At 44.1% G+C, this 115,343-nt stretch carries 100 protein-coding genes, 8 pseudogenes and 1 riboswitch (1 of these 109 running past the window's edge); of the genes and pseudogenes, 28 read left to right on the top strand and 80 right to left on the bottom strand.

Going from position 1 to position 115,343, the window contains the following annotated elements:
• From BXP28_RS04570 to BXP28_RS04500, 15 genes and pseudogenes are all read right to left on the bottom strand, one after another.
• Positions 1–1,268, bottom strand: partial view of an ABC transporter ATP-binding protein gene (locus BXP28_RS04570; protein ID WP_036654135.1) — the 5' portion only. The gene continues 478 nt to the left of window position 1, outside the view; only the first 1,268 of its 1,746 coding nucleotides appear in the window; it begins with the start codon at positions 1,266–1,268; the stop codon falls past the left edge of the window.
• Positions 1,269–1,447: 179 nt separating this feature from the next.
• A complete protein-coding gene (locus BXP28_RS04565; protein WP_023484606.1) occupies positions 1,448–2,251 on the bottom strand; it encodes a pyruvate, water dikinase regulatory protein in 804 nt (267 codons plus the stop codon).
• A 6-nt stretch (positions 2,252–2,257) separates the two neighbouring features.
• A complete protein-coding gene (locus BXP28_RS04560; RefSeq protein ID WP_023484605.1) occupies positions 2,258–2,887 on the bottom strand; it encodes a helix-turn-helix transcriptional regulator in 630 nt (209 codons plus the stop codon).
• Positions 2,888–2,979: 92 nt separating this feature from the next.
• Positions 2,980–5,673, bottom strand: coding sequence for a pyruvate, phosphate dikinase (gene ppdK, locus BXP28_RS04555; RefSeq protein WP_036656604.1), 2,694 nt, complete (start codon positions 5,671–5,673; stop codon positions 2,980–2,982).
• A complete protein-coding gene (locus BXP28_RS04550; RefSeq protein WP_024094155.1) occupies positions 5,673–5,837 on the bottom strand; it encodes a GapA-binding peptide SR1P in 165 nt (54 codons plus the stop codon). The genes ppdK and BXP28_RS04550 overlap by 1 nt, the downstream gene beginning before the upstream one ends.
• Positions 5,838–6,118: 281 nt before the next feature.
• Complete coding sequence (locus BXP28_RS04545; protein WP_024094156.1) at positions 6,119–7,354, bottom strand: MDR family MFS transporter; 1,236 nt, start codon at positions 7,352–7,354, stop codon at positions 6,119–6,121.
• A 229-nt stretch (positions 7,355–7,583) separates the two neighbouring features.
• Complete coding sequence (locus BXP28_RS04540; RefSeq protein WP_023484602.1) at positions 7,584–9,113, bottom strand: FumA C-terminus/TtdB family hydratase beta subunit; 1,530 nt, start codon at positions 9,111–9,113, stop codon at positions 7,584–7,586.
• An 86-nt stretch (positions 9,114–9,199) separates the two neighbouring features.
• Positions 9,200–10,093, bottom strand: coding sequence for an isocitrate lyase/phosphoenolpyruvate mutase family protein (locus BXP28_RS04535; protein ID WP_036654131.1), 894 nt, complete (start codon positions 10,091–10,093; stop codon positions 9,200–9,202).
• Between the two features lie 20 nt (positions 10,094–10,113).
• Complete coding sequence (locus BXP28_RS04530; RefSeq protein WP_023484600.1) at positions 10,114–11,109, bottom strand: Ldh family oxidoreductase; 996 nt, start codon at positions 11,107–11,109, stop codon at positions 10,114–10,116.
• 21 nt (positions 11,110–11,130) lie between these two features.
• A complete protein-coding gene (locus BXP28_RS04525; RefSeq protein ID WP_023484599.1) occupies positions 11,131–12,336 on the bottom strand; it encodes an ATP-grasp domain-containing protein in 1,206 nt (401 codons plus the stop codon).
• Complete coding sequence (locus BXP28_RS23900) at positions 12,333–12,533, bottom strand: hypothetical protein (RefSeq protein WP_257125666.1); 201 nt, start codon at positions 12,531–12,533, stop codon at positions 12,333–12,335. The genes BXP28_RS04525 and BXP28_RS23900 overlap by 4 nt, the downstream gene beginning before the upstream one ends.
• A 365-nt stretch (positions 12,534–12,898) precedes the next feature.
• Positions 12,899–13,567, bottom strand: a complete 669-nt coding sequence (locus tag BXP28_RS23895; RefSeq protein WP_023484598.1) for an ATP-grasp domain-containing protein — start codon at positions 13,565–13,567, stop codon at positions 12,899–12,901.
• Between the two features lie 163 nt (positions 13,568–13,730).
• Positions 13,731–14,213, bottom strand: a complete 483-nt coding sequence (locus tag BXP28_RS04515; protein WP_024094161.1) for a low molecular weight protein-tyrosine-phosphatase — start codon at positions 14,211–14,213, stop codon at positions 13,731–13,733.
• Between the two features lie 600 nt (positions 14,214–14,813).
• A complete protein-coding gene (locus tag BXP28_RS23890; protein ID WP_023484596.1) occupies positions 14,814–15,779 on the bottom strand; it encodes a response regulator in 966 nt (321 codons plus the stop codon).
• A gap of 48 nt (positions 15,780–15,827) precedes the next feature.
• Positions 15,828–17,467, bottom strand: a pseudogene (locus tag BXP28_RS04500) (ATP-binding protein).
• Positions 17,468–17,555: 88 nt separating this feature from the next.
• Here BXP28_RS04500 and BXP28_RS04495 point away from each other — a divergent pair.
• Positions 17,556–18,614 (top strand): DctP family TRAP transporter solute-binding subunit, encoded by a 1,059-nt coding sequence (locus BXP28_RS04495; protein ID WP_023484595.1) that lies wholly within the window; start codon positions 17,556–17,558, stop codon positions 18,612–18,614.
• A 257-nt stretch (positions 18,615–18,871) separates the two neighbouring features.
• A complete protein-coding gene (locus BXP28_RS04490; RefSeq protein WP_023484594.1) occupies positions 18,872–20,149 on the top strand; it encodes a dicarboxylate/amino acid:cation symporter in 1,278 nt (425 codons plus the stop codon).
• 168 nt (positions 20,150–20,317) lie between these two features.
• On the opposite strand, the gene BXP28_RS04485 is transcribed toward BXP28_RS04490, so the two are convergent.
• The 21 genes and pseudogenes from BXP28_RS04485 to BXP28_RS04400 all read right to left on the bottom strand — a co-directional run bounded on the left by BXP28_RS04485 (position 20,318) and on the right by BXP28_RS04400 (position 47,101).
• Entirely contained in the window at positions 20,318–21,244 is a 927-nt protein-coding gene (locus tag BXP28_RS04485; protein ID WP_023484593.1) for an SPFH domain-containing protein, read from the bottom strand.
• A 3-nt stretch (positions 21,245–21,247) separates the two neighbouring features.
• Positions 21,248–21,679 carry an NfeD family protein gene (locus BXP28_RS04480; protein WP_023484592.1) on the bottom strand — a complete coding sequence of 144 codons (432 nt, stop codon included), beginning with the start codon at positions 21,677–21,679 and terminating at the stop codon, positions 21,248–21,250.
• 196 nt (positions 21,680–21,875) lie between these two features.
• Complete coding sequence (locus BXP28_RS04475; RefSeq protein ID WP_235430679.1) at positions 21,876–22,868, bottom strand: MFS transporter; 993 nt, start codon at positions 22,866–22,868, stop codon at positions 21,876–21,878.
• Positions 22,869–22,881: 13 nt separating this feature from the next.
• Complete coding sequence (locus BXP28_RS23885) at positions 22,882–23,067, bottom strand: hypothetical protein (RefSeq protein ID WP_235430680.1); 186 nt, start codon at positions 23,065–23,067, stop codon at positions 22,882–22,884.
• A 330-nt stretch (positions 23,068–23,397) separates the two neighbouring features.
• Positions 23,398–24,279: an L-serine ammonia-lyase, iron-sulfur-dependent, subunit alpha gene (gene sdaAA, locus BXP28_RS04470; protein ID WP_023484590.1), complete on the bottom strand. Its 882-nt coding sequence runs from the start codon at positions 24,277–24,279 to the stop codon at positions 23,398–23,400.
• A gap of 26 nt (positions 24,280–24,305) precedes the next feature.
• Positions 24,306–24,968: an L-serine ammonia-lyase, iron-sulfur-dependent subunit beta gene (gene sdaAB, locus BXP28_RS04465; RefSeq protein ID WP_036654129.1), complete on the bottom strand. Its 663-nt coding sequence runs from the start codon at positions 24,966–24,968 to the stop codon at positions 24,306–24,308.
• A gap of 491 nt (positions 24,969–25,459) precedes the next feature.
• Positions 25,460–25,672: a GntR family transcriptional regulator gene (locus tag BXP28_RS04460; protein ID WP_051427813.1), complete on the bottom strand. Its 213-nt coding sequence runs from the start codon at positions 25,670–25,672 to the stop codon at positions 25,460–25,462.
• A gap of 89 nt (positions 25,673–25,761) precedes the next feature.
• Positions 25,762–28,566 (bottom strand): non-ribosomal peptide synthetase, encoded by a 2,805-nt coding sequence (locus tag BXP28_RS04455; RefSeq protein WP_235430681.1) that lies wholly within the window; start codon positions 28,564–28,566, stop codon positions 25,762–25,764.
• Positions 28,563–34,193 carry a non-ribosomal peptide synthetase gene (locus BXP28_RS04450; protein ID WP_077584918.1) on the bottom strand — a complete coding sequence of 1,877 codons (5,631 nt, stop codon included), beginning with the start codon at positions 34,191–34,193 and terminating at the stop codon, positions 28,563–28,565. Before BXP28_RS04450 ends, BXP28_RS04455 begins: the two co-directional genes overlap by 4 nt.
• Positions 34,194–34,657: 464 nt before the next feature.
• A complete protein-coding gene (locus BXP28_RS25520) occupies positions 34,658–34,933 on the bottom strand; it encodes an AMP-binding enzyme (protein ID WP_407074287.1) in 276 nt (91 codons plus the stop codon).
• A pseudogene (locus BXP28_RS04440) lies at positions 34,931–36,319 on the bottom strand (amino acid adenylation domain-containing protein); the annotation flags it as partial. The gene BXP28_RS25520 and the pseudogene BXP28_RS04440, both read right to left, overlap by 3 nt.
• Positions 36,320–36,542: 223 nt before the next feature.
• Positions 36,543–39,587, bottom strand: a complete 3,045-nt coding sequence (locus BXP28_RS04435; protein WP_077584917.1) for a non-ribosomal peptide synthetase — start codon at positions 39,585–39,587, stop codon at positions 36,543–36,545.
• A 21-nt stretch (positions 39,588–39,608) separates the two neighbouring features.
• The gene (locus BXP28_RS04430) at positions 39,609–41,525 is read right to left on the bottom strand and encodes a condensation domain-containing protein (protein ID WP_437435897.1); all 1,917 of its coding nucleotides are present in this window, start codon (positions 41,523–41,525) and stop codon (positions 39,609–39,611) included.
• A 63-nt stretch (positions 41,526–41,588) separates the two neighbouring features.
• Positions 41,589–42,359: pseudogene (locus tag BXP28_RS25515) on the bottom strand (amino acid adenylation domain-containing protein); the annotation flags it as partial.
• Between the two features lie 29 nt (positions 42,360–42,388).
• Positions 42,389–43,434 (bottom strand): IS630 family transposase gene (locus tag BXP28_RS04425; RefSeq protein WP_096761125.1). Its coding sequence is split into 2 segments (ribosomal slippage): positions 42,389–42,928 and positions 42,931–43,434, totalling 1,044 coding nucleotides; the frame shifts between segments, so codons are not numbered across the junction.
• Positions 43,435–43,501: 67 nt separating this feature from the next.
• Positions 43,502–44,017 carry an AMP-binding protein gene (locus BXP28_RS04420; RefSeq protein ID WP_036654122.1) on the bottom strand — a complete coding sequence of 172 codons (516 nt, stop codon included), beginning with the start codon at positions 44,015–44,017 and terminating at the stop codon, positions 43,502–43,504.
• A 138-nt stretch (positions 44,018–44,155) separates the two neighbouring features.
• A pseudogene (epsC, locus tag BXP28_RS04415) lies at positions 44,156–44,602 on the bottom strand (serine O-acetyltransferase EpsC); the annotation flags it as partial.
• Between the two features lie 820 nt (positions 44,603–45,422).
• Complete coding sequence (locus tag BXP28_RS23880) at positions 45,423–45,707, bottom strand: hypothetical protein (RefSeq protein ID WP_250645406.1); 285 nt, start codon at positions 45,705–45,707, stop codon at positions 45,423–45,425.
• A gap of 17 nt (positions 45,708–45,724) precedes the next feature.
• The gene (locus tag BXP28_RS23875) at positions 45,725–46,006 is read right to left on the bottom strand and encodes a hypothetical protein (protein WP_024094171.1); all 282 of its coding nucleotides are present in this window, start codon (positions 46,004–46,006) and stop codon (positions 45,725–45,727) included.
• Between the two features lie 155 nt (positions 46,007–46,161).
• Positions 46,162–46,299 (bottom strand): annotated as a pseudogene (locus BXP28_RS04405) (transposase); the annotation flags it as partial.
• Positions 46,300–46,915: 616 nt separating this feature from the next.
• On the bottom strand, positions 46,916–47,101 hold the full coding sequence (locus BXP28_RS04400) for a hypothetical protein (protein WP_024094172.1): 186 nt from the start codon (positions 47,099–47,101) through the stop codon (positions 46,916–46,918).
• 459 nt (positions 47,102–47,560) lie between these two features.
• Between BXP28_RS04400 and BXP28_RS24945 the strand changes: the two genes are divergently transcribed.
• From BXP28_RS24945 to BXP28_RS04385, 3 genes are all read left to right on the top strand, one after another.
• Positions 47,561–47,722, top strand: a complete 162-nt coding sequence (locus BXP28_RS24945) for a serine hydrolase (RefSeq protein ID WP_077584916.1) — start codon at positions 47,561–47,563, stop codon at positions 47,720–47,722.
• 56 nt (positions 47,723–47,778) lie between these two features.
• A complete protein-coding gene (locus tag BXP28_RS04390) occupies positions 47,779–48,507 on the top strand; it encodes a DUF3471 domain-containing protein (RefSeq protein ID WP_367869695.1) in 729 nt (242 codons plus the stop codon).
• Positions 48,508–48,764: 257 nt separating this feature from the next.
• The gene (locus tag BXP28_RS04385) at positions 48,765–49,328 is read left to right on the top strand and encodes a GNAT family N-acetyltransferase (RefSeq protein ID WP_023484993.1); all 564 of its coding nucleotides are present in this window, start codon (positions 48,765–48,767) and stop codon (positions 49,326–49,328) included.
• Between the two features lie 48 nt (positions 49,329–49,376).
• On the opposite strand, the gene BXP28_RS04380 is transcribed toward BXP28_RS04385, so the two are convergent.
• Together BXP28_RS04380 and BXP28_RS04375 are read right to left on the bottom strand one after the other, a co-directional pair.
• Complete coding sequence (locus BXP28_RS04380) at positions 49,377–50,021, bottom strand: YkyA family protein (protein ID WP_023484992.1); 645 nt, start codon at positions 50,019–50,021, stop codon at positions 49,377–49,379.
• 60 nt (positions 50,022–50,081) lie between these two features.
• Entirely contained in the window at positions 50,082–50,873 is a 792-nt protein-coding gene (locus BXP28_RS04375; RefSeq protein WP_077584914.1) for a polysaccharide deacetylase family protein, read from the bottom strand.
• Positions 50,874–51,233: 360 nt separating this feature from the next.
• Here BXP28_RS04375 and BXP28_RS04370 point away from each other — a divergent pair, with 360 nt between their 5' ends.
• Positions 51,234–52,235: a metallophosphoesterase family protein gene (locus BXP28_RS04370; protein ID WP_023484990.1), complete on the top strand. Its 1,002-nt coding sequence runs from the start codon at positions 51,234–51,236 to the stop codon at positions 52,233–52,235.
• Positions 52,236–52,416: 181 nt separating this feature from the next.
• Here BXP28_RS04370 and BXP28_RS24940 read toward each other — a convergent pair whose 3' ends face one another.
• The 6 genes from BXP28_RS24940 to BXP28_RS04335 all read right to left on the bottom strand — a co-directional run bounded on the left by BXP28_RS24940 (position 52,417) and on the right by BXP28_RS04335 (position 58,032).
• On the bottom strand, positions 52,417–52,590 hold the full coding sequence (locus tag BXP28_RS24940; protein WP_077584913.1) for an IS3 family transposase: 174 nt from the start codon (positions 52,588–52,590) through the stop codon (positions 52,417–52,419).
• Positions 52,545–53,240, bottom strand: coding sequence for an IS3 family transposase (locus BXP28_RS04360; protein WP_313769640.1), 696 nt, complete (start codon positions 53,238–53,240; stop codon positions 52,545–52,547). The genes BXP28_RS24940 and BXP28_RS04360 overlap by 46 nt, the downstream gene beginning before the upstream one ends.
• Positions 53,241–53,281: 41 nt before the next feature.
• The gene (locus BXP28_RS04355) at positions 53,282–53,962 is read right to left on the bottom strand and encodes a helix-turn-helix domain-containing protein (RefSeq protein WP_036654089.1); all 681 of its coding nucleotides are present in this window, start codon (positions 53,960–53,962) and stop codon (positions 53,282–53,284) included.
• A gap of 98 nt (positions 53,963–54,060) precedes the next feature.
• Positions 54,061–54,438 (bottom strand): PqqD family protein, encoded by a 378-nt coding sequence (locus BXP28_RS04350; protein WP_046655158.1) that lies wholly within the window; start codon positions 54,436–54,438, stop codon positions 54,061–54,063.
• 9 nt (positions 54,439–54,447) lie between these two features.
• Positions 54,448–56,346 carry an OPT family oligopeptide transporter gene (locus BXP28_RS04345; protein WP_036654118.1) on the bottom strand — a complete coding sequence of 633 codons (1,899 nt, stop codon included), beginning with the start codon at positions 56,344–56,346 and terminating at the stop codon, positions 54,448–54,450.
• A gap of 345 nt (positions 56,347–56,691) precedes the next feature.
• Positions 56,692–58,032, bottom strand: coding sequence for a sodium-dependent transporter (locus BXP28_RS04335; RefSeq protein ID WP_024094178.1), 1,341 nt, complete (start codon positions 58,030–58,032; stop codon positions 56,692–56,694).
• A gap of 414 nt (positions 58,033–58,446) precedes the next feature.
• Between BXP28_RS04335 and BXP28_RS04330 the strand changes: the two genes are divergently transcribed.
• The 4 genes and pseudogenes from BXP28_RS04330 (at position 58,447) to BXP28_RS04320 (ending at position 60,605) form a co-directional block, all read left to right on the top strand.
• Positions 58,447–58,626 (top strand): hypothetical protein, encoded by a 180-nt coding sequence (locus BXP28_RS04330; protein ID WP_036654111.1) that lies wholly within the window; start codon positions 58,447–58,449, stop codon positions 58,624–58,626.
• Between the two features lie 176 nt (positions 58,627–58,802).
• Positions 58,803–59,087, top strand: coding sequence for a Gfo/Idh/MocA family protein (locus BXP28_RS23870; protein WP_023483069.1), 285 nt, complete (start codon positions 58,803–58,805; stop codon positions 59,085–59,087).
• Positions 59,084–59,824: a Gfo/Idh/MocA family protein gene (locus BXP28_RS04325; protein WP_023483070.1), complete on the top strand. Its 741-nt coding sequence runs from the start codon at positions 59,084–59,086 to the stop codon at positions 59,822–59,824. The genes BXP28_RS23870 and BXP28_RS04325 overlap by 4 nt, the downstream gene beginning before the upstream one ends.
• Positions 59,825–60,132: 308 nt before the next feature.
• A pseudogene (locus tag BXP28_RS04320) lies at positions 60,133–60,605 on the top strand (GNAT family N-acetyltransferase).
• 76 nt (positions 60,606–60,681) lie between these two features.
• Here BXP28_RS04320 and BXP28_RS04315 read toward each other — a convergent pair.
• The 7 genes from BXP28_RS04315 to BXP28_RS25505 form a co-directional block, all read right to left on the bottom strand.
• Entirely contained in the window at positions 60,682–60,864 is a 183-nt protein-coding gene (locus BXP28_RS04315; RefSeq protein ID WP_024094182.1) for a hypothetical protein, read from the bottom strand.
• Entirely contained in the window at positions 60,854–61,450 is a 597-nt protein-coding gene (locus BXP28_RS04310; protein ID WP_144029632.1) for a hypothetical protein, read from the bottom strand. The genes BXP28_RS04315 and BXP28_RS04310 overlap by 11 nt, the downstream gene beginning before the upstream one ends.
• Positions 61,451–61,491: 41 nt before the next feature.
• Positions 61,492–61,650, bottom strand: coding sequence for a hypothetical protein (locus BXP28_RS22440; RefSeq protein ID WP_024094183.1), 159 nt, complete (start codon positions 61,648–61,650; stop codon positions 61,492–61,494).
• A 547-nt stretch (positions 61,651–62,197) separates the two neighbouring features.
• Entirely contained in the window at positions 62,198–63,373 is a 1,176-nt protein-coding gene (locus tag BXP28_RS04305; RefSeq protein WP_036654109.1) for a glycine C-acetyltransferase, read from the bottom strand.
• A gap of 16 nt (positions 63,374–63,389) precedes the next feature.
• Positions 63,390–63,980 (bottom strand): zinc-binding dehydrogenase, encoded by a 591-nt coding sequence (locus BXP28_RS24935; RefSeq protein WP_023483074.1) that lies wholly within the window; start codon positions 63,978–63,980, stop codon positions 63,390–63,392.
• Positions 63,981–64,048: 68 nt separating this feature from the next.
• Positions 64,049–64,252: an alcohol dehydrogenase catalytic domain-containing protein gene (locus BXP28_RS25510; protein WP_311854269.1), complete on the bottom strand. Its 204-nt coding sequence runs from the start codon at positions 64,250–64,252 to the stop codon at positions 64,049–64,051.
• Positions 64,253–64,270: 18 nt separating this feature from the next.
• Positions 64,271–64,438 (bottom strand): alcohol dehydrogenase catalytic domain-containing protein, encoded by a 168-nt coding sequence (locus BXP28_RS25505; RefSeq protein WP_311795305.1) that lies wholly within the window; start codon positions 64,436–64,438, stop codon positions 64,271–64,273.
• A gap of 211 nt (positions 64,439–64,649) precedes the next feature.
• Here BXP28_RS25505 and BXP28_RS04295 point away from each other — a divergent pair, with 211 nt between their 5' ends.
• The 4 genes from BXP28_RS04295 to BXP28_RS04280 all read left to right on the top strand — a co-directional run bounded on the left by BXP28_RS04295 (position 64,650) and on the right by BXP28_RS04280 (position 68,629).
• Positions 64,650–64,883, top strand: coding sequence for a ferredoxin family protein (locus BXP28_RS04295; RefSeq protein WP_024094186.1), 234 nt, complete (start codon positions 64,650–64,652; stop codon positions 64,881–64,883).
• Between the two features lie 487 nt (positions 64,884–65,370).
• Positions 65,371–66,456, top strand: coding sequence for a bifunctional 3-deoxy-7-phosphoheptulonate synthase/chorismate mutase (locus BXP28_RS04290; protein ID WP_023483076.1), 1,086 nt, complete (start codon positions 65,371–65,373; stop codon positions 66,454–66,456).
• Between the two features lie 183 nt (positions 66,457–66,639).
• Positions 66,640–66,906 carry an AbrB/MazE/SpoVT family DNA-binding domain-containing protein gene (locus tag BXP28_RS04285; RefSeq protein ID WP_023483077.1) on the top strand — a complete coding sequence of 89 codons (267 nt, stop codon included), beginning with the start codon at positions 66,640–66,642 and terminating at the stop codon, positions 66,904–66,906.
• 154 nt (positions 66,907–67,060) lie between these two features.
• Complete coding sequence (locus tag BXP28_RS04280; RefSeq protein ID WP_023483078.1) at positions 67,061–68,629, top strand: right-handed parallel beta-helix repeat-containing protein; 1,569 nt, start codon at positions 67,061–67,063, stop codon at positions 68,627–68,629.
• A 2-nt stretch (positions 68,630–68,631) separates the two neighbouring features.
• Here BXP28_RS04280 and BXP28_RS04275 read toward each other — a convergent pair whose 3' ends face one another.
• Genes BXP28_RS04275 through BXP28_RS04200 form a run of 16 tightly spaced genes read right to left on the bottom strand, consistent with a single transcriptional unit; the run spans position 68,632 to position 84,396 of the window.
• On the bottom strand, positions 68,632–69,021 hold the full coding sequence (locus BXP28_RS04275) for an LCP family protein (RefSeq protein ID WP_496543687.1): 390 nt from the start codon (positions 69,019–69,021) through the stop codon (positions 68,632–68,634).
• Positions 68,907–69,638 carry an LCP family protein gene (locus tag BXP28_RS25735; RefSeq protein WP_077584909.1) on the bottom strand — a complete coding sequence of 244 codons (732 nt, stop codon included), beginning with the start codon at positions 69,636–69,638 and terminating at the stop codon, positions 68,907–68,909. Before BXP28_RS25735 ends, BXP28_RS04275 begins: the two co-directional genes overlap by 115 nt.
• Before the next feature lie 4 nt (positions 69,639–69,642).
• Positions 69,643–71,010: a sugar transferase gene (locus BXP28_RS04265; protein ID WP_023483080.1), complete on the bottom strand. Its 1,368-nt coding sequence runs from the start codon at positions 71,008–71,010 to the stop codon at positions 69,643–69,645.
• A 19-nt stretch (positions 71,011–71,029) separates the two neighbouring features.
• The gene (locus BXP28_RS04260) at positions 71,030–72,112 is read right to left on the bottom strand and encodes a glycosyltransferase family 4 protein (protein ID WP_077584908.1); all 1,083 of its coding nucleotides are present in this window, start codon (positions 72,110–72,112) and stop codon (positions 71,030–71,032) included.
• A gap of 46 nt (positions 72,113–72,158) precedes the next feature.
• A complete protein-coding gene (locus BXP28_RS04255; RefSeq protein WP_036654106.1) occupies positions 72,159–73,355 on the bottom strand; it encodes an O-antigen ligase family protein in 1,197 nt (398 codons plus the stop codon).
• Positions 73,352–74,632: a glycosyltransferase family 4 protein gene (locus BXP28_RS04250; protein WP_024094192.1), complete on the bottom strand. Its 1,281-nt coding sequence runs from the start codon at positions 74,630–74,632 to the stop codon at positions 73,352–73,354. The genes BXP28_RS04255 and BXP28_RS04250 overlap by 4 nt, the downstream gene beginning before the upstream one ends.
• A gap of 45 nt (positions 74,633–74,677) precedes the next feature.
• Positions 74,678–76,084 (bottom strand): polysaccharide deacetylase family protein, encoded by a 1,407-nt coding sequence (locus BXP28_RS04245; protein ID WP_023483084.1) that lies wholly within the window; start codon positions 76,082–76,084, stop codon positions 74,678–74,680.
• 3 nt (positions 76,085–76,087) lie between these two features.
• Positions 76,088–77,635, bottom strand: coding sequence for a GNAT family N-acetyltransferase (locus BXP28_RS04240; RefSeq protein ID WP_036654103.1), 1,548 nt, complete (start codon positions 77,633–77,635; stop codon positions 76,088–76,090).
• 31 nt (positions 77,636–77,666) lie between these two features.
• The gene (locus BXP28_RS04235) at positions 77,667–78,428 is read right to left on the bottom strand and encodes a lipopolysaccharide biosynthesis protein (protein ID WP_077584907.1); all 762 of its coding nucleotides are present in this window, start codon (positions 78,426–78,428) and stop codon (positions 77,667–77,669) included.
• A complete protein-coding gene (locus BXP28_RS04230) occupies positions 78,374–78,919 on the bottom strand; it encodes a lipopolysaccharide biosynthesis protein (protein WP_158529813.1) in 546 nt (181 codons plus the stop codon). The genes BXP28_RS04235 and BXP28_RS04230 overlap by 55 nt, the downstream gene beginning before the upstream one ends.
• A 32-nt stretch (positions 78,920–78,951) precedes the next feature.
• Positions 78,952–80,058 (bottom strand): DegT/DnrJ/EryC1/StrS family aminotransferase, encoded by a 1,107-nt coding sequence (locus BXP28_RS04225; RefSeq protein ID WP_036654101.1) that lies wholly within the window; start codon positions 80,056–80,058, stop codon positions 78,952–78,954.
• An 18-nt stretch (positions 80,059–80,076) separates the two neighbouring features.
• Positions 80,077–80,667 carry an acyltransferase gene (locus tag BXP28_RS04220; protein ID WP_024094195.1) on the bottom strand — a complete coding sequence of 197 codons (591 nt, stop codon included), beginning with the start codon at positions 80,665–80,667 and terminating at the stop codon, positions 80,077–80,079.
• 51 nt (positions 80,668–80,718) lie between these two features.
• Positions 80,719–81,657: a Gfo/Idh/MocA family protein gene (locus BXP28_RS04215; protein ID WP_023483089.1), complete on the bottom strand. Its 939-nt coding sequence runs from the start codon at positions 81,655–81,657 to the stop codon at positions 80,719–80,721.
• Entirely contained in the window at positions 81,654–82,979 is a 1,326-nt protein-coding gene (locus tag BXP28_RS04210) for a nucleotide sugar dehydrogenase (protein ID WP_023483090.1), read from the bottom strand. Before BXP28_RS04210 ends, BXP28_RS04215 begins: the two co-directional genes overlap by 4 nt.
• A 30-nt stretch (positions 82,980–83,009) precedes the next feature.
• Positions 83,010–83,678, bottom strand: a complete 669-nt coding sequence (locus tag BXP28_RS04205) for a CpsD/CapB family tyrosine-protein kinase (RefSeq protein WP_024094198.1) — start codon at positions 83,676–83,678, stop codon at positions 83,010–83,012.
• Positions 83,638–84,396, bottom strand: coding sequence for a YveK family protein (locus tag BXP28_RS04200; RefSeq protein WP_023483092.1), 759 nt, complete (start codon positions 84,394–84,396; stop codon positions 83,638–83,640). Before BXP28_RS04200 ends, BXP28_RS04205 begins: the two co-directional genes overlap by 41 nt.
• A 414-nt stretch (positions 84,397–84,810) precedes the next feature.
• On the opposite strand from BXP28_RS04200, the gene BXP28_RS04195 reads away from it, so the two are divergent.
• From BXP28_RS04195 to opp4A, 6 genes are all read left to right on the top strand, one after another.
• Positions 84,811–85,773, top strand: a complete 963-nt coding sequence (locus BXP28_RS04195; RefSeq protein WP_024094200.1) for an NAD-dependent epimerase/dehydratase family protein — start codon at positions 84,811–84,813, stop codon at positions 85,771–85,773.
• A gap of 146 nt (positions 85,774–85,919) precedes the next feature.
• Entirely contained in the window at positions 85,920–86,939 is a 1,020-nt protein-coding gene (locus BXP28_RS04190) for an ABC transporter ATP-binding protein (protein ID WP_023483094.1), read from the top strand.
• Positions 86,926–87,852, top strand: coding sequence for an ABC transporter ATP-binding protein (locus BXP28_RS04185; protein ID WP_023483095.1), 927 nt, complete (start codon positions 86,926–86,928; stop codon positions 87,850–87,852). Before BXP28_RS04190 ends, BXP28_RS04185 begins: the two co-directional genes overlap by 14 nt.
• Positions 87,853–87,865: 13 nt before the next feature.
• The gene (gene opp4B, locus BXP28_RS04180) at positions 87,866–88,831 is read left to right on the top strand and encodes an oligopeptide ABC transporter permease (protein WP_036654095.1); all 966 of its coding nucleotides are present in this window, start codon (positions 87,866–87,868) and stop codon (positions 88,829–88,831) included.
• 18 nt (positions 88,832–88,849) lie between these two features.
• Positions 88,850–89,755: an ABC transporter permease gene (locus BXP28_RS04175; protein WP_023483097.1), complete on the top strand. Its 906-nt coding sequence runs from the start codon at positions 88,850–88,852 to the stop codon at positions 89,753–89,755.
• A 14-nt stretch (positions 89,756–89,769) separates the two neighbouring features.
• Positions 89,770–91,569 (top strand): oligopeptide ABC transporter substrate-binding protein, encoded by a 1,800-nt coding sequence (gene opp4A, locus BXP28_RS04170; RefSeq protein WP_023483098.1) that lies wholly within the window; start codon positions 89,770–89,772, stop codon positions 91,567–91,569.
• 160 nt (positions 91,570–91,729) lie between these two features.
• Here the strand turns inward: opp4A and BXP28_RS04165 are convergent, their stop codons facing one another.
• From BXP28_RS04165 to BXP28_RS04145, 5 genes are all read right to left on the bottom strand, one after another.
• Positions 91,730–92,761, bottom strand: coding sequence for a ribonucleotide-diphosphate reductase subunit beta (locus BXP28_RS04165; protein ID WP_023483099.1), 1,032 nt, complete (start codon positions 92,759–92,761; stop codon positions 91,730–91,732).
• A gap of 54 nt (positions 92,762–92,815) precedes the next feature.
• Positions 92,816–95,053, bottom strand: a complete 2,238-nt coding sequence (locus tag BXP28_RS04160; protein WP_374049666.1) for a ribonucleoside-diphosphate reductase subunit alpha — start codon at positions 95,051–95,053, stop codon at positions 92,816–92,818.
• 279 nt (positions 95,054–95,332) lie between these two features.
• Positions 95,333–95,546, bottom strand: a riboswitch (cobalamin riboswitch).
• Between the two features lie 287 nt (positions 95,547–95,833).
• Positions 95,834–97,018: an AgaS family sugar isomerase gene (locus BXP28_RS04155; RefSeq protein ID WP_042119003.1), complete on the bottom strand. Its 1,185-nt coding sequence runs from the start codon at positions 97,016–97,018 to the stop codon at positions 95,834–95,836.
• A 53-nt stretch (positions 97,019–97,071) separates the two neighbouring features.
• The gene (locus tag BXP28_RS04150) at positions 97,072–97,797 is read right to left on the bottom strand and encodes a GntR family transcriptional regulator (protein WP_036654092.1); all 726 of its coding nucleotides are present in this window, start codon (positions 97,795–97,797) and stop codon (positions 97,072–97,074) included.
• A gap of 123 nt (positions 97,798–97,920) precedes the next feature.
• Positions 97,921–98,769 (bottom strand): DUF4097 family beta strand repeat-containing protein, encoded by an 849-nt coding sequence (locus BXP28_RS04145; protein WP_023483103.1) that lies wholly within the window; start codon positions 98,767–98,769, stop codon positions 97,921–97,923.
• A gap of 185 nt (positions 98,770–98,954) precedes the next feature.
• Between BXP28_RS04145 and BXP28_RS04140 the strand changes: the two genes are divergently transcribed.
• From BXP28_RS04140 to BXP28_RS04130, 4 genes and pseudogenes are all read left to right on the top strand, one after another.
• Positions 98,955–100,547 (top strand): glycoside hydrolase family 84 protein, encoded by a 1,593-nt coding sequence (locus BXP28_RS04140; protein ID WP_167552489.1) that lies wholly within the window; start codon positions 98,955–98,957, stop codon positions 100,545–100,547.
• Positions 100,517–100,627: pseudogene (locus BXP28_RS24925) on the top strand (hypothetical protein); the annotation flags it as partial. The gene BXP28_RS04140 and the pseudogene BXP28_RS24925, both read left to right, overlap by 31 nt.
• 321 nt (positions 100,628–100,948) lie before the next feature.
• Positions 100,949–101,500, top strand: coding sequence for a discoidin domain-containing protein (locus BXP28_RS04135; RefSeq protein WP_077584902.1), 552 nt, complete (start codon positions 100,949–100,951; stop codon positions 101,498–101,500).
• Between the two features lie 442 nt (positions 101,501–101,942).
• Complete coding sequence (locus tag BXP28_RS04130) at positions 101,943–103,448, top strand: potassium/proton antiporter (RefSeq protein WP_023483105.1); 1,506 nt, start codon at positions 101,943–101,945, stop codon at positions 103,446–103,448.
• A 112-nt stretch (positions 103,449–103,560) separates the two neighbouring features.
• On the opposite strand, the gene BXP28_RS04125 is transcribed toward BXP28_RS04130, so the two are convergent.
• The 4 genes and pseudogenes from BXP28_RS04125 to BXP28_RS04115 form a co-directional block, all read right to left on the bottom strand.
• Positions 103,561–104,373 carry a DUF2935 domain-containing protein gene (locus BXP28_RS04125; protein ID WP_023483106.1) on the bottom strand — a complete coding sequence of 271 codons (813 nt, stop codon included), beginning with the start codon at positions 104,371–104,373 and terminating at the stop codon, positions 103,561–103,563.
• A 140-nt stretch (positions 104,374–104,513) separates the two neighbouring features.
• The gene (locus BXP28_RS24920; protein WP_309556450.1) at positions 104,514–104,690 is read right to left on the bottom strand and encodes a hypothetical protein; all 177 of its coding nucleotides are present in this window, start codon (positions 104,688–104,690) and stop codon (positions 104,514–104,516) included.
• 237 nt (positions 104,691–104,927) lie between these two features.
• Positions 104,928–105,791: pseudogene (locus tag BXP28_RS24915) on the bottom strand (lyase family protein); the annotation flags it as partial.
• A 201-nt stretch (positions 105,792–105,992) separates the two neighbouring features.
• Entirely contained in the window at positions 105,993–106,271 is a 279-nt protein-coding gene (locus BXP28_RS04115) for a hypothetical protein (protein WP_036654090.1), read from the bottom strand.
• A gap of 198 nt (positions 106,272–106,469) precedes the next feature.
• Between BXP28_RS04115 and BXP28_RS04110 the strand changes: the two genes are divergently transcribed.
• Both BXP28_RS04110 and BXP28_RS04105 read left to right on the top strand, forming a co-directional pair.
• On the top strand, positions 106,470–107,150 hold the full coding sequence (locus BXP28_RS04110; RefSeq protein ID WP_036654089.1) for a helix-turn-helix domain-containing protein: 681 nt from the start codon (positions 106,470–106,472) through the stop codon (positions 107,148–107,150).
• Positions 107,066–108,028: an IS3 family transposase gene (locus BXP28_RS04105; protein WP_104932575.1), complete on the top strand. Its 963-nt coding sequence runs from the start codon at positions 107,066–107,068 to the stop codon at positions 108,026–108,028. The genes BXP28_RS04110 and BXP28_RS04105 overlap by 85 nt, the downstream gene beginning before the upstream one ends.
• 149 nt (positions 108,029–108,177) lie before the next feature.
• On the opposite strand, the gene BXP28_RS24770 is transcribed toward BXP28_RS04105, so the two are convergent.
• Entirely contained in the window at positions 108,178–109,905 is a 1,728-nt protein-coding gene (locus tag BXP28_RS24770) for an ABC transporter permease/substrate binding protein (protein WP_023484814.1), read from the bottom strand.
• Positions 109,902–111,101 (bottom strand): glycine betaine/L-proline ABC transporter ATP-binding protein ProV, encoded by a 1,200-nt coding sequence (gene proV / locus BXP28_RS04095; protein ID WP_023484813.1) that lies wholly within the window; start codon positions 111,099–111,101, stop codon positions 109,902–109,904. Before proV ends, BXP28_RS24770 begins: the two co-directional genes overlap by 4 nt.
• A gap of 299 nt (positions 111,102–111,400) precedes the next feature.
• Between proV and BXP28_RS04090 the strand changes: the two genes are divergently transcribed.
• Positions 111,401–111,979 carry a GbsR/MarR family transcriptional regulator gene (locus tag BXP28_RS04090; protein WP_023484812.1) on the top strand — a complete coding sequence of 193 codons (579 nt, stop codon included), beginning with the start codon at positions 111,401–111,403 and terminating at the stop codon, positions 111,977–111,979.
• A gap of 266 nt (positions 111,980–112,245) precedes the next feature.
• A complete protein-coding gene (locus tag BXP28_RS04085; RefSeq protein ID WP_036654086.1) occupies positions 112,246–113,730 on the top strand; it encodes an aldehyde dehydrogenase family protein in 1,485 nt (494 codons plus the stop codon).
• A gap of 49 nt (positions 113,731–113,779) precedes the next feature.
• On the opposite strand, the gene spoIIP is transcribed toward BXP28_RS04085, so the two are convergent.
• Both spoIIP and BXP28_RS04075 read right to left on the bottom strand, forming a co-directional pair.
• The gene (spoIIP, locus tag BXP28_RS04080; protein ID WP_023484810.1) at positions 113,780–114,952 is read right to left on the bottom strand and encodes a stage II sporulation protein P; all 1,173 of its coding nucleotides are present in this window, start codon (positions 114,950–114,952) and stop codon (positions 113,780–113,782) included.
• 15 nt (positions 114,953–114,967) lie between these two features.
• Positions 114,968–115,147: a hypothetical protein gene (locus BXP28_RS04075; RefSeq protein ID WP_036654081.1), complete on the bottom strand. Its 180-nt coding sequence runs from the start codon at positions 115,145–115,147 to the stop codon at positions 114,968–114,970.
• Positions 115,148–115,343: the final 196 nt, after the last annotated feature.

The raw sequence follows: 115,343 nt of genomic DNA, 5'->3' as shown, positions 1-115,343 counted from the left end.
TGTACCATCCCGATTTCTTCACGCAAACTGATCTGGGTAACATCCCGGATATCCATACCGTTTACTTCAATACGCCCTTTTTCGATATCAAAAAAACGGGGGATCAGGCCGATCAGAGAAGACTTTCCTCCTCCGCTCATTCCTACCAGAGCCACAGTCTGTCCAGGCTTGATGTGCAGGTGAATATCTTTCAAGACCCAATCATCCTCTTTGTTATAGCGGAACCACACGTGATCAAACAAGATCTCCCCGTTTCCTTCAGGCAGCTGCCGGGCTTCAGGCTTGTCCCGGATATCGTAAGGCTCTTTCATGAACTCGACAACACGTTCCAGTGAAGCAGATGCCTGGGTCAGCACAGTAGAGGAATTAATCAATCGGCGAAGCGGATTATACAAGCGGTCCAAATAACCAAAGAATGCCACAAAGGAGCCTATTGTCAAATTCCCTTGAATCACCATATACCCTCCATACCCGATCACAAGCAAAGGAGCAATATCTGTGAGGACATTGATAACGGCAAACGTGACCGCATTCCATTTTGTTTGGGCCATGGCTTTGTCAAGAAAATGCTGATTGCGCTTACCAAACTGTTTTTGTTCGTACTTTTCCAAAGTAAAACTGCGAATAACCGGAAGTCCCTGAATCCGTTCATGAAGATATCCCTGAATTTCTGCCAAAGCTTGCGAACGGTCTTTCGTCAGCTTTTTAAGCCGCCGGTATAAGATCTTGACGGCAATCCCGTACAAAGGGAAGATGCTGATGGCAACCAGAGTCAGAACAGGATCAAGGGTGGTCATCAAAATAAGGGCTATGCTTAAAGTAAACAGGTCCAGCCAGACATTCATCATCCCGACTTCTACAAGATTCTTTGTCTGTTCCACATCATTGATAAAGCGGGAGATCAGTTCTCCTACTTTTCTGTTTTGGTAATAGCGGATGGAGAGCTTTTGAATATGTTCATACAGCCGGTTGCGGATATCATACAGAATACGGCTCGTAATCCACTGGGCAAAATACTGGCGATAATACTCGACAGGTCCCCTTACAATTACAAAGACGAAGAAAGAAATGCCCAGTACCATCGATAGTTGAGTCATTTTTTCGCCGGTGGAAAGCTGATAATTCAGCAAAAGGTGATCAACCAGGTATTTTAAAATCATCGGCAAAGTGAGGGGAATTCCAAACTTTATGATGCCAATTAACAGAGTCAGTGCTATTTTTTTTAAATAGGGCTTAACAAAACCGTAAAACACACTCCAGTCTTTCAAGTTATTCATCCTCTCGCAAACAAGACATCACAACCCATACATTTTCGTATTCCAGGCAAAAAACATTTCGCATCCTTGTCAGGAATCATTCCTTCCTGTATAGGGGCACAAAAACCATCACTACAGCAGTCACTGTAGAGATGGTTTGGCAAAAGGGTCATTTTCTTTTATATACAAACTTATACATATCCCATAATAAGACCCGCTGTTTCTTCGATGGCTTTGTCTGTTACATTAATAACCGGGCAGCCAATTGATTTCATCAGCCGGTCCGCATATTCCAGTTCTTCCAGAATACGCTGCATACTGGCATATTTGGAACCAAAAGGCAATCCGACAGTTTTCAGTCTTTCTGTACGAATTTTGAGAATGTTCTCAGCATCCATAGTAAGACCAATAATCCGGCTTCCTGGAATTTTGAACAATTCCTGAGGGGGCTTAACCTCAGGCATAACGGGTAAATTCGCCACCTTTACCCCTTTATGGGCCAGAAAAATACTGAGTGGTGTTTTAGACGTCCGGGATACGCCAATAAGCACAATATCAGCCAGAAGCATACCCCGGGTATCTTTACCGTCATCGTATTTGACTGCAAATTCGATGGCCTCCACCCGCCGGAAATATTCCTCATCCATTTGATGCAGCAGGCCAGGCTTCTGAATGGGTAAATCCCCAAAAGTGTCCATGAACGCCTTCATCATAGGGCCCATAATATCCACCGCTCTTACGGTTAAACGGATGGATTCTGCCTTCATCATTTCCCGCAGCTCAGACTGAACAAGGGTGTAAGCTACAAAACCGCGGCTTTCCGCCACTTCTTCCATAAGCTTGCGAATCTCATCTTCATGCCGAACATAGCTGTAACGTTTGATTCTGATATGATCTGACCGAAATTGACGAATTGTTGCTAAAGCTACCGCTTCTGCGGTTTCTCCGATCGAATCGGAGCAGAGGTATAGAAGCTGATGTCCGGTATCACTCAAAAGACGTTATCCTCCTGTCTCAAGACCTTGTGCCAATTCGACCAGCACATTGGTCATGCTGGTTTTGGTTACGCGGCCCACAACTTCCTGCCGTTCGACTCCATTCTGGCTGGTCACCCTAAGAACAGGCAGGCTGTCTATCTGGTGCGTGATCATTTTCCTTGCCGCATCCAAGACGGACTCCTCTTCATTAGCGGTCACAATGTTGGGATGACGGGTCATGACCAAACTAATAAGCATGGAAGAGGCACTTGGATTGCCGAGTGTTACTTTGAGCAAATCCTTCCGGGAAATAACCCCTTGGAGCGTTCCGTTCTCGTCGGCTACAATGACGCTCCCTACATTCTCAAGAAACAGAGTGACTACCGCCTCTTGGACGGTAGCGGTATCCCGCATAATAACAGGCACTCCCTGGATATCCTTCACTTTCAGGCTGAGCAGCCGCTTCGCCATCTGTCCTTCCGGTGCCATTGCCTTGCCGGGAAAATAGCCGACCTTCGGTTTAGCATCCAGATAACCAAGCATAACGAGGACGGACAAATCCGATCGAATCGTAGGTTTGCTTAGCCCGAGCATTTCCGCAATCTGGTCTCCTGTAATCGGGGCGTTTTGTTTAACTAATTCAACAATTTCCAATTGCCGGGATGTAAGCTCGATTTTCCTATCCCTCCTTACTATCAGAAACCTGATTCTTTCTGGTGCTGCCCAAAATGCTCCTACTTAAAACATTACAATGAACCCATGCTTTTTTCAAGTAACGGTTGAGAGTTTTCCTCCTTTGGCTGTATGACTACCGCCTGAGCTGCGGCAATACGCGCGAGCGGTACCCGGTAAGGAGAGCAGCTGACATAGTTCAGCCCTATCTGCTGGCAAAAATGTATGGAAGACTTATCTCCCCCGTGCTCTCCGCAAATACCTGTCTTAAGCTTCGGATGCTGGGCCCTTCCTTCCCTGACCGCCCATTCGATCAGTTTGCCGACTCCCTCCTGATCCAGCACTTGAAACGGATTGTGCTCCAGCAAGTCATGATCTACATAATGAGAAAGGAATTTCCCTTCCGCATCATCCCGACTGCATCCGAAGGTCATTTGTGTTAAATCATTAGTGCCAAAGGAGAAAAAATCGGCATATCTGGCAATTTGCCCAGCGGTAATTGCAGCGCGAGGCACTTCGATCATCGTTCCGACTTTATAAGTGACAGCCTCTGCCGTACTGCTTGCAAATGTTTGTTCCGCGGCCCGGTCGATCAGCATGCGAAGCCGTTTTAATTCATTCATATGGCCCACAAACGGAATCATGATTTCCGGATGGACATCAACTCCCCGTTCTTTACAAAGAAGAGCTGCCTGAAAAATCGCAATAGCCTGCATCGAATAAATTTCAGGGAACAGGATTCCCAAACGGCATCCCCTCTGTCCCAGCATCGGATTCATCTCATGCAGGGATTTCACCTTCTGGATCGTGCTGGTTATCCGTCCCCTTACCCCGGCTTCATCTCCATTGGAGGAAAGTTCGCGAAGTTCCTCCTGAAGTTCCTCCAAATCAGGCAGAAACTCATGCAAAGGAGGATCCAGCAGCCGGATGGTAACCGGCAATCCGTTCATAGCAGTAAAGATGCCTGTGAAATCATCCCTCTGCATCGGCAACAGCTTATCCAGTGCGGCCCTGCGTGCCTCTGTAGAGTCCGCCAGAATCATCTCCTGGACGACAGGCAGCCGTTCCGCCGACATAAACATGTGCTCGGTCCTGCACAGACCGACTCCTTGGGCGCCGAATTCGCGGGCCTTGGCCGCGTCTTCCGGCGTATCCGCATTCGCGAGCACTTGCAGCTGGCGGATCTCATCCGCCCACAACAGCAGATCGCGCAACTCTTCGCTCATCTCCGGCTCGATGAGCGGCAAAGTCCCCAGGATCACCCGTCCGGACGAACCGTCCAGAGTGATCCACTCCCCTTCGCACACGGTGCGTCCGCCCGTGCGAAGCTCACGCTTAGAGGCGTCTACAACAGCCGCCTCACATCCGCATACGCACGGCTTGCCCATGCCGCGCGCCACGACAGCGGCGTGGCTCGTCATGCCGCCGCGGGTTGTCAGCACGCCTTCGGCTGCAATGACACCGTGAATGTCTTCCGGTGTTGTTTCCGTGCTGGCGAGGATGACCTGACGGCCTTCCTTGGCCCATGCGTCCGCAGTATCCGCGTCGAAAACCACCTGGCCGGATCCTGCCCCCGGGGATGCGGGAAGTCCTCTCGCCAGTACATCCACCTCTGCTTCCGGGTCGATCACCCGATGCAATAGCTGATCCAGGTGTTCCATTTCGATCCGGCAGACAGCTTCCTCCTTGTTAATGACCCCTTCACCCGCCAAATCGACAGCAAGCTTTACAGCAGCCTGGGCAGTCCGTTTTCCGTTCCGGGTCTGAAGGACGAACAATCTTCCTTCTTCAATAGTAAATTCGATATCCTGCATATCCCTATAATGGGATTCAAGCTGTCTCGCCGTTTCCATTAATCTCTGATACAAGTCCGGCTGGAGGGTCTCAAGCTCAGATATGGGGGCAGGAGTTCTCGTTCCGGCAACCACATCCTCCCCTTGGGCATTCATCAGAAATTCGCCGTATAATTCCTTGGCACCTGTGGAGGAGTTACGTGTAAACAACACACCTGTGGCGCTGTTCATCCCCATATTTCCAAATACCATGGATTGAATGTTGACCGCTGTCCCCTGTTCATCAGGGATACTGTATAATTTTCTGTAAACTTGGGCCCGCTGGTTATTCCAGGACCGGAAAACGGCCTCGACAGACAAATACAGCTGTTTTTGAACGGATTGAGGGAAACTTTTGCCCGTCTTGCGAACGATCAGCGCTTTAAATTGTTCGATTAATTCAAGCAGGGCACTGGCTTGAAGCTTATGATCCTCGGAAACTTGTTCTCTTTTTTTCAAATCAGCAAGAAGATGTTCAAACGATATACTTTCCATCTGGTACACGACCGTTCCGAACATTTGAATCAGACGGCGGTAGCAATCATAGGCAAAACGGGGATTTCCCGTCTGCTCGGCCAGCCCCTGGACCGTTTCGTCATTCAACCCCAGATTCAAGATGGTATCCATCATACCGGGCATGGAAGTGACGGAACCGGACCGTACGGAGACGAGTAAAGGGTTGTCCCTGCCGCCAAAAGTTTGGCGCTTGGCCTGTTCCAAAGCTGTTAATTGATCCAAAATTTCTTCAAACAAACCGCCTGGAAGCTGGGATCCGTTCTCGTAAAAAGCCCGGCATGCGTCTGTAGTTACGGTAAAACCAGGCGGAACAGGAAGCCCCGCCTTGGTCATTTCGGCTAAATTGGCACCTTTACCACCCAGTAGTTGTCTCATACCTGCGTGGCCTGCTTCGAATGGAACGACCCATGAATTCTTGATCACGCTAATGCTTCCTCCTTTGTATCAGCAGCTTCTAGACAGCTGGGTTCATTACATAGACTATAGAAGACGCTTACTTTCTCTGTATCCAATGTGTCAATAATTTCGCCGCAACGGCTGCACAAAATGATTCCCATCTCCGGTGTTGCTTTTTCTTCCTTCATCTTCCCGCCTCCAAGAAATGGTTTAGGTACGAGAGTAAATGCGTTCTCTCTATATAATACATACCATATTTTTATTTAGTACACAATATATATGAGGTTAATTTAATAAAAAACATCATATTCGTTCTATTAGAACCTCTTATAAACCCCTAATCATTCTTTTTTACACATCTGGACTGATAAAGTCATCCAAGCAGTGGAGGAAATTTCAATCTTTTAGCGATAGAGAAGTTTTCCCTTTTTTATGCTTAAAAAACAAGTCTTTCATTTACGAAATTGATTCATCTCACAACTTTTTCAACATTTGTTACTTTTTGATTCACCCTACGATTTAACAGCAATTTAACAAAAATTAAAACGGGAATTCCAAGTGCGCATATGCCGGATAATATAATAAATACAAGCCCACCACTGTTATATCCGTAATAATCGAAAAGAATTCCGCCTAACCAAGGCCCTATTACTCCCCCAAAACTTGAAAAACCCATTGCACCAAAATAAGTGCCCTTCAAATTTTGAATAGCGATTTGGTCTATAAACAAATCCGTCATTGAGAAAATAAGCACTTCTCCGATTGTAAACAGAATAGTGCATGCATAGACCATCCAAAGAGAATGTATGATTCCAAAACCAATCAAACTTAAGCTTATTGTAAATGTTCCAAACATTATCGAAACTACAGCGGAGTATTTCTTGCCGATTTGTGTAACAGGATATTGTATAATTAAAACCGTAACGGCATTAAGAACGAGTGCATGAGAAAACAACGATACGCCATCCTGAAAGACATCAGAATTAGCAAAGTATTGTGATAAACTAGAAGAAAAATGTGAGTAACCAGAATAGCCCAAAATGATACCAATCAGAGCCGATAGAAACACCCTATCTTTCCTGAGAATGTGAATAGAATCTTTTATTGTCACTCGTTCTTTTACATTTCCCTTATTCTCCCCTAATTTGTATTTTATAAATTGAATAATCAAGGAAGTCATGTAAAGAAAATATACAAATGCCGCTACTACGAATGGTATAGTCGATTTGGCACTTCCTAGCTGCAAACCAATTATTGGGCCAACTGCTACTCCAGCATTAATAGCCGCATAACGTAAATTAAAGATTAAAAGCCGATTTTCTGACTTTGTCAAATCTGACAACAGTGCTCTTGACGCTGGTTCAAAAAATGAACGACAGATCCCGTTCAATGCACTTAATATGAAAAAAGATAATACATCATTGGCAAATGAAAATCCGATAAATACGAGCATCCATACTATGATAGAGCTTATCATTATCATTTTTCGCCCATATCGGTCTGATAAAGTTCCACCAATAAAGCTTGTACATACTCCTATGAGAGCGCTTGTGCCAATAATAGCCCCTACTATGCTCGGAGAAAATCCTTTAGTTGCTGTTAAATAAATAGATAAAAAAGGAATACTCATTGACGTAGCAAGCCGGGCAAAAAAAGTTCCAATAATTATATTTAGTCCAATTGGATGAATGGACTGCAGTTTCATATTGAAATCATCACCCATCTTTCGTTTATATTACGTGGAATGATAAAGCGTATGCAGGAATGATTGTTGATATACCGCTCGTCTATTTGGATAGGTCATATATGAATAAAGCAGCTATTAGTAACAGTCAGAAGGTATTCATAGTTATTAAAAAATATCGGCCCATGACCTGCTAATCTAAATGTAATTAGCAAAGTCACAGGCCAACAGTTTCATTCATAAATCTAATTTAGAAAACCCGTTCTTTAAAATCACTAAGTTTTTTTCTGGATTGTTCCTCAATATCTTTATGCAAAGAATTGCCATGGGCATCCATGGTGACGATAGCAATGAATCCTTCCGTTTCGAAATGCCACATTGCTTCCGGTACACCGAACTCATCCAGGAAATGAACACCGTTGACTTTTTTGAAAGTCTTCGCGTAGAATTGTGCGGCACCGCCGATAGCGTTGAGGTAAATACAGCCATTATCACTTAAAGCTTGGAGGGTTTTTTCGCCCATGCCGCCTTTACCGACAACGGCGCGAATACCAAATTTCTTAATAATAGTTGCTTGATATGGTTCTTCACGGCTAGATGTAGTAGGTCCAGCTGCATGGACTCTCCAATTGCCATCCGCATCCCTAATCATGACCGGGCCGCAATGATAGATAATACCTCCGTTTAGATCAACAGGGGAATCATGATCTATGAGATATTTATGCAGGTTGTCCCTTCCTGTATGCATTTTACCGTTGATCAAAACCACGTCACCTACTTTCAACTTCCTGACATCTTCTTTGGATATTGGGGTATTGAGTACAATTGCTTCACCCAAAGAAGAATGCTGGGTTCCCCCTCCTGTTTGAGTTTCAGTCTTTTTTCCATACTGCCACTTGGTTATATTACCTGTTTTCGGATCTATAAGAACACCACGACGTCGAAATGCCCAGCAATTATACGCAACGGATACGAAAAAGGAAGGAGCTATGCGGTTTACGGCACCGATTTTGCAACCGAGTAAAGTCTTTTTACCGCCAAAACCCATCATACCAATATCCAGTTGGTTCGCTTTTTCCATAATATAGTCTTCTAAATTAGCCAATTCCCCTACTGAATTCGCATCATCAACAGATCGCATCAATTGAAGCTTGGCACACTCGTAGCCACTTGTACGGTCCCCGCCAATACCCACTCCTATAAATCCTGCGGAACAACCCTGTCCTTGTGCTTGGTATATGGCATGCAGGATGCATTTACGTACACCATCCAAGTCACGACCGGCAGTACCTAGTCCTTCAAGTTCTATTGGTAATGAGTACTGAATGTTCTTATTTTCGCAACCTCCACCTTTAAGGATTACTTTAATTTCAATTTGATCATTTCTCCATTGTTCGAAGTGGATAATCGGGGTATTTATCCCCAGATTATTTCCGGTATTCAATCCCGTGATGCTGTCAACAGAATTGGGACGTAATTTTCCTATTCGGGTTGCTTGGGCAATAGCTTTCCGGATGCACTCACGGATTTCGATCTGGTCAATACCGACCGGTGTATGAATGAAAAAAGTAATCATTCCGGTATCCTGACAAACAGGGAGTTCGTGTTGCCGGGCATCCTCCATGTTTTGATAGATAGTAGAGAGTACTAAAGAGGAACGCGTTCCCATCTCTTCCTCCAATTTTGCTTTAAACAAACTTTCACGAACATCTGAAGTGAGATTTGTGGATGTCTGGATAATCAATTGCAATATGCTTTCAGTTAGTTTGCGATGGTCCATAATTGTACACTCCGATTAAAAATGATGATATTTTCGTACGAGGCTTATGATACATAATATTCCAAATATTGTCCACTATAGAATATTTAAGTTGTAGCATTTTTCGGTTTATGAAACTTCAATTCTTTCTGCTTCATTTTGGGGATATCCTGAAGTTCAAAAATATCTTCAATACTAGCAATCTCCCCTTCGATATCCCTGGTTGATCCTTTTTCCATGATACGTTTTAAAATGCTATCTATAGCTGAAACGGATCCACGAAGAACCTGGTTAGCGTAGATTGACATACGTACCCCCAGGAATTCCAACTCATTAAATGTAATATCAGGGTATTTAGTCGGCACCAGTACAATCGGTACATCCAGATTCCAACGACTCATAAATTCTGCAATTTCGTCTACCGTTTTTTGTTTGGAGTGAATCAAAATAGCATCTGCTCCTGCTTGCGCATAGGCACAAGCCCGATTGTATGCTTCATCCTGACCCAGACCGGCAATCAGTGCTTCAACGCGGGCCAATAATACGAAATCTGAATCTTTCTGGGTTGCTTTAGCAGCACGAATTTTGGCACAAAAATCTTCAATTGAAACCAGTTTCTGCTGTCCATTATCAAAAGAGTTGATTTTCGGATAGACTTTATCTTCAATACACACGCCAGCAATTCCTGCACCTTCGTATTTCTCTACCATGCGCACCACATTATGAATATTACCGAACCCGGAGTCACAGTCGGCGATGATTGGAAGGTTGCATGCGTCGTTCATTACAATTGCTGCCTGTAACAATTCAGTCATTGTTAATATACTCGCATCTGGTACGGTTTGGATAGCGGAGATACCCAGTCCACTCGCCCAGACAGCGTGGAAACCGTTGCGTTCTGCAAGTTTAGCTGTGAGACCATCATGTGCACCAGCTACCAGAATAAGCTTGGTCCCATTCAACATTTTCCTTAATTGACTAGCCTTTGTTTCCTTTACCATATCCTCACCCTCCTCATTATTCAATCAAACATATTTACGATTTCTTGTGTTACGGTGATTTGGTCTTTTTGTTCTTTCAAGCGGCTCATCCGTCCTTCTCCTGGTACATGTGCCACTTTGGACATACTAAGAAGCTTGACTTCTTCATTAAATCCTTTAATAACTTCGTAGGCAGGGATTATAGGCTCCCACATACTCGGTGATAGCAACAATATGAAGGTACCATGTGACTCTACTCCATCAAGCCCGAGCATGCGTGAACCCATTACATGAAGGCTCCACATTACTCCAAAAGGTTTGAAGCCTTTATCCCGGCCAACAGGATGCAAGATAGCATTCCAATTACCTTCTTTCCACAAATCGTCAGGATGATTGATGGCTAAACCACCCGGTTGGGAAGCAGCATAGTTAGGGAGAGGTTGTCCCGCCTCTACAGCTTTTAGACATTGGCCATGAGTAATCTCTGAGAGAGAGACATCAACAACTACTTGTCCACTGTAATTCGTCTCGACAGGAAGCGTAAATGTCCAAGGATTTGTACCTACTAGTCCTTTATCATCACCATAAAGACCTACACGGCGGGGGGATGTGCTGCTCATTAATACAATCCATCCTTTCGCTGCCAGCTTCTCAGAAAAATAGGATAAAGCTCCTGTAGGGTACGTATTGCGAATCCCGATAAATTTGATCGTCTGACCCTCGAAACGTTGTTGTTTTTCAGCTACCTCGTTTAAAGCTAGATAACCAAGTACACCATCAGCATCGTACAGTTCGGCCTCCCGGTTTTGTAAAAGCAAACGGACATTCTTAAGGGGGTATTTATGAAGTTGTTCTGTTACCCATTTGATCCGGACAAGACCGTGTGAACTGATACCACGCATCTCCGCATAAAGAAGCTGTTCACTCATTTCACGGGCCTGGTATTCAGAAAGTCCTGCTTGTTCAAATCGATTTTGAACTTTTTGGCGAAGGGATTCGATTGTATACGTTTTGGTTCTAGGGAAAGTTTCTCTCATAATGTCTCCTTTCAGTTACTACTAAACTGTTCGTATTAGAATCTGTTGTGATACTTTTTCCAGAATATCCAGAGTCTCCTCACGATTAGCCCCTTTGACAAGAACCCAGCCTACACGGTCAAAGTTTGATCTGATTGGAACGATCTCATCACCAATTTTGCATGTTATCTCGAAATCCATAACCCCTATGATTTCGGTAAGCTGCCCGATCTCAATGACCTCCACTTTGCCTGGCGGTACATATAAGAAACGAATGGCTGCTACTTCTTGAGGTTGACCGAATTCAATGTTGTATGGGATGTCACCCAATTCGGCAAATATCGGAGAAGTCATGTCACACTTAAGTGCGAGTTCAGTCAGTGTCGTAATATTATCTCCACCATAACGAGTATGAACTTCCCCAACGTAAAAACCTTTCTCAGTATGGAACCCTTCAATATGAAGAGGGCCCATCTGGATTTTCATTGCCCCCACGATCCGTTCCACCAATTTTGTATATTCTTCCCGGCTCATTTCGGTACCAGCATACGGAGAAATATGTCCAGCTTCGACAAATGTTCCTGGGTATAGTAATTTTTCTGTTACACCAAATATTATTGTTTTCCCACGATACACAATGGCTTCAATGGAAACTTCTTGTCCAACAATAAATTCTTCTGCCATTACTATCGGTTCATTACAATGCGTCAAGCATTTTTCATACAAAACTTGCAGATCCTCTTCCTGTTCTACTTTATAGACTCCTATGCTTCCCTGTAGATTGTGCGGCTTGATAATAATAGGACCTTCTATTCGTTTCAATAGTTTTTTCGCATCTTCAAGACTTTCACAAAGTTCATAATCCGGGCTCAAAAGACCTGCTTCCCGTAATAAGTTACGAGTAGTGAATTTATTGTTACATGAATTAATTACTTCGGTTGGATTTCCACGCAAGCCGTATTCATGGAGTAGTTTGGATGTATTGATCAATCCAAACTCCTTAAATGTAAAAATGGCATCAAGGGGAGATTCCTCTTGTAAGGAACAAGTCACATCCCTCAGGTTTTTCTCATCCCTAAAATCGGTTATAACTAGCCGGTCCGCATCAACAATCCGGTCGGCATGTAATTTTAGGTTATTTTTGGTATCACCAAGAATAATCTCATAACCCAATTTTTTACATCTGGATAATGTTCGTTTCACATGAGTTTCAGGAATCCCTATAAAGAATAATCTCTTTCGGCTCATTCAATCATACACCTCACATTGGCTAATGCTTGTTCCGCTTTTAGAATGGCGTCATCGGTATCATCACCTTCTACTATCACGTAACAAAGACGGAAGTCCATAAATTTTTCAGGGGGCATCACGACCGTATCGCCTACTTGTTTATCAAATCCGAAATGAACGACACCCGGAATGTTCATCACGTTTTCTGTTCCCATCCATTGACGGACTGTTCCCCCTTTTCAGCCAGCAAGAAACGGATACAAGCACCGCGTTTTTTGGTAGGCCTCAGGTCAAAGTCTTCTCCCAAAACCGTCAGAATATTAGCACGTGTGATATTAGAACCGTAAGCCAGCGGGATAAGATGAGTAGTAATAAAGTCTCCACCAAGACGACCCGCAACTTCTATAATTTTACTGCCGTGATCGGTAATTATCAGTTCCGCATGGAAACCACAGTTATCTAGTTCTAGAGCCTCTATGCCTTTGCGAGTTACTTTATATATATCCTCTACAACCGCTTCTGGAAGACGTGCTGGAAAAGCATGCTGGTATTCGGTAAAATTTATGGAATCCGCCCATTTTTATGTAATACCTACAATATGTATCTTTCCCTTAGCGACAACGCCCTCCACACTCACTTCTTTACCAGATATAAATTCCTCTACTAGATATTCATCACAGTAGAATGTAAACATTTTATCGTTTTCCGGAGTTGCATGTTTCATCATCTTTTCCCAAGTTCGACGGAGTTGGTCAGCAGATTCTACCTTAAATACACCTTTGGAGGCGGAAGCGCCGACAGGTTTGTATATCAACGGGTACCCGATTTTTTCAGCTGCCTGTTGTAACTCTGTCCAAGAACCAGAGATGTGGATGAATTTTGGATGTGGGACATTTCTTAACTTAAGCGCTTTGCGCATCAGTGACTTGTTTCGTGCACGTGCCGCTGCTGTCTTGGAACTGGCTGGCAAATTAAATTCATTGGCTACATGGGCAACTGGCTCAACGTCACGATCCCAGAAAGTGATAACACCATTAAATGGACGTTTCTTGTGATATTTTCTTAACACAGAAAGTGTCTGCTCAATATTGTATGTATTAGTTTCAATGAAATAATCAACATATCTTTTAGACCATTTAGGCAGCTTTGGTCCTACAACAGAAACCGTGAGTCCCAAATCTTTGGCCGTTCGAAGGGTTAACTCTTTCTTTATATAAGTAGCGTTAAAAAAAAGTATATGCCCTTGCATGTGAAAACCTCCTTTTAATATTAATTATTGTGAAATATATTATTTATTCCTTTTTTTGTAAATATAAACAATATCTATTCAATGTTGTGGCTGTCGTAAAATTTTTTAAGAAAACCCTTGTCTGGTTTTAGTCACCAAACAAGGGTTTTTTATAATTGATTGCTTATTGTTTTGGAGATAGATGATACTCCTCGATCACCTGCTGTAACAGATGTTTGCAGCTCTTTAAGAGCATCTCGTAAACTTCTTCAAAATTCCCGGTAAAATAAGGGTCCGGCACGTCCCGAACGGTTTCGTCCAGAGCAAAATCCATCATCCGGAACATTTTAGGATGACCCGAATCGCCAGTAATCCGTCTGACGTCCTTCACATTTTTGGCATCCATCATGATGATGTAATCAAACTGTTCCGAATCAGATTTGGCAACCTGTCTGGCTTTCATCCCTTCATAGGAAATCCCCTGTCGGTCCAGCAGCTTACGGGTACCTTCATGCGGAGCATGTCCGATATGCCAATCGCCGGTTCCTGCGGAATCAACCTCAATCTCTTTCTCAAGCCCGGCCTCTTTGACAAGATGTTTAAAAACCGCCTCCGCCATAGGCGAACGGCAGATATTACCGAGGCAAACAAATAGAACACGAACCATCTTTCTCTTCCTTTCCATTCTGACATTGGAAACCGTTGTTTCCTTCACAGATAACAGACCCTTCCTCTCGTCCCATTGTATCAATTTTCCGTAAAAAAACCACCCTTCTTTGCCACATCTCTCTTTACGAAAATCTTCTGAAATCGTAGCTGAATTTATTTTAATCTCTGCTTCTATAGCCTTTAAATAAAGACAAGGATTCTGCTTTATTGACGTAATTGACATAAATAATAAAATCTGATCTGTTTACCGCTTCTAAAAATTTTTTTTATAATATCTATTATGAATTTTTCATATATTTCAATTTGGGAATAAGGATTAAAAATAGACTAAACAGGTACAAAACTAAAATGCTCCAGGTCATTTGCGCCCTCTTCCCCCTCTCCGGCAGACAAGGATAGAGTTTCACCCGCATTTAACCCATACAGCAGAGCAATATAATAAAAAGGTCTACTCTGGCCGAACGGTCTGTTTTTTGATCCCTCCAGATCTTATCCATTAACACGCCAAATAACCCGTATGTCTTCAATGCTACGGGTTATTAGTCTATTTCTGCCGCCTTTTTTGGTTCTTTTGGTGTTTTTGGTCTTTTTGGACTTTTTATTCACGATTGCTTAGATAAAATTCGTAACGGTTAATCGGCCTTCCGATTCCACCATAAGAAATTACCAGCCTCACTTGGCGGCTCTTCTCCAGATAGTCAAGGTATCTGCGCGCCGTCACCCGTGCAATGCCTACACCATCCGCTACTTCCTCCGCCGACAGTGCCTTCTTCTGCTGCCGCACAAAGTAAATAATCTGCCGCATTGTAGCAGGATTCAGCCCCTTGGGCAGGTTGCTAAGATCCGGGAACTTCTCTAAAGGCTGATTCTCCGCAATAGCTGATTGAATGCCGGCTGTTTTAATACCGGGCTTTCCCTCCACAAGCGCAGCTTTATCTCTGCTGCTGTCTGAAGAGATATCTTGAGATTTCCTCCCGGCAGTTTCTTGGATATCCTGCCCTTCAAAGTAAAGGCCTGCCTCATCATAAGACTTGCCCCGCCGGAAGTAATCTTGCGGCCAGCAGGCTAAACCCTCTGCCCCGCTCTCGCTGTATTCACCCGATCTTTCCCCTGTCCTATGCAAAATTTCATCCAGCTCAACCTGTGATAGCGTGCCTTCTGCCATTAGGGCAGTATGATGGGCTCTGAACTGCTCCAAAGCATCCCTTACCCGTTCGAATTTAAACGGCTTAATGATATAGTCTCTTATCCCTTTGCGTATCATCTGCCGGATTGTCGGTGCATCCTTCGCTGCTGTAACGACTATAACATCGACGGGCAGTGCTTCTGCACGAAGCTTTCTGAGCGCCTCGGTTCCATCCTGAGATGGCATGTAAATATCCAGAAAGATAAGATCAGGCTCCAGTTCCCGCACAAGCCGTAGTCCTTCCGAACCGGTGGCTGCCGTTCCTATCACCCTAAATCCTTCTACACGCTCAATAAATTGCCGGTTTACTTCCTGTACCATCGGATCGTCTTCAATGAGCAGAACTGTATAGACCCGCTTCTTTTGTTCATGACTCATGTACAATTCCTTCCTTCTTTACAGACTGGCCCCCTGGTTCAACAGATCTCAAAATTTTAAGCTATTATCTTTGGAACTTTTTAACGGTGTTTCTTTCGCCTCACCCAGCATGGAAAAGGTAACGATCATACTTGTGCCAATATTTTTCCGTGTCTCACATTTCAGTTCCCCCTGTCCTTTTTCCAAAATCCGTTTTACCAAATACAATCCAATGCCGCGGCTCTCCATGTTCTTGGTGGAGAATCCTTTTTCCAGCATCCGCTCCTGTACCTTCTTATCCATTCCACAGCCGTTATCCTCGACGAGCAACGATAAAATGTCCCCATCCTGTTCGATGCTTATGTATACTTCCTTTACATTACGTTCCACAGATTCTAAGGAATCAAAAGCATTCTCTATTAAATTACCTAACAAAAGCACGAAATCATGGCGGTCCAGATACGGCGGAAACTGCTTCAGGCTGCTTCGCCGGTCAAGCTCAACCTGAATACCCAATTCCTTACCCCGGCTGATTTTACTAAGCAACAGACCTGCAATACTTTCATCCTCAAAATGACTCTTCAGAAACGTCAGAAGCTCCTCCTGCTTCTCTGATATTTCAAACAGATAATCCAGTGCCTTCTCCTTCTGATCCAACTGAATCAGGCCTGCAATAGTATGCAGCTTGTTCATATATTCATGATTTTGTACACGAAGTGCCTCAACGAAAGCTTTTACACCCGTAAGCTCCTCCGCCATTCGCGCTACATCGGTCCGGTCCTGGAAAATAGCCAAAGCGCCTATCGGCGGGTCATCCTGCTTTAGCCGTATAGGAATCCGGTTGCTCCAGATGACTTTATTCCCGACCAATAGCTCCTGATTATAGATGGGTTTCCCCAATTGCAATATCTCAGGAAGCCGTGTATCCGGAATCACATCCCGGATCTGGCGGCCGACCACATCACCGGAAATGCCGAAAATCTGCTTGGCCCTGTCGTTAAAAATGCTGATTCGTTCAGAATTATCAACAGCAATGGCTCCTTCATGCATCGACTCAAATGCCGCTGTCCGTTCCCGGAACATCCGGGCTATTTCCTGAGGCTCCAGATTGTACATCTGCTGTTTTATATGCCGGGCCAGCTGCCAGGATCCAAACACTCCAAAACCAAGTGACAGTAGCGCAGTTGCCGCAATCGCTCCCCGCTGTCCGTAGATCATATCTCCCAGAGTCGGCATCAGCTTGCCATGACTACGCCGACCTGCTGATGCTGCTCATCCATAATCGGCACATAAGCACGAAGTGCCGTGCCCGTTTCTCCTTTCACCTTAGTTAAGTACGTATGCTCCGCAAAAGCCGCCTCTGAGCCACTGTCGTTTATGCGTTCTCCGATCCGCTCTTTCAGTGGGTGGGACAGACGCTCCTTGTCCATATTAAGCACTACAATATAAGAAACATCATTAATAATCCGGATATTTTCTGCCGTCGTCTCAATTTCCTGATTCGCTGTACGATTTCCAACCTTTTGCCGGATATCTGGAAGATTAGCCACCGTGCGGGCAGTGATCATCAGCCTTTGGCCAATTTCTTCTTCCTGCATTCTCGTGGTACTGCCAAGTATAATAATTCCACCGATAGCCAAAGAGAAGGTGACCAGCCCAAATGCCAGGATTGCGATTTTCCAGTACATCCGGATATTATTGAGCAGCATTGTGTTTCTCCTTTTACCAATTAGGATTGCAACAGTTTTGACTGTTATGGAATAATGGTTGTAACATCATGGAAAAGGTGGATGAAAGATGAAGCCGATTATCAGTATCAGCTTATTTGTTCTGCTCGGACTTTGTACCGCCATCCTTATCGGATTCCGTCCAAGCTTATCGACTGCTCTTCCCTATGACGAGGAACAAACAGGGCTTAAGGAACGTATCACAATCAAGTTCAGCCATGTAGTTGCAGAAAATACACCCAAAGGACTTGCCGCCGAACATTTTGCCAACCTTGTGGAGCAGAAATCGCATGGCCGGATTGAAGTTCAAGTATTTCCGAACGGAATGCTCTACTCGGACCCTAATGAAATTGAAGCCTTAAAGTGCGGAGACATTCAAATGATCGCTCCGGCGTTTTCAAAGCTTTCTGCAGAAGTGCCCTCATTCCTTGCACTTGATCTTCCGTTTGCCTTTCCAAACCAGGATGCCGTGGACGAAGCGCTCCGCGGCAGCATCGGCAAGACACTTGCCGCTACTTTGGAAGAGCATGGCATGAAAGGGGGGGCCTATTGGCCCAACGGCTTTAAACAGATGACAGATAACCTCAAAGCACTGCACACACCGGCGGATTTCGCCGGATTGACGTTTCGTATCATGCCGAGCAAAGTGCTGGAAACCCAGTTTAGCAGGCTTGGAGCCAAAACAGCTTTTATCCCGTTCACAGAAGTATACCGCAATGTTGAGCAGAACAATGTCGTTGGTCAGGAGAATACAATCTCCAATATTTACAGCAAACGGCTGTATAAGATTCAATCGTATATGACCCTCAGCAACCATGGATATCTCAGATATGCCGTCATTTTTAATAAGTCCTTCTGGGACAAGCTTCCTCAGGATGCACGACGAATTCTGCAGGATTCCCTGAATGAAACTTCTGAATGGATCGGTAAAGAAGCACAAGAAATTAACGCCAACCAGTTGGCGGAAATGCGTAAAGCCGGAACAATACAAATCGACGAACTGACTGCCGGGGAGCGGCAAAGCTGGATACAAACACTGGACCCGATCTACGACCAGTATGAGAAAGAAATCGGGTACGGGCTGGTCTCCGAAATCCGCAAGCTCCGTGACAGCTATGCAGACAAATAACGCATACAGCAGAATCTTGAATCTTAATCCAAGCAGATTATTCATTCCTTTTAAGCAGCCCTGAAAGAAACTTTCAGGACTGCTTTTTACTTCGCTAGAAGAAAAAGAAATCCCTTCTAATGGCTTAGGTATTATTGGTGGTTTTACCAAAAAGATCGTAAAGACCAATATGAACGAATACTTGAATGTAATCGCTTTCCTCTCTACAATAAGGTCACGAATTGCTCACCTGCAAGACGAACAAAAGGAGGCTGGCTATGAAAATCAACTTCCGGAATTTGACGGTGCAAGTTATAATCGGCATTCTGCTTGGTATTTTGCTTGGTCATTTCTTCCCTGATTTCGGCATTAAGCTGAAAGTGCTTGGAGATATCTTTATTAAGCTGATTAAAATGGTCATTGCACCTATCGTTTTTTTCACCGTCGTTAACGGTATTGCGAACATGGGAGATATGAAGAAGGTCGGCCGCATAGGCGGCAAGGCACTGCTGTATTTTGAAATAGTTACAACTGCTGCGCTGGCGATCGGAATTGTCGTTGTCAACCTGGTCAAACCCGGTGCCGGACTGGATCCGAGCAAAGCAAGCGGTGATATTTCCCAGTATACCAAAGCTGCGGAGGAAACAAGCCACGGCTTTATGGATTTCCTTATGGGGATCGTACCGGACAATGTCGTAGCCGCGATGGCAAAAGGTGAACTGCTGCCCATTCTGTTCTTCGCCGTCCTGTTTGGCCTTTCCCTGACAGCTATGGGTAAGAACGCTCAGCCCGTGATAGATTTGTTCGATAAACTGGCGAAAGGCTTCTTTGGTATTGTGAACATGATCATGAAGGTATCTCCGATCGCCGCATTTGGTTCCATGTCCTATACCATCGGCAAATTCGGAGTCAAGTCACTCAGTTCTCTCGGACTTCTGATGGCTTGTGTGTATATAACGATGTTCCTGTTCATTGTCATCGTCCTTGGTTCCATTGCAAGAGCGTACGGCTTTCGGATTTTTTCATTTCTTAAATACATCAAAGAGGAAATCCTTCTCGTACTCGGCACCTCCTCCTCCGAATCAGCACTGCCGCGCCTGATGGATAAGCTTGAAAAATACGGCTGTTCCAAATCAGTTGTCGGACTTGTCGTTCCGACCGGATACTCGTTTAACCTTGACGGAACATCCATTTACTTGTCCATGGCGGCAATTTTTATTGCTCAAGCATACGGCATTGACCTGACCATCTGGCAGGAGTTGACACTTCTGGCTATCCTGATGCTCACGTCCAAAGGAGCCGCTGGGGTAACTGGCTCCGGATTTATCACATTGGCTGCCACACTTGCCGCATTCCCGTCCATTCCGGTTGCCGGAATGGCTCTCTTGCTCGGCGTTGACCGCTTTATGTCTGAAGCACGCTCTATCACTAACCTTATCGGCAACGGCGTTGCTACAGTAGTTATTGCCAAGATGGAAAACGAATTCCATCCGGTCAGCGAGACTGAATCCGCCGGCAGATTAACTGCTGAACTCCAGACTAACAAGGTATTATGAAATGATCAGGGAACAAACTAAACCGGCAGCTCTTCTATATCAGGAAGCTGCCGGTTTGATATTCAGCAATTTGCATTAAACCTAGTGCTGCATATGCATCAAAATAGTTTCATTCGTTCATTTAAGTTGCAATGTTATCAACGGAATGAACCTAAAATGCTTCATCATTTAATTTTTCTTTTCTTTGAACATTTCACCAATTGCTCCGATACTTCCAAGTGTTTCCACTGCATTAGACGGCAGGAATACTTTGTTGGAAGGTCCTTTTGCAACTTCCATTAGAGCTTCAAATGACTTGTATGCCAGTACATTTTCATCAAGATCCGCTTCTTTAATCAGCTGGATCCGCTGCTTCTCAGCCTCGGCTATAGCTTGGATTGCTTTGGCTTCCCCAAGAGCTTCCAGCTCCTGTGCCTGGCGAAGTCCTTCCGCCTGACGGATTCTCGCTTCCCTTTCCCCTTCTGCCTTCAAGATCTTACTTTGCTTGTCCCCTTCAGCCCGGAGGATCATATCCTGTTTGGCCGCTTCAGCTTCCAGGATCATCGCTCGCTTGCTCCGTTCCGCTTTCATTTGTTTATCCATTGCTTCCTGAATGTCCAAAGGAGGTTTTATATCAATTACTTCCACACGCTCAATGCGGACTCCCCATTTTTCAGTTGCCTCGTCCAGCGCCACTCTTATTTCCATGGAAATTTTTTCCCTTCCGGATAAGGTTTCATCCAGCTCCATTTTCCCGATAATCTGGCGCATAGTAGCGGTTGTAATATTCCTGACCCCGTATACGTAATCAGATATTCCATAAGTAGCTTCCTGGGGGCCTACCACCTGGTAAAAGATAATCGTATCAATCTCCACCTGCACATTATCTCTTGTTATAACTGTTTGCGGGGGCACATTGGCCTGCTGAATCCGAAGGTCATGCGTTACCCTTACCTGGTCAACAATAGGAATCACTATATTCAATCCAGGTTGAAGGAGACGGTGAAATTTCCCCAATCTTTCTACGACCGCTATCTTTTGTTGAGGTACGATCTTTACAGTTAAGGCGGTAAAAGCAATGATGAAGATAATCAGTACTAACAATACGATCCACATACGCTAAACCCCTCTCCATTTTGTCACTTCAATGATTGTGTTTTTTCTTTGTACCACCATGACAGTCTCCCCGATTCCGATTTGTTCGTCAGCTATGGCGCTCCACATTTCATTTCCAACGCGGACAATCCCCATTTTTCCGACTTCGATCTTTTGCATGACCTCCCCTTTTTTTCCGATTATCTCTTCAATAGCGTCTTTATACCCCTCAGAATGTCTGAATTTTCGTGTAAGGGGCTTGGTGAAAAAAGTAAGGACACCAACAACCACGCCCCACACTAAAATCTGAATCAGTACATGGCCCGGGACAATAAGCGCTGCAAGAGAAGCTGCAAGTGAGCCTATACCCAGCCAAAGCAAATAAAACGTAAGGGTGGCCATTTCCGCCACGATTAAGATAATACCGATGACGAGCCAGATAATACACCAATCCATGCTTATCACCACCTTATAGGAAAGCGCTTAAAATAATAATACGCAGATAAGCAAGAAAAGTTTTCAAAATAACTAAAAAAGAACAAAATCCATACGATAAAAAAGGCATCTCTTATAAATCGGTTATACCTACAACACGATTTGAAAGAATTGGCAAAGCCTGCATAAGTACACAATCCGCAAGAAGGACTTTTGCTCAGACTGAAACTGTCCCTGTAAGCTGTTGCCGGACTTCAATGGATTTCTTTTTGGCAATACCAAACGTAATTGCACCACTTAGGGAAGCCATGACAGCTAGAATAATCATGTACGCGGATATGCCGATCCAGTCAAGGCATGCTCCCGTGACAAGCAAAGCAATATGGTTCATGATGCGATCCATCATGCTTTTGAATGAGAAAAACCGGCCCCGTGCCTCATCCGGCAGCTTGAGCTGATAAATGGTTGTGATCATGGGAAAGAAGAAAGCAAAGGCACATCCAAATATTCCAAATGACAAGATAACCAGCAGGCGGCTTTCGCTAAATGACATGCCGACAAAGGAAACCGCGAACAGAAACATAAACAAAATTGAACCGGTTACCAGATTTTTAGATCCGATCCAGCGCTTTGCTATCGCTGCAAAAAACATAATGCTCAGCCCCTCAACCGCATAGAGCCATCCCATCAAATCCGGTGCTTGCTGAAGTTCACTAAAATTCAGAATCAGGAGATTAAATCCGGTTAAAAACAAAAGCAGTACAGCTGTATTCACCATCGCGATGAGAACGGAAGGCTCTGAACGGATTAACGGAAATACTTCGCGAAAACGTAGTTTTCCTCCTTTTGTTGTGGCCGATTGTTCACTTTCCGGAATGTCCATCAGAACAGTACAAAATACAAGAAGGATATAGAAGACGAGCGATAAGGCATATAAAGTGAACAAATCAAGGGTAGCCACCATAATACCTCCTAAAGCCGTACCCCCGATTCTTTGCAGTGTATCGACGTTTAAAAAAATTCCGTTTGCCTTGAGTAAATCAGCAGGCTTAACGACAGCCGGCAGGGAAGACTGCACAGCCGGCCGGTAGACAGAGGCGGCAATCTGCATGATCACAAAGGCCAGCAGCATGCAGGCTACCGAGTCAAAGCGAATAGCCACAAACATGACAAGTGGAGCCAGACAGCGGACAAGGCTTGCAGCAAACAAAACTTTGCGTTTGTTATTTAGGTGAAAGCAATATCCCCACAAACAATCCGCATATCAGAATCAGGCTTTTAAGCAAATCGGAAGGAACATGATGCTGCATAAATTGCAAGTTCGCAATTGTGCTAATCCAAATGCCGGTCCCGGCAATAAAATCCCCTGCCATAAGCAATAAAAATGTTCTGTTACGAAATAAAATCATGATTCACCTCTTAAACACCTTGTATTCTATTTATTTTCCATATGTTTGTTATAAGTAATGCCTGAAGGGTAATTCCCGGTTCCTTCTGTTAACCGCTTATCTTATTACAGCTGTTTATTTCGATAATAACCCATTTGTTTCCATTTCGCCTTCTTTTTGCTTTCCATTTATATTTATAGCATATTTTTTATGTCGAAATTCCAATAATAACGTCGAACGGAAAATTATATTTATTCAAAAGAAAAAGAACCATAATTCCCCAAAGAATGTATGGTTCAGAAAGAATTCAATTGTGATTGTTTTTCATTTAAGTACTCAAACTTTCCGGATTTAGGCTTCGTCTTTTTTGCCGAAAATCTGTTCTTTCAGTTTCATCCCTGTCGGCGTAGTTGCCAGGCCGCCAAGAGCAGTTTCCCGAAGCCCTACAGGCATCGTCTGTCCGATCCGGAACATGGCCCCGATGACTTCATCACAAGGAATCCGGCTTGTAATTCCGGCCAGAGCCATATCGGCCGCTACCATCGCGTTGGCAGCTCCCATCGCATTGCGTTTGACACAGGGAACTTCTACAAGGCCCGCAACCGGATCACAGACAAGTCCAAGCATATTTTTCAAGGTAATTGCCATGGCTTCCGCAGCCTGGGCAGGGCTGCCCCCTGCCATTTCAACAATGGATGCCGCCGCCATACCGCTTGCTGAACCCACTTCCGCCTGGCATCCTCCGGCAGCTCCTGAGATGGATGCGTTATTGGCAACCACGAACCCGAATGCCCCTGCCGTAAACAGAAATTCGACCATTTCTTCCCGGGTCGGATTCAGCTTGTGCTTAATGGCAAACAATGTGCCCGGAACTACGCCGGCCGAACCCGCGGTTGGAGTCGCGCAAATCGTTCCCATGGCGGCATTCACCTCATTGGTAGCTACCGCTTTGCTGACCGCATCTAACAGCAGCTCGCCTGACAAACTTTTACCGGAACGGATATAATTCTGGAGCAGAACAGCATCCCCGCCGGTCAGACCGGACAAGGAACGTACACCCTGCAGACCTTTTTCCACAGCCTGTTCCATGACCGTCAGATTCCGGTCCATTTTGGCCATGATTTGCTCACGGGTCACTCCTGATACCTCTATTTCCTGCCGGATCATGATCTCGGCGATTTTCACTTGCTCTTGTTCAGCCTGCTCTACAAGTTCAGCCACATTCCGAAACATACATATCCCCTCTGCTTATCTTTAGGCTATTCAACTATCTTCGTCACTTGCAAAATATTGGGCAATTTGCTGATTTCCTCAATGATATAATCATCCAGATTCTGGTCCATCTCAATTATCATCAGAGCATTTTTTCCCTTCTCCTTGCGGGATACCTCCATATGACCGATATTAATATAATGCTTGGTCAGTACATTCGTTACACTGGCAATCGCCCCGTAGCGGTCATTATGGACCACCAGAATTGCGGGGTGTTCGCCTGAAAGCTTGAGTTCAAATCCGTTAAGCTCTATGATCTCAATCTTCCCGCCGCCTATGGATATTCCAACCAGTTCCAGTCGGTCCTTAGCATCGGTCAATTCAATACGTGCAGTATTGGGATGATTGGGAATGGCTTCCTCTTCAACAAACTTAACATCAATGCCTCTTTCTCGCGCAATGTCCATAGATTTTGGCAGACGTTCATCGTAAGTATCAAAATCCAGAATCCCCCCTATTATGGCAACATCAGTAGCATGCCCTTTATAGGTTTTTGCAAAGGAACCGTATAACGATACTTTGATGCGGGACGGCTCTTTTCCAAAAAGAGTCCGGGCCACTTTTCCGATGCTGGCGGCACCGGCGGTATGCGAACTGGAAGGTCCCACCATTACGGGCCCAATAATATCGAACACACTTTTATTTTTCATCCGTATGCACCTCTTTAAGCTTGGCACATCTGCCATAATGTTATTCCATTTATTTGCTTCTTTTTTATTATCTTCTGTAATTCTTTTTTGCGCAACCTTGAAAATACCGTTTCTTAAGAAGCCTAACACATGAAAAATAGCCGGTCAACAGAGAATATATAAGCGATGATAATCTTATAAAATACACAGCATATTGTTGATCATTCAAATTCAGCTATATAAAAAAGGTAATAGCTATACATAAAGCGTCAACAGAAGCATTTAAAACAGCATAAGACTTGCGCATCCGCATCAGTTCAGGTGGTTGAAGTATTTTTCTTCAATGGAAACTCCAAAACTGATTGTTTTTCGTGTTAAGTAAGGCATAATTGATTGAATAATGATAACGGGAACCAAGATGATCCCAATAAAAATCAAATTATTCATTCCCCCTTATGTGGATTTCACTTGCTTATACTTGGATTGAATCAGGTCAAGAAGCTCTTCTTCACTCATCCCTCTGCAAATAGCTTCGGCCACGAGGGGGGTAATTGATTATCCAATTTCGTCAAGTAATCAGGCGTTACTCCGGGCATACCGTCCGGCTGAACTACGACCCCCTTCTGTCTGTGGACTTGTATAAATCCGTCCTGTTTTAACAGAGTATAGGATTTGTTAACAGTACCACGCCTATCTGTTATATATAACATTTTTTTCAAGCCCATTTAAAAAACTCCCCTTCAGGATGCAGGTTTTATTATTAACCTGTCTGCCTAAAAGGGAGTGTATCACTGCAAAACTTTATTTCGTGTGCTTAGGGACATTGCCTTCTTAGTATCTTTTGAATAAGCTTGGCATTTTGTTCTACAAATCCATGCTCCAGCATCTTTTGATGGTCGCCATAACCATCATACAATTCAAACTTGCCTGTAGTAGAGTGTCTCCACATATGAATATCTCCGGGTACTTGCTTGTTTTCCTTTGAAGGCGATTTAATCACACTGATGTTTCCTGAAACTAGGCCGGAATTGTCCATCTCATCAAAATACAAATAGTAACCTTGCATTTTTTTTCTAAAATCGTTCAGGAAAGATTCTCCCCCACTCTGAAGTTGAGGAAATTTCTCCAGCATAAGGTTTACTGCCATATTGACCCTTTCCTTTACACAGAGCCCTTCCGGGTTAGCGTCTGAAAAGATATAGGAGTCCACCAAAATCAGATCTGCTACCTGATCACCTTGTTTCTCCAATTCCTTCGTTACTTCAAACGCAAGGTTGCCTCCCCCTGAGTAGCCCATCAGGGTGTAAGGGCTCTGAGGTTGAATCTCTTTGATTAATTGAATATACTTCTGCATTCTATCCTCAGATTCAATGAAGTTAAAACTGTAAAAATCATAATCCTCCAAAATTTCTGAAAGATGCTGGTATACTATACCTAACCCTCCTAACGGCGGGAAACAGAAAATTATTTTATCCGACTGATTTGAAGGATTTAACCTGATCCTTTCGCTTGAGTAATCCGTTATTCCGGTATCCTTCTCCGAAATAGCCCGCACTAATTGCCGGATACTTGGAGTTTTTAAAATTTGCTGGATAGGAATATGGATGTTATAATCCTTAGACATTCTGGAAGCAAATTGAATGATGCTTATTGAGTTACCTCCAAGGTCGAACAGGTTATCAGTGACACCAATTTTATCAATATCCAAAATTTCTCGCCATACATTAACAAATATTTGTTCTAACCCAGAATTGGGAGCTACATACTCCGTAAAGCGAATAAAGCTTTCATTCGGGTCAGGCAAAGCCTTCCGGTCAATCTTCCCATTCGGCGTCAACGGCATTTGCTCCAACTGCACAAAATAAGATGGAATCATGTAGCTTGGCAATTGAGCCGATAACTCTTCTTTCATCTTACTTGCTTCGAAAGATTTATTCACAACATAGTATGCACATAAGGCTTTATCTCCTTTCTCATTCTCATGTGCCACAACAATGGCTTCCTGCACAGCTTCTATATTTAATAAAGCTGTTTCAATTTCCCCGGTTTCAATGCGGTATCCCCGTATCTTCACTTGGTGGTCTATCCGTCCTAAGTATTCTATATTTCCATCCGGCAGCCATCTGGCCAAATCCCCTGTCCGGTACATCTTCTCTCCCGGAACAAACGGATCATCCACGAATTTTTCTCTTGTCAATTCGGGCAGGTTCAAGTATCCCCGTGCGAGCCCTGCACCTCCGACACACAGTTCCCCTGTTACACCAATCGGCTGAAGTCCATTCTGTTCTCCTAAAATATAGACACGATGATTCGCCACAGGCTTACCAATCGTGATAGGTTGACCGGGTGAACGAATGGGAAGATAAGTAGATACAACACTATTTTCCGTTGGGCCATATTGATTATTTAGCAGGATGTCTGGGTTTAATGAAAACAACCTTTTGATAATGTCTGTTTCAAGCTGTTCTCCTCCAACAACGACATGCTTAACGTGATTAAAGTCATTTACCTCCATATTTTCTATGATAAGCCTCAATAGACGGGGAGTGGCTGCAAAGCCCGTTATCCCTTCCCTACTTATAATGTCTTTGATCATGACAGGGTTTTTGCTGTCTTGATTATTCAAGAGATATACCGTTGCCCCTGAAATAAGCGGACCAAAGAAATTTAAAACAAACGCATCGAACACATATGGAAGCAGTACAAGTACATGTTCCTCTTCAGAAAGCCCAAAAAACGACTTTTTCCACTGAAGCGAGTTCACTATTCCGCGATGTTCTACCATGACTCCTTTAGGTTTGCCCGTTGTACCGGAGGTATAAATAACATAGGCCAGGTTGCTGCTTCCTGCTACCGGCGATAATAAAGAGCGGTCACTATGGTAAAATTCTTCATCATTTAAATGGATCAGTTGCCCGTTAAAGGTTACTTTATGTTTTAAATGCTCCTGCAAAAGTAACACGCTAATGTTAGCATCCTTCAGCAAATACTGAATTCGTTCTTCCGGATATTCGGGATCAATGGGTACATAAGCTCCGCCTGCTTTAAGGATACCGAATATGCCCACGATCATTTCAAGGGAACGCTCTGCCATAATACCCACCGGCTGATCAGCTTTCACACCTTTGGCCTGAAGTGTTCTCGCCAGCTGATTCGCCCGTTCATTGAGCTCCCGGTAAGTCATTTGTTTATCCTCAAACACTACGGCTGCTTGATCAGGAACACACTCTACCTGCTCTTCAAACAATTCATGAATCGTCTTGTCTCTTGGATAATCTGCTTTCGTATTATTAAAACCGTCCAGAATTTGCTTCTGTTCTTCATCGGTAATTAAACGTAAATTCTCAATCAAACTATCTGGATTTTGTATCATTTGATGCATAAGATGAATGAGGTGTTTCCCTATTCGCTTTACACTTACTCGATCGTATACATTCGCATTATATTGAAATTGAACTTCCATTTCGCTTCCCGGCATTACTACAACATTAAAATCATAATTGGTCTGCTCTTCTCCCCGGAAATTGGCAATTCTTATCTTTGTATCATCAGATAAGTCATCGCTGTTTAACTCCTTTTCTACTGGATAATTCTCAAATATCATTATGTGCTGAATCATGTCTTGTTTTTGTTCCGTTTGCATCTGTATTTCATACAGCGGTAAGTATCGTATTTGCTGGATACAAGGGCTGACTCTTGCATGCTTTGCATCAGTTGGGTGCAAGTCATCCCTTTTCTACTTCGCACCCGTACAGGAATGGTGTTAATAAACAGCCCAATCATACTCTCAATACCAGTTATATCCGCCGGCCTGCCCGATACGACGCTGCCAAATAGAACATCTTCACTATTGTTGTATTTTTGTAATAATATACCCCACATCGTTTGAATCACGGTATTCATTGTCACTTGATTCCGGTTTGCAATTTGCTGTAATTGATGGGTTAACGCTTGTCCAAATCCACAAATAACGCTCTCTGCACTGTATCCTTCTGATTTCTGTTTGGATTTGGAATATGGAATAACCGTCTGCTCTGTATAGTTAGCCAAATACTCATTCCAGTACTTCGATGCTTCTTCCTCGTCTTGTTCGGCGAGCCACTCCATATATCGACTGTACGGCGTAACCATCACATGCTTAGCTTGTTTCTTCCCTAAAAGCACATCATATTGTTCCAGCCATTCTTTAATGATGATAGGCAAACACCACCCATCCATTAAAATATGATGGAAACTCCAGACAATTCGATGTGTTTCTTCTTCCGTTTGCAGGACAGTTACCCGTAACAAGGCGTCTTCCGCCAAATTAAATCCTCTTGCTTTATCCTTGCCCATACAGGACCGGATATAGGCATCCTGCTCTTCCGGGTTCATCTTGCGCAGGTCTTTGTAATACCATTCACACGGTTTATGTTTGAACACAATTTGTAAGGGCTTGTCTTTCCATCCTTGATAAATATTCGTCCGTAAAACCGGATGTTTTTGCATCAATGTTTCCAAACTTCTTATAAATGCCTCAACATGAAGTTTTCCGACTGCATCAAATGTCATTTGTTCAAAGTACGCCCCTGAGTTTGCGTCTGCCAAAGTATGGAATAGCATCCCTTTTTGCATGGGTGTCAATTCATAGATATCCTCGATGTCTCCGATATGCTTCGTCTCTTCCATCACGTTTGCCAGCTCTTCCATACATATGCCTTTCAGCGTTAGGTCACTGGGGGTTACTTCTGTTTTTTCTTTGCTTGTGCAATGACGGATAACTTCTTGCAGGCTTTCTTTGACCCATTCACCTATTTGCTGGATCGTATCACTGCGATACTGCTCTTTACTGTAGTCAATTGTGAAGAATAGTTTTCCGTTTTGCACCATTCCATTCATATTTAACACATACAGCCTGACTGTGTCTCCACTCATCGTTAGCCTGCTTGAATATGGGGACATCTGTAAGGCATTACCTTCTAAATCCTGATCCAATTGTCCCAAATAGTTAAAGCTAATCTCCGGCTTCATCGTGTATAACATCTCGCCCTGGGATTTGCAGCAATAGCGTAAAATGCCGTAACCTATTCCTTTTCCCGGAATACTGCGCAGTCCTTCTTTTACCGTTTTAATCCGTTCAGACACATCCTGTCCTTTCTTCATCTGAAGAACTACGGGATATTGGCTTGTAAACCATCCTACTGTTCGGGTAATATCCAGTTCAGGCATAATCGCTTCTCGTCCGTGCCCTTCCAGATTTATTACGATTTCCTGCATCCCTGTCCATTTATGAATGGCCATACCCAGCGCTGTTAATAACAAATCGTTAATTTCCGTGTTATACGCTTGATTGGTTTGTTTTAGCAATTGCTCTGTTTCTTGCTCCGTCCATTCAACCGTCACGACTTCACTGTTTTTATTGAGCGTATGTTGCGTTTCCTTATCTTTTGGCAACAGCCCTTGTACGGTTTGTTCGGTTGAGTTCCAATAAGCCCTTTCTTTTTCCATTTCAGCACTGTTCGCATATTTGGACAGTCGCTCCGACCACAATTTGAAGGAATCCGTTTTCGGCGGAAGCTGAATTTTTTTTCCATTTTTCACTTGCTCATATCCGGTTTTGAAGTCCTCAAATATAATCCGCCATGACACCATATCCACAACCAAGTGATGAATTACGATTAATAAGTGGTCGCCGTCCGGACATTGGAACAATCCCAGTTTTACTAACGGGCCTTCGCTAATTTGCATACTGCTTTGAATTGTATTGGCCTTAGCTTCGATGATCCTTGCGAAGTCCCGTTCTCCTTGCAAATCAAACACATCCAGTGTGAATAACGTTCCTTCCTCTATTCCGCGAATCCGCGCTTCATATTGGCCTTCTTTTATCATAAATACTGTACGCAAAGCGTCATGATGCTGAACAATTTGCCGGATCACTTGCCGCAAAATGGTAACGTCCAAACGTTCTGCTTGATATAGCATCATCGCCTGGTTGAAATAATGATCGACAAACTTTTGTTCAAAGAACCACGATTGAATGGGCGTTAACGGTGCTGTTCCTATTATTTCTTTTTGTTCTGCGGCCTTGTTGGCGGGCTCCACATACATACTGAGCTGAGCAATGGTCGGGTATTTTAGCAAATGTTTCATTTCCACTTTATAACCTTCCTGCAGCAGCCTGGATGAGACTTGGATAGATTTAATCGAATCTCCGCCCAAATCATAGAAATTATCTAAAATGCTCACTCGCTCAGCACCCAATACCGATTTCCATACTTTTACGAATACTTCCTCAATCGGTGTACGGGGTTCCACATACTCTGCCCCGGTCTGCAGCTTCCCGTCTGGCAGCGGCAATGCCTTCCGGTCTATTTTTCCGTTTGGCGTCAACGGCATCTGCTTTAGTTGTACAAAATAGGATGGAATCATATAGCTTGGCAACTGCCCTGATAATTGTTCTCTCATCTCACTTCCATTTAGAGATTTACCCGCTACGTAATACGCACATAAGGCTTTATCTCCATTCACATTCTCATATGCCAGAACTATGACTTCCTGCACAGCTTCTATACGGAGTAAAGCGGCTTCAATTTCCCCGGTTTCAATACGGTATCCGCGTATCTTCACTTGATGGTCTATCCGGCCCAAGTATTCTATATTTCCGTCCGGCAGCCATCTGGCCAAATCCCCTGTCCGATACATCTTCTCCCCTGGAACAAACGGATTGTCCACAAATTTTTCTGCGGTTAAATCAGGACGATTTAAGTATCCCCGGGCCAGACCAACTCCACTGATGCATAACTCTCCAGCCACTCCTATTGGTTGTAATTGATCGATATCTTTTACAATAAAAGCTTGTACATTTCTTATTGGTTTACCAATCGGCGTATTTAGGAGTCCTTTCATTTCTTCATTCGTTGTATACTGGGTTGCATATATGGTGGACTCTGTAGGTCCATACAGGTTTTCCAATACAGCTGGTAGTGTATAGCTATAAAATTGCTTAATCGTCTTACCTGATAACGCTTCTCCAGCTGAAAATACATATTTTAAAGATTGAAGCTTTTCTATATCTGTTTGTGTTATCTCATTTAGTATTACTTGAAGCATGGACGGTACAAAATTAATATGAGTAATTTTTTTTTCTTGTATCATGTTAAATAATGCTTCGGGTTCCTTCTCTAGACCTGATTTAGCTATAATTAACTTGCCTTCTCCAAAGAACCATCCAAACAATTCTGTTACCGATACATCAAAGGTATAGTTGGTTTTTAATAAAATGGAATCATTTTTCTCTAACGGATATTTTTTTTCTAATTGCATTAAGGTATTGATTACTGAATGATGTTCGACCATAACCCCTTTTGGCTTCCCCGTAGTTCCCGAGGTATAGATGACGTAGGCCAAATGATTGGGCTGTACGATATGTTCCAGATTTGAGCGTTCTTCGTGGTAACTGCTTTCCTCATTAAGATTCACTACAGTTCCGGCAAATGTTACACGATCCTGCAAATGACTTTGGGTCAGTAATAACTTTGTTCCTGAGTCCGCTACCATATACTCAATACGATTTTTCGGATATTTAGGATCAATTGGCACATACGCTCCGCCTGCTTTGAGGATACCTAGTATGCCCACGATCATCTCAAGAGAACGCTCTACCATAATCCCTACCGGTTGATCGGCCTCTACACCTTTGCCCTGCAGTGTTCTCGCCAGCTGATTGGCTCGCTCATTCAGCTCTTGATAGGTCATTTGTTGTCCTTCATATACGATCGCTGCTTGATCTGGTACACACTCTGCCTGTTCTTCAAACAACTCATGAATCGTCTTATCTTTTGGATAACCGGTTTTCGTATTAAATCCCTTTAAAGTTTGTGTCTGAACACTTCTGGAAGGGCTTCCAACTGTCCTATTAAATTCGTACAATAATTTATTTTTCTCATCCGGAGTGATGAGCTCCAGCAGATCAATCTCAGCTGAGGGGTTGTCAATAACGGCTCGTACCAATTGCTGAATATGACCGGCAATGGTCTCAATCTCATTTCTCTTGTAGACCAGACAATTAAACTTCATGGACACCGAGAGTTCATCTGATGGAATGACAACCAAATTGAAATCAAAGTTGGTTTGATCCGAAATCTCGAAATCATAAATTTTTATATTAAAGAGATCTTCTTCCCCTAGCAAATTAATTTCTAAAGGAACGTTCTCAAATGCAATGATATGATGAATAAGCTCCCCGCTCAATTGCGAATCCGCCTGTATGGCTGCTAGTGGATAGTAACTGTGCTCCTCTGACTCCAGCATACAATGGTGCAACTTCTTAACCAATTCATCAAACTTCATCCCTTGCCTAAAGGTTACACGTACCGGATTTGTATTGATAAACAGTCCGATCATCTCGTCAATTCCAACAAGATCTACATTCCTGCCTGAAACTACTGTGCCGAATAGCACGTCATCGGAATGGTTATATCTTTGAAGTACAATACCCCAAATGGCGTGAATCAGCGTGCTTAAGGTAACTCTGTTGATCTTCGCAATATGTGTTAATCTTTCCGTGTCGGCTTTGGAAATGGTGAACTGCACTTTATCTAAGATATATCCTTTCCTCTCAGATTGCCTGGTCCAAGGCAAACGGGTCTGCTCGCTAAATCCTTCAATATATGTTTTCCAATAGGATCGCGCTTGTTCTTTATCTTTAGTTTCCAACCAATGGATATATCTGCTGAACGGGGGAACCTCCTCCAATTCCACTGGACGGTTTCTTTCCAGACTTTGATAAATAGCAAAAAATTCTTTCACAACGGTACCTAAACACCAACCATCTATGATGATATGATGAAAACTGAAAATAAACTCGTATTTATTTTCACCTAACTGAAATACAGCTAAACGAATTAAAGCATCCTTGGTCAAGTCAAAACCTTTGTTTTTATCCCGCTGTTTAAACGTTTTCACCATCACCGTTTGCTCTTCTTTGCTGTAACAAGAAATATCCCTATAATAAGTGTCATTGTTTCTCTCTTTCAAAACAACTTGAACAGGCTGCTTCACCTTGGCGTAATTAAAAATCGTACGAAATACATCATGTCTTTGTATGATTTTCCCCAGGCTCTTTTCTAGTAAAGGGAACTGAAACATACCTTCAGCCTTAAAGGACATCTGGACAAAATACATACTTTTATCTTTCTCCATTAACGAATGGTACAGCATGCCTTCTTGCATGGGTGTTAACGGATATACTTTTTTTATCACGCTCATTAGGTATTCACTCTCCAATAAAAACAGATTGTTTATCCCGAATTTCGAAAGTATCGCCTTTAAGAAATTAAAAAGGGCTCAAAAACTTTGGTGGAATGGTGTTAGCAAGAACAACATCACACAAAGAAAGGTACAACTTTTAGGTAGAGTCTACCATAGCCCTCACAAAATCAAGACCAATTTTCGCTGCAAAATACAACTGATAATCGATGAAGATTGGGTCATCAAAGGGATTACGCTCATCTACAAAGCGACATCCTGGAAGAACCTCCGCCTGATCCGACATAGCCGTAAGGTGATTCTCAACTTGGCGGAAGACTTTGAAAACCGGTATGTCTGGAAGTAAACCAAGGCTAGAATCACCATACTATAATGGTTGTTTCCTTAATTTTAAATAGAAGTCGCAGAGCCTCTTGAGTGGGGAGGGAAAACTATCCAGATATTGATGACTGGGTTCGATCACGCTACATAATTTCATGAGGTAGAGGCAGTCCCTTACGGTTTAGTTTTCCATTAAGCGTCAATGGTAAATAATCCAATTGTACAAAATAAGCTGGAATCATATATTTTGGCAAAACCTTTGCAAGTTCGTTTATGAGATTTTCCGTGTTTATTGGCTGATCTGACATCAGATAGGCACAAAGAAACTTTATATTTTCGCTATCCGTTATATCTAGAACAACTGCTTCCTGGATACCGTCCAGACAAAGCAATTGCTTCTCAATTTCCCCAAGTTCCACGCGATACCCATTAATCTTTACTTGCTGATCTTTTCGGCCCATGAACTCAATGTATCCTTCGCGATGGAAAATTCCATAGTCCCCCGTGCGGTAAAGCCTTCCATACTCTGAATGTATGATAAATGACTCCTCAGTCTTTGCGGTATCATTGAGATATTCCTTGGCAAGACCGATACCGCCAATATACAATTCTCCTTTTACACCGACGGGACAATGTTTAAGTTCATCATTTAGCACGTAAAACTTCTGATTAGCCAACGGCATACCATAAGGGATAGTTGCCAAATCGGGGTTAATCCCCTTTTCATATATTGGATAATAAATAGACCAAATAGACGCTTCCGTTGCACCACCTAAACTAATTACTTTCGCATTGCTGAAATAACAGTTTACTTTATCTGGCAGATTTAGTGGTATACGATCCCCACTCAGCAATACGAGCCGTAAAGTACTGTTCTTAGATGCAAAATTTTCCCCATTTGTCTGCTTGTAAGAAGACCCACCATATACGTGTTTATCTTCAAGAATATGATCCATCATCAAATCCAAAGTCGACGGCACCGAGTTCCAAACGGTAATCCCATTCTCTTCCACAATCTTACGAATCTCCGTAATATCCCGGTGATTATTTATCATCACCAAAGTTGCCCCGGCTCCAAGGGCACCAAAAATATCATAAACTGATAGATCGAAGCACATCGAGGACAATCCAATAATTCTGTCTTTTTCGTCAACTGCAAACTTACTATTGATATCCTGAATGGTATTTGCAGCTGCTCCATGGGGAATCACAACCCCCTTCGGCCTACCTGTACTGCCTGAAGTATATATTACGTAGGCCGTATCTTTTGGATACTGATCACCCCGCAGATTCTCTTCAGGATAGCTTGCGAGTTGTCGAGTTTCGTAACAGTCCGGGTCTATAACCATTTTGCAATTGCTGTTACTTACCATATAGCTGACCCGGTCTTCCGGATATTCCGGATCAATCGGTACATAGGCTGCCCCCGCTTTTAGAACTCCCAAAATGTTAACAATAGTCCCAATTTTGCGCTCTGCTCGCACTCCGATATGATCATTCCTGCTGACGCCTTGTTCTTTCAAGTAATAGGCCATCTGGTTGGATCGCTTGTTCAGTTCACGGTAGGTTATACAGGTATCCCTGCAGATAACCGCGATTCCATCTGGAACTCGCCTCACTTGTTTGTAAAACAAGTCATGCAATGTCGAATACGCAATCTCTTCATCTGTCTGATTGTAGGCTTCGATTAACGCCTGATCTGACTTTGGAATTTGCGGGTCTGTAGAATGTCCAGAAGGTATCACTGCATCTACATGGGAGAAGGACTCATTTTTATGCTGCCAGTTCAAAGGTTTGGTGATCATGATATGTTCACTCTCCAATACCAATTTTTTATGATTTTTGTACGTATTACGGATTTAGAGTATCTTTAATCTCTGCTTCTAATTCCGAAAGATCATTGAGAGAGATCCCTGAATAATTTGGATCTTCCAGCTCGTTTTCCTTATCAGGATTCAATAAGTGAATACACCTTTCTAATTCTTTAATCGTAGGGTTATTTAATAATTTTCTGACACTTATATTCCATTAATGTTTCCGGAGCCGCGCACAAATCTGAATAGCTTTAACGGAATCTCCTCCAATCTGATAATAGTTATCAGATATTCCAATCTTCTCAATCCCCAAAATGTCCTGCCAAATTTCAGCTATTTTTTTTTGAATTGGTGTACGAGGTTCCACATACTCTACCCCGGTCTGCAACTTCCCGTCTGGCAGCGGCAGTGCTTTCCGGTCTATTTTCCCATTTGGCGTTAGCGGCATACATTCCAACTGCACAAAATAGGATGGAATCATATAGCTTGGCAACTGCCCTGATAATTTCTCTTTCATCTCACTTACTTCAAAAGACTGATTTGCTACGTAATACGCACATAAGGCTTTATCTCTATTCTCATTCTCTTGTGCCAAAACAATGGCTTCCTGTACAGCTTCTATATTCAATAAAGCTGTCTCAATTTCTCCGGTTTCAATGTGGTATACCCGTATCTTCATTCGATTATCAAATCGACCTTTAAACTCCAAGGACCCATTATCTGTCCAGCGAACTATATCTCCTGTACGAAAACATCGCTCATTGTCAATAAACGGACATTGTACAAATTTTTCGGCCGTTAGCTTTGGTTCATTCAAATATCCACGAGCCACGCCATCTCCACCTACAATTAATTCTCCCCATACTCCTACTGGTTGTAAATGTAATGACTGATCCACTACGTAAGCTGTTGAGTTTCGAATTGGGCGGCCTATAGGTACGGCATGGGTCTGTTCGCCATCAATCAGATGAGTAGTAGAAAATGTTGTATTTTCAATAGGACCATACCCATTCACCATTTTTAACGTAGGATTATCACGACGCACTTGATTAATAGGGGATAAAGATAGCGTTTCTCCACCTATAATTAACGTGTTTACATTTTTAAACAAGTGACTGTCTTGCTGGGAAAGTTGATTAAATAATGGTGATGTCAACCACATTGTATTAATGCTATGTTGCTGAATCAGTCTCTTTAATATAGACACATTCATGATGTGTTCATGTTTTGTCAGATACAACTGACCACTATTTAATATGGCGCCCCAAATTTCAAATATAGACGCATCAAATGCAATAGTCCCCGTTTGCAACATACGTGTATTTCTATTTAATTCAACGTAATTCGTATTTTTAACTAAACGAACCACACTTCGATGTTCGACCATAACCCCTTTTGGCTTCCCCGTAGTTCCCGAGGTATAGATGACGTAGGCCAAATGATTGGGCTGTACGATATGTTCCAGATTTGAGCGTTCTTCGTGGTAACTGCTTTCCTCATTAAGATTCACTACAGTTCCGGCAAATGTTACACGATCCTGCAAATGACTTTGGGTCAGTAACAACTTTGTTCCTGAATCCGCTGCCATATACTCAATACGATTTTTCGGGTATTCAGGATCAATGGGCACATATGCTCCGCCTGCTTTGAGGATACCGAGTAGGCCCACGATCATCTCAAGAGAACGATCTACCATTATCCCAACCGGCTGATCAGCTTTCACACCTTTGGCCTGAAGTGTTCTCGCCAGCTGGTTCGCCCTCTCATTCAGCTCTCGATATGTCATTTGTTGTCCTTCATAGACGATCGCTGTTTGATCTGGTACACACTCCGTCTGTTCTTCAAACAACTCATGAATGGTCTTATCTCTTGGATAATCGGCTTTCGTGTTGTTAAATACCTCCAGAATTTGCTTCTGCTCTTCCTCGGTAATTAAGCTTAGATCCTCAATCAGCCTATCCGGATTTTGTGCTATTTGATGCATAAGATGAATGAGGTGCTTTCCTGTTTGTTCTACACTCACCCGGTCGTATACATGTGCATTATATTGAAATTGGACCTGCATTTCGCTTTCCGGTAATACTACTACATTAAAATCATAGTTGGTCTGCTCAATCACCCTTTGTTCCGTAACCTGCAAGCCAAGTCCGGACAGGGTACGTTCCCACCGCTTCTCAACAGGATTATGATCAAATACGATAATATGATCAAATAAGGATAGGCCTCCGGCAGATTCTTTTTGAATCTGGGACAAAGGGAAAAAACCAAATTCATGAGATTGTATCATCTGTTCGTGCATTTGATGCAGGAGAGATTGAAAAGATTGGTTTTCTCCGGTCTGTACCCGGACAGGCAGTGTGTTAATAAACAAGCCGATCATTTGTTCCACTCCAGGTATGGCAGCTGGTCTGCCATTTATAACGGAACCAAACACGACACTATGCTGATCATTATATTTCTGTACAAGGATGCCCCAAATCGTTTGAAAAAGTACGTTTAAGGTAACCTGATTTTGTTGGGCAATCCGTTGCAACTGTTCCGTTACCTCTCTGTCCACTGAAAATCGGTACTCCATAGGTTTATAGGGCAAAGAGGCATCCTTCTTTCTCTGCGGCAATCGGGCCATAGGCTCATAACCATTCAAGTATGTCTTCCAGTAACGGGCCGCTGCTTCTTTATCCTGCTTTTCCAGCCATTTGATATACTGGCTGTTCGGCTGAGCAGGGGACCATTCAACTGCCGCACCCTGCTTTAATGAGTCATAAATACGGAATAACTCGTTGAATATGAGATCCGAACACCAGCCGTCCATCAGGATGTGATGAAAACTAAGCACAATGGTCCATTCGCCCCCGCCGGTCTCCAGCAGGGCCAGCCGGATAAGGGAATCCATTGTTATATCAAATCCCTTCTCCCTGTCCTGTTTCAGAAATTGGCTGATCCATTCATTCTTTATCTCATTGCTTGAACCATCCAGTCTTTTCATACACATGTCAAGAGGTCTTTCACTTAATACAATTTGAAGCGGTTCTTTCAAGTTGTCATATAAAAAAGTGGTTCTGAGCACATCATGGCGCTGAACAAGTCTTTTAAAACTTTTCATCAGCAATTCGGGCTCCAATTCCCCGTAAACGGAAGTTACGACCTGAACAAAGTAAGCGCCCGATTTTGTATCTTCAAGTGAATGAAACAGCATCCCTTCCTGCATAGGGGAAAGGGGGTATATATCTTGAACATGTTCTTTTTGAAAGGTCATCATGTCTCCCACCTTTTTAGATTTTTATTGGTTTAAAGATTGTTCCAGCAGCGCATAGACCTGATCAAGTTCTTTCAGTTCCAGATTTGAACAGGTGAAGTCGTTGGGTGTCCGTTCTGCTTTTTCTTTTTTCAGACAATGATCCATTACATTTAGCAATTGCTGCTTATACAGGTTAGCTACATGAGCCATTGTGCTCTGATGATATTGCTTTCCGCTGTATGAAATTACGAGTTGAAACCGGCCGTGTTGAATATAACTGGTCAAAAAGAGCGGAAAATACAGCTCATTTTCCTCCCCAATATTCCCTTCGCCGTCAGGCCCTAACGATGCTCCGTTACTATATGGGGATTGGGCGAATCTTTCCGAATTCATTCCCTTGTCCAATTGGCCAAGATAATTAAAGCAAATCTCCGGCTCCGGTGAAAAAGAAAGGCCGGAACGCATCTCAGCGGGAGTCAAATACTGTAGCATTTCGTATCCGATTCCCTGATTCGGAATTTTCCGAATATTCTCTTTGACTACCTTTATTTCATGAGATACATCATCCGCATAAGACATGTCCAATATTACGGGACATTGGGAGGTGAACCATCCGACTGTTCTGGAAATATTAACTCCTTTGAGAATATCGTGGCGGCCATGAGATTCCAGATTCAATAAAACCTGTTTTTGCCCGGTCCAACCATGAATAGTCAGGCCTAATGCGGTCAGAAGAATGTCATTGATTTCCGTATGATAGGCCCGGTGAACATCCTTAAGCAATTGCTGCGTTTGTTCCCCGGTTAGTTCCAGCTGGATAGAACGCTTGTCCTTCTCTTTATGTTCTGAAGCTGTTTTGTCTTTAGGCAGGGGAACAGACGATACTTTGCGCTCAAATTCTTTCCAGTATGGAATCTCCTTAAGAAACTCGCCGGAAGCGGAGTATTCCAATAACCTGGTTGTCCAAGTCTGGTAAGAATCTGTTTTACTTGGGAGAACCACTAATTCCCCATGCATGGCCTGTTCATATGTTTTAGACAGATCCTCCAGCAATATGCGAAATGAAACGCCGTCCATAACCAGGTGATGAATGGCCAAAAACAAATGGTCACCTTCCGCCGTACGGAACAGCCCTGCTTGAACTAAAGGCCCTTGGGATAAATCCATGCGGCTCTGTAATCTCTTTATCTCATGGTGAATAAATTGCCCCGCATCCGTTTGCCCAGAAACATCGAAAGTAGAAAAGCCTAACAAATTCCCTTCTATTCCCCGGTTTATCTGCGTAGGAAATGAATCATCAAGCGTATATACCATCCGTAATGCATCATGATGTTCAATTAATTTCATTAGTACCGTCTGCAGAATATCTTGGTTATACCCCTCCGGGTTATATAACAGAACCGACTGGTTCCAATGATGCATGGCCGTGAACTGCTTCTTAAAGAACCAATGTTGAAAAGGAGACAACGGTACTTCGCCTTGAACAATCCCTTGGTCGCATTCTTGTTCAATAAAGGCTACTACAGGTGCAAGGGTGCTAATTGTCGGATTCATCATCAAGTCTTTCATATCCAGCCTTAATTGGTGCTCGTACAATTTAGAAGCCATCTGAATAGCTTTAATGGAGTCTCCGCCAAGCAGGTAGAAATTATCATCGATTCCTACCTCCTCTACTTCCAAGACATCTTTCCATACTTCAGCCAGAAGCAATTCCAACTCATTACGGGGGGCTGTATATTTGGAAGAAGTTTCTTGATTATATTCAGGCAGAAGCAGTTTTTCACGGTCCACTTTTCCGTTCACCGTTAGCGGCATGTTTTCTATACAATAAAAATGATAGGGAACCATATAATGAGGTAATTCGTTTTCCATATAAGAGCGCAGTAAATGTCCGGGTATTTCTTTTTCTGCAACATAATAAGCGGACAAAAACGGGTTCCCCAGTTTATCTTTTTTCACGAGTACAGCAGCTTCTGAAATTCCGGAATGTTTTTGGAGAACCGCTTCTATCTCGCCCAGTTCGATGCGGTATCCCCTAATTTTCACTTGATGGTCCATTCTGCCGCGATATTCTATATTCCCGTCAGACAGCCACCTCGCGTAATCCCCCGTGCAATACAACTTTTCACCGGGAATAAACGGGTTATCGATAAACTTTTCAGCGGTCAGTTCCGGCCGGTTTAGATATCCCCTGGCTAATCCGACGCCGCCAACCCATAGCTGTCCGGATTCACCGGTTGCAACCGGTTGCAGGTTATCATCCAAAATATATACCTGTGTATTACGAATAGGAGTCCCAATAGGGATATGACTTGCATTGCACCATTCCCTAGGCGCTATCCAGTTTGTGGCACATATACTTGTTTCTGTTGGTCCATATGCATTTACATAAGTAACAATTTGGTTCCACTTGTTGACAAGACTCTGTGATGGTGCGGAACCGGCTGTAATGAGTAACCTTAGATCAAAAAGGGATACCGGATCCAGGTATTGAGCATAGGAAGGCGGCAGAGTCATAACTGTAATCGAGTTTTCTCCAAGATAGTTCTGAAATTCACATAGGTTGCTTAGGAGTTCCTTTGACAACACATATAATGTGGCTCCATTCAGTAAAGCCATGAATATTTCCCAAACCGAAGCGTCGAATGAAATGCTGGCAAAAAAACCTATTCTGTCCCGGGGGGATATCCCAAAACTTTCTTCCCAAACCACTTTCAGGTTGGCAATTCCCTTATGCTCGACCATAACCCCCTTTGGTTGGCCGGTAGTCCCTGATGTATAAATCACGTAGGCTATATAAGTTGAACGAAAGAAAATAGCAATCAAAGTCGCACGCACAGCCGGTCAATAATGGCATGAGGATGCTTCATGATTTCATCCATAAATTGCCCGACACGCAGACGGATTTCGGAAACGGCCGAATAGAATACGTTATTGATCACACTGGACTTGAGCCATTTCCAGAGTCCTTCTACGATATTTAACTGAGGGCTGTATGGAGGCAAGTACACAAGCTCAAGCCGATTTTTTTGCGCTTCCAGAAACGGCCGAAGCAGCTTTGCATGATGAATCCGGGCATTGTCCAAAACCAGAGCCAGTTTCCCTGTTGGATAAGTCGCCATGACCTTTTGAAGAAAGGAAAGAAACGTTTCAGCGGTGTACTGTTCATCTTCTTGCCAAACGATGTGTCCCGTTTCATAGTCAACCGTGGCCAGCAGTTTGACCCCACGATGCTTGCCCGTGGTTGGAATGATGCGTTGCTTCCCGCGAAGGAACCAGGTCTTCTGAATCGCCTGGTAGTCCCGGATCATCGACTCATCCTCGAACAGCAAGTGATCAATCTCCTCGTTCAGTAGCTTTTTTTCAGTTCAGGAAAGGTCGTTTCGGTGAAATGGCGTTGTTTCTTGGGATCTGCTGCTGCGAGCGTGTAGGTCGGTTTCGTATAGCTGAGCCCTAGCCGCTCCATGACCTTGGAAATGCCTCGGAGCGAATAGCAATGGCCCCAGTCGCGTTCCACGTACGTGGCAATCAGTTCAAGCGTCCAGTTGTGCTTTGCCGTAAAGCCGACCTCATGGGGAACCGAATAGGCGACGGTTTGTTTCAAGCGATCCTGCTGCTGCTTCGTCAACCGAGTAGGAGCACCTGAGGAATGCTTGATTTGCAAGGCTCCCAGTCCACCGTTCTCGTACGTATGAATGTAACTGCTCACCGTCATTCGGTTTCGATTCAAAATGTCAGCGATCGCCTTCATGGATGTGCCTTTCAAATGCAAATAGATCGCTTGGTAGCGTTCATACATTCGGCGCTCTTTGGTTTGTTGCATGGCTGCCGTTACTTTTGCCAGTTCGGTATGTTTATCCATTGTCATCCCCACTTGTCTATTCTTGATCTGTTTCTTATTCGACAAATGGTTCCTTTTTCCTTGCCAAGGTTTGCTAAGAATATTGATTCAACTTATATAGATCGGTTAACTGAATTTTGACGTTCGGTTTTTCTTTAGGAAAATGCCAGATCGAATCGTCATACAGCAGTACGTGTTCCCCTTCAAAGCGGATATTCTGCGATATTTCCTTCGTGGTAATCAAGATCTTTGCCTGACTATCAGATAACATGTACTGAATTCTATTCCCTGGATAGTCTATATCAATGGGAAGATAACAACCTCCGGCCTTAAGCACAGCGAGAATACTTACGATCATTTCTACAGATTTTTCAAGCATAATGGCGACAACTGTATCGGTAGTTACCTTTCTAGCCATAAGTACTCCGGCTAACTGATTGGCCCTCTCGTTTAATTGGCGGTAGGTTACCTGTTCGTTTTTGAAGACAACCGCGGTTTGATCCGGGTTCCGGTCCACCTGCTGTTCGAACAATTCATGGATTGGCAGACCACAATAGGCAAATTGGTGTTCATACGGTTGTCTACTTATAGAATTCCTTTGTTTATTCAAAGGTCACCCTCCTTTTGAGTTTTTCACTGTTTTTTATCCTTTGAACTGGGCAATCATTCTTGGAAATTGCTAAAGAAGACGATTCACTGTGAGAGCGCTTTAAATAAATGCCTTGGTAAGTCTACTGTAGGATATTTAAACTGCCCCTGCTCCTATTTTAGAGTGATTCCCTATTTTAATCGAACCCAACACTTTGGCTCCCGCATAAATGGTAACGTTTTCATCAATGGTTGAATGTCTTTTCCCCGTTTCCTTTCCTGTACCGCCAAGAGTTACATTTTGATAAATGATTACATTGCTGCCGATGTAAGTTGTTTCACCTATCACTACTCCCATACCATAGTCTATAAATATGGGAGCTCCTATTTTTGCTCAGGATGAATATCCATCCCTGTTATGAATCTATTAAACAAGGAAAGCATGCGTGGCAGTAGAAAAAAATGACTCCGATACAGTAAATGCGCAATTCGATGCATGATTATAGCGTGAAAACCCGGATAGCATAAGATGAATTTCCAGCTTATTTCGGGCGGCCGGGTCCTTTTCCAAAATAAAGTGAACATCTTTTCTTAGTTCCTTTATCATGACTCCCCCTCACTTCTAAGTAAGATGATAAATCTCTTACACATACGAGGAATCATAGTAAAGCGGCAGGAAAAACAACGGAAGCTTTAAATGAACTGCTAAATGGTCAATTAACTCTGACCATTTTGGAAATGTTTGAAATCTTGCTTCACTCAAAATTCTAACCTTGGTTCGATTTGGCTTGCTAAATATAAATTTAGATACGTTCTGTTTATTTAACTAATCCCAAACCTCCTTTATAAACTGTATTCAAGGGGTTTTTGATAGATAGAGAATTCATAAAATAAGTAAATTATTAAAAATTGTATAACCCTTCATAAAGTAGTGAGCGATAATAATGAAAAATAATCTCCCCTTGACAATTTCATTCTATCAAAATTGTATACAATTTGTATTCTCTATTTTTGTCGATTTTGTGCCTCTTTCAGTGGTTAGAGCGCTTCCGAATGGGATAATTTACTATATAAGTCAATAAGTAGGTATATCGATTAGAAACAGATTAATCAGCACAAATATCGTGGGAGGATTATTAGTAAAGAGCTGCCCCTTCAAGTAAGAAAACCCACTTCTGAGACAGCCTGGTTTTAAGAATTTATAATTCAGCCTTTTTCCAGTAGATACCAAGGAGGGCTATTTCTATTTAAAGTAATTCATCGTCATAGCCTCTCTTACTTCTTCCATAGTACTGCAGGTTATTGAACGTGCTTTCCTGGTTCCTTCATAGACTATTTCTTTAACTGTTCCTAGATGAGCTGCGTAATAAGCTCTTCGTTCCCGCATCCGCATCAGAAGGAATTCAAGAGAATCCGTAAGAAGAGCCTTACAATGTATACACCCTATTTTTCCCAGGGAATCCTCCCTTAAGTCTGGGCTTCTTCACCGGAACAACCGTTGCCTTAAATACGGTAATATCAGCCGCCTGACTGACCGGATAACCGAGAAATCCGTAATACATGTCCTGATAACCTTTATCCTTCGATTCAATTTTCACTGTCAGGTTATGGCTTAGCGCAGACACCGTTACGAACATGGAATAAAATACCTTCAGTTCGGCTATCTCCAGAACAAGCGATTGTACAATGATGGCAGACTGATCCGGATGGATACCTGCGGCTAGGTAATCTAAGGCAATTTCGAATAGATGCTGTTTGACAAGACTAGGTTGATCAAAGTGGGTTGTCGGTCCTGCACATCAGCAAGCAGAAGAAAGGTCTCGCACCTGCTCTGCAGTTCTACACGGCTGTGCAGACTTCCAATATAATGGCCAAGATGGAGTTTTCCGGTTACCCAGTCCCCTGTTAACAACGTTCTTTGTTCATAGTTAATCCTCCTCAAAAGTCTAATGAAAAGCCGTTGTTTCTTTTGCAGATATAATCGAGTAAACCACCGCCAACCGTCCTCCATTGGCCATTACCCCTTAAATTAATCCTCGAGAAAAAGCAAAAAAGGGGCTGTCTGTGAAACAGCCACGGCTTATAAATCAACTTGATCTTTGTACAAAAAGGTCGAGTCAGAGCTCATATTGGCTCTCGAACTCGACCTTTTTGGTTCATCGTCTGTCACCCCAGCAGATTATGGGCAAGCGAAAGCCACCCGACCTCCAGGCTTACTTTCGCTAAGCTGCGAAGCAGGAATTGTCTGAATCCCCGGTTATTTTTCATTTGCCCGAATACACTCTCCGGTTCTACCATACGTCGAACCGAAAAAGCGTATCCTTTTTCACTGCGCAGTTTTTCTATTGAATATACAAATGGTGGGTGTCACTTCCATTTTACTAAAGAACGGTTTTCTTTTGTTTTACAATCTTGAGAAAAGAATCATCCCTCTTCTGTCATTTCCAATGATTTTGGGACAGCCCCTTACCCGCGGTGTCACCTTTCGTTCTCCCGTCTATAGCCGGAGTCGCTCTTTCATTAAGTACGAAAAGCTATGTACATATGTATCAAGCTATCGATACTCTTCTCCTGGTAACGGTGAGAATCTCGGGCTCACGTACTTGATTACCGTTCCATGAGCTAACTCCGAAGTCCATTCGGCTACAGGGACTATCCGGTTTACACCACCCACTGGCTCTCTGGTTAGTCTGACTGCAGCTTACTTACTCTTCATCCCAGTTGTTACTAAAGCTTTCACATTTTTCCTCATCATGCGCCTGTTCTTGTAGAATTGTCAATCATCGAACAAATTCATTGTTTATCAAGGCCACCCCAAACAAGAAAAAACCTTTTCAGCTGACTTAAATTCTGCTAAAAAGGCGGGAAGGCAATTCCAGAAAATTTTATATAAGACTGAACGATTCTTAGATGCAGCTCATTAAGCATAGACCATATGGAGCAATCGTTTGGTTTCATTCTGTTCGTGGTCTGCTTCATGAAGCCCTTGTTCGGCAAAACAATGGCGGCAGTGTTCTTCCGTTGTACATTCGTGATTTTTTTCACAATTGTAGCAAAATTGAAGCATATATTTGCTTACCAAATCTTCTTGAACAGCTGGTTTCATTTTAATCACTCCTTTTCTTCTTTACATCTATAGATTAACATACATTTCAAATATTATATGTGATTTTTTTCACATTCTTAACCAGGATGACATTGTCCTCCTATTCAAACAATCGAACCTTAATTTCCGGTGACAATTGAGTCAAATAAGCAACAAGCTGGCCGCTGTGGTGTACGAGATGGGAAAGAATCTGAAACAGCCATTCAAAGTGCGAATAAGGGTCTGTTTATTTGTCTGAGGCTTTCAAACCAGATGATCTTCCCTCATAAGTTTCATTTTTTCGGATAGATTTTACAATGCCTATTTTACTTGAATTTTTATAAAATGGCAGCTAAAAAATTTACTCTGCATAAAAGATGGTATATGTTTTAATTGACTGAACGCTTGGTATGTAAAAGAGTCAGATTCTAACTGGAAGCGAATGAAGATTTTCGAAAAACATGGCAGTATTCTAACGTTATGTATACTATGCTAGGTTTTTTGATAGAATCCATAACGGATACCTCATGGGAAGAATGGACACAAAAGCGGATACTTGCCCCACTTGGCATGCAGAATACTTACCTGACCTTAGAAGAAGTAAAACAGACAGAAAATTATGCCCTTCCTTATGTAAAGTAGACGGACAAAATACGGAAATTCCTTTTTCGACAGATGTAGCGGGTACTGCCGGGGCATTGCAGACTTCAGTCGCGGATTTGGCGAAATGGGTTTCCTTCCAGCTAAACCAAGGTAATGCTAAGGAGAACAGGCTTATTTCAAAAGAGAGGCTGGCGGAAACACATTTCCCGAACATGATCACAGGTCCCGGTAAATTTCCCGAAATCCCCTTCTCTACCTACGGGCTTGGCTGGTTTATTGATATATTCCGCGGACACCGCATGATCCACCACTCAGGCAGTATTGACGGTTTTTATGCTCATATGTCTTTTATGCCCGATGATAACATTGGTATTGTGGCTCTTGTAAACAGGGAATCGACACTTTTGACGGATTGTATAGCTTACCATATTTATGACGAATGGCTGGGTGTGAAACAAGTGGGCTGGAATCAGCGTTTTAAGCAAAAACAAAAGGAACTTGATGACATGGTAATGGTAACAGACGACCTCATGTCATCTGTTATGGAACAACCGGAGCCAGCTTCCCTGCCCCTTAAGGACTATACCGGAGTCTATGAGCACCCTGCATACGAAAAAATAGAAATCATAATGAATGGTGATGACCTTAGCATGACGTTCCGAACGTTCAAGTGGGAGTTAATTCATGATAAGAGTAACATTTTTCTTTCCGAGGCAGGACTGCCTGTAACATTTTCAGTGAACCCCGCCGGAATGGCCAAAAGCTTACAACTGCCTCTGGAACCAACTGTACAGGAGATTGTTTTTTTGAAAAAGAAAAGCTGAAAGAAAAAAGCGGTCTAACCGGCCGCTTTAAACTGTTTAGAAACCATATAAGGAGCAAATGGCTTGTAAACAGAGGCGGGATATATCCCGAAGAGCTTACGTCCCCTTTGGAATCCGTGAAAATATTGTTAAAAGACATAAGATAAAATGGTATGCTAAAATAGTATATAAGCACGTTTTACAGAAAGGAATAAACAATACCTGGTACCATTTTCATATACTCAATCCAAACTATAAACAAACGGAGGATATAATTAGTGAATGCTGAATTGCAAACAGAAAGATTAAGACTTTGTCAAATAAAAATTAACGATGCACCCGCTTTATTTTCTTTTTGGTCTGACCCTGATGTTACACAATTTATGAATATTGCACCGTTTCAGCATGTTGACCAAGCAGTGGAAATGATTCATTTTCTGAGTAAATTGACGTCAGAACGTAAAGCAATCCGTTATTCTATATTTTTGAAAAAGACGGATCAGATTATTGGTTCTTGTGGCTTTAATTATTTTGACTTTGAAAACGCCAGAGCGGAAATTGCCTACGATTTAGGCAAAGATTTTTGGGGGAAAGGTTTTGCTCCTGAAGCTGTTCTGGCTTTATTACATTATGCATATAACGATTTAAACCTAAACAGAATTGAAGCAAAAGTAGAACCCCAGAATAAGAACTCGATCAAACTTCTGAATAAACTCGGTTTTTCATTTGAGGGTACATTAAGACAATACGAGAAATCCAGAAGAAACTTTATTGACCTTCACATGTATTCAAAATTGAAAAACGAGTATACTGAATGGGCAAGTCAATGGAATCGTAACTAAAGTAAAAAAAGAGCCATAAAACAATATCCGATTTATGGGCTCTTCTATCTATCCTTTCTTAACAGCAGATTGATAGAGTGAATCTTTGGCTTGGTTAAACTGGTCTGTTTCTTTATTGAGTTTATTTTTAAGCTCGTTTACTTTCTGATAAGAATCATTATAAGAAGTTACCTTAGTCTTGATTTCATTTAAGTCGGTAGGAACTTTTTCAAAGCTTTTTACTAACTCTTCTTCTTGTTCAAAGGCTTTCTCGTAAGCTCCATAAAGGTCCCCAAAAGTTTTTATTCTATCTTGGTAAGCCTGATTCATTTTTACAGCTTTTTCTTTTAATTCCCCGCTTTTAATTTTGCCGATCTCACTATCAATGCCTTTCAGTCTTTCTTCCGCCTGTGTAATGCCTGTTTTTTTCTGGTCTAGCAGTTGCTTTCTTTGTTCAATATTTCCTTTCCATTCTTTCAATGTTTCTTCCGGCGGTTTTTTGTCAGCTTTCCCTTTTTCCAAAAGAAGCTGATACGTTTGCTGGCCTTTCTTCTCTTCCCCGGCCAGCGTTACAAGCTGATCCTGGCCATTATTTTCGGCCTCCAGAGCCTTCGAGTAAGTGCTTAAAGTATGATCTATAGGCTGCGAGCAGCCTGTTAAACCAAATATTACTGATGCTGCTATTATGCTGAATGTGATTTTCCGTAAGTCCAAGCTAATCTCCTCTTTTCTACTTTCTTTGATCCACTATACTGTTTTAACTAGAGGCGGTTATCATGATGGAAGTTTAAGGGAAATGCTCCTTTTCGTTGTATGCTTCAAACTTATTTGTGGCAAAATGTCTAGTGTTGTTTTTTTCTCATGAAACAAGATGACTTCCACATCGCGGTGAAAATTGGGAATCACATTGTTCATTATCCTAGCCGGATGATCCAAATATTTCCAGTCCTCCGAATCAATAGTCCAGTCCCAAAGTTTAAATCCAGCGTTCGCAATATCCCCCCGGAATGCCTCCCCGATTTGCGGAGCGCTGCCGTAAGGTGCTCTTATCAAGTGGGGATCAGACCCGGTTATCTTTTTTATTAATGCTGCAGTTTTCTTGTTTTCTTCAATAAAATTGGCCGATCCCCCGCTTTTATACAAACGCTTATAATCATGGGTAAAGCTGTGAAGACCCGCATAATGACCCTCTTCCACTACCCGTTTCATATTCGCTTCCCGTTCGGGCGTCATATTTTGTCCTACCATAAAGAAAGTGGCTTTCACGTTATTTTGCTTTAAAACATCCAGGAATTCCCCCTGATACGGGCTCGGTCCGTCGTCGAAAGTCAGGTATACGATTTTACGTTTTACCCCGCCGTATTCAATGGGAGAATTTTTATTCATATTCACGACCTCATAAGCGGGGAAAGAAGCCGGTGTTTCGTGATGTTCTTTGGCATCTACGGATAGAACGACTGATGAAAATAAGGAATATATACCGATCCCGATTAGCAGACATACTACAGCCAGTAAAGTACGTCCCACTATTTTTTTCCTTCTTGCTTTATCACTTCTTTGTCTCATGAAATCTACCTTCTTTTTATTTTATTATTCAATCTATGTAACTAGTAAACTCATTTCCTACTCTACTACACATAAAAAAAAGGATCGTTACAACCAAGTTACAATGTTCGACAAGGATGAATGAATGTTACGCTCACCGTTTTTTTCCTGGCGCCCGTCTCTTCCGGCGTGCCGTGCTGCACGGAGGGTGTTCAGACCCCATGGTTCTTATATGAAACTTTAGCCGCAAAACATAATCTATTAATCTATTCTTGACTATAGTAATGTATGGTAATTTATGATATTTTTATGAAAAGGAGGTGAGATTACAGGAGCAGCGGGGGAGTGTTTAAAGGTTGAAGAAGAAAGGAGACTCAGGTCATGAGAAAATGGATGGTGACTTGTACGGCGGCATTAACCTTATTATGCTCTTCCTTTGCTTTTCAAGCTGAAGCCCGGTCTGAAAGATACGTATCCAAGCCCAAACTGACTTTCCCGGTCATTAGCGACATCCATGTTCAATCCTGGGATAGCCGCTCGCATGATAAATTTAAGGCGGCCCTGCAGGATTTACACCGCATTAATCCCAAAGCTGACGCCATGGTGATCAATGGGGATCTGACGGATGGAAAAATAGCGGATTACACAAAACTCAAAGAACTGCTGAAGGAGGTCCCTCATCCCGGCAACATGTTCTATACTATCGGGAATCACGAGTTTTATCAGGCTTGGACGAACGCTGACGGAAAGTGGAGTCCGGATACGTTTCCTAATGGAATCACAGATCGGGAATCGATCACCCGGTTCCTACAATTTGCAAAGCAGCCCAAAGTATATTACGAGAAAAAAGTAAAGGGCTATTCGTTTCTTTTCCTTGGGTCCGAACAATATAGGCAGTCTAACCCTGATAATCTTGAGGATGCCTATTTATCCGATGAGCAGCTTAGCTGGCTTGACCATATGTTGGAGAATCGAAGCAAAAACAAAAAACCTGTCTTCGTGTTTTTACATCAACCTCTTCCGGATACCGTATCCGGAACCTCCTTTTGCTGTGTAAACAACCGTGCGGTAATACAACATGAAGCACTCAAAAAGATTCTTTCCAAATACTCCGAAGTATTTTTTTTCAGTGGTCATACACATTGGGAATTGAAACTGCCCCGAACGCTGGTCCGGGATACGTTCACGATGATAAACTCTTCTTCGGTCTATCAGTTGTGGACAGAGAATAACGCGGGAGGAGAAACGATGGTAGACCCAAAAGAAAGTGAGGGGCTTTATGTCGAGGTCTTTGAGGATCACGTTTCAATCAAGGGACGAGATTTCTACCGGAACCGGTGGATTCCGGAAGCCCAATTCTCAGTGCCTATAGCTAGAAAATAAGGATTCCCCCTACTCAAACAGCAGTAATGTGACATTTAACGAATTCGCCATACTAAAAGCCCGCTGAGTTAAGTCTGAAGTGCCCCCTGTCAAGTAGACAGTGTAAAAAAACAAAAACAGTTAGTTTGTTTCCCTCAGTTCTGTTAAATTGAACTGAGGGTTTTATTTTCTTCTCTCATTTTTATGCAGCTTGTTTTCGATATTCGCTGGGAGACAGGCCACTTAAACGCTCTGTATAGCGGTAATTGTTGTAGTAGTGGATATAATTTCTCACGTCTTTGAGAACGTCTTCATAGGTGTCGTGTTTCCTTAGATAAAAGCTTTCTGCCTTAAATGTACCCCAAAATCGTTCAATGGTTGATTATCTAGACATCGGCTCACCCGAGACATACTTTTAGTAAAACCGTACTTAAGCTGAAGTAGACTGTATTCATGTGAAGTATACTGGAAGCCTTTGTCGCTATGCAGAAGTGGAGTCCTCCAGTAGGCCTTATTCACCGTATCCATGACGAGTTTTTTGTTGTTGGAGGGGCTTAACACCCATGAAACGATGGAGTTATCGTATACATCAACGATAGCACTCAGATAGGCTTTACGACCATTCCCATACTTCAATTCTGTGACATCTGTGCACCACTTTAAATTGGGAGAGTCCGCGTGAAACCCGCGGTTCATCCCATTTTCAGCCACATGTATTGCAGAGGATTTCACGTAATTCGGTCGTTTCCTGCGAATCACCGCTTTTAATTCAAGAGCGCGCATGATTCGATAATAACGTTTTTTGTTGTAACTCTTTTTGAGTTTCCGGTTCAATTGTGTGCGGATTTGACGATAACCAAGTACACCCTTTCTCTTGTCATAGAGAAGTTTCGCTTCCTTCGCCAATGAAAGGATTTCAAGTTCCCTGATGGATGGTTTCCATTTTAGCCATTTATAATAGGCAGATCGAGCGACTCCGGCTAGCTTGCACAGCTTCGTGACGGCATAGCCTTTCTCAGCGTGCAGTTCTTGGATAGCTTGATACCAGTCTGCATGTCGGACTAACGTTAGCGTGTATGTCGTCGCCGGATCTCTGCCAACTTTTTTGCCAGAGCGTTCTCCATTTCTAAATACTCGTTCCGTGCTTCTAATTCTTTGATCCGAAGCTTGAGTCGTTCATGATCATCCAACTCTTCCGCAGGCTTGTTACGACCGCGATTGTCCTTGAGGGCTTCCTCACCGCCAGATTTATATTTACGAACCCATGCGTACACCTGTGAATAAGAAACATCATATTTCTCCATGGATTTCTGATAATCCAGATCGTTTGCGATCGTATACTGTGCAATTTCAATGCGTTCTTCGAAAGTGGTTTTACGTCCTTTGTTCATACGAGATACTTTACGAGTAGATTTTATTTCTACCCCATTAGTATACTTGGAGATCCATCTCGTCAAAACACTTTTACTAGAAATATGATACTTCTTTGTCGCCTCTCGTATAGAATGACTACCGGATAATACATCTCTGATTGCAGCCAGCTGCAGATCCTCTGAGTAAGCTTTACATCCTCTGGATTCCTTTAATCCGTCAAGACCATCTGCTTTATACTTCCTTACCCAATCTGTTACCGTGTTTTTGTCTATTCCCAGCTGTTTCGCCTCATAACTTGGGTTTGTCTCATTCTGAAGACATCGCTTTACGACACGTAGCTTTACCTCTAAAGAAGTTGGACTCCTTTTGGACATTGTAAAAACTCCCATCATTGTAGAGTAGATGTTTTTGTTTTTTCTACTGTCTACTATGAGGGGAGCATATCAAGTCTCAGCGGGCTTTGTCCAGTTCTTTATGAAGGCTCGTCCTGTTTCCAAGAAAGCCAGTCATTAAGTTCCATAATTTCAATAAATTTAACTAAACGTGGAAGCAAAGGCTCTGCTTCTTCACCAAACTCTTCGTAAACCCGATCAGCAATTTGCTGTACTGTCCGGGTTCCCTCGCACTGCCGGATAACTGCTGCTCCCAACGGGTCCAGATGGATATTGTGGGTCGGAGGCTGCTTCATCCATTTAACAGATAAGCGCTCGAGCCAATTTTTGCGTTCGATCTCGACACGACTTTGGTCTTCCTCCGAAACGAATCGGATATGATCTTTTAACATTGGTTTCATATCCAGAAGATTGCGGTCTTCTGCGGTTTTTCTTCTCACTGATTTTAGAAAGCTCATCATTTCCACCTATTTCCCGGTCTTGACTTGTTTAGCTCTCATAATTACAAAGTAGAGCAAAGCTACAACGAATAAGAAGACAACTGTTGGAAGAAGGTTGTTTGTGAAGAGCGGATTATCCCCAATTGCATTTGGAGCCAGCCAAATGATAATGGCAATAACCACACCTAGGAGAGATTCCCCTGCGATAAGACCTGATGCAAACAGAATTCCTGTTTCTTCACGGGACTTCACCAGTTCCGGTGCCTTATTCCTGTTGCGGAAATCTACAAGCCATTTGACAAGCCCCCCAACCATAATAGGGGCACTTGTTGTAATCGGCAGATAAATACCGACTGCAACAGTCAAAGAGTTCAGTCCAAGGAACTCGATCATCACAGCAGCGCCTGCCCCGATAAAGATCAGATCCCATGGAAGGTTATTCGACATAATGCCCTCTACTATCATCTTCATTAAAATGGCCTTAGGTGCCGGAAGTTGTTCTGAGCCCATTACATAAGTTTGATGCAGTACCGAGAGGATAAAGCCGATTGTAAGCCCGGAAACCAAAACCCCGATCATCATGGCCACCTGCTGTTTCCAAGGAGTTCCGCCTACGAGGTACCCTGTTTTCAGGTCCTGGGAAATATCCCCGGCAACAGCCAGTGCTGTACAAACGATAGCACCTACAGTCAAAGCAGCAACCATACCGCTCGAACCCGTCATGCCTGTCATCTTGAAGATAAACGTAACAATCAATAAAGTAGCAATAGTCATACCGGATACTGGCGAGGATGAACTTCCGACCAAGCCTACAATCCGGGACGCAACCATTACAAAGAGAAATCCAAAGATGGCAATAGCAATGGCTCCGATAAATCCGACATCTGTCAAAGGCGCTACGGCAATGATAATAATCAGAATTGCTGCGGCAAGAACTACATATAAAGCTGGAATATCGCGGTCCGTGCGATCTACTTTATCATTTGTCGTTCCATGATTTTTATTTTTAAACGAACGGAACGTATCGCGGAGTGATCCGTATAGCATAGGGAGAGTTTTCACGAGGGTAATCAAACCGCCTGTCGCTACAGCTCCCGCCCCGATATAGCGGATATAATTACTCCAAATATCCATGGCAGACATGGCCCCTATTGCCTTGTCCGCCGCAGGAGCCACCATTCCTGCAGAAGCGCCAAAGAAAGAAATCATCGGTATAAATACGAGCCAGGCCAGTACCCCTCCGGCAAACATTTGACCCGAAATTCTGGGCCCGATAATATAGCCGACACCGAGCAGGGTCGGATACGTATCCATACCAATTACGGCATTTTTAAATCCGGCAATGTTGGTTTCCACACTTGTTTTGAACAGTTTAAAACCATCACCCAGTACTTTGACCAGCCCGCCGACGATAAAACCGAATAGAACCAAAACAGCGCTTTTTCCCCCTTCCTCGCCGGAAATCAGGACTTCCGCACAAGCGGTTCCTTCCGGGTAAGGAAGTGTTTCATGCTCGTTTACAATCAGCATACGGCGAAGCGGGATCATCATAATAACACCAAGAAAACCGCCGACTAATACAATAAAGCTGATGAGTATCTGGCTGGGATTGGCTTCCCACAAAAATAAAGCAGGAAGGGTAAAAATTGCTCCTGCCGCGACCGCTTCCCCTGCTGTCGTCATCGTTTGGACAATGTTGTTTTCCAAAATGGACTTCCGCTTAAAAATCCCACGGAGAATCCCTAACGAAATTACAGCAGCCGGAATGGACGCACTTACGGTCATACCTACTTTAAGCCCCAAATATGCGTTTGCAGCCGCAAAAATAATTGCCAGAATAATTCCTAATACGATGGCAAGTACCGTAAGTTCTGGCAGCGACCTTGACGCCGGGACGTAAGGTACGAATTTTTTATTTCTGTCCATATCCTTTCTCCTCACTTCTTTTGATTCTTTATCTGAATCCATTTCACGACTCGTCTTTCTATTCGGACCGGTTTAAAGTCTTGAAAATCTGAGCCGCTTTTACTATATGAGCATTTTTGCAATAATTCAATTGAAACGATAATTGGTGACATAATATTGAAAATTAAATCATTTCGAATACTATCTGGTACCGTCTCAACCACATTGGGATCATGCAAAATTTTATATCTATCATTGATAACTATCAATGAAATGCTCACCCAGCCATTTAAAGGAATGGATTCTATCTATTTTGAGATAACTTTTATTTTACCACAGTGCATAAGTAAAAGGATAGAAAAAAGATCACACAAGTCCAAGAAGCCCTAAGAACACAAGGATTATGACAACGGGAATAATATATCTTAATGCAAGCAGCCAGGCTGCAAACCACCTTCTAGCCTTAGTTGAACCCATTGTAAATTCCCGGTAAAGAACATCCTTACTGATTTTATACGGGACGAAAAACGCAATGAGCAAGGCTCCAAGGGGAAGCAAAATATTGCTGACCAGATAATCGGACAGGTCGAACACAGTCTTTCCGAACAAGGTAACATGCTGCATGACGCCATAAGATAAAGCAGACGGCACGCCAATTGCCGTGATACAAATCCCGATAAGCCATGACCTTTTTTTTCTTTGGGACGTTTCCCCTTTGGCCACTGCCGCCACAATAATCTCCAGCATAGAAAATGCAGAAGTAAGGGTAGCGAATAAAAACAGAATCAGGAATAAGAACAGAAATAAACCCCCGAACGGAATGTGCTCAAATACAGAAGGAAGCACAATGAAAAGTAGTCCGGGTCCAGCCGTAGGTTCTATTCCGGTAGCAAACACAGCAGGAAAAATCGCGAATCCCGCCATAAGGGAGATCATCAGACACAACCCGACAATGGAAACAGCCGAGCGGGTCAGGCTTTCCTTTTTATCCAGATAGGAACTGTAGGTTACCATTACCGAAGCCCCGACGCTTAATGAAAAGAAAGATTGCCCCATGGCTTCCAAAATGGATTTTCCGTTAATTTTAGTAAAATCAGGCGACAAAAAGAAAGAAACCCCTTTCATCGCATTCGGAAGAGTAATAGCCCGGACAATCAATACAAGAAACAGTAAAAATAAAGCTGGCATCATATATTTGCTTGTTTTTTCAATGCCATTCTGTACACCTCGTGCCACTACAACGATCGTCAGCACCATGAATATGACTTGGGCGCCGATTGCAAGGAGCGGATCGGCAATTATACCTTCAAACATCCCTTTATAACCTGCTTCCGTACCCAATAGGTTTCCGGTAACGGATTTCCAAAGATAGAGTAAAATCCAGCCACCCACTACACTATAAAAAGAAAGTAAAATAGAACAAGTAACAATCCCGATTTTTCCTACCCACGGCCAGAAGCTGCCGGGAGCTATTGATGTATAGGCAGAGATGGCTTCCTTCCCGGAGGAACGCCCAATTACAAACTCTGCCAGCAAAAGGGGAAGTCCAATGGCTACCGTAAAAAAAACAAACAGAAGAAAGAAGGCCCCTCCTCCATATGTCCCTACCACATAAGGAAATTTCCAAATGGCTCCGAGCCCAATTGCCGAACCTGCCGCTGCCAGAATAAATCCAAGTTTTGAAGTCCATTGCTCTGAAGTCTTCATGTTCTTCTCTCCCATTCTTGAGTTTTTAATCCAGCTACTATCTAAGCCTAAATTCTACTAGATATTATTCAAAAAATAAGAATCATATTTCACAAGGGCTGGTGATAATTTACTCTCGATTTGAACCAACGGTGCTTACTCATTCCGATATTGATATGTCTAGAATTAGGATAACAATCAATATACCGCCCATAATCCTCATGATAAAACATTCTGTTAAAAGATGCCGGCAGTAGTTAGGTATACCAAAACTATTCCCTTGTATGTAAAAATAAAAAGCCTAAACAATAGAATCAATTTCATAAAACTACTGGATGACCCATTCGTCAATAAGATTTAGCTTTTTTGTCTATATCTTTACCAATTCAGGCACAAATCTCAAGTATGGTTATGTTTTCAAAAGAAGGTGGTACAATGTCCGAAGATGGACCTAAAAAAATCAGTCTCGCCGAAGCTGTAAAGCAAAAACTGGCTCAAAAAAAACAGGAACAGGCAAAAAAGCCCTCCTCATTCCATGATTCAGGCACTAAAGTGCTGAAAACCCAGAATAACAAGAAACCGAATAATCAGCGCAGGCGGACCGGCGGGTCATAAAAAAGACCCTGCGTTTCTAAGACAGTGAAGTTAGTCCCGGACTCTCCGGCCGATACATGGCAAAAAACAATATAAATTTTGCAAAAACCGCCATTGTTCCTACTTCCCGAATCCCCTTAGAATAAAGAATGTAAATGCTTTAATCATCTTAAGTAGAAGCAAGGGAGAGACTGATTATGTACAAAGTTGGACTTATTGGTTGCGGAAATATTTTTCCCATGCATGCAGCTTCGGTCGGGCTGACACCGGAAGCTGAACTTGCGGCTGTTTGCGATGTTAAAGAGGAAAGGGCTAGTCAGGCAGGTGGGCGTTATCAGGTTCCATTTTATACAGATTATAAGCAAATGATCGAGAAGGAGAAGCTGGATGCGGTCCATATTTTAACCCCCCACTATCTCCACCCCCAAATGGCTATATATGCCGCAAGCAAAGGGGTACATGTGCTGACAGAAAACCGATGAGCATCTCTTTTGAAGATGCCGAAGCGATGGTTCAAGCGGCGGCGGAGAACCATATTACTCTGGGCGTTATATTCCAGAACAGATACAACCCCGGTTCCCAAATGGTAAAACAGGCCCTTAGCGACGGAAGTCTTGGCCGGATACTGGGTGCCAAGTGTTTTGTAACCTGGAACCGGTCCGATGAATATTACAGCCATAGCGACTGGAAAGGAACCTGGGACAAGGAAGGCGGCGGCGTAATCATTGATCAGGCCATTCATACATTGGATTTGCTGCGTTGGTTTGTGAATGACGAGATTGAGTACGTTGACGCTGCCATCAGCAATCGCGCCCATTCCCGGATCGAAGTGGAAGACAGTGCGGAAGGCGTGATCAAATATAAGAACGGAGTTGTAACGGGGTTTTGGGCCGTAAACTATTACTCCACTGATGCACCGGTCGAAATTGAAATTCACTGCGAAAAGGGCATTGCCAAGATGGTTGCAGACCGCGCCATTATTCATTATAACGATGGAACAGAAATGTCCAGGGACAAAAATCCCGATGAAGTGATTGATTACGGGGAAGGTGTAAAACAATACTGGGGTGTAAGCCATTACAAGCAAATCAAGGAGTTTTATTCTGATCTCAGCAGCGGAAAAAAACCATTCGTGGATGGCCATGAAGCTATGAAAACCCAGCGGATGATTGCCGCCATTTACCAATCCGGGCGGGAAAATAAACGCATTTTCTTCTAAACTGTTGCCTGACACGTTTCTCTATCTGGGAGGAACGTGTTTTCTTATTGCCATTGTTACTGTAGACGGGTATATAGATAATAAAATACGGCCACATTCCAGATACCAGCCTTACTAACTATAGGTATCCAAATAAATATAATGTTCCCATACTTGAGATACAAGGGGCTGAAAAATCATCAATCTCTTAATGAAGCGGCTGCTAATTGCAACCCATACACAATGTACAAAAGTATTAATATAAAGACCGTACTTAGCAGTAGGCTAAATGATAGTAAAATTAACCAGAAATTAGGAGGAAGCATGAAATGTCCCTACTTGTAATATCCCCCCATCCCTCATCCGACCCTTACCCTTTCGAACTTCTTCTGGATGCCGACCCTTCCGAACAAAGAGTAAGGAATTATCTTAGCCGCGGAAAGTGCTGGACAGCAAAGCTGGATGGTTCAACCGTCGGAGTGTATGTACTCCTGCCTACCAGACCGGACACGCTGGAACTTGTCAATGTGGCGGTCGCTCCCGACTTCCAAGGCCAGGGGATCGGAAAAAAGCTGGTTCTTCATGCCATTGAGACGGCCAGTAAAAAAGGTGCCGCATCATTAGAAGTGGGAACAGGAAACTCGGGGTGCATCAACTTGCTCTCTATCAAAAATGCGGGTTCCGCATCACGCATGTCGATCTGGATTTCTTTACCCGCTATTATCCCGAACCTATCTTTGAAAACGGCATTCAATGCCGGGACATGATCCGTATGAGCATTCATTTCAGCCATGACCGATAAGGCCTGACGTTTCCAAAAATAGTAAAGGCAATTACCCTTGTCCCACAACGAGTAATTGCCTTTACGCCTGAATCCCCTAGCCTTGCAGAGCCTGATTCAGTTTAGCCCGCATCATTTCATTATCGGTATGGTAATAGTCCATTTCTTCTTCCAGAAGTTCGGAAAGCGATTTTTTTGAAACAGCAAACAACACGACATTCTCTAGCGTTGCACTGCCGCCCTGTTTCTCTTTCATAACCTCGATTTTATTATCTTTCACCCATTAGCCCTCCTATCAGGACATCAATGACTTGCAGCATCATCATATTATGTTTAATTATACCATGAAGTGCTTCATGGTGATAAGTATTAAACTTGTTCTCGTCCCAGGAAGCGTCCGCCGGAAAATGAAATGTAATTACATATTTCCCTTTGGGCAGACAAAAATAAAAGACTTGCTTAAGTTCGGTATAAGACAATGTCATCTGCTTCAACTGGTAAGATCTCGCAATATAACTGTTCGTATCCGTCAGACGGATGTTTGAAATGCCCCGTACATCCCCGCATCCGCCCACATATTTTATAGAAGTGCCGTTATCCTTATATAGAATTACTCCACTGCAAGGTGCGATCATTCCAATCATTTCCTTGGTGTAAGGTGCGTAGTCGTAACAAATCTCCGCCCCTCTCATGCTGCTCTGCAAGATATACAGGCATCTGGGCAGATCTTCTATCCGAATGGTGAAGGAAATCGTTTCAAACAGTTTTTGCAGCATTCCATAAGCCCGATCATACATATCACTGAGCTGAAACTTCCGTTCCATCTCTTTGCCCATGGAAAGCAGGACAGCACTTCTTCTCAGCATATCGCTTAAATGAGCTTTCCAATCTATGCTAATCCCATATTTCATCGCCTGAAGGTAAAGGTTTTCTGGTTTAAATCATATAGGAACAGCCAGACATAAGGGTCCACCTGCGGAGGAAGCTCAGCATGGTTCTCAAGCCGGCTCAGCATGTCTCTGAATTTGGGTTTGCTGCGGTGTTCAGCTACATACTCCCCGCTCAATTGTCTGGATCCCTTTCTTAAGCTGAAAATATTGCTTTAGTACTACTTCATCCACATAGACCAGTACGGCTTTTTTATGATGAAGAGCATGGATGACCTCCATATGGGTTACCGTGCGGTCCGTTTGTTCAATAAAGCTGCCTGTTTAGAAGGTTGTGTTCCCTGTTCGTAAATCCTACGGCCTCCAGTAAAACCGGCTCTCCGTGATGAGCTATCAGAGCGGTGCCGCTGAATGACCCGCTTTTTCAAATCCGTGCAGCCATGCCTGCAATATTTCTCTGCTTACCATGGGTTTTCCTCCCTTAATCCTGTCTACCTGCACTTAAGTGTAAAGCCTTTCTGTTAAGCCAGTATCAAAACAATGTAAGAAAACGCTTAAGTATTATCGAAAAACCAATTTTCGCCAAATGGATGCTTGAGTGTTATTTTAATCAATTAATGCTTCACTGCCAAGATGCAAATAAGAATAATACCGGGAGAAACCATCAGAAAACAGATGGTCCCCCCCGGTATTAATTAATCGGGAACTTGACGGGTGAATGCCGGATTATATGAGTCCGAATTCACGGCCTATGGAAGCAAGGTTTCCTAAAACAAAGTCTAACTCCTTACGGGTATGCTGTGCCGTCACAATAAAACGGACTCGTCCCTTATCCATAGCTACGGTAGGATAAACAATTCCTTGTGCGAATATGCCTTCCTGCAGCAGACGGTCGGAAAATTTCATCACTTGCTCCGGACTTCCGATAATAACTGGAATAATTGGGGTTTCACTTGCTCCCGTGTCCAGTCCAAGTTTACGGCAGCCTTCCCGGAAATAGGAGTCATTCTGCCAGAGGGTTTTCATCAGCTCTTCGCTTTGTTGAAGCTGACGAATTGCAGCCAGACTGGCTGCTGCTATTGCGGGAGGAAGCGAGGTGCTAAAAAGGAAAGAACGGGCCTTATGAATCAGGCACTCCTTCATAATCTGTTCGCAGGCCACATAGCCTCCCACAGTTCCAACAGCTTTGGAGAGGGTTCCTATCTGGAAATGAACTCTTCCGTGTAAACCAAAATGATCTGTGGACCCTTTCCCGTATTTGCCGAGTACTCCGCTGGCATGGGCGTCATCGACATAAACGAAAGCATCATAGCGCTCTGCCAGCTGAACAATATCAGGCAGCGGTGCTATATCCCCGTCCATGCTGAACACACCATCAGTTACGATAACTTTATGCCGATAAGACGTACTGTTTTTCAATACTTCTTCCAACTGGTTCATATCTTTATGACCATATATTTTCCGGGCAGCTTTCGTTAGGCGGATTCCGTCGATAATACTGGCATGATTGAGCTCATCGCTGATTACTATATCCCGGTCAGACAGAATGGATGAAAGTACACCCTGATTTGCCGTAAAACCTGATTGAAAAACAAGTGCGGCTTCAGTACCTTTGAATGCGGCCAATTCCTGTTCAAGCTGATCATGAATCCGGAGGGTGCCGGTGATGGTACGTACAGATCCGCTTCCAACTCCGTATTGTTCCAAGAACTCCATGCAAGCCTTTTTAAGTACCGGATGGCCTGTAAACCCCAAATAATTGTTGGAAGACATCTGTAAAATCCGTCTTCCCTGAAACTCCATCCATTTGTCCGAGGCGCTATCCCAAATGGTTAACGGACGATAGCGTCCCTCTTTTTTAAGATGTTCCAACTCCTCTTGATAGCTCGAAAAATCAGGCATACTATTTCCTCCTTTTTTATACATCATGAAGAAACACGATTTTTCCGCATTGACCGGATTGAACCAGTTCGAAGGCTTCCTGGTATTGATCTAAAGTAAATGTATGCGTTACAAGGGGGGATAGATCCAATCTCTGCTGTTCCAGCATCCCTTTCATCTGGTACCAGGTATCATACATGCGTCGTCCGGTGATGCCGTGAACATGAACACCTTTAAAAATAATTCCTGTTGACAAATCCAATGGCACTTCACCTGTTGGAATGCCGAGCAAAGAAACCCTGCCTGCATGGGCTACAGCCTCAAAGGCTTCACGAATCGCACTCGGATGACCTGACATTTCCAGAACGATCTCAGGTCCTTCCCCGCCCATCGCCTCTTTAAGACTTCCGGCAAAATGGGGATGGTCCTTGCTGTTGATAACCTTATTTGACCCCATCTGTTCAGCCATACGAAGCCGATACGGGTTAATATCGACAGCTGCTATGAATCCGGCTCCGCAGGCTTTAGCTACGGCAATAGCCATAAGACCGATCGGCCCTGCCCCAACGACGGCCACACTTTTACCCACCACATCACCTGAAAGAACCGCCTGAACCGCATTTCCCAACGGGTCCTGCAGGCAGGCTATTTGAGGTGGTAAAGCTTTCGAATTCGCTATGATGTTTCTTGCCGGGACTACCGTGTATTGCGCAAAACAGCCCGGTACAGTGATGCCAAAACTTTGGGTATAGCGGCAGACGTGCGCCCCCCGGTTCGGCAGGCCCTACATAGTCCACAGGCAAAATGACCCTCAGCGGATACGTAATCGCCTAATTGAACATTGGTCACTTGTTCGCCCACGGCCTCCACAATCCCGCAAAACTCATGCCCGAACACCATGGGCAGCCGGAAAGTTTTCTAGGCCCAGGCATCCCAGTTATAAATGTGCAAGTCGGTTCCGCAGACCGAACTCGCCAATACCCGGATTTTCACTTCATCCAGTCCCTGAACCGGTACGGGTACTTCTTGATAGACTGCACCAGGTTGTCCTACTGTTTTTACAAGCGCTTTCATCACTTCGCTCAACGTGGATCCCTTCCCTTTGTCAGCATGCTCTTTCTTGCCTACTTATTTTAACATTTATTCACAACATTTGTCTTCCCGTCCTCAAAAACCGTTCCTAAGACTTCCGGATTTAATAATTTTTTATCTTGACAACTTTTACGGACTTGCTTCATACATTAGAAATATCGGTTTCATTTCTTCCATAAAACGGTTCTTAAAGGAGGTTCTGCGGATGGCCTTTGTTATTACATCTCCATGTATTGGGGAAAAAGCTGCTGATTGTGTAAGCGTCTGTCCAGTTGATTGCATTCACGAAGGAGAGGATCAGTACTATATTGATCCGGATGTATGTATAGAATGTGGCGCTTGCGAAGTCGAGTGCCCGGTAACCGCCATTTTCCATGAGGATGATGTGCCAGATGAAGAGAAGTCCTTTATAGAAAAAAACCGGGCTTTTTTTGCTTAAAAATAAGCTGTTCTGACAAAAATTTCATTTTTTTAATTCGAACCCTTGCTCTGCAAGGTTTTTTTTCTCAAAAACGACCTGGATCGGCAGTGTTTTTTATTCTGTATTGAAAAAAAGGTTGCATAAACTTCATTCTTGTTTTATAATCCATTTAATTTATAAAATGATTTGACAACAGCTATGACGAAGATAAGTAAGCAGATGTCCACCTGACAGGGACGGACTGCCGGAGATTGAGAGCGGTCTGCAGGAAGTGCTCTGCCGAACATTCCCTTCCGAGCTGGCCCTTGAACAGCCATAATGGCCCAGTAGAGTGCGCCCGGTCATTTAACGGCCGTTATCTAAACAAAGCGAGATTGGTCAAACTGTCTAACAAGGGTGGTACCGCGTGCATGCGCCCCTTGGTGGGCGGTTTTTTTATTTCCGGGATATAGGCAGCAAATTCCTGTGAAAACCAAAGAAACCAAACAAAAGGAGTGGAATTTTCATGAGTCATGAATTGGATGTACTGCGTGACAAACTTAACACAATAAACGGTCAACTGCTCTCTCTTCTAAATGAGCGGGCAGATATTGCCCGGCAAATCGGGGAAGTCAAGCAAAAACAGGGGATTCCCAAATACGATCCGGTGCGTGAGAAACAAATGCTGGATGATCTCGTTGCTAAAAATGAAGGCCCCTTTGAAGATTCGACCATCAAACATTTGTTCAAACAAATTTTCAAAGCTTCCCTTGACCTGCAGCAGGACGGTCACAAGAAGCTGCTGCTGGTGTCCAGACAAAGCCAGCCGGCCAATACCGTTATCGAGCTTAACGGAGCTACTATTGGAGGCGGTACCCATGAGCTGATTGCAGGCCCTTGTTCTGTAGAATCGTACGATCAGCTCCGTACAGTTGCTGCCGCTCTCAAACAACAAGGAATTAAAATTATGCGCGGCGGTGCCTTCAAACCCAGAACTTCCCCTTATGACTTCCAGGGTCTCGGCATCGAAGGCCTGAAGATGCTGAAAGAAGTCGGTCAGGAATTCGGACTTATTACAATCAGTGAAATTGTGGACCCGTCCCATATGGAACTAGCTGCAGAACATCTGGATATCATTCAGATCGGCGCACGCAATATGCAAAATTTCGAATTGCTGAAAGCGGCGGGAAATGTCCGCGTTCCGATTCTTCTTAAACGCGGACTTGCCGCTACAATTGAAGAATTCATTCTGGCTGCGGAATATATCCTCTCACGCGGAAACAAGCAGGTCATGCTCATTGAGCGCGGAATACGTACCTATGAGAAGTGGACCCGGAATACACTAGATATATCAGCCGTCCCTATCCTTAAACAGGAGACCCATCTTCCTGTTTTGGTAGATGTCACTCATTCAACAGGACGGAAAGATATTCTCGTTCCATGTGCGAAAGCAGCCCTGGCCGCAGGTGCTGACGGTGTCATGGTAGAAGTGCATCCGGATCCGGCTACGGCTCTTTCTGACTCGGCCCAACAGCTCAACATTCCCCAGTTTGAACAATTTTACGCTGAAGTTAAAGCTTCCGGTCTGTTGAAAGATTCCGCTTCGGTGTGATTATAAAGACAGGGTATATACATTGTCCCTGTGCATTTTGCTGGCGGCGATCCTCTTGTTCCCGTCTTCACAATTATGTCACATATGAACAAAATTCCTCCTTTTTTCAGAAAAAAAGAAACCGGGATAAGACAAGCTTCGTAGATAATTACGCCAAAAGTATTGGGAAGGAGATCTATCAACATGAAATCAACTGGTATCGTAAGAAAAGTGGACGAATTAGGAAGAATCGTTATTCCTAAAGAACTTCGTACTACACTTAGCATTGAAGAAAGAGACGGTCTGGAAATTTTCGTAGACCAGGAAAGGGTTATTCTCAAGAAATATGCTCCGGCTTGCCTATTTTGCAACTCTGGAGAGGAAACGGTATATTTCAAAGGCAAACTGATTTGCCATAGTTGTCTGACCGAAATGGTAGAGCAACAAAAAGAACCCGCTCAAACCATTTAAAAACTAACAAACGGTTCGTCTATCCGGCGGCCGTTTTTTCTTATTCTAAAACAATTTGCTCAGTGCATTCCATGAATAACCATGCCATTTTTTCCTCCTCAGCGTATTCATATTAAGGAGGAAAATTTCACCACTAAGAAGGAAGGTCATTATAATGGCGGTTCTCGTTACAAGTATGGGTGCTGTGGGAGACGGCAAGACGGACAGCAGCTCCGATTTTCAAAGGGCGATCGACAGCTTGCCGCAAGAAGGAGAGGTTCTGGTTCCTGCCGGAACTTACATCATTAAAAATGTTCAGCTGCGATCCAAAATCCGGTTAGCCGGAGAAGGAAAAGCTTCCATCCTGAAACTCCCACCCTCTTCCAGAGTCTGGGATATGCTTTTCATAACCGGAGGAAATACGGCCGGGGAACAGATCGATATCGCTCATCTGACGCTGGACGGTTCCAGAGATTTAATCGGGCTTAGTGATGTGCAAATGCACGGCATAGATATCAGGTCAGGGAGTAAACAAGTTACGGTTACCGGAATTACCGCACAAAATATGTGTGGTGATGGCATTCGTACTACCCACGACGGTCAGCTTGGAACCGTACCCAGCCGAATTCAGATTGAACAGTGTTTTTTTACAGGTATCGGCAGACAGGATATCGCTGTCATCCAAGGATATGATCTAATAATCCAAGAATGCTGCGGTACGGGAACGCTGGATATTGAACCGGAGGATCCCCTCATTAAACGGATTGCTATAACGGGCTGCGACTTTAAAAAGCTGGTTATAAGCGCAAATGACCGTGAGCAAACTGCGGACATTGTTGTAACCGGTTGTACCATCCAGGAATCTACCGTATGGAATGCCCGGGGAGTGAATATGGGCAGCAACGAAATCAAACATCTCCGTGTATCTACGGCACAAGATATTACCCTTAGCGGCAATTCCTTCCGGATGCTTGAGCTCTATCCCACTTCGGATCAAACCTGTACCAATGTAGTAGTGACGGGAAACTTGATCCAAAACATTACGGATGCAGAAGGCATCCCCTTAGGGGGAGCATCAGGAAACCCCGGAGTTGCCCTCTATATGTGGAAAGCAATAGACTGTATTCTGACAGGCAATCTGATCCGGGCCGAGTCGGATGGAATTTACGTTTCTTCCGGCTGCCACCGCTCCATTCTCCAGCACAATCAGGTCACGCTTGTTCCCGGTCCCCTTACTCCTCCACCCGAAAGCGGCGGATCCGCAGGAATTGCCGTGATCAATGCCTCGCATGATTTGGATATTTCAGGAAATACCCTGCAGGGTTGGCATAACGGTATCCTCTCCGATGGTTCGGAAAATCCGGAGGGCTTAACTGTACAGCATAATATTTTCAAAAATTGCACAGGTGAAGAAGCGACCGTGTTTTTATCAGGCTGTGTAAATACTACCATAACGGGCAACATCTTTGACGAGGATCAGGGTATGACGGTATACAAGGGGAATGCCATGATTACGAATAATCATTTTACCAACTCCGTAAACCAGCGGATCGTATTGTCTCAAACCACAGCTGTGGTCGGTCTAAATACAGCCGTTTTAGACCCGGCCCATCTGCTCTTGAACGCCTCCTCTTCCGTTTCCTATTCCGGTGAAGATTTTATCATCCTTAAATCACCAAACGGTAAACATTTCTCAGTTTCGATCAGTAACGAAGGCAAACTGATTACCCTGCCCCTTCCCTAGCTTCAGAAAGTTTCCCTTACAAGTGCTGTCAACTTTTCCTGATCCGCCACCCAAAAGTAAAGGGGGACATTCATCAAAGCATCTATTAATTTCTCTCCCCTTCCGGGAATTTGCGAGTAGTAAATCCTGTCTTTCCCCATACCGGCAAAAAGCCAGCCTAAGCTGACAAGATCATGGTTTGAAAAATTGGTATCCAGCATATCCTGCTTGACATCCGCCCATAAACCGGGTAATTTCGGCACATTTGTCGGTTTCAGCAGTTGATTCGCCATCGCCTTCAATACCATAGCCTGATGCTTCTGTCTGCCAAAATCCCCGTCTGGAAGAGCGTATCTTTCCCTGACAAACTGAAGCGCTTCTTTCCCTGAGAAATGATGCTCCCCTTTTTCCAGTACAGTTCCCCCCCTGCAGACAAAGGGACCGGTTCATTTAACTCGATATCAATACCGCCTATCGTGTCGATTACATGCTGGAACCCCTTGAAATCCGTCTTCACATAGTAATGAATAGGGATTTTCAAAAGATCGCTGACTGCCTGGATCATGGCCCCGGTTCCGGAAGCGTTTCCCCCTTTTTTCTCCCCGATTGTATGGGCATGATTGATTTTAGTGTATCCGATGCCTTCCAGTAGTACTCTGGTATCTCTGGGTATTGACAGCAGCTGTACTTTCTTATTCTTTGGGGATACGTGTGCCGCCATGATAACATCCGTTCTGGAAACTTCGTCTCCCCTTGCATCGGTGCCAAGAAGCAGGACATTAAAATCCCCCTCTGACAAAGCAGACTGTTCCTGTAATACCGGAGCAGTCTCAGAGCCGGAAGAATCGCTCTGCTGAGCAGGCCTGGGATTTGCCAGGACCGGGGGCTTCTGCCGGCTAAAATGATATACCGGCTCAAACAGCCAGTAGAAGATCAGGCCCATGATCAGTAATACACATGCCGTTATACCCAGATATTTTTTCCATCTGGGTAAACGGCGTGTTTGTCTCTTTTCAGACTTGTTTTTCATACTCTCACCCCGTATGCCGCACTTTCTGATCGACTCTCTGCAGTTGGTGCGGTTGCTTAACTCCCTTTGCCTGCTCACGGTTCATAATGACGAAAAGGGTCTGAACTAAAATGCGGACATCCAATAAAAAACTGGCGGTACGAAGATATAACAAATCGAAATAGTGCTTTTCTTCAGGCTTTGTCGCGTAGGAACCATTAATTTGGGCCAATCCGGTCAGACCCGGTTTCACACTATGGCGCAGTTGGTAGGCAGGTACCTTACTCTGAAACTGTTCTACGAAAAATGGCCGTTCAGGCCTTGGCCCTACCAGACTCATATCGCCTTTCAGTACATTAAACAGCTGCGGAATTTCATCCAGCCGGGTGGCTCTCATCCATCTTCCAAGAGAAGTAATTCGCGGATCGGCAAGTTCAGCAAGAACCGGCCCCGTGTCTTTTTCGGCGTGATCCACCATGGTACGGAATTTGTAGATATGAAAAACGTTTCCATTTTTCCCCACCCTCTCTTGTTTGAATACCGATTTCCCTTTACTGTTCAAGGGAATCCATATATACAGAATTAGAAGAACCGGGCTTAAGAGACATATTCCTACCAGTGAGAATGTGATGTCTATAGTTCTTTTTGAAAATCTGAACCAGACTGAACGAGCCGAATACTCAGCTGCATACATCAGCCGGTCCCCCAACTGGGCGGTTTTCGGTTTGAATAATAATACATCTGATACAGCCGGCATGATCAGGATGGATTTCCCGTTGCAGGCTGCCCCATAAAGCCATGTTTCCAGGTGGGGATTTCCTTCAGACACCCATATTTCATCAGCTGCTTTCATTTTCTCCGGTTCGTATTCTCCCTGCTTTTGAAAACAGGTCTGGACCTCCTTGAATTCCCATTTTTGGGATAATGCCGATTCCAAGAGAGGCTGGACAGAGGTTTCATCTTGGCCGACAATTAGAATGACTTTCTTTTGCCTGCGTCGTTTTCCCAGCCACCCAAGAAGAATCCGGTATGCACTGGTGAAAATCATATGGAGCAGCCCGGCTGCAGTTAAAAAAAGAGGCGGATATGCACCTGGCTGAACGATCGAAGTAATGATATACGTCCCAACCCACATACCAGCTGCCTGGATACCGGATATAGACAAAATGTGTATCGCTTTATCCTCCGGTTCAAACATGTAAGAGCCCAGCATATAAAAACAGAAGATAGCCCATAAGGCCAGCCAGGGAAACATACTGGAATAACCGGGTATGCCTTTCTGAGAGGCATAAAGACCGTACCAGAATACATAAACTGCATAGTTGGCCGAGTGAACAAAAGACTGATAGGCAATCAAAGAGCCCCACCTGACCGGTTTTCCAAAATGAATCATATCGCTTTACCCTCCTGAACTATGCATTAGCCGGGTGTGAGGACGAACCCTTTTGTATCCGAACCGTTTCTTCATACACCCTCATCACTTTGGCGAACATTTGTTTATCCGTGAAATGCTCCTCGAAAAATCTTCTGCCTGCCTGCCCCATTTCTCTTCTCAGACTGGGACTTTCGCATAAACATACAAATCTGCTCCTTAGCAGGGTGGCGTCTCCCCTTGGAATAAGAAAGCCATTTATGCGGTCATACACAAGTTCCGGTACACCTCCCACCCCTGTTGCTATAACAGGCAAACCGGCACGAAGTGCCTCTACAATACAAATCGGTAATCCTTCCCATTCGGAAATTAGAAGAAGCCCCTGCGAGGAAGCCAATTGTTCGGCGATATCTTTACGCTGTCCCAAAAAACGGATATTTTCGGATAGTCCCCAGTCGTTTACAAGTTCCTCCAATTCCTTTCTCTTGGGTCCTGCCCCCATGAAATCAATCTTCCAGGGCTGGCCGGCAAGAGGAGCAACTGCTTTCAACAGGGTCAAATGGTCTTTTGGCCTCTCCATGCGGGAGACCATAACAAACCTGGGAGGAATTGCTTCAGGATTCGCTAACAACGGTTTACCAAGATCGGTGATACCGTTATGTATGACTGTCATTTTGCTTTCCTTCGCTACCCGGTATGTTTTAGCCAGCATATAATCAAAATGGGAGACGTTGATAATTTTATCCGCCATGGGTGCTGTTATCAGGTCAGCAGCTATGTAAAGCCATTTGGCCAAAAAAGGAACCCCCTCTGTAAAAGCCCAACTGTGTGCAGTAAACAAAGTCGGAATCCGTCCAAGCTTTCCTGCAAGCCGCCCTAACCAACCAGCTTTGGAAGAATGGGTAGCAAGCAAGTCCGGTTTTACCTCCTTTAGCATCTTTCGGATGGAGTGAAAAGCCTTAAAGTCTGTCCATGGCCGGATTGGACGGATCAGATCAGGCAGGCATCTTACTGGTATGCCATGCTCCTGAAGAAGCGGGATAAACGGCCCGTTTCCTCCGACAGCCACAAGAACCTCATGGCCCTGTCTCTGCAGTTCCCTGCTGAGCTCAAGAACATGCATCTGCGCCCCCCAATGCTGTCCGAGCGCGTAATCAGTTGTATGATTTTCATGATCTTCCCCTCTTCCACCGTAATGAAGCACCGGCTGGATTTAGAATCCAGGGCAATGCCAGCAGCAGCCAAAAATGTCTCCAGTGCAGAGTATCCACAAAAAAGCTGTTGAACAAGACACCTGTCAATAAAGCGGCAAATAAAACATAATACCCTTGATAAGGACCATTTCTATCCATTGCCAGAACGTATGCCCTGCCTAGCGATAAGGCAATAAACAGGAAAAAGCAGAGGGAACCTGCTATGCCATATTCCGTCAAAACCCGGACATAAAGACTGTGCGTCGCGTAATCGAAAACTTTCTCCGATTGCCCGGGACCTATCCCAAAGGGATGATCTATCGTTTCTTCCAGAGCTTCTTTCTGGGTACCAAACCGGTTATTGTCATATTGTTTAAGGCCAAGACGGTCAACAAAGAGATGATTAACGGCAGGCGTTTGAATAATCTGGGTGAGGACAGGCATCCCGAGCAGTAGAAGAAGGGCCAGAGTAACAAACCGCTTTCCTCTCGCTTTCTTTTGGGGCAGGAGTAAATATATTCCGGATGCAAGCGCACAGTTTCCCCAGGCCGCTCTGGAAAAGCTGAGCAGGACTCCTAGAGCTGCAAGCAGGCAAGCTAGTAAATATCCTGTTTTTACTATCCCTTTGCTTTGTTCGCTGCGGTAAAGAGCTATCCCTACTGCCGGTACGAGAAAGGGTCCGTATACATTTGGATCTTTGAACAGCCCTGTTGCTCTGCCGTATTTTATCAGAATGTCAAAGGTAGGGATCAAATGAAAATAAGCCAGAATGCCTAAAACTGCTGAGAAGAGAGCACCAGTCATATAGCCGGACAGGATAATATTCAAGGCCTGTTCTTTGTAACGGTTCAAAATACCGGTAAAAAAGAGCCACGAGAACATAAGATAAAGTGTGATGGCAAAGTATTTAACGGCGAGCATTTGCTGTTTGGCTTCAATCAGGGCAGGCAGGACATTGCATAACACAAACAATGCAAGAAGGATAATGGAAGGCCCGAGCGACCTTGAAAAGCTGATAAAAGAAAACATGGCAGCAACAAGCAAGGCTATTATCACAAACACATCATATGGAGCCGGTTCTATAAATACAACGGCACTTAAAGGCATCATCAGCCATAAAAACAGACGATGCCATGAGGGCCATACCGTCTGCCGGGCGGGTGAATCGTTCATGCCATTTCCCCCGTTAACCGTTTTAAAAATTCAGAAAGCTGGCAGGCTTGTGATTCCCGGGACAGGTGCCCGGCATTTCCCGAGGGAGCCTGAATCGTTCCAAATTCTTTCTTCTCGAGGAACCACCTTTTAAGCTGCTGTACAATTTTCTCTTCTTCATGGGCAATAAACCCCGCCCCCAGTTCCCTGATCAAATCGGCTGCCACATTTTCTCCCGGACCGACTGCAAGTATAGGCCGTCTTGACCCGATATATTCAAACAGTTTCCCAGTATAAATTCCCTTTTCTTGGCGGTCCGTCCAAAGAAGCAGCAGCAAAATATCCGCCTCCGTCTGCAGGCGTAAAGCCTCCTTATAACCCACTGAGCCTGAAACTTTGACCTGCTCCGATACCCCGAAATGTGCAGCTGATTGCCTGATTTTATCCAGGTATTTGCCATACATGTACAAACGTACCGGAATATCCTGATCTTTTAACAAACGTATGGCTTTAAGGAGGGGTGAAATATCCTGTTTCCCGTCATAAACCATCCCTGTGTAGACTAGGTCCAGGTTTGGAGAACGTTCCCGGGAAACGGCAGGTTCATAATCTTCCGGATCAAACCCGTTCCGGATCACTTGAACTGGTATGTTATAACGTGCACGCAATTTTTCTGCAAGAGGTTCCGAGACGGTAACAAGTGCGGTGGCACTTTCGAGTGTTTTCTTTTCTACCCAGCTTTCCAACTTTTTGCGGATACGACCATAATGATAATACTGATGATCGACCCATAAATCCCTCAGTTCAGCCATCCACGGAATTCCATGTTTGCGGGACAGCCTGGCTGCCGTTATTAATGAGGAATAAGGGGTACTGCTTGCGTAAATAAGGTCAGGTTTCCAGGTATCGATTGTTTTTTTACCTGCCCGGTAAGCAAACGGAATCCAGCCGATTTGCCCGTCAGGAAAATTAAGTATATTTTTATACATTTTTCCGATAAAACGAATCATATTTTGTCTGAATCCCGGCCGGATGGAAACTTCATAACCGTTCTCCGCGACTTTATGCTTCCCTCCGGCAAGGGATTGGGCAAGCCGGTTTATATTCAACCAATGTGTATACAGTACCTTCTCCTCCGGAATCTCCAGATGCAAGGTTGGCTGAAGAGGCTGGTCACGTGCAGAAATGACTCTCACATCATGTCCCATTCGCTCCAGATATTTGGCCATTTTCCCAGTACGTACAGCACCTATTGTGTTATAAGGGGGAAAATAATAGGCAATTATCAAAATTTTCATCAGGCGGTTGAACCTCATTTCTTCCCACTCATTTCCAAAACGGGCTTAAATAGCTGCCAATACCCGCTCATACAAATCGCGGTCTTCCTTTCTTTGGAGCTGGCTATTATGCCAGAGAAGTGTAAACTGCCCATTATGCCGTTTGCAGACAGAAGCAATCCGAAGAATGTGAGAAAAAGCTTTCTCTTCTTCCATTCCCAAATAGCTCTTGTTCAGAAGAGACTGTTCCATAACCAGCAAAGGCCGTTCCTTTAGCTTGAGTTTTCGTCTTGTTTGGAGATTAAAAACAGGATATTCCCGGCAAATTCCACAGCGAAATCCCGGACGGTCAGCATATCCCACAGTGCTGTCATACTGTAGACCCGCATCTTCCCAAACCTGCCAAGTTGCAGGAGCTGACCAACGGAGATAATGCTGCCTGCCTCCCCAAATCTGCTGGCATATCTTCTCTTCTTCACAAACTTGTCTCAGTCTCTCATACTCCCTCTTAATCTGATAAGGGTGCAGGTAGGTATGATAACTTGGATGCAAGCCAATAATATGTCCTCTCGAATGTATTCTTTTCATCAGCTGTCGTATCGGAGGATCAGAAATTGCGTAATACCCGTCAATGGAACCTGCCGTATGATCCGTTATAAAATAGAAAGAACTGGTTTTTCCGCTTCGTTCGCTTAAATCCATCAGATAATCAAAGGTATTTCCCTTATCTTTTTCCGGTCTGTGTCTTAAGGTATGAAACAGGGACTCCAGGCGCTGGAGAGCCAAAGCAGGCTGCCCTCTTCTAATCAGGTCTCCTCCGATTTGCTTCACGATCTGGCGAAGCGGAATGCCATAGGCCATGAAGGGAAAATCTACATCATGGCTTAGCCGTACCTGATAATATTGGGTGCCTCTTTTTAATGAAGGCCATATCCGTTTCATCATCACGAACAGCAGCTCCGCATATTCATCCACAATAGGTCTTCCAAGCAGCCCCGCCCGAACGGAAACCGCAAAGGAGGAGGCGAATCTGTCCCGCCTGTCTCTTTCAGCAATAATCAATTCCTCATAACGGGTCAGCATAAAAAAGGCACTTCCGAATACATCAATGCCAATCCTGCTGATGCCCTCCCCTTCCTCAATATAAAGCCCGGAAGAAAGCGGATTTCCATAGAGAACAGGTAATTCACGGGTATCGGATAGATCAGGCACATTCCTGTAATAACTGAGCTTGCACACAGGCAAGGGCAAAGCCGGAAGCACTGCCTTGGTAAGCCATGCGTCTGCATATTTCCCGAACAGTACATCCTCTACGAGCAATTCTCCATCCCCGCCGTCCTGCAGGGATATCCGGACATCAGGCCGCTCCTCTATTTTCATCCTGAATGGAATGCCCAGACAAACTTGCATCAAAATCTCGATTGCATAGCTCCGTTCCGCTTCGAAACCGGGAGGAACCGTAACGAGCAGCATTTATTAGCGGACCTCCCTGCTTCTGGTGTGAAATCTCCACCAGTTCCTTGCCCATTTAGCCGCAGATTTAACCCCGTAAGGCTCGATCGTATAATAAGGGACAAGCGATCCTCCCCAGCCCATTTTGGCCATGGCAACATGCTGCAAATTAGCCCCCGCAAAATCATATCCCGTAGCTCCGGCCTTTTGCAGATCATCGATGGTTTCTTTCTCAAGAAGCTGGAAAACCCCATTGGAAGCATGTTCTGTTTTAGTACCGCATGCCCATCCGTAGGCCCTGCTCCCTTCTTTATGCAGGACCAATTGAGCACTGACAGGCTCGCCTGTAGGAGAATAGACTGCATACGTCCGGAGCGATTCCTCTCCAAGCAGTTGAAGGGCCAGTTTCATGTCGCTTAACGAAAGCGGATGGGTAAATCCTTGGCGCTTTTCCGTTGCTTTCAGACATTCCGCAACATGTTCAAATTGCGGATTCCGTTTGAAGGTATAACCATGCCGTACTGCCTTGTTCACTCTGTTGCGGACCTGCTTATCCGCCTTATCCATAGAGTAGGGAAATTCCACGCTGAACGTATACCGGATATCAGTCGTAAAGCCTGCCCACTGCCAGGGACGGATATCCAGCAGTTCAGGCGAGAATGCTATCGTATGCCTGAATCCGCTGCCTTGAAGCAAGTCGACCAGAGGCTGTGCAAGCTCCAGAAACTGCATATGTTGTCTGTACTTTTTCTGGGTTGGTGAAGATTGAAAATGGATTGGTACATAAAAGCTCATGGGCGGATGAAACAAACGTCCTTTGGAATCGTGATACAGTACGGTATGAAGGGAGGGAATCTCGCCTTTTTTCTTCGTGATGCTGATTCGGGCCGCCTTTACGCCCCATTTAATCTCCTGGTAAGCGATCCAGCCCTCTGCAAACTGGATATCGGGCACCTCATGCTGTAGGGAAGATTCCATATGGACCTGGCAAATATCCGTCTCGTATTTATGTTCCCGGACTTGCCTTCGGCCCCACCTCCATTTTTCCCGAAGTGAAACGCTTTTGCTGAATAGGGTCGCCTCCAAGCCATAGATACTTCCTATTCTTTTAAATCCGATGGCCATCGTTCCTTTCCAGGAGGAATCGTTATCCTCTTGAATATCAGCGAAAACCTTAGGCATTTCTTCCCTCTCAAAGGCCTTACGGACAAGCAGAGCGAGGGCACGCTTAAAATTCCCCTGATTCTGATACCCGTTGTTAGTCCGGCAGAAGAAGATCCAATATCCGCCCGTTTCCAGAACAGTCCGTGGCAAATGTGGGGGCGGGTCGCTTCCGGGGCGGGACATCCAGGCGTAACTAACCCAATCGGTATCCGTATGGAGCAGCACACCTATATATGACTTTTTCAAAAAAGAGAGGAACAGCTCCATGCGCTCCGGCTGTCTGAAAAAATAATGCTCGATCACCTTATTGTCCATCCAGGTCGCTTGTAAATAAGTAGGAAAAGACGGCAGTTCAGGCGGAAATTCTTCATTATACTGAAACAATGCCACTTTCTTTTTATTTATCACTAGCAAGGCTCCTCCCTTGTTTACACTTGCTTCAAAATGTACGGGTTGCATACCAGGATATGAATCCGTGCACTAAATAACCAATTGATCCCCCGATGCTGATATAGACAATAGCCGTAAAAGCAGAACGCCCGGTCCAATTTGCCAGAAGCAGAGCTCCGGCCAGAAGTACGACGCGGATGACTTCCCTGATCAAATGCAGATCTTGCCGTTCCGTTATTTGCAGCGTACCGGCTACCGGACTTGTGATGAACTGAAAGAAAAACATCACACTCAGAATTCTAAGAAAGTCTCCTGAAGGTCCCCAATCCTGGCCAAATACAAGCCGGAATGCCCACGGAGCCGCCAAAAAAAGACACAGAGCTATCGGAAATGCAAGAACGGTCATATGCTTGACGGTTTTCCAAAAAAGTGTATGCAGTCTTTCTCCTTTCTCCCGGCTAATTTTGGCGGCTTCAGCCAAGTAAACCTCACCTACTGAAGAGCCGATAACCTGAAACGGTATACCGATAACCCTTTGAGCGAGTGCGTACCAGCCGACCGCTGACGGTCCGTAGAAAACTGCCAGCATAAAGGCAGGAAGCTGCAGCCCCAGCTGGTTGAGTCCAGAAGACCAAGTAGACATAAGAGGGAATTTCATGTATCGTTTTGCCATTTCGCCGAGACCCGAGAAAGTGATATCGGTTCGGCTAAAGCCTTGCTGCCTCTTGATAGCTTTAATAAGCCGGGCGCTGCCGCTTACCCGTCCGATGGCATCCCCGAAAAGAAGTCCCCAGTTGCCAAATTGAAACAACCCCCCCCTATTTGCACAGACATCATGCCAAAGCTTTGGCTGAGCTTCGTTTTAGCTAATTCTCCAAATTGTTTTTCACGTACCGCCCATCCATTCAAAATTTGATATAAACCCCCACCGAGTAAACTGAAGGGAAGAAGCCACAGGCAGCCGGCCAAGACTGGGGTATCCGTCATTCGGCTGATAGTGCCGGCAAAGAAGACTGTGCCCAGCATAAGAAGCAGACATACCGTACCCAGTATCAGTGCACATAAAGCAATCAGGTTGGAGACTCCTTTCTTATCAGGTACGATGGGGATGGCCTGTTCATACTGCAGGGATCCTATAACGGTAAATATGGACAGCAAAGCTACATATACGGAAAGCACGCCGAATTGTTCGGGTGTGTAAAGCCTGGTCAGTACGGGAGAGGCGGCAACCAGAAGCAGCTGGCTAAAGGCGGTTCCTCCTGCAAGGACGGAAACCTGCTTGACGAAAGGCCGGTTCAGCATACTTTGAGAAACCAGCTGCCTGACCCTCCCGCTCACAGTCCCCTCAGAACTTTCACTACCTGCTCTTGAATCTCCTCCGGTATATGAGGCCACAGCGGAAGGGATAAAACTTCCCGGGAAGCCCGCTCAGTATGTGGCAGAGAAGAAACTGCCGCATGGTTGTAAACAGGAAGGAGATGGACCGACGTTTCATAATAGATCATGGAGCCGATTCCCGCGTCTGCAAGAGCTTTTTTGGCCTTATCCCGTTTCCCCTGTAATACGCGTACCGTATACTGATGAAAAATGTGAAATTCATCCTCACTTACAAATGGAGCCCGTATATGTTCCACCCCTTCAAACAAAGAGGAATACCGGACTGCTGCCACCCTTCGCATCCGGTTCCATTCATCAACAAAAGGAAGTTTTACCCGCAGGATGGCAGCTTGAATTTCATCCAGTCTGGAATTGTATCCGAGCATTTCATTGTAATATTTATGTGCGGCCCCATGTGTACGCAGCATACGAGCTGCAGCTGCCATATCCTCACGGCTGGTTACAAGCAGCCCTCCATCCCCATATGCACCGAGATTTTTGGTGGGAAAGAAAGAATAGCAGCCGACGTCGCCAAAAGTTCCTGCCATTCCGGTTCCGAGCTTTAAACCGAAAGCCTGTGCTGCATCCTCAATAACAAAGAGCCCGTTATCGGCAGCAATCTTCATTATTTCATTCATGTCGGCCGGAGCCCCAAACAGATGTACTGGTAAAATAGCCTTAGTCCGGGGGGTGATTGCTTTCTTGACCTTATCAGGATCCAAGCTAAAATACCCTGGCTCTATATCGGCAAAAACCGGAACGGCTCCCGCTTGGCTGATCGCTTCCGCCGTAGCAAAAAAAGTAAAGGACGGTGTAATCACTTCGTCGCCTTCACCAATGCCGGCTGCTTTTAATGCAATAAGTAAGGCATCCGTTCCCGAGTTAACACCTACTGCATACTTTACTCCCAGATAAGCGGCTGCGGCTGCTTCAAAGGCCTCTACCTCGGGGCCCAAAATAAATGTCCCTGAACGCAGTACGTTCAGTACAGCGGTCTGCAGGGCATCTCCTATTTCGGACCATTCATCATTTAATTGAAAAAACGGAACTTTCACATGGTTCATCTCCCTTTCCTTCAACTGCTACTCCGATCCACGTTCTGCTAGTCCCCTGCCCCGCTTGAAATAACATCGTCCGCAGTATGGACAATGGATTTCATCCTTTCGTACTTGCATGCTTTCTCCGCATACACAAGCCCATCCCCTGAAACTGGCAGGAATGCCGGCCATGATGGCATGAGCAGGTACATTCTTGGTAATGACGGCACCGGCTGCAATGAAAGCATATTCTTCAATGGTTATCCCGCATACAATAGTCGAATTAGCCCCGATAGTGGCTCCTTTTTTAACCCGGGTAATAAGATAATCCTTTTTCCGGTTGCGGGGAAAGGATGACCTGGGAATCTTTACGTTGGTAAATACCATACTTGGTCCGCAAAATACATGGTCTTCCAGAATAACCCCTTCGTAAATGGATACATTATTTTGGATCTTGACACCACTGCCGATTCGTACTCCTCCCGCCACAAAGACGTTTTGTCCAAGGATACAATTCTCTCCGATCTCAGCTCCTTCCATCACATGACTGAAATGCCATATTTTCGTCCCGGATCCAATGCTGGCCCCCGCATCCACATATGACGATTCATGGACAAAGTAACTGTCTTTGCTCATCTTTTTCTCCTTCCCGTATTCGTAAGGATAAAAATGCAAAATGCGTTAGCATTAGTCCACTTCCTGCATCGCTTGTTCCAAAACACGTATAACTGCCGCCCCGCTCTCTCCATCCGTAAGCGGGACTGCCCTGTTCTTCACACAGTCGATAAAATGCCGGCATTCCAGAAGCAGAGGCTGTGCATGACCGGTAAACACCACTTCCCGGTTCTTGTCTTCAATATTCAGATCATCCTTAACCCATTTCCGATGGAGTGTTACCGTCTGATGCTCCTCCTCATAGACAAACATTCCTTCCGTCCCCCTAATAAGCAATCTCCTCTCCTGCTCCGGCCACAGCCAGGAGCAGTACAAAGATGCTTTTACACCATAAGGAAATGTCAAGTGGAGTTCTACCTCATCTTCAATATCACGCTGAATCAGCCGCTTTCCGTATGCCTTGACCTCAACCGGATCCGCATCCAGCAGATGAAGGCACACAGCTAAATCATGAACCCCCAGGCTCCAAAGCACATTTTCCGCTTTCCTGATTTTTCCCAACTTACGCCGGGTATGTGCCAGGCTATGTACCCGCCCGATCATCCCTTTCCCAATAGCTTTACGTATCCATTGAACGGCCGGCTGATGAACCAGAAGATGCCCTACCATCAGCACACGCCCCTTACCTTTGGAAATTTGTACCAAATCCTCTGCCTCTGCAGAAGTTAACGTCATCGGTTTTTCCACAAAAACGTCAAGCCCCTGTTCCAGGGATTGTTTGGCAAGAGGATAATGGTCCGTTGCCGGGGCTGCTATGATAACCGCTTCAGCTCCGGATTCAAGCAGGTCCTTATGGGAAGCGTAAAGCCGGGCCTGCGGATAATGGACCGCCAGGGCTGAACGGAGCGATGTCGAAGTTTCGGCAACGGCGTAGAGATGGCCAAGCTCCTGAAAAGTACGGATCAGATTCATTCCCCACCGGCCCGCTCCAATTACTCCTATCCGTATCATAAAAGATGAACCTTCTCTCTCCATTGGGATGATTTCACGGCATTTCTTGTATCAAACACAAGACTTGCGTGCTCGGCTACCCACCCGTAGTCAATAACCCGGTGATCAGTTAGAATCAGCACCAAATCCGCTTTCCGGATTTCTTCTTCTGTTAAAGATACAGATGCAAGGCTCCATTCCCCGTCATGGATGAACGGAACCAGGGGATCATGGTAACGCACTTCCACTTTGCTTTGAAGCTGTTTCATAATGAGAAGATTAGGAGATTCCCTATAGTCCGAAAGGTCCCTTTTATATGCGGCACCCAGTACAAGAACTGTCATTTTTGAAAAGGGTTTTTCCAATCGGTATAACAAATCAAGCGTTCGTTCTACAACAAAACCGGGCATGCCCCGGTTGATTTCACCGGCAAGTGCTATAAAATGAGTATGGAAATGAAACTCTTTCGCTTTCCACTCCAGATAATGCGGATCAATCGGAATACAATGCCCACCCACCCCCGGTCCGGGATAAAATGGCAGGATTCCGAAAGGTTTGGTAAAAGCCGCATCCAGTACTTCCCACACGTTAAGACGCATTCGGTAGCATAATTGGGCCAGTTCATTGACGAGTGCTATATTAACCGCACGAAACGTATTCTCAAATACTTTTACAAGCTCCGCAGCATCCGTGCTGCTGACCGGCACCACATGCTCCACGGTCTGCTCATAAAAACACTGTGCCACTTCCAGCGAGCCGGGACCTATCCCTCCTACAATTTTGTTTGTGTTTTTCGTGGAGTATCGTGTATTTCCCGGATCGACACGCTCAGGTGAATGGCTTACGAAAAAATCTTCTTCCACCCGTAGACCCGAGGATTCAAGAATAGGCAATATAACCTCACGCGTAGTTCCGGGATATGTGGTGGACTCCAGGCTAATCAGTTGTCCCGGCTTCATTCTGGACGAGATTTCCCCAGCCACATGTGTCACAAACCGTAAATCAGGGGACCTGTTTTTCGTCAGGGGAGTTGGAACACAGATAACCACCGCATCCATTTCCGAAATGCAAGTAAAATCCGTCTCCGCCCTTAATCTGCCCTCAGAAACCACTATCCGCAGTTCTTCCTGACAAACATCGTCAATATAACTTAAACCACGGTTTACCATGTCCACCCTTGCTTGATTTCGGTCAAGCCCGATAACGGAGAAACCGACTTTCGCTTTCTCCACAGCAAAAGGAAGTCCTACATAGCCGAGTCCGATCACTCCGACTATCGCCGTTTTCTCCCGTATACGCCGCAGCAAGCTTTCCTTTGCAATGAGCTTCATTTCAACTCCCATCCCGGATCTCTCCTTTGCTTTCTTTTGATGTCAATCATACTGATATGCCCGCTGCTTGAGGTTATGGGCATTAAAGACGCTGCCAATCAAATGAGCTTTGACATGATCGAGCTGCGATTTGGCTTTCCTCGCTTTTTCCTGCGATGTTTTACCGGAGCGGATCACAAGCAGAACGCCGTCTGCCAACCGGGACAAAACGAGTCCGTCACTGACCGGCAGGATAGGAGGGGAGTCGATCAGGACCATATCATAATCTTTTTGTAAAATGACCATGAACTGCTGCATATCTAAACTGCCCAGGAGCTCTGACGGATTCGGGGGAAGCGGGCCGGCCGGAAGCACGTGCACAAGTGCATCTTCCACATAATGGATGGCGTTTTCCAGCGGTGCCTGGCCTAACAGAACATTCGACAAACCCGGAAAATGAGGTATATGGAACCACTCATGCTGGGTAGGCTTTCTAAGGTCCGCATCTACCAGCAAAATCCGTTTTTTTTCTTGTGCCATGGCCACAGCCAGATTTGCTGCTACTGTAGACTTTCCTTCTCCCGGCAGGGAACTTGTGATGACAAGCGAATGAATCGGTCGGCTTAAACCCGTATACCTGATATTTGTCCGCAGCGTTCGAAATACTTCGGCTGCAATTGATTTTGAATGATCAAGGCAAAACAGATGTCTGACCGGCTTCCGTGCTCTCACTTCTGGCTTCCCTCCTTTTCTTTTTTATGTCCGTCTTTTTTCTGCCGGTTTTAAACTTCACTCTTGGTACTGTCGCGAGAACAGGTATACCGAGGAACCGTTCCACTTCCTGCTCTGTTTTAAAGGTACGGTCCAGCACTTCGGATAAAACTGCAACCAATATGCCCAGAACTATGGACGCCAGAAATGCCAACAGCATATTCAAGAAAGGTTTGGGGCGTATAGGGGTTAGCGGTCCATTCGGATCCGCTTTGTCCAGAATGGAAACATGATCCACTTTGAAAACCTCATGGATATAAGTAATGAAGGTTTCCGCAACCAAATTGGCAGTCTCGGACGCTCTTCTTGCCTCCTGATCTTCTACATATACCGTTGTAACGAGCGAATCCCCGCTTGCCTGAAACCGGATTCGTCCGATCAACTCATCAGAGCTCCAGGGAAGTTTGCCCTGTTCGATTACCTTTTCTGCAACCTTCCTGCTTTTGATGATCTCCCCGTAAGTAGAAACCAGACGCTGTGCTGTTGTCAGGTCTGCCATACTAACCTGATTTTCCGTTTGTTGGCTTCTTACAAGCAGAGTGGTTTTAGCCTCATACCGGGGAGTCATCCATACGAAGCTGAAGAAAGCTGCAGTGCCAACTGCCACAATAACTCCCAAAACAATCCACCAAACACGCTTTTTCACTGCTCTTACAATTTGGGATATTTCAATGTCCATGCATAACGAACTCCTTCTTCTTGGCTGAACCATGCACAGGACCAAGGTCCTACCGTCCGTCCAGCAGATGTACAAGTTTTTTGTACTACACTTTATGCACGAATCTATGAAATATTCCTAGTACCGCTTTTATGTAAGCATATAGCCCCATTTGATGAAAAATTCAAAATAAAACGATGATGAATAAGTAATCAATTTGTAAAAAACCTAGCCATTTAGAGCGTAATTTATTGTTTAAATGTGTTCATCGTCAATATATAGTTATAATTTGAATCAATTATTAAATATGCCTAAACTTAAAAAATAGGACGGAAGTAAGAAATCTTTTCAAAGAATTTGAGAAATGAGTCTAAACTGCAGCAAGGCCTAATACAATACAACTAGTTGTGGGAATAAACGGTTGAGGTGAAGAAAGTGAAAATATTAGTAACAGGCGGAGCCGGATTCATCGGATCTCATGTAGTGGATGCCTATATTCAGGAAGGTTATGAAGTAGTTGTAGTGGATATTCTTAGTACGGGAACCCTGCTTAATGTACACCCAAAAGCCAAGTTTTATCAGGTAGATATTCGATCAAAGGAATTAAACCGGGTTTTTGATGAGGAACGTCCTGATATTGTGAACCATCATGCCGCACAAAAATCGGTCCCCAAGTCCTGGGAAGATCCTATGCTGGATGCAGACATCAACATATTGGGGCTGATGAATATCCTGCAACTTTCCGTGGAGTACAAGGTACAGAGGATCATATTTGCTTCCTCAGGGGGGGCTTTGTCAGGAAATGCGCTTAGTTATCCAACCAGTGAACAAGCCTTTCCCTCCTTTCAATCACCTTATGCCATTACAAAATATATCAGTGAAAAATACATACATCTGTATGCGGAAATACACAGGACAACTTATGTAATCCTCCGTTATGCAAATGTATACGGAGCGCGGCAGATTGCGGAAGGGGAATGCGGGGTTATTCCTGTCTTTTTGCACAATTTGCTCACCGGGCAACCTTCGACTCTGTATACATATGATGATATGCCCCGAGGCACGTTGAGAGATTATGTATATGTAAAAGATGTGGCGAAGGCTAACGTGCTTGCATTGACCGAGGGTCAGCAAACCATTGTTCACATTGGAAGCGGTCAGGGAGTTTATACGGCCGATTTGTATGAACTGCTTCAAACTGTTACCGGTATATCACTTCCTCTGATGATTGACAAAGAACGACAAGGAGATATCAAGTATAGTTTACTTGATTGCAGCAAGGCTTATGAGGAACTGGGTTGGAAACCGCAGACCGGCTTGCTGGAAGGACTGACGCAAACGGTAGAATATTTATTTTCGGGACCAAGGGAAAAGGAAAAACAGGCAACTGCCAATTGAATACCAGGGTTTTCTAAGCAATTATTCGGAGCTCCTTCATGGGGCTTCTTTTTTTGATGAAAAATTTTTTGTTGTTGTAAAATTAAGGAATATATATTAAAATGACGTAAAAATATTATATATTTCTACAATATGGAGGGACAGCCATGAAGGATCCGCTTCTTCGCATTGAACACTTACAGACCTCCTTTCGCATTCTGGATAATTATTACGCCGCAGTGGATGACGTTTCTTTAACGGTTCATGAGAATGAAATTGTTGCCATTGTTGGGGAGTCCGGCTGCGGAAAAAGCGCTCTCGCGCTTTCTATCATGCGATTACATAATGAAGCCAATACGAAGCTGCAAGGATACATACACTACAAAAATCGGGATCTTCTCAAGATGTCACCTGCACAAATAAACAAAATCCGCGGCTCTGACATCGGGATGATTTTCCAAGAGCCTCTTACCGCCTTGGATCCTCTTATGACGGTCGGAAAACAAATAGAAGAGAATTTGACTTACCATACTAAACTTTCCAAAGCAGAAAGAAAAGACCGTACCCTGGACTTGCTGAAGCAAGTCGGAATTCCAAAACCTGAGCGCACTTATAAACAATATCCTCATGAACTATCCGGTGGAATGAGACAGCGGATTGTCATTGCAATTGCTGTCGCTTGCAAGCCTTCACTTATTATAGCCGACGAACCTACAACAGCCTTGGACGTAACCATTCAAGCCCAAATTTTGAATCTGTTAACCTCCTTGCAGCAGCAAACCAAAATGGGAGTCATTTTAATTACACATGACTTAAGTGTTGTAGCCGAAACGGCAGACCGCATTGTAGTAATGTATGCCGGCCAAGTGGTCGAAACAGGAACCGTCCAGGAGATTTTCCGCAACCCTCTTCACCCGTATACCCGTTCTTTGCTAAATTCGATTCCTTCGGCGTACTCTAAAAGAGCTAAATTACATGTCATTCAAGGGGTTGTCCCTTCCTTATCCAAACTTCCGCGCAGCGGCTGCCGTTTTCAATCGCGAATTCCATGGATCCCGGCAAACCGGCATGAAGAAGAACCTGTTCTGCATGAAGCAGCACCGGACCATTGGGTACGGTGTACTTGTTATAAGCATTTCGACTTCAAAGACGGGAAAGGAGACCCCATCACACATGGCACTGCTTAAAGTAGATCAATTAAAGGTGCATTTCCCCATTCACGGAGGCTTCTTCGGGCGTGTTTTGGACCACGTCCATGCCGTGGATGATGTAAGTTTTGAAGTGCAGGCAGGGGAAACTTACGGCATCGTCGGGGAATCCGGCAGCGGTAAATCAACGACAGGAAACGCCATTATGCGGCTGATCAAACCGACAAGCGGACAAATTTTGTTCCATCAGGTGGATCTAACGAAATTGAGCCGTTCCGAACTGCGCAATCATCGCAAAAATATTCAGATGATTTTTCAAGATCCATACTCTTCGTTAAATCCGAAGAAACGGGTCCTTGATATTATTGCCGAACCGCTGCGAAACTTTGAGAGGCTCTCCCCGGATGAGGAACGGAAATCTGTTCAGCATTACCTCGATAAAGTTGGTTTAAGCCCGGATAATATCTATAAATACCCGCATGAGTTTTCGGGAGGGCAGCGGCAGCGGATTGGAATTGCGCGTGCATTGACGTTAAAACCGAAACTGATTATTGCGGACGAACCTGTCTCCGCGCTGGATGTTTCCGTCCAGGCGCAAGTACTGAATTTTATGCAGGATTTGCAAGCGGAACTTGGCTTAACTTACATATTTATTAGCCACGATTTAGGCGTAATCCGTCATATGTGTGACCGGATTGGTGTTATGTACCGGGGCCGTCTGGTTGAAGAAGCTCCAAGTGCGGATATTTTCTCAAACCCCCAGCATATTTATACAAAACGGCTGCTTTCGGCCATCCCGGATATCCGTCCAGAGTATCGGGAACGGCAAAGTGAGCTGCGCCGGCAAGTAAACGAGGAATATCAAAAGCATTACGTGAAATATTTTGACGAACATGGAGGCGTATACGATTTAAAATCTATTTCCCCGACACACAGGGTTGCATTACCATAGAGGAGCGATGAACATGTGGAAATTTATATTGCGAAGATTCCTGATCATGATACCGCAATTAGTTATATTAAGCGTGCTCGTGTTCCTGCTGGCGAAAGCAATGCCAGGCGATGCGCTGACAGGAGCAGCTCTGGATCCAAATGCAAATCAAAAAGCCATTGAGGAGCAGCGTGAAAAATTAGGGTTAAATGACCCTGTCCCGACTCAATATATACGCTGGATTAAAAATGTTGCGCAAGGCGACTTTGGAGTCTCCTATGCTCATAAAATGAAAGTAACCGATCTAATCGGGGAACGCCTAGCGAATTCAGTCACCTTGGCCTTTTTTATTCTCCTTCTTACATACCTCATTGCCCTTCCGCTCGGCATGGTAAGCGGACGATGGAATGACTCGTGGGCAGACCGCTTTATCACATTTTATAATTATCTCGGTTTTGCTACACCGCTCTTTATTTTTGGACTAATCATGCTTTTTGTTTTCGGCTTTCAACTGGCCCTTTTTCCTACTGGGGGAAGTGTAGATCCTTATGTAGAAGCAGGTACCTTTGCTTACTACATGAGCAAGTTCAATCACCTTCTGCTCCCTGCTTTTTCCGGGGCACTAATCTCAACTGTGGGAATTGTACAATATTTGCGAAGCGAAATTATTGATACGAAACATAAAGATTTTGTGCGTACGGTAAGATCAAAAGGTGTTCCGGAATCCAAAGTTTATTCCAGACATATTTTGCGTAATTCTTTCCTGCCAATCGCCGCTTTTTTGGGGTATGAAATAACAGGATTAGTGGGCGGGGCTATCTTTTTGGAGAGCATCTTTAGTTATCCGGGAATAGGACAATTATTTATACAGTCCATTTCCCAACGTGACTTTAGTGTAGTAACCGCACTGGTTATGCTCACCGGTTTTGCGACGCTTCTGGGAACGCTCCTTTCTGACATTATTCTCAGTATCGTTGACCCGCGTATCCGTATTGATTAAGGGAAAGGACGAATATTCATGATAACCAAGCCTGAAAAACAAGTTATGTCTGTTCATCTCGAAAAAAGCCCCTCCACTTTTTCCATTATGTGGCGTGAAATTCGTCAAGATAAACTTGCGATGTTTTCATTATTCTTTCTTGCCTTGCTCCTGCTGGCTGTCTATTTGACTTCCTTTATTTTGAAGGAAGAAGACATCGTACGGGTTGATTTGCTCTCGATTTATTCCCCTCCATCGGCAGAGCATTGGTTAGGAACTGATTACGGGGGACGGGATATTTTCGGCCAGCTTATCATCGGTACTAGAAATTCCTTTACCATCGGGGCAGCGATAACCGTTCTCACCTGTTTAATCGGTCTCACTATAGGCCTTATTGCCGGTTATTTCGGAGGAATCGTGGATAACATCATCATGCGTGTGATCGATTTCATCATGCTGATGCCCTTCCTTATGCTTGTGATTGTTTTTGTTACCATTGTCCCTACTTACAACATCTTCACTTTTATTTTAATTATGAGCATTTTCTTGTGGACCGGTAAGGCGAGGCTCATTCGTTCCAAAGTATTAGCGGAAAAAGAACTCGATTATGTCTCTGCCTCCAAAACATTAGGGACACCAAATTGGAAAATTATGATTTTCCAGGTATTGCCCAATTTAAGTTCCATCATTATTGTCAGTGTCACATTAAACCTGGCAGGTAATATCGGGATTGAATCAGGCCTTACTTTTCTGGGATTTGGTCTGCCGGAAAGCACACCCAGCCTCGGTACACTTGTCAGTTACGCCAGAAATCCGGATGTCCTGCAGGATAAATGGTGGATTTGGTTACCTGCATCAATGATGATTTTAATGTTGATGCTGTGTATAAATTTCATCGGCCAAGCGTTAAAACGCTCAGCTGATGCCAAACAACGAAAAGGATAAGGGGGATTATTGAAATGGGCAAACCAAGGTTAGTCAAAGCATTAAGTGCGCTCGCCATCTCTGCCTTGCTGCTGTCAGCCTGCAGCGGAGGAAGCAGCCCGGGCAGCGGTGCAAATGGAAGCAAAGGAAGTGAACCATCCAATTCACCGAAAGTCGAAACAAGCAAGTTTCCCAGTGTCACTAAAAACGACAAACAAGAAATTCAAGACGGTTCCCTTACATTTGGTCTGGTAGCCGGCACACCATTTAAAGGTATCTTAAACAACGCCTTATATCAGGACCAACCTGATTTTGTAATCATTTCTAAATTTGATGAGAGCCTGCTCTATACGGATGAAAACTGGGAATTCAACAATGATGGTCCCGCAACGTTTACCATTTCGGATGACAAAAGAACCATTACTTTGAAGATCAGAGATAATGTGAAATGGCATGACGGCAATCCTGTGACAGCTGAGGATTTGGAATATGCCTATCTTGTCATCGGCAGTCCGAAATATACAGGAGTCCGTTACAATACACAACTACAACTGGTTGAAGGAATGGAAGAGTATCATGAAGGAAAAACCGATAAAATATCCGGTGTAAAAGTCAATGATGAAAAAACGATTTCTATAACCTATAAGGAACCTAACCCTTCTATGAAAACCGGGCTTTGGTCAGCACCGCTCCATAAAAAATATTTAGGGGATGTCCCGATTGAAAAATTGGCTGAATCTGATAAAATCCGCAAAAATCCAATAGGCTTTGGTCCTTTTAAAGTAAAGGAAATAGTGCCGGGTGAATCCGTGGAGTTTGAACGCTTTGACAACTATTGGGCCGGAAAGCCTAAACTGAAAAGCATGGTACTGAAAGTGGTCAATCCTTCCGTAGTCAACGCTTCTCTCAAAAAGGGCGAAATTGACATTGCCGAAGTAACCGCAGACCAGTATCCAAATACAAGCAAACTGAAAAATGTGCAATTAATCGGTGCAACGGATTTGTATTACAGCTATATTGGTTTTAAATTCGGCCACTATGACAAAGAGAAACAGGAAAGCGTCATGGATAGGGACAAATTTAAGGATGTCCGGTTGCGACAGGCCATGGCCTATGCCATTGACCGTAAAGCAATCGCTGACAAAATGTATTATAACCTTCGTTTTGAGGCTAATTCACCGATACCGCCTTCTTTGCCGAAATACCATAACAATAAACTTGGCGCCTATGACAAAGATGTAGAGAAAGCAAAGAAATTGCTGGATGAAGCCGGTTATAAGGATACGAACGGGGACGGATTCCGTGAAGATTCGAAGGAGCAGGAGTTCAAAATAAACTTATTAGCGATGGATGGCAGTGATATAAGTGATCCTCTTGCGAAGTTCTTTATTCAATCATGGAAAGACATTGGCCTAAAGGCAGAACTGGTTGATGGCCGCTTGCATGAGTTTAACTCCTTCTATGATATGATTAATAATGATGATCCAAAAGTCGATGTTTTTTCCGGCGCTTGGGGCACGGGTTCAGACCCGGATCCATCCGGTATTTGGGCAAAAGATTCAAAATTCAACAATGATCGTTGGGTCCATGATAAAAATAAAGAGCTTCTGAAAGCGGGAATCTCTGCAAAAGCAATGGATGACAAATACAGGAAAGACATTTACGACCAATGGCAAAAATTAATTCATGATGAAGTTCCATTAATTCCGCTTCATTATAAGTTTGAATTAACCGGCGTTAACAATCGTGTGAAAAACTATGATGTTGCTCCAGGCTCTAAATTAACCTGGAAAGACGTGGCCGTAACAAGCGAAAAACCGGAAGTAGAGAATTAATCAGACCTGCAATCGGCATAAACCTGAAATCGGACGATGCCAATTGCTTACACAAATAGCCCCATGCATACATCCGATGCAAGGGGCTATGCCTGCTCAAAAGTAGAATCTGATTTTAACATAACTGACGCTTTTTTTTAAAATAGATAATCCGAACAGTCTAAAGTTCGTCAAATCCGTTATCATCAGACACTTTGGCATATGTGCGGGATTTGGCCTCAAAGAAATCAGTCTTTGTCTGGTTTAAAGCTTCATCCGAGAAAGGACGGATCCATGGCATGCAATTATCGACCCCTTCATAAGCCGGCTGAAGCCCCATTGTTTTAAGACGTTTATTGGCAATAAAACGGATGTACCGCGAAAAATCATCCAGATCAATCCCGTCTATTTGATTCAGTACGTAGTGGGCCCACTTTTCTTCAAGCTTAACGGCCTGATCGATGGTATCGTACACATATTGGATACGTTCGCTTGTGTTTAGTTCAGGAAAATCGGTCAAAAGAAGTTTGAACACTTCACCAAAGAAGTAGGCATGTTGAGCCTCGTCCCGTTGAATATAACTGATCATTTGGCTCGTTCCCAGCATTTTTTGCTGGCGGGCCAGGTGGTAAAAGAAGGCAAAGCCGCTGTAAAAGAAAATACCCTCCAAAATCATGTCAGCTACGACGGCCTCGAAGAAGGTAGCCGGGGTAGGCTCATCCCGAAAACGCTGATACAACTCCGCAATAAACAGATTCCTTTCCAGCAGAATCTCATCTTTTTTCCAGTACTCAAATACTTCCTTCTGTACCTCATAATTAGTAATGCTCGACAAAACGTAGGAGTAAGATTGATTATGAATAACTTCCTGCTGGTTGATAATCGCCGCGATGGCAACCAGGGACGAATCCGTAAAATAATTTCCCACATCTGTAACAAAGTTGGTTTGCATACTATCCAGGACAGCCAGAAGACCGATAATTTTTTTGTAGGTCTCCTGTTCTTGTGCCGTCAGCTGTTCAAATTGCAGCTTGTCCTTATTCATTGGAATTTCAGACGGAATCCAGTGGTTGGCAATCAGAACTTTATATAGTTTATACATTTCTGGCTTCCGGATATCATCCCAATTCAAAATGGAAGAGCATGAGCCTTCGATGAGTTTGTCGGATTTATTGGGTGCCGTCGTATCAAATACTTTCTGTCTGGTTAACATCTTTGATCCTCCTGTTGGTACATTCTTAACTACGGAAATGATGCTCCGCCCAGCTTATGTGCATACCACGCAATCTTCCACTTCCACTGCACGGCTGCGGACATAATAGCTTGCTTTCAGGCCGCTTCTCCATGCATCCAGGTGAAGTTCCAGGAATTGCTTGGCTTTAATGTCAGGTTTAACGTACAGATTGAAGCTTTGACCTTGGTCAATATGGCGCTGACGGGCGGAAGCCTGTCTGATTGACCAGTGCTGATCAATATGGAAAGCGGTCTTGTAATACCAGATCGTTTGCGGACTCAGATCCGGAGCCGGGTTTGCTATCTTGTAAGTCGTTTTTTCCTCATAAGAGATCAGGTCATAGATCGGATCAATGGAAGCCGTGGATCCAGCTATAATGGAGGTTGATCCGTTTGGTGCAACCGCCATAAGGTACCCGTTTCTCATACCGTTTTCCTTGGTCTGCTGCTGAAGCTTCTTCCATTCTTCAGACTTATACCCTTTTAGTTCAAAATACTCCCCGGTCTCCCAGCCCGATCCTTCAAAGAGCGGATAAGCCCCTTTTTCCCGGGCCAGTTCCATAGAGGCTTGAATGGCAAGGAAACTGATCCGTTCGTATAAAGCTTCATTATAGACTACTGCTTCTTCACTTTCCCACTGAATTTTTTTCAGGGCAAGCAGGTGATGAAGGCCAAATGTGCCAAGGCCAATGGCACGATAGCGTTTATTCGTATATGTAGCCTGAGGTACTTCAATCCGGTTAATGTCAATCACATTATCCAGCATCCGGATTTGAACCGGAATGAGGCGTTCTAGCACTCCGTCCGGAACAGCTCTGGCCAGATGAATACTGGACAGATTGCAGACTACAAAATCGCCCGCCTGCTTGCGGATCACAATCTCTCCATCGTTAAGCTCTTCCTCAATGAGAGTAGTGGCAGACATATTTTGCATAATTTCCGTACACAAGTTACTTGAATAGATCATTCCTTTATGCTTGTTCGGGTTAGCCCGGTTTACCGTATCGCGGTAAAACATGTAAGGCGTGCCTGTCTCCAGTTGAGAGATCAGAATCCGCTTCATGATATCAATGGCCTGAACGGTTGTCCGGCTGAGCTGCGGATTATTGACACACTCTTCGTATTTTGTACGGAAACTGCCCTCTCCCACTTTCTCGTCATAGAGATCTTCCAGTGAATACCCCATAACCTGACGGACTTCATGAGGATCAAACAAATGGAACTCCCCGCGCTGCTCTACCGCTTCCATAAATAAGTCAGGGATGCACACGCCCGGAAAAATGTCGTGGGCTCTCAGACGCTCATCCCCGTTATTCAGTTTTAAATCCAGAAAAGACAGGATGTCCTTATGCCAAACGTCCAAATATACAGCGATACTGCCCTTTCTTGTACCGAGCTGATCCACGCTCACCGCCGTATTGTTCAGCTGGCGAATCCATGGAAGCACCCCGCTGGATTTTCCTTTATATCCCCGGATGTCGGAACCTCTGGAACGGACCTTGCCCATGTATACCCCGATACCGCCACCCATTTTGGATAGTCTCGCAATGTCCGTATTGGAATCATAAATGCCCTGGAGGGAATCATCCACTGTGTCGATAAAGCAGCTGGACAACTGACCTGCCCGGGCCTTTCCGGCATTGGAGAGAGTAGGAGTTGCTACGGTCATGTACTGGTTGCTTAGTGCCCAATAAGCCTCCTTTACCCACTTAAGACGGGTACTGCGCTTTTCCTGTATCATCAGCTGCATGGCAATGATCATAAAACGCTCCTGCGGCAATTCATAAAATTCGCCGGCAAAGCCGGTCGCCAAATATCTTTCAGCAAGAGTAATCAATCCGACGTAAGGAAATAACTTGTCCTTTTCCGGTTGAATGGCTCGGCCTAGATCCTCGATCTCTTCTCTGGAATAGCTATCTATTAATTCTGCTTTATAAATCCCTTTTTCACAAAGCATGGAGATCAGTTCGTAGAAAGAGCCGTAAGGACTACCTTCAATGACCCCGTTCCGGAAGGTTAGTGAATAGGAGCGGTTTTGAGCCGCTATATAATAAAGTTCCTGCAAATAAGCTGCAGCTGCCGGAAAAGTCCATTCAGGTTCATCTTTCGTGATGCATTCCACAGCGGCGGTCTTCAAGGACCGATAAACGGCCAGTTCCGCTTGCTGATCATCTTTATCCGGAACTGCTATCGCATATTTCACCCAGTTATCAGCCCGTAAATGAGGAAAATCCTTAAGCAGTTCAGCTGCCACCTGCTTCGTCATGTTCATTTTGATTTCTGTATATAGATGGTCCTTCTCATGCTCTGTCATGGCCATTCTCGAAACACTCCTCTTCTCTTAATTCATAGGCATCTGACTATGTAGGAACAACTTTTAGAAAGAAAATAAAAGCATCCTTTTTTCGGGAAAAAGATGCTCACTTCTAGGTCAAGCAAAACGATTACGTCACCTTATTTCACAAGCGATATTGTCCCACTTTGAAAACAAGATTAGATAAGAAGACTCATATCCTTGAGCTAGATAGAACACTTTTCCATCCTCGTGGATTTCCGTTCTTATTTTGTGGCAGGTCTCCTGGCTCAGGTTCCCCGTCATCTTCCGAATCCTTCCCATTTCTCTACAATGAAACAGTGAAATATCGACAAAGAAGAGACTCCCCCTCACAGTGGCGGGACCGCGTCGGATTTGCACCGACTTCCCTTTTAATATTACAAACACCTCAATATGAAGTATGTTAATCACCACAAAACACAATATATAGTTGTCGAAGAGAACTATATCACAAAAACTTAGGAATGACAACAAACCCAATTTAACGAAAAAAGGCGAAAATAGGATGTAATTTTATGCATGCTCGCATTCAAATGGATCTTTCCGTTATTTCCGATTTTGCATGACCCTCGCAAAGTTTCTCCAACGTAAAAAAACACTATCCATCCGTGCAGCGCCCCTTATTATATCATATGAAAAGGCGGGATTGTTGGTCTCTTTCAGTAAGCAAAAAAACCATGCTCGGATTAGAGGCATGGTTTAGACTAGAATTTATCTTTATTCGTAATCGTATATGGTAACGCCTTTTACGACCCGGTTTACACTGCCGCTTGGAGAAGGGTTATCCGGTTTTATGTTTAAGGAAATCGATTTATAAACTGCAAGCAGTTGGGCATGGGCAATATATTCGAATGAAAGCCATGTATCGTCCGCAGAGCCCAAGTCTTCTTTTTCCCCAAAGAAGTAATAGTCTGCAATCTCGTCCACTTCTTTTTCATAAACATCGGAAATGACGGCCAGGTTAACCCGTGCAGGATCCGCTTTCAATTCCTTTAACAGGTCCAGATCATATTTTCGTGTATACGGATGCTTACTGAGAAATAGCACGATCATCGTCTGGTCATCAATCAGAGATTTGGGGCCATGCCTGAAACCAAGGGGAGACTCGTAGTATACTGATAATTTTCCAGCTGTCAATTCCAGAAATTTCAAGGAGGCTTCATGGGATAGTCCCAGAAATGGACCGGAACCGAGATAAACGATTTTTTGGAAAGATTCGGCCGCCATCGTTTCCAATTTTTCCGCCCGGGTATTAAACATAGTTTCAACACGATCGGCCAGCCTGGTGATAACGGTTTGGTAATCTCGAATCCCCTCCTCCCGGAACAATAAAAGAGCCGTCAGCATCATACAGGTAAAACTGCTTGTCATGGCAAAACCTCGGTCGTTGGACCCTTCCGGCATGAGTAAAAGCAAAGTTCTTTCATTGTCTGAAGAGCCTGCCGCCAGATATCCTTCCGGGTTACAGGTGATGTTGATTTGATAAAAATTCCGTACCAGTTGTTCACCCAGCTTCACAGAGGCTACACTTTCCGGACTATTTCCGGAGCGGGCAAAAGAGACCAGCAGAGTAGGTGTTTCTCTCTCAAAAAAATAATAAGGATTGGATACCAGATTTGTTGTGGCAATGCTTTGGAAATTGAACCGTTGCTTACCGCCTTTTTGTTGCAGATACGGAAGAATCGTTTCTCCTACAAATGCTGATGTGCCGGCCCCTGTAAAAATGACATTGATTTTCTCATGTTTGTCAAAGAGCATTTGAAAAAAAGCTTTGATTCGGTCTTGCTCGGCCGCCAAGCTGGCATTAGCCTCTTTCCATAACCTAGGCTGCTGGGCAATTTCTTTCAGTGTGTTGAAAGCCCCTGTTTCGCGGCTTTTTTCTTCAGAATAATTAATAAACAAGAAAATCACCTCTTTATTGGAATAAAAAAATAATCCTGAAATAAATAAGTTACTTATATGCTAAGCTCTGTTGCGTAGTAATACCTGTCTCCTCTTGCTATACTGATGGAGTGTTCAACAGGAAGATTGCCTGAATAAGCGGTACGTTCAATTTTCATGGCAGGGTTTCCAGGTTGTCCGTCCAAAAAGGGAGCTTCCTTTTCCTTTATAATAACCGCTTTGAATCGTTCGTGGGCAGATGTTAAAGATAGCTGATAATCAGTCCGGAATATTTCGTACATGGAGCGCTTCTCCAGTTCATGGCGGGTCAAGCCGGGGAATATATTTACCGGCAGGTAAGTCGTTTCTACCATAATGGGCTCATCTTCAGCAGACCTTAAACGCTTTATTTTATAAACCGGTGTTTCTACTTCCAGTTCCAACTTCTTCGCTATTTTAGAAGAACAAGGTGATATCTCAAAATTGATTACTTCTGTAACAGGATGTTTGCCAAGTTTTTTCATTTCTTCGGAAAAACTGTAAAATTTAATCAGACTTTGTGTGTAAGTCTGAGGCGAGACAAAACTCCCTCTGCCGTGTTCTTTGTAAATATATCCTTCATTTTCAAGTTCAATCATAGTCTGGCGAACGGTGGTACGGCTGATTCCGTAAGTTTCGCAAATCTCCCTTTCCGACGGCAGTTTCTCATGCTCCCGCCATTCTCCGGATTTAATTTTGTCCAGAATATGATCATATAGCTGGGCATATAAAGGAATCCGGCTTTTCTTGTCAATGATCATGGTCTCACCTTTCCCTAAAAAGTTCATTGTGATAATGTTGTCATTACCACTTGACACCCTTATTTAATACTTTTTATCCCCTTTTGTCAAGGTTACTTCCATTTTTTCTGAATTTTTTCTGGATTAACCCGGGTTAATACGTATATTGCCCGAGTTTGTTTTAACCTTTATATAATTTGAAGAAGAAGTAATAGACCTGGGAGCGCGGATTTTCCCTGTATTTGTTTGAAGATCATAACGGCTTTGATAGCCGGCCGGAATAGCGATTGTTATATTTCCCGAAACGGTTTGTACAGATGCTAATGACAAATCACCACTGAGCTGAACATTTCCAGAATTTGTTTGAACGTCCGGATTGCCCTCCATATCGATGAGTTTTATATTCCCCCCTTCACTCACCGCTTCAACTTTCCCTCTTGCTTTGAAGGCCTCAATATCGCCGGAACCTGTTTGAATATTAAGCGACTCTCCTTTATACCCGTCAAGTTTCACTTGGCCCGAGGTTGTTTTAAATACAGCGTGATCAGCCTTCATCTGCCGTATGCGCAGCCATTCGGATGTACTGCTTGCTTCAATTTTATGTAATGCCGCTTCTCTTGCCAGAACAAAAGTAATGTATTGGGTATCATCATTACGTGAAGCTTTATCCGCTAACTTTTCTAAGGACCCCGGCTTCGACAAATTAAGAGTAAGTGCTTTCTGGACTATGTCCGCCCCTTCCAAAACGTTAACCACCTGCTTATCTGCGCTTCCTTTAATTTCTATGTAATTAGTACCGTCTTCCGATTCCTTGCACTCTATTTGCACATTATAGTCTGTTTGAATATATACGGATTCCAGCTGTCCTGAATCAAACTTCCATATGCGGTCGTACTCTTGGAGAGGCGGGAAGAAAATCCAGTAGACAGCCAAAATCCCGGACAGTATGAGTGCTGCATGCAGCAACTGTCTTATTTTTTTATATCTTCCCATTTCAATACCCCTCTCTGGCCGCAGGTCTTACCTGCCTTCCGTAAGATCGATCTTAAAGCAAACATCTCATCCAATGGCTTTTAAACTTGTAAAATATGGTAATTTATTTTAATATTGAATTAGGAGGTGAAATCATACGCTTCACTAAAATCCTTATAACCCAATCATGAAAAGGAGGAAAAATGATGGAAAAGCTTGTTGTTCAAGAAACACCCGCTATTTTCCCAGTCCCTCGTTCCATGAAGATGGTTGGTTTAGGTTTTTTGTTGTCTTCGGTAGTTGGAATTGTTGCCGCAAAAGGAGCCGATCCGTCAGCTGTACGGGAAGTTGAGCAGACTTTGAAGGCCGCCGGTGTGAAGCGAATTGAGCATCACCCGGACCTGCTGTCCGGTAAAACTCCGGTTACTATTTTCATAGGAAGTGGAGTTGACCATCCCGCTTTCAAAAACGCTATTCATGCATTAAACCTGAATGTATCCGGCCTCCTTCCCAAAGAAGGATATCTTCTTGCCGCCGGACATGCCTTGTTGTCAAGAGGTATTGTTCTTTTAGCCGGTACGGACGCCCGTGCTACTTATTATGCTGCACAAACGTTTAGACAACTCATTCAAAGGAAAAATGGCCAGCCTTTTATTCCCGGCATTTTTCTTATTGATCATCCAGTTATGACTTACCGGGGAGCTATTGAAGGATTTTACGGAAAACCGTGGTCTCATCTGGACCGCCTGAGTCTCCTAACTTTTTTTGGGCGGCATAAGATGAATACGTATGTGTACGCCGCCAAGGACGATCCTTATTTAAGGGACAGATGGCGAGATTCATATCCCAAAGAAGAATTAAAGAAAATCCAGGAGCTTGTACAAGCATCCCGGGAACACCATATCGATTTTGTATACACCATTTCGCCGGGATTAGATATCTGTTTTTCGTGCGAGAAGGAATTCAAGCTTTTGATACAAAAGGCCGAGTCCATGTGGCAGATTGGGGTACGTCATTTCGCCCTGCTGCTCGATGATATATCCCTTGAAATGAAGTGCGAATCAGATAAAGACATGTTTGCCTCTTACAAAAGCCCGGCTGCTGCTGCTCATGCTTTCCTCCTGAACCGCTTTTATAAAGAATTTATTCTAACACACTCTCCCTCCAACAGCTTGTTGACCGTTCCTACCGATTATTACCAGGAAGAAACGACAGATTACCGGGAGTTATTCTCTGAGCTTGTCCATCCGGATATACGGGTTTACTGGACTGGTATAGGGATTGCTCCGGCCACAATCACCATAAAAGATGCTGATAAAATAAGTTCCATATTCAAGCACCCTTTACTTCTATGGGACAATTACCCTGTTACGGATTATATTCGCGAGCGCCTTTTCCTGGGGCCGCTAGAGGGCCGGGATGCCGGCCTAGCCGATCACGGAGTTATAGGCCTTACAGCTAATCCGATGGAACACGCTGAGTCCTCCAAGTTGGCATTATTCACAATTGCCGACTATGTTTGGAATCCAAAAGCCTATGACCCTTTTGTTTCATGGGAGGCAAGCCTTAAAGAATTTGGCGGTCCTGTTTACCCGGAACTGCGGAGATTTGCCGAAAATAACCTATCCTCTGCAGTCCGTGAAACCGAGTCTCCGACACTGACCAAGCTGATCCAAGCCCTGTGGAAATCATTAGATTCGGGTAAAGCGGAGAAGGAGGCAAGAACCCTTATTTTTGAGTTTTTACGACTTGAACAGCTCCCCAAAAAATTCTGGCTATTCAAAACAATAGCTTTCTGAGAGAGATTGAAGAATGGCTTCTTAAAATCAAGCATTACGGTATAGCAGGACAGGCATCTGTTCATCTCCTTACCGCTATAGCAGGGAATCTTCAGAAGGAAGCTAAAGAGTATCATAATCAGCTTCAAGAACAGCTGGCAAAAGATACGGTAGATGTATACGAACCCGTTACCCGTGCATCTTCACGCAAACTTGACGGCATTAACCGGATAAGAGGTACGAACGAGCTCATCCAGTATACTCCCGAATACGGCCCGCGGACAGAGACGAATGAGTGGGGATATGAAATAACCGTAAGGAATGGAAAAATTGTCAAACAAGGCGCTAATAATAATGAGATTCCCCCTGACGGATATGTCCTCAGCCTTCATTCGGAAGACTGGCTTAAGAACAACTCCATTGTGGGGGCAAAAGTTTCCATAGACCATTCTGAAGTGACCATACTGATTGAGAAAGGAATATATCCTGTCCCGAATAAAAAAGTGCTGGCCGCAGGAGTAATGGAGCCGTTCTTGAATAGGGTGTTGAAAGCGTATTCCCTTTGGAATGGAGGAGACGAAAATAAAGGCCCTTTCTCCTCACTATCCCCTTGGAAGGATTATAAACTTAGAAATATGACAGACGGGCGGCCAGATACGTTTTTTTGGAGCAATGGCGCACCTAAAGAGGGAGATTATGTCGGGGTTCACCTGGGACATAGGCAGGATATACACAGGATTGAGCTCTATATGGGCGCAGTAAATTCCGGTTCTCCCCAATACAATGACTATATCCATCAGGGTAAAATGGAAATTTCAGATAACGGATTCCACTGGATTTCCGTGGGAGCATTTACCGGACAAAGGGATATCATTATCGATCCTTCACCCGGAACCCAATGCAAAATGGTCCGTTTCCGGTGTACGTCCGAGCAAGTCGAGTGGGTCCAGATCCGTGAATTCACAGTTAAATAAATAAACCACAAAAGGTGCCCGCTGTTTTGATAGTGGACACCTTTGAACATGTAAACCGTCTGATTATATTTCCGGTTATTTCCTTATTTATGATTGTACAAGATGATCTTGCTCATTGACCACATCAGCAGATGCTCCCAAAAACAAGATGGACATCACTATTTTCATAACATGAATAAGCGGCTTCATCATAGCAATCTCATCTCCTGTTCTGTTTAAATTAATGAAATGTTCCTTATGATTTCATTCTAAAAAAAGAACAGTCTTCTATCCATCGAACAAGATGACACGCACTTACATTTCTGTAAGAAAATCTCCCCGTCCGGACAGATAGGATTAGATTCCATCCTCAATTCCATGTACAATAAATTCAGGGGTATATTTTTGTAAGGACAGGATACGGTACTACTACGATGTAAACCTGAGAAAGAAGGTGGACAACTTGGGCTTTGATGCAGATAGCTTTATTTTGCTATTCTCAGCCTTACTAATCATCGGTGTGCTTACCACCAAATTTTCTAACCGGATTGGACTGCCTTCCTTGGTCTTATATATCGCGGTTGGAATGATTTTAAATAAATTTATTTATTATGATAGTGCCTCGCTGACGAAGCTGTTTGGTATTCTGGCACTGATTATTATTATTTTTGAAGGCGGTCTTAATGCTAAATGGATCAGTATCCGAAAGGTCATTGTTCCAGCGGGTGTTCTGGCAACTATCGGTGTAATGATAACAGCAGGAATAGTCGGGATATTCGCCAAACTTATCCTCGGGTTATCCTGGCTGGAAGGGATGCTGTTTGGGGCTATTGTCGGTTCTACAGACGCCGCAGCGGTGTTTGCTGTCCTGGGTAATAAAAATATCCGTCCTAAATTAACCTCCACACTGGAAGCTGAATCCGGCACGAATGATCCTATGGCCATCTTTTTAACCACTTCACTTATTGCGTTTATCGAATCGCCTGATAACAGTCTGGGAATGCTCCTTCTCAGCTTCTTCTGGGAGATGGGTTTCGGTCTGGTCATGGGACTCATCATAGGCAAACTGGCCATATGGAGCATCAATAAAATCAACCTGGATTCTTCCGGCTTGTATCCGGTCTTTGCCATCGCTTTTGCCATTTCGACTTACAGTGTTACTACACTTCTTCACGGAAGCGGATTGCTCGCCGTTTATGTTATGGCTTTATGTCTTGGTAACTCCGATGTTACTTACAGGTTTTCTATCGTCCGGTTCAACGAGGGCTTTGCCTGGATGATGCAAATCCTTATGTTTGTTCTCTTAGGATTGCTCGTATTCCCGGACCAGCTTGTACATATTGTATGGCAGGGTCTTGCCTTGTCTTTCATTTTGATGATTATTGCCAGACCTATTGGTGTGGCGATCAGTATGATCGGATTTAACTTTACGGGAAAAGAGGTTCTCTTCTTATCCTGGGCGGGTCTTAGGGGAGCGGTACCGATTGTGCTTGCCACGTACCCGATGTTGGCCGGTCTTGAGAACAGCGGATTGATATTCAATGTAGTATTTTTCGTTGTTCTGACGTCGACACTCATCCAAGGAAGTACCATCTCACCTCTTGCCAATAAATTGAAACTGGTTGGAGAAAAAAAACCGAAAATTCCTCATAATCTGGAACTGGTTTCTCTTGGGAAAACAAATGCCGAAATTTATGGTTTCGAAATTGATAAACATTCAGGTATCGCTTATAAAAAAATTCAAGAAATTGATTTTCCAGAGGATACACTGATACAGACGATTATCCGGGGAAGTTCCTTTGTAACCCCTAAAGGTAGTACCACCATTGAACCGGGGGATCTTCTGTATATATTAGCCACGAAGGCACATCGGGAAAAAGTCAAGCAGCTTGTACTGGGTGATGAAGAGGGTGAGAGCCACGGGCAGGCTGAAAAGAAAACCGCCAGATGGTGGAGAAAATCGGGCTGAAATGGCGAAGAAACCCTTGCCTTGAGTCTTGTTCAAGAGCCTATAAAAAGGACAGTTCTCCTGCCTACGGAAAACTGTCTTTTTATATTTTATGTACTTTGCATAAAAACGCTCACCTTCCTATTCTCGGTTTTGCAGGATCGCACGCGGGCGGAGTCAGAGCCGTTACCTGGGACAATTTTAGCAAATAATAACATTCTTCTCTGGCCATATGGTCAATCATCAAAGGACTCAGCGTTCCTAAGGCTTCAAGACGGATGTCCATTTCTTTTAATTCCTCTAAAAACTTGCGGAATAAGACCATTTCCATTTCTACCTGGGAGTTGAACCTGTTTAAAGCCGGGAATTCCTGCAGCCTGGTCCTGACATAACCAACCAGTTCTACCGCTTTCAAATACAACCATTCGAAATGCTGGCCATACTCTTCTGTTAAAGCTTTCAAGCCCTTCTCCTGAGAATCCAGATTGGCATCCAGCGAATCTGCATGGCCGACAGCATCTTGAAGCCATACTAGATGATGATGCAAGGCATGATCTCTTGGCGGTTCCTTTCCTTCCGCCAGGGCACTTATCACATGAATCCCTTCTTCAGCTTCATTTACCATGTGATTAAGAAAGGTCGGTGATAGATGAAATTCAAAGGTCTCGGTCAACATTTTCCTTAACAGATAAAGTTTAAAAGTTCTGAGATGATATACCGCTTCCAGAGCCTCTTTATGCAGCTTTCGGAGTTCTCCTTCATCAGGCTTGGCATTAGCCCGGTCTGCCAGTGTATTAAACAGCCGGATAAAAGCCCCGGCTTGTTCAAGCTCCTGCTGGGCGTTAACGGTGAGAGCCCGGTTAATAAATCGGGCGTGATCCCCGAAAATTTCCATCCAAAACAGCTCTTCGAAAATCCCCTGTTCCCTGATATTGATAAGCTGCATGTCTTACCCCCCCAATATTTCCTGTTTCATATGTATGAGGGAAGAAAGCTTTGCATGACGATAGTCGGGAAAAGAAAAGACTGGGCAAGTTTTTATCATAAGTCTGTAAACACTGTTTTTGTCATTTAAAAAAGCCCGGCCTAGCCCAGGCTTTCCTCAACGAGCTGATTCCATTCCACTTCGTTAATTACCCCCGAAGCCAGGACCACTTCTTTCAACGGTTTTCTTTCCTGCAAGGATTGTTTGGCTAACCGGGACGCATGGTCATATCCGATCACGGGATTCAATAAGGTAACGAGGGACAGGCTTTGTTCCATCCACCATCGGCTTTGTTCTCTATTGGCTTCTATCCCTTTCAGGCACTTCGTGGAGAGAGATTTCATTGTCCTGGACAAAATACTTATAGAGAAAAGCACATTATGGGCAATAACCGGCATCATGACATTAATTTCAAGCTGCCCTCCAATCATGGCCGTCTGTATGGCCGTATCATTGCCAATAACCTGGCTGCAAACCATATAGGTCATCTCGGGAAGAACGGGATTGACTTTTCCGGGCATGATGGATGATCCCGGCTGGACGGCAGGCAAATTAATCTCGGCAAGTCCGGTGTGCAGGCCTGAGTTTAGAAGCCGCAAATCACTGGTCATTTTAATCAAGTGAACCGCAATTTCCCTTAGTAATCCGCTGACTCTAAGGGCAGCTGACGGATTTTGCATAAAGGCAAACCGGTTTGCAGTACTCCGAAAAGGTCTTCCTGTCCGCCTGGCAATCTCTTCGGTCATCAGCTCCGCATATTTTGGATGGGTATGAATACCAGTTCCCACGGCATTCCCGCCGATACCGATTTCAAGCAAGTCATCCATAACGGGAAGTATCCGTTACAAAACAGATTCAAATGTACCTGCATAACCTTCAAATTCCTGGCCCAGTCTCATAGGTACGGCATCTTGAAGATGAGTCCGACCAGATTTAGGCACCTGATGAAATTCCACTGATTTTTCTTTTAGTTTTTTAATCATATACCGAAAAGAAGGAAGCAGCTCTTCCTCTAGAGCATCATAAGTGGACATATAGATTGCTGTGGGGATTGTATCATTTGTGGACTGGCTCTTGTTCACATGATCATTTGGATGGATAATATCTTTCAGATCCCGGCCCACCCCCATGATTTCAAGCGCCCTGTTCGCAATAACTTCATTGGCATTCATGTTTTGAGAGGTACCTGCCCCGGCCTGATATACATCCACAACAAACTCCTGATCAAACCGGCCATCAATCACTTCCTCGGCTGCCTGAATAATCGGCTGTGTCAGCTCATCCGGAAGCAGGCCAAGCTTCTGGTGTACGAGAGCGGCGGCAGCTTTAATAATGCCCTGTGCTTTAATAAACCTTCTTGGGAGAGTTAATCCGCTTATCGCGAAATTTTCAACAGCCCGCTGGTTTGAGGACCAAAATATGCCTTTTCGGGTATCTCCACTTTTCCTAATGAATCTTCACTGACCCGCGTTAATCCGGATAAATTATTTGACATGTCATTCATCTGGCATCCCCCTTTATCAGAAACTTTTTTTAATCTGCTTTCCCTTTTTATTCTTATTCAAACAAATAACGTCCCGTTAAAGAAGAGCCTTAAGCGATAAATAAAATACGATCGCAGCGGTTATTACCCGGATGAACGAGTAAAGCCTCAGTCGGAATAAATTAGGATCTATCCGGTACAAGATGGAAACGAAGAGGAATACACCTGCTGCCAACAATACGATTCCTCCTGAACTTTCCATCGTTATTTGTATGCTGACATACGTATAAAGCGAATAAAGGAAGGCGAGTATACAATCGACAAAAAGCAATCGTGTAAATCTTCCCTCATCCATTTCCATATTAGTTTCGTTCATACTTTTTCAACCCCTTGTTTCTATTTTCACGTTAAACAGCAGGAATAACGTAACGGTTCAGGTTCAGTATAAAGCGTCTTTATTAGCAGAATATTAAAAAAAATAAAAAAGCCCCCTTTTGCAGATTGATATGCTCCCCTCATAGTAGACAGTAGAAAAAACAAAAACATCTACTCTACAATGATGGGAGTTTTTACAATGTCCAAAAGGAGTCCAACTTCTTTAGAGGTAAAGCTACGTGTCGTAAAGCGATGTCTTCAGAATGAGACAAACCCAAGTTATGAGGCGAAACAGCTGGGAATAGACAAAAACACGGTAACAGATTGGGTAAGGAAGTATAAAGCAGATGGTCTTGACGGATTAAAGGAATCCAGAGGATGTAAAGCTTACTCAGAGGATCTGCAGCTGGCTGCAATCAGAGATGTATTATCCGGTAGTCATTCTATACGAGAGGCGACAAAGAAGTATCATATTTCTAGTAAAAGTGTTTTGACGAGATGGATCTCCAAGTATACTAATGGGGTAGAAATAAAATCTACTCGTAAAGTATCTCGTATGAACAAAGGACGTAAAACCACTTTCGAAGAACGCATTGAAATTGCACAGTATACGATCGCAAACGATCTGGATTATCAGAAATCCATGGAGAAATATGATGTTTCTTATTCACAGGTGTACGCATGGGTTCGTAAATATAAATCTGGCGGTGAGGAAGCCCTCAAGGACAATCGCGGTCGTAACAAGCCTGCGGAAGAGTTGGATGATCATGAACGACTCAAGCTTCGGATCAAAGAATTAGAAGCACGGAACGAGTATTTAGAAATGGAGAACGCTCTGGCAAAAAAGTTGGCAGAGATCCGGCGACGACATACACGCTAACGTTAGTCCGACATGCAGACTGGTATCAAGCTATCCAAGAACTGCACGCTGAGAAAGGCTATGCCGTCACGAAGCTGTGCAAGCTAGCCGGAGTCGCTCGATCTGCCTATTATAAATGGCTAAAATGGAAACCATCCATCAGGGAACTTGAAATCCTTTCATTGGCGAAGGAAGTGAAACTTCGCTATGACAAGAGAAAGGGCGTACTTGGTTATCGTCAAATCCGCACACAATTGAACCGGAAACTCAAAAAGAGTTACAACAAAAAACGTTATTATCGAATCATGCGCGCTCTTGAATTAAAAGCGGTGATTCGCAGGAAACGACCGAATTACGTGAAATCCTCTGCAATACATGTGGCTGAAAATGGGATGAACCGCGGGTTTCACGCGGACTCTCCCAATTTAAAGTGGTGCACAGATGTCACAGAATTGAAGTATGGGAATGGTCGTAAAGCCTATCTGAGTGCTATCGTTGATGTATACGATAACTCCATCGTTTCATGGGTGTTAAGCCCCTCCAACAACAAAAAACTCGTCATGGATACGGTGAATAAGGCCTACTGGAGGAACCCGGGTGTGACTCCACTTCTGCATAGCGACAGAGGCTTCCAGTATACTTCACATGAATACAGTCTACTTCAGCTTAAGTACGGTTTTACTAAAAGTATGTCTCGGGTGAGCCGATGTCTAGATAATCAACCCATTGAACGATTTTGGGGTACATTTAAGGCAGAAAGCTTTTATCTAAGGAAACACGACACCTATGAAGACGTTCTCAAAGACGTGAGAAATTATATCCACTACTACAACAATTACCGCTATACAGAGCGTTTAAGTGGCCTGTCTCCCAGCGAATATCGAAAACAAGCTGCATAAAAATGAGAGAAGAAAATAAAACCCTCAGTTCAATTTAACAGAACTGAGGGAAACAAAATAACTGTTTTTGTTTTTTTACACTGTCTACTTGACAGGGGGCACTTCAGATGCAAAAGGGGGACTTAAATTTATACTCTACTTACTTCTTATCACTTCACAACTTCTATACCTTTCAGCCACTCATTAACTTGATCCGGATGATTTTGCACCCATTTGGCGGCAGCTTCCTCCGGTTCTGTCCCCGATTGAACATCCACCATTACTTCCTCCATGTCTTTTGGAGTCCAGTGGAATTGATCCAGGAACTGATAGGCGTCAGGTTTGTCTTCTTTCAATCCTTTTCGGACAACTGTATGAATCTGCTCATCCTCACCGTACGACTTTTTCGGATCATCCAGATATTTCAGATTCATCTTGGCAAACATCCAGTGAGGAGTCCAGCCGGTCACTACCATCGGCTGCTTGTTCTCATAAGCTTTAGTCAGCTCGGTAGTCATCGCTGCGGAAGAACTTTCAACGAGAGTCCAGTCACTTAAGCCATAATCCTTGAGAGCTTTTTGAGTAGCTTCCATGATACCGGCACCTGGCTCAATACCTATGATTTTACCGCCAAATTGATCTCTGACCTCCGGTTTTTTCAGATCTTCAATAGAATTAACATTCTCTAAATAGGATGGAACTACTAATCCCAGTTTCGTACCTTCCAGGTTAGCCCCCAATTCATCAAATTTGCCTTTGTTGGCATCATAGTAGCTTTTTGCCGTTCTTGGGAGCCAAGCGGCTACCATCGCATCTACACTGCCGTTAGAAACGCCGGTCCACATAGGTCCAATATCAACTTGCAGCATATCCACGTTATAGCCTAATTTGTCTTGGAGGACCACTTTAACCACATTTGTACTGGCAATTTCAGAGTCCCAGGCTACATAAGAAAGTTTAATTTGTTTGCCTGTTCCTCCCGTACTCATTACGTTTGTCAGAATCGCTGAAATTACAAGCGCTGCAAGTGAAACCCAAATGAGAGGTTTTTTCCAGCGTATTTGACCCTGTTTACGGCGGTTCACCACATTCTGGGTAAACCGGTCCAAAATGATAGCAAGAATAACAACGGCTACACCTGCTTCAAAGCCGGAACCGATTTTATTCTGCGTGACAGCACGATAAACATCGGATCCAAGACCTTGCGCCCCAATCATTGAAGAAATAACTACCATGGATAAGGACAGCATGATCGTCTGATTGATTCCTGCCATAATAGAAGGAACAGCCAGCGGCAGCTGAAGCTTGACGAGCTTCTGCATCGGTGTTGAACCAAACGCATCCGCCGCTTCAACTAAATCCATCGGAACTTGTCTGATCCCCAGATTGGTCAGACGAATCGTCGGGGGAATCGCAAATACAACCGATGCGATAACTCCCGGTACTACACCGAGCGAGAAGAATGATACGGCCGGCAGCAGATAAACGAATGCAGGCATTGTCTGCATGAAATCCAACAAAGGTGTGACAACTTTCTGGACACCATTCCTTCTTGCACAAAGAATCCCGATGGGTACACCCAGTACAATGGAAATGACAGCTGAAGTGAGAACCTGGGATAAGGTCATCATTGTATGATCCCAATATCCCAAATTAAACACTAGCAGCAGCCCGATGAACGTGAACAAAGCCATTCTCCAGCGTGCGACAGCCAGTATTATCAGAGAAAGAACTGCAATCATAACGAACCATGGCACACTCTGGAGCAGCCACTGGCATCCGTCCACCATACCGCCAATCACTGTTCGGATCACTTCGAACAAGCCGCCCAAAGTACTTTCCAGCCATGCCTCTAAACCTTCTACCCAACTTCCTAACGGTAACTTCGGAATACTCATCTATTCGCCTCACCTTCTAACTCGTTGTTTCCGGAGAGGGCGGCAAGCACCGATCCACGAATAATAATGCCAAGCAGTTTGTTCGTTTCATCTACTACAGCAACAGGAATTTTCGTGCTGCCTACCCGATCGAAAAGCTCATTGATTATTGTATCCGGTGATGCGGTCGGTACATCAGTAATTAAAATATCCTTAAGCTTCTTGCCTTCTTTCACAGCATTCATGGCATCTTCAGCTGTAATAGCCCCCAACAGTTTTCTGCTCGAGTCCACTACATACAGGTTCGATACACCCGTATCTCTCATGAATTGAAGAGCAACACGAGGTCCGCGTTCCAGCGTAATAGTCTCAGGTCTCTTCATGACATGAGAGGCTGTCAGCACCTTGGACAGATCTACATCTTCCACGAACCGTTCCACGTATTCATTTGCCGGATTCGTCATGATTTCTTCCGGTGTTCCAATCTGTACCACTACTCCATCTTTCATCAACGCAATGCGGTCACCTATTCGCAGTGCCTCATCCAGATCATGTGTAATGAATACAATCGTCTTCCTCATTTTGGATTGGAGCTCGATCAACTCATCCTGCATTTCCTTACGAATAAGCGGGTCAAGTGCACTGAATGCTTCATCCATAAGCAGAACGTCCGGATCATTCGCCAAGCCTCTGGCGATGCCGACCCTTTGCTGCATACCCCCGCTTAGTTCACGGGGCCTTGAATGTTCACGGCCCTTCAGGCCGACAAGTTCAAGAGCTTTTCGTGCTTTCTCCTCGCGCTCTTTTTTAGGCATCCCTTGAATTTCCATACCCAGTTCCACATTTTCAAGCACGGTACGGTGCGGGAATAAAGCAAAATTCTGGAATACCATGCTAATATTTTTGCGGCGAACCTCCCTGAGCTTCTCCTGACTTAATGTGACAATATCCTGTCCGTTAATAAGTACCTGTCCGGATGTAGGCTCAATGAGCCGGTTCAAAAGCCGGACGAGCGTCGATTTCCCGCTCCCCGAAAGACCCATAATAACAAAAATCTCACCGGCTTCAATCGAGAAACTTGCCTGATTTACGCCAACAGTGAGCCTAGTTTCCTCAAAGATTTTTTCTTTGCTCCATCCTTTATCCAATAAAGGTATAGCCCTTTTCGGATCACGTCCGAAAATCTTGGTAAGCTCTTTAACTTCAATAATGGGCAATTGCTTTCGCTCCTTTCCTGCTGCAAAAACGCCAGGCCGGAACTACCCGTTCCAATCCCTTTTGCAAACAAAATTACTTACATTAGTTTATTAATGAATCATTTCGGGTTCAAATAGTCTGAACTTCCGTAAGAAGTGTACAGTAAAAACTTTACGTACTTTCTGTACCGTATACTCCGTATATCTTACAATTTCATATCTACCTGACAGTTTACTTACGGAATCTTGCCTTCTAAACTACAAATAGGTACTATAAGATAGAAAAACTGAAGTGTGCCGCGTCCTAGGAGGAGACCAACATGAAAGATGAATTAGACGGGTTATCGGATCATCTGAAACAGGCGATTTTGAAATCCCGCCACCGCATTATAGAATCTGTCGGGAAAAATATGGATTTATATGGAGTTACCCACTCTGTAGGGCATTTATACGGCCTCATGTATTTTTCTGACGGTCCGGTAACGCTTGATGACATGCGGGAAGAAATGGGTATGAGCAAGACGAGCATGAGTACCGGCATGAGAACCCTCATGGATTTAAAAATGGTGAATAAAGTTTGGGGCAAGGGATGCAGAAAAGACTTATATGAAACCGAATTTGACTGGCACCAAAATTTTGTGGATTATTTTTCAATCAAATGGCGAAAATCAATGGAATCCAACACACATCAGTTATGTAAATCCTTATCTGAACTGGAAGTCTTACTTGAGCAGTATCAAAATGATGAAAAAGCCCGGGACATTCTGCTCCGCGATATAGACAAGATAAAACACGCGCTCAGCTATTATAGATGGCTCGACCAACTGATCCGTTCGATGGAAACCGGTGAAATCTTTACCTTTATCCCGAAGGAGATTCCCCCTTTCGAGAACGGTTAGTCTAATAAAACCTTATATAGCCAGGTTTCACTAACGTTAAGTCGGGACAACTTCCGGCGAAGCATAAGACAATCCAAAGAAGCCGCAGACATGATGTCTGTGGCTTTACTATTTATCCCAGACAATTGTTTTATTCGCTTCCGCTTGTCTTGTTATCAAAAACTTAAATAAAAAAATGAAATTGTACCCGCGTCCCATTATTTGGTATAATATCCTTATACATGAAGGGTCTGGACAGAACACTTTATTATATGGAGGTTGAAGAAATGCAAGCTACGGAATCCATGCATGAACGGGTACACTCCTTCTTACAAGGGACACGTAAGCTATTCATCAACGGCCAGTTTGTCGAGTCTGTGTCTGGAAAGACGTTTACAACCCCCAATCCAGCCACAGGTGAAATTCTCGCTGTCGTGAGCGAGGCTTCCGAAGAAGATGTAAATCTCGCCGTACAAGCAGCCAGACGTGCGTTTGACGAAGGCCCATGGTCCAAAATGAGCGGGGCTGAACGAAGCCGGCTCATGTACAAATTGGCTGATTTGATGGAGAACCATTTGGAAGCGCTTGCGCAGCTTGAGACCCTTGATAACGGAAAACCGATTAATGAAACAAGAAACGCGGACCTACCGCTATCTATCGAACATATTCGCTATTATGCGGGATGGGCTACCAAACTTGTCGGTCAAAGCATCCCGGTGGCGGGGGATTATTTTGCATATACCCGCCATGAACCCGTAGGTGTGGTCGGGCAGATTATCCCCTGGAACTTCCCTCTGCTTATGGCCATGTGGAAACTGGGAGCGGCTTTGGCAACAGGATGCACCGTTGTTTTAAAGCCTGCCGAACAGACTCCCCTTTCCGCCTTATACTTAGCCGAATTAATCCAGGAGGCCGGATTCCCTGACGGGGTCATTAACATTATTCCGGGATTTGGGGAAACCGCCGGGCAGGCACTGGTTGATCATCCTCTGGTTAACAAAATCGCCTTTACAGGGTCCACCGAAGTGGGAAAACTCATCATGAAGCAGGCTTCAGCCAGCTTAAAACGCGTTACTCTGGAGCTTGGGGGCAAATCCCCCAATATCATCCTGCCGGACGCTGATTTTAATAGAGCCATTCCCGGAGCTTTTAATGGCGTGATGTTCAATCAGGGCCAGGTATGCTGTGCCGGTTCCCGTCTGTTTGTACAGAAAAAAGCTTATGATAATGTCGTTGCGGATCTTGTTTCTTATTCCGAGAAACTGCGTCAGGGAGCGGGTCTAAACGCCGACACGCAAATTGGGCCTCTTGTTTCAGAGGAGCAGCAAAAACGGGTTCTCGGCTACATTGAGTCAGGCAAGGATGAGGGGGCGGAACTGCTCGCTGGCGGAGCCAATCCTTTTGAACAGGGATATTTTGTGGCTCCAACCATTTTCGCAAATGTTCGCGATGATATGACCATCGCCCGGGAAGAGATTTTTGGTCCGGTTATTTCGGCTATGCCTTTTGAAGATTTGGACGAAGTCATAGAAAGAGCCAACCGGACCGAGTATGGGCTCGCCGCAGGGCTCTGGACGGAAAATGTACGCAATGCCCATTATGTTGCCTCCAAACTCCGGGCCGGAACCGTATGGGTCAATTGTTATAACGTCTTTGACGCCTCTGCTCCTTTTGGCGGTTACAAACAATCCGGCCTTGGCCGCGAGATGGGCTCTTATGCATTAAACAACTATACAGAAGTTAAATGTGTATGGATTCATACCGGACAATAAATGATGTTCGCGCGAAACCGGTCTCTCTTCGAGACCGGTTTTCATATTTTTATCCTTTATTTTCCTCCGTTATTAATTCTTGAAATACTTCGGAAAGCACGTCAACTGTCCGATTACGTTCCTCCTCGTTATTTTCCACTCCGCCTATTTCAATCAGGCAGCTGTTTGCAGATATTTCCTGATTATAAATCCCGTTTCCCTGCTTCCTGTCTTTTCCGTAAATGCCCTTGGAAATGCCGGGATATTTATCATTCAGCTTGGTATGAATTTTTTTGGCGAATTCCTGATTTTTTTCCCAGTTCGGATTCTCAAGGCCGACAACAAAATAAAGCTGGGCATAATCTTTTCCGTTTATCGTTTTAGTTGTGGACTTACGGGGTCCGGAATCCCGGTGAATATCGATCAGGTAGCTCAGTCCCGGTTCTGTTGCCATGGCCTCTTTCACTACTTTTTTCGAATACTGATACGATTTTGAGCCTTTGTAATTTTCACCGTACATCGCATTATAATCCTCAAGGGAATGTATGACTCCAATCCCTTTCTCCTCCAAGTTCCGGCCCAGCCTGGTACCCAGTTCTGTTACATTTTTGGTTGGATGAAAAGCCGCATTTGCTTCTGTTCCTTCCGGTAGATCCGGAATCCATGATTCCCTGTTGTGGGAATGGTAAATCAATACCCGTTTTGGGAGCTCGTTTTTTTGTGGCTGAGGGGTAGTTTCAGGCTGTCTGGACGCTTCCGGCCCCTGTCCGGGTGTCGCCTCTGGTACTGGCGTACCTGCCGCCTCTCCATTATTTGTCTGAGCTTCGGTATCAGGCAGATCATCCGGCTGCGGATGGTCAATCGGATAATCTTCGTGAGGATCGGAGTTGCCTTTATAAAGCAGGATCATCCCATTCTCATTCAGACCGGGGATAGCAGCCCCCACAAACGTAATAGGGTCAAAGGGGTTAATATTCAGGACAAGTTTGGATAAAAAACTGGTCACATTTCCAAAGGTAAAGGTGTGAGGTTCTTTGCTGCTCTTCATATGAGGAACTTCCAAGGACACCATATCCCAAAAAAACCGGCTTGAAATCGAAGCAGCTTGTCCCATCATTGAGGTTGGGGTACGGCTCCATGCAGGTTGAACGATGGCCAGAAAAAGGGAAAACACTGTGATAAAGACCGCCGTCCCTCCCATCAGCAGCCCGTACAGTTTTCCTATTTTTATAAGCTCTTTCATGGATCTCCTCTCCAATTACTTAAATTCGGTAGATAATTCCTCGATAACTAGTTCAATGGAGGCAAGCTGCCCTTTTAAAAACTCTCGCTGGCTATCAAAATTCCCATTGTGAAGCTGATTCAGGATGACAGATTGCCTGATTTTCAAACGCCGGATGAAAGAATCAATTTTTTCACGTCTGTATGTCATTGCCATTGCGGAACCTCTCACCTCCTTATACAAATGTATGCAAAAGAAGGACAAACATGACCGGACATTTAGCTTTGGAAGCTCTTTGGAGATTCGGTTCAGGGGAATATGGGAATGTATACGGATTTGCCAAGTTTCTGATTCAACTGGTCTGTAAGGCAGTATAGAGGTACTTTATTTCACGAATGTGCCGGCTCCATTT

This window comes from Paenibacillus larvae subsp. larvae, from assembly GCF_002003265.1.
Classification (GTDB): Bacteria; Bacillota; Bacilli; order Paenibacillales; family NBRC-103111; genus Paenibacillus_H; species Paenibacillus_H larvae.
Note: the sequence above shows the minus strand (reverse complement) of the source record. Positions and strands in the feature narration are given on the sequence as shown.

Bases quoted from the DNA above. Each gene is read 5' to 3' on its own strand.
- BXP28_RS04085 (WP_036654086.1), top strand. From the start codon at position 112,246: ATGCAAGCTACGGAATCCATGCATGAACGGGTACACTCCTTCTTACAA.
- BXP28_RS04245 (WP_023483084.1), bottom strand. From the start codon at position 76,084: ATGCTGCTCGTTACGGTTCCTCCCGGTTTCGAAGCGGAACGGAGCTAT.
- BXP28_RS04280 (WP_023483078.1), top strand. From the start codon at position 67,061: ATGGCGGTTCTCGTTACAAGTATGGGTGCTGTGGGAGACGGCAAGACG.
- BXP28_RS04200 (WP_023483092.1), bottom strand. From the start codon at position 84,396: ATGGACATTGAAATATCCCAAATTGTAAGAGCAGTGAAAAAGCGTGTT.
- BXP28_RS04220 (WP_024094195.1), bottom strand. From the start codon at position 80,667: ATGAGCAAAGACAGTTACTTTGTCCATGAATCGTCATATGTGGATGCG.
- BXP28_RS04515 (WP_024094161.1), bottom strand. From the start codon at position 14,213: ATGGTTCGTGTTCTATTTGTTTGCCTCGGTAATATCTGCCGTTCGCCT.
- BXP28_RS04480 (WP_023484592.1), bottom strand. From the start codon at position 21,679: ATGGATTGGTGTATTATCTGGCTCGTCATCGGTATTATCTTAATCGTG.
- BXP28_RS04215 (WP_023483089.1), bottom strand. From the start codon at position 81,657: ATGATACGGATAGGAGTAATTGGAGCGGGCCGGTGGGGAATGAATCTG.
- BXP28_RS04230 (WP_158529813.1), bottom strand. From the start codon at position 78,919: ATGCTGAACCGGCCTTTCGTCAAGCAGGTTTCCGTCCTTGCAGGAGGA.
- BXP28_RS04115 (WP_036654090.1), bottom strand. From the start codon at position 106,271: ATGAACGAAACTAATATGGAAATGGATGAGGGAAGATTTACACGATTG.
- BXP28_RS04460 (WP_051427813.1), bottom strand. From the start codon at position 25,672: ATGGGCTTGAAAAAAATGTTATATATAACAGATAGGCGTGGTACTGTT.
- BXP28_RS04160 (WP_374049666.1), bottom strand. From the start codon at position 95,053: ATGAACATGACGAAGCAGGTGGCAGCTGAACTGCTTAAGGATTTTCCT.
- BXP28_RS04350 (WP_046655158.1), bottom strand. From the start codon at position 54,438: ATGAGCTTTCTAAAATCAGTGAGAAGAAAAACCGCAGAAGACCGCAAT.
- BXP28_RS04295 (WP_024094186.1), top strand. From the start codon at position 64,650: ATGGCCTTTGTTATTACATCTCCATGTATTGGGGAAAAAGCTGCTGAT.
- BXP28_RS04375 (WP_077584914.1), bottom strand. From the start codon at position 50,873: ATGAGACAAAGAAGTGATAAAGCAAGAAGGAAAAAAATAGTGGGACGT.
- BXP28_RS04145 (WP_023483103.1), bottom strand. From the start codon at position 98,769: ATGGGAAGATATAAAAAAATAAGACAGTTGCTGCATGCAGCACTCATA.
- BXP28_RS04325 (WP_023483070.1), top strand. From the start codon at position 59,084: ATGAGCATCTCTTTTGAAGATGCCGAAGCGATGGTTCAAGCGGCGGCG.
- opp4A (WP_023483098.1), top strand. From the start codon at position 89,770: ATGGGCAAACCAAGGTTAGTCAAAGCATTAAGTGCGCTCGCCATCTCT.
- BXP28_RS04530 (WP_023484600.1), bottom strand. From the start codon at position 11,109: ATGAGAGAAACTTTCCCTAGAACCAAAACGTATACAATCGAATCCCTT.
- BXP28_RS04545 (WP_024094156.1), bottom strand. From the start codon at position 7,354: ATGAAACTGCAGTCCATTCATCCAATTGGACTAAATATAATTATTGGA.
- BXP28_RS04455 (WP_235430681.1), bottom strand. From the start codon at position 28,566: ATGATTCAGCACATAATGATATTTGAGAATTATCCAGTAGAAAAGGAG.
- BXP28_RS24945 (WP_077584916.1), top strand. From the start codon at position 47,561: ATGTATACTATGCTAGGTTTTTTGATAGAATCCATAACGGATACCTCA.
- BXP28_RS04075 (WP_036654081.1), bottom strand. From the start codon at position 115,147: ATGGCAATGACATACAGACGTGAAAAAATTGATTCTTTCATCCGGCGT.
- BXP28_RS24770 (WP_023484814.1), bottom strand. From the start codon at position 109,905: ATGAGTATTCCGAAGTTACCGTTAGGAAGTTGGGTAGAAGGTTTAGAG.
- BXP28_RS04435 (WP_077584917.1), bottom strand. From the start codon at position 39,587: ATGATGACCTTTCAAAAAGAACATGTTCAAGATATATACCCCCTTTCC.
- BXP28_RS23885 (WP_235430680.1), bottom strand. From the start codon at position 23,067: ATGATTTTATTTCGTAACAGAACATTTTTATTGCTTATGGCAGGGGAT.
- BXP28_RS04190 (WP_023483094.1), top strand. From the start codon at position 85,920: ATGAAGGATCCGCTTCTTCGCATTGAACACTTACAGACCTCCTTTCGC.
- BXP28_RS25510 (WP_311854269.1), bottom strand. From the start codon at position 64,252: ATGGTGTTCGGGCATGAGTTTTGCGGGATTGTGGAGGCCGTGGGCGAA.
- BXP28_RS04335 (WP_024094178.1), bottom strand. From the start codon at position 58,032: ATGAAGACTTCAGAGCAATGGACTTCAAAACTTGGATTTATTCTGGCA.
- BXP28_RS04330 (WP_036654111.1), top strand. From the start codon at position 58,447: ATGTCCGAAGATGGACCTAAAAAAATCAGTCTCGCCGAAGCTGTAAAG.
- BXP28_RS04495 (WP_023484595.1), top strand. From the start codon at position 17,556: ATGAAGCCGATTATCAGTATCAGCTTATTTGTTCTGCTCGGACTTTGT.
- BXP28_RS04450 (WP_077584918.1), bottom strand. From the start codon at position 34,193: ATGAGCGTGATAAAAAAAGTATATCCGTTAACACCCATGCAAGAAGGC.
- sdaAB (WP_036654129.1), bottom strand. From the start codon at position 24,968: ATGAAAAATAAAAGTGTGTTCGATATTATTGGGCCCGTAATGGTGGGA.
- BXP28_RS25735 (WP_077584909.1), bottom strand. From the start codon at position 69,638: ATGAAAAACAAGTCTGAAAAGAGACAAACACGCCGTTTACCCAGATGG.
- BXP28_RS04525 (WP_023484599.1), bottom strand. From the start codon at position 12,336: ATGAGCCGAAAGAGATTATTCTTTATAGGGATTCCTGAAACTCATGTG.
- BXP28_RS23900 (WP_257125666.1), bottom strand. From the start codon at position 12,533: ATGGGAACAGAAAACGTGATGAACATTCCGGGTGTCGTTCATTTCGGA.
- BXP28_RS04255 (WP_036654106.1), bottom strand. From the start codon at position 73,355: ATGAACGATTCACCCGCCCGGCAGACGGTATGGCCCTCATGGCATCGT.
- BXP28_RS04265 (WP_023483080.1), bottom strand. From the start codon at position 71,010: ATGATTCATTTTGGAAAACCGGTCAGGTGGGGCTCTTTGATTGCCTAT.
- BXP28_RS23895 (WP_023484598.1), bottom strand. From the start codon at position 13,567: ATGCAAGGGCATATACTTTTTTTTAACGCTACTTATATAAAGAAAGAG.
- BXP28_RS04370 (WP_023484990.1), top strand. From the start codon at position 51,234: ATGAGAAAATGGATGGTGACTTGTACGGCGGCATTAACCTTATTATGC.
- BXP28_RS04550 (WP_024094155.1), bottom strand. From the start codon at position 5,837: ATGAAGGAAGAAAAAGCAACACCGGAGATGGGAATCATTTTGTGCAGC.
- BXP28_RS04150 (WP_036654092.1), bottom strand. From the start codon at position 97,797: ATGATCATTGACAAGAAAAGCCGGATTCCTTTATATGCCCAGCTATAT.
- BXP28_RS23875 (WP_024094171.1), bottom strand. From the start codon at position 46,006: ATGGAGGACGGTTGGCGGTGGTTTACTCGATTATATCTGCAAAAGAAA.
- BXP28_RS24920 (WP_309556450.1), bottom strand. From the start codon at position 104,690: ATGGAACAAAGCCTGTCCCTCGTTACCTTATTGAATCCCGTGATCGGA.
- BXP28_RS04110 (WP_036654089.1), top strand. From the start codon at position 106,470: ATGTCCAAAAGGAGTCCAACTTCTTTAGAGGTAAAGCTACGTGTCGTA.
- BXP28_RS23870 (WP_023483069.1), top strand. From the start codon at position 58,803: ATGTACAAAGTTGGACTTATTGGTTGCGGAAATATTTTTCCCATGCAT.
- BXP28_RS04090 (WP_023484812.1), top strand. From the start codon at position 111,401: ATGAAAGATGAATTAGACGGGTTATCGGATCATCTGAAACAGGCGATT.
- opp4B (WP_036654095.1), top strand. From the start codon at position 87,866: ATGTGGAAATTTATATTGCGAAGATTCCTGATCATGATACCGCAATTA.
- BXP28_RS04165 (WP_023483099.1), bottom strand. From the start codon at position 92,761: ATGTTAACCAGACAGAAAGTATTTGATACGACGGCACCCAATAAATCC.
- BXP28_RS04225 (WP_036654101.1), bottom strand. From the start codon at position 80,058: ATGAACCATGTGAAAGTTCCGTTTTTTCAATTAAATGATGAATGGTCC.
- BXP28_RS04175 (WP_023483097.1), top strand. From the start codon at position 88,850: ATGATAACCAAGCCTGAAAAACAAGTTATGTCTGTTCATCTCGAAAAA.
- BXP28_RS04185 (WP_023483095.1), top strand. From the start codon at position 86,926: ATGGCACTGCTTAAAGTAGATCAATTAAAGGTGCATTTCCCCATTCAC.
- BXP28_RS04400 (WP_024094172.1), bottom strand. From the start codon at position 47,101: ATGAAACCAGCTGTTCAAGAAGATTTGGTAAGCAAATATATGCTTCAA.
- BXP28_RS04485 (WP_023484593.1), bottom strand. From the start codon at position 21,244: ATGTGGATCGTATTGTTAGTACTGATTATCTTCATCATTGCTTTTACC.
- BXP28_RS04305 (WP_036654109.1), bottom strand. From the start codon at position 63,373: ATGCCTGATTTTTCGAGCTATCAAGAGGAGTTGGAACATCTTAAAAAA.
- BXP28_RS04345 (WP_036654118.1), bottom strand. From the start codon at position 56,346: ATGGACAGAAATAAAAAATTCGTACCTTACGTCCCGGCGTCAAGGTCG.
- BXP28_RS04490 (WP_023484594.1), top strand. From the start codon at position 18,872: ATGAAAATCAACTTCCGGAATTTGACGGTGCAAGTTATAATCGGCATT.
- BXP28_RS04290 (WP_023483076.1), top strand. From the start codon at position 65,371: ATGAGTCATGAATTGGATGTACTGCGTGACAAACTTAACACAATAAAC.
- sdaAA (WP_023484590.1), bottom strand. From the start codon at position 24,279: ATGTTTCGGAATGTGGCTGAACTTGTAGAGCAGGCTGAACAAGAGCAA.
- BXP28_RS04210 (WP_023483090.1), bottom strand. From the start codon at position 82,979: ATGGGAGTTGAAATGAAGCTCATTGCAAAGGAAAGCTTGCTGCGGCGT.
- spoIIP (WP_023484810.1), bottom strand. From the start codon at position 114,952: ATGAAAGAGCTTATAAAAATAGGAAAACTGTACGGGCTGCTGATGGGA.
- BXP28_RS23890 (WP_023484596.1), bottom strand. From the start codon at position 15,779: ATGAGTCATGAACAAAAGAAGCGGGTCTATACAGTTCTGCTCATTGAA.
- BXP28_RS04540 (WP_023484602.1), bottom strand. From the start codon at position 9,113: ATGGACCATCGCAAACTAACTGAAAGCATATTGCAATTGATTATCCAG.
- BXP28_RS04535 (WP_036654131.1), bottom strand. From the start codon at position 10,093: ATGGTAAAGGAAACAAAGGCTAGTCAATTAAGGAAAATGTTGAATGGG.
- BXP28_RS04355 (WP_036654089.1), bottom strand. From the start codon at position 53,962: ATGTCCAAAAGGAGTCCAACTTCTTTAGAGGTAAAGCTACGTGTCGTA.
- BXP28_RS04260 (WP_077584908.1), bottom strand. From the start codon at position 72,112: ATGCATGTTCTTGAGCTCAGCAGGGAACTGCAGAGACAGGGCCATGAG.
- BXP28_RS04125 (WP_023483106.1), bottom strand. From the start codon at position 104,373: ATGCAGCTTATCAATATCAGGGAACAGGGGATTTTCGAAGAGCTGTTT.
- BXP28_RS04140 (WP_167552489.1), top strand. From the start codon at position 98,955: ATGGAAAAGCTTGTTGTTCAAGAAACACCCGCTATTTTCCCAGTCCCT.
- BXP28_RS04310 (WP_144029632.1), bottom strand. From the start codon at position 61,450: ATGCTGAGAAGAAGTGCTGTCCTGCTTTCCATGGGCAAAGAGATGGAA.
- BXP28_RS04250 (WP_024094192.1), bottom strand. From the start codon at position 74,632: ATGAAAATTTTGATAATTGCCTATTATTTTCCCCCTTATAACACAATA.
- BXP28_RS04285 (WP_023483077.1), top strand. From the start codon at position 66,640: ATGAAATCAACTGGTATCGTAAGAAAAGTGGACGAATTAGGAAGAATC.